The organism is Microbacterium sp. APC 3901, assembly GCF_030407765.1.
Lineage (GTDB): Bacteria > Actinomycetota > Actinomycetes > Actinomycetales > Microbacteriaceae > Microbacterium.
The window spans coordinates 1-111,422 of sequence record NZ_JASDCU010000012.1; the positions used below are offsets into that span (position 1 = coordinate 1).

General features: G+C 68.0%; 111 protein-coding genes and 1 tRNA gene (1 of these 112 running past the window's edge). 73 read left to right on the forward strand and 39 right to left on the reverse strand.

Annotated features, from left to right (window positions below; all coding sequences use genetic code 11):
• Positions 1-187 precede the first annotated feature (187 nt).
• Positions 188-1,831, reverse strand: a complete 1,644-nt coding sequence (gene pgm, locus QMA07_RS11995) for a phosphoglucomutase (alpha-D-glucose-1,6-bisphosphate-dependent) (protein ID WP_290162137.1) — start codon at positions 1,829-1,831, stop codon at positions 188-190.
• A 62-nt stretch (positions 1,832-1,893) separates the two neighbouring features.
• Here pgm and pheA point away from each other — a divergent pair, with 62 nt between their 5' ends.
• Entirely contained in the window at positions 1,894-2,844 is a 951-nt protein-coding gene (gene pheA, locus QMA07_RS12000) for a prephenate dehydratase (protein WP_290162139.1), read from the forward strand.
• Positions 2,845-2,906: 62 nt separating this feature from the next.
• Here the strand turns inward: pheA and QMA07_RS12005 are convergent, their stop codons facing one another.
• The 6 genes from QMA07_RS12005 to QMA07_RS12030 all read right to left on the reverse strand — a co-directional run bounded on the left by QMA07_RS12005 (position 2,907) and on the right by QMA07_RS12030 (position 7,961).
• Positions 2,907-3,191 (reverse strand): DUF6457 domain-containing protein, encoded by a 285-nt coding sequence (locus QMA07_RS12005; protein WP_290162141.1) that lies wholly within the window; start codon positions 3,189-3,191, stop codon positions 2,907-2,909.
• On the reverse strand, positions 3,188-3,874 hold the full coding sequence (locus QMA07_RS12010; RefSeq protein ID WP_290162143.1) for a molybdenum cofactor guanylyltransferase: 687 nt from the start codon (positions 3,872-3,874) through the stop codon (positions 3,188-3,190). The genes QMA07_RS12005 and QMA07_RS12010 overlap by 4 nt, the downstream gene beginning before the upstream one ends.
• Positions 3,871-5,136 carry a gephyrin-like molybdotransferase Glp gene (glp, locus tag QMA07_RS12015; protein ID WP_290162145.1) on the reverse strand — a complete coding sequence of 422 codons (1,266 nt, stop codon included), beginning with the start codon at positions 5,134-5,136 and terminating at the stop codon, positions 3,871-3,873. The genes QMA07_RS12010 and glp overlap by 4 nt, the downstream gene beginning before the upstream one ends.
• 77 nt (positions 5,137-5,213) lie before the next feature.
• Positions 5,214-5,423, reverse strand: a complete 210-nt coding sequence (locus QMA07_RS12020) for a methyltransferase (RefSeq protein ID WP_140038123.1) — start codon at positions 5,421-5,423, stop codon at positions 5,214-5,216.
• Positions 5,424-5,719: 296 nt separating this feature from the next.
• Positions 5,720-6,643: a hypothetical protein gene (locus QMA07_RS12025; protein ID WP_290162149.1), complete on the reverse strand. Its 924-nt coding sequence runs from the start codon at positions 6,641-6,643 to the stop codon at positions 5,720-5,722.
• Between the two features lie 277 nt (positions 6,644-6,920).
• Positions 6,921-7,961, reverse strand: coding sequence for an LLM class flavin-dependent oxidoreductase (locus QMA07_RS12030; RefSeq protein WP_290162151.1), 1,041 nt, complete (start codon positions 7,959-7,961; stop codon positions 6,921-6,923).
• Positions 7,962-8,040: 79 nt separating this feature from the next.
• On the opposite strand from QMA07_RS12030, the gene QMA07_RS12035 reads away from it, so the two are divergent.
• Complete coding sequence (locus QMA07_RS12035; RefSeq protein ID WP_290162154.1) at positions 8,041-9,771, forward strand: cation:proton antiporter; 1,731 nt, start codon at positions 8,041-8,043, stop codon at positions 9,769-9,771.
• A 63-nt stretch (positions 9,772-9,834) separates the two neighbouring features.
• Here QMA07_RS12035 and QMA07_RS12040 read toward each other — a convergent pair whose 3' ends face one another.
• From QMA07_RS12040 to QMA07_RS12060, 5 genes are all read right to left on the reverse strand, one after another.
• The gene (locus QMA07_RS12040) at positions 9,835-11,277 is read right to left on the reverse strand and encodes a dicarboxylate/amino acid:cation symporter (RefSeq protein ID WP_290162156.1); all 1,443 of its coding nucleotides are present in this window, start codon (positions 11,275-11,277) and stop codon (positions 9,835-9,837) included.
• A gap of 154 nt (positions 11,278-11,431) precedes the next feature.
• Positions 11,432-11,770, reverse strand: a complete 339-nt coding sequence (locus QMA07_RS12045) for a hypothetical protein (protein WP_290162158.1) — start codon at positions 11,768-11,770, stop codon at positions 11,432-11,434.
• A 150-nt stretch (positions 11,771-11,920) separates the two neighbouring features.
• Positions 11,921-12,151, reverse strand: coding sequence for a helix-turn-helix transcriptional regulator (locus QMA07_RS12050; RefSeq protein WP_140038115.1), 231 nt, complete (start codon positions 12,149-12,151; stop codon positions 11,921-11,923).
• The gene (locus QMA07_RS12055) at positions 12,148-12,783 is read right to left on the reverse strand and encodes a hypothetical protein (protein WP_290162161.1); all 636 of its coding nucleotides are present in this window, start codon (positions 12,781-12,783) and stop codon (positions 12,148-12,150) included. Before QMA07_RS12055 ends, QMA07_RS12050 begins: the two co-directional genes overlap by 4 nt.
• Entirely contained in the window at positions 12,783-13,403 is a 621-nt protein-coding gene (locus tag QMA07_RS12060; protein ID WP_290162163.1) for a DUF2975 domain-containing protein, read from the reverse strand. The genes QMA07_RS12055 and QMA07_RS12060 overlap by 1 nt, the downstream gene beginning before the upstream one ends.
• 227 nt (positions 13,404-13,630) lie before the next feature.
• On the opposite strand from QMA07_RS12060, the gene QMA07_RS12065 reads away from it, so the two are divergent.
• The 4 genes from QMA07_RS12065 (at position 13,631) to QMA07_RS12080 (ending at position 18,138) form a co-directional block, all read left to right on the forward strand.
• Complete coding sequence (locus tag QMA07_RS12065) at positions 13,631-16,156, forward strand: ATP-dependent Clp protease ATP-binding subunit (protein ID WP_290162165.1); 2,526 nt, start codon at positions 13,631-13,633, stop codon at positions 16,154-16,156.
• A 119-nt stretch (positions 16,157-16,275) separates the two neighbouring features.
• The gene (locus QMA07_RS12070; protein WP_290162167.1) at positions 16,276-16,779 is read left to right on the forward strand and encodes an amino-acid N-acetyltransferase; all 504 of its coding nucleotides are present in this window, start codon (positions 16,276-16,278) and stop codon (positions 16,777-16,779) included.
• A 9-nt stretch (positions 16,780-16,788) separates the two neighbouring features.
• Positions 16,789-17,448, forward strand: a complete 660-nt coding sequence (locus tag QMA07_RS12075) for a hypothetical protein (RefSeq protein WP_290162168.1) — start codon at positions 16,789-16,791, stop codon at positions 17,446-17,448.
• Between the two features lie 279 nt (positions 17,449-17,727).
• The gene (locus QMA07_RS12080; protein WP_290162170.1) at positions 17,728-18,138 is read left to right on the forward strand and encodes a dehydrogenase; all 411 of its coding nucleotides are present in this window, start codon (positions 17,728-17,730) and stop codon (positions 18,136-18,138) included.
• 253 nt (positions 18,139-18,391) lie between these two features.
• On the opposite strand, the gene radA is transcribed toward QMA07_RS12080, so the two are convergent.
• On the reverse strand, positions 18,392-19,759 hold the full coding sequence (gene radA, locus QMA07_RS12085) for a DNA repair protein RadA (RefSeq protein WP_290162172.1): 1,368 nt from the start codon (positions 19,757-19,759) through the stop codon (positions 18,392-18,394).
• A 100-nt stretch (positions 19,760-19,859) separates the two neighbouring features.
• Between radA and QMA07_RS12090 the strand changes: the two genes are divergently transcribed.
• The 5 genes from QMA07_RS12090 to cydC all read left to right on the forward strand — a co-directional run bounded on the left by QMA07_RS12090 (position 19,860) and on the right by cydC (position 26,535).
• On the forward strand, positions 19,860-20,519 hold the full coding sequence (locus QMA07_RS12090) for a helix-turn-helix domain-containing protein (RefSeq protein WP_290162173.1): 660 nt from the start codon (positions 19,860-19,862) through the stop codon (positions 20,517-20,519).
• A 107-nt stretch (positions 20,520-20,626) separates the two neighbouring features.
• A complete protein-coding gene (locus QMA07_RS12095; RefSeq protein WP_290162175.1) occupies positions 20,627-22,042 on the forward strand; it encodes a cytochrome ubiquinol oxidase subunit I in 1,416 nt (471 codons plus the stop codon).
• Between the two features lie 14 nt (positions 22,043-22,056).
• Positions 22,057-23,079, forward strand: a complete 1,023-nt coding sequence (cydB, locus tag QMA07_RS12100) for a cytochrome d ubiquinol oxidase subunit II (protein ID WP_290162177.1) — start codon at positions 22,057-22,059, stop codon at positions 23,077-23,079.
• A gap of 106 nt (positions 23,080-23,185) precedes the next feature.
• A complete protein-coding gene (cydD, locus tag QMA07_RS12105; protein ID WP_290162178.1) occupies positions 23,186-24,865 on the forward strand; it encodes a thiol reductant ABC exporter subunit CydD in 1,680 nt (559 codons plus the stop codon).
• Positions 24,862-26,535 carry a thiol reductant ABC exporter subunit CydC gene (gene cydC / locus QMA07_RS12110; protein WP_290162180.1) on the forward strand — a complete coding sequence of 558 codons (1,674 nt, stop codon included), beginning with the start codon at positions 24,862-24,864 and terminating at the stop codon, positions 26,533-26,535. Before cydD ends, cydC begins: the two co-directional genes overlap by 4 nt.
• Before the next feature lie 141 nt (positions 26,536-26,676).
• On the opposite strand, the gene QMA07_RS12115 is transcribed toward cydC, so the two are convergent.
• A complete protein-coding gene (locus QMA07_RS12115) occupies positions 26,677-27,453 on the reverse strand; it encodes a hypothetical protein (protein WP_290162183.1) in 777 nt (258 codons plus the stop codon).
• Between the two features lie 286 nt (positions 27,454-27,739).
• On the opposite strand from QMA07_RS12115, the gene QMA07_RS12120 reads away from it, so the two are divergent.
• The 18 genes from QMA07_RS12120 (at position 27,740) to QMA07_RS12205 (ending at position 48,107) form a co-directional block, all read left to right on the forward strand.
• Positions 27,740-27,829 (forward strand) — tRNA-Ser (locus QMA07_RS12120).
• 337 nt (positions 27,830-28,166) lie between these two features.
• The gene (locus QMA07_RS12125; protein ID WP_290162185.1) at positions 28,167-29,636 is read left to right on the forward strand and encodes a GH32 C-terminal domain-containing protein; all 1,470 of its coding nucleotides are present in this window, start codon (positions 28,167-28,169) and stop codon (positions 29,634-29,636) included.
• Positions 29,637-29,679: 43 nt separating this feature from the next.
• On the forward strand, positions 29,680-31,017 hold the full coding sequence (locus QMA07_RS12130; protein ID WP_290162187.1) for an extracellular solute-binding protein: 1,338 nt from the start codon (positions 29,680-29,682) through the stop codon (positions 31,015-31,017).
• A gap of 76 nt (positions 31,018-31,093) precedes the next feature.
• The gene (locus QMA07_RS12135) at positions 31,094-31,975 is read left to right on the forward strand and encodes a sugar ABC transporter permease (RefSeq protein WP_290162420.1); all 882 of its coding nucleotides are present in this window, start codon (positions 31,094-31,096) and stop codon (positions 31,973-31,975) included.
• Entirely contained in the window at positions 31,972-32,883 is a 912-nt protein-coding gene (locus tag QMA07_RS12140; protein ID WP_290162189.1) for a carbohydrate ABC transporter permease, read from the forward strand. Before QMA07_RS12135 ends, QMA07_RS12140 begins: the two co-directional genes overlap by 4 nt.
• Complete coding sequence (locus QMA07_RS12145; RefSeq protein WP_290162190.1) at positions 32,880-33,899, forward strand: LacI family DNA-binding transcriptional regulator; 1,020 nt, start codon at positions 32,880-32,882, stop codon at positions 33,897-33,899. Before QMA07_RS12140 ends, QMA07_RS12145 begins: the two co-directional genes overlap by 4 nt.
• 110 nt (positions 33,900-34,009) lie before the next feature.
• Positions 34,010-34,993 (forward strand): LacI family DNA-binding transcriptional regulator, encoded by a 984-nt coding sequence (locus QMA07_RS12150; RefSeq protein ID WP_290162192.1) that lies wholly within the window; start codon positions 34,010-34,012, stop codon positions 34,991-34,993.
• A gap of 128 nt (positions 34,994-35,121) precedes the next feature.
• Positions 35,122-36,735 (forward strand): ABC transporter substrate-binding protein, encoded by a 1,614-nt coding sequence (locus QMA07_RS12155; protein WP_290162194.1) that lies wholly within the window; start codon positions 35,122-35,124, stop codon positions 36,733-36,735.
• Positions 36,736-36,805: 70 nt separating this feature from the next.
• Entirely contained in the window at positions 36,806-38,212 is a 1,407-nt protein-coding gene (locus QMA07_RS12160) for a family 43 glycosylhydrolase (RefSeq protein ID WP_290162196.1), read from the forward strand.
• On the forward strand, positions 38,209-39,315 hold the full coding sequence (locus tag QMA07_RS12165) for a glycoside hydrolase family 172 protein (RefSeq protein ID WP_290162198.1): 1,107 nt from the start codon (positions 38,209-38,211) through the stop codon (positions 39,313-39,315). Before QMA07_RS12160 ends, QMA07_RS12165 begins: the two co-directional genes overlap by 4 nt.
• A 10-nt stretch (positions 39,316-39,325) precedes the next feature.
• On the forward strand, positions 39,326-40,300 hold the full coding sequence (locus QMA07_RS12170) for an ABC transporter permease (protein WP_056415664.1): 975 nt from the start codon (positions 39,326-39,328) through the stop codon (positions 40,298-40,300).
• 2 nt (positions 40,301-40,302) lie between these two features.
• On the forward strand, positions 40,303-41,247 hold the full coding sequence (locus tag QMA07_RS12175; protein WP_253384359.1) for an ABC transporter permease: 945 nt from the start codon (positions 40,303-40,305) through the stop codon (positions 41,245-41,247).
• Positions 41,244-43,073, forward strand: a complete 1,830-nt coding sequence (locus QMA07_RS12180; protein WP_290162205.1) for an ABC transporter ATP-binding protein — start codon at positions 41,244-41,246, stop codon at positions 43,071-43,073. The genes QMA07_RS12175 and QMA07_RS12180 overlap by 4 nt, the downstream gene beginning before the upstream one ends.
• A 69-nt stretch (positions 43,074-43,142) precedes the next feature.
• The gene (locus tag QMA07_RS12185) at positions 43,143-44,522 is read left to right on the forward strand and encodes a glycoside hydrolase family 32 protein (RefSeq protein ID WP_290162206.1); all 1,380 of its coding nucleotides are present in this window, start codon (positions 43,143-43,145) and stop codon (positions 44,520-44,522) included.
• The gene (locus QMA07_RS12190) at positions 44,519-45,472 is read left to right on the forward strand and encodes a PfkB family carbohydrate kinase (protein WP_290162208.1); all 954 of its coding nucleotides are present in this window, start codon (positions 44,519-44,521) and stop codon (positions 45,470-45,472) included. The genes QMA07_RS12185 and QMA07_RS12190 overlap by 4 nt, the downstream gene beginning before the upstream one ends.
• A 204-nt stretch (positions 45,473-45,676) precedes the next feature.
• The gene (locus tag QMA07_RS12195; protein WP_356762991.1) at positions 45,677-47,092 is read left to right on the forward strand and encodes a glycoside hydrolase family 32 protein; all 1,416 of its coding nucleotides are present in this window, start codon (positions 45,677-45,679) and stop codon (positions 47,090-47,092) included.
• A 40-nt stretch (positions 47,093-47,132) separates the two neighbouring features.
• Entirely contained in the window at positions 47,133-47,333 is a 201-nt protein-coding gene (locus QMA07_RS12200; protein ID WP_290162213.1) for a hypothetical protein, read from the forward strand.
• A 336-nt stretch (positions 47,334-47,669) separates the two neighbouring features.
• Positions 47,670-48,107 (forward strand): hypothetical protein, encoded by a 438-nt coding sequence (locus QMA07_RS12205; RefSeq protein ID WP_290162215.1) that lies wholly within the window; start codon positions 47,670-47,672, stop codon positions 48,105-48,107.
• Between the two features lie 415 nt (positions 48,108-48,522).
• On the opposite strand, the gene QMA07_RS12210 is transcribed toward QMA07_RS12205, so the two are convergent.
• Together QMA07_RS12210 and QMA07_RS12215 are read right to left on the reverse strand one after the other, a co-directional pair.
• Positions 48,523-48,828 carry a hypothetical protein gene (locus QMA07_RS12210; protein ID WP_290162217.1) on the reverse strand — a complete coding sequence of 102 codons (306 nt, stop codon included), beginning with the start codon at positions 48,826-48,828 and terminating at the stop codon, positions 48,523-48,525.
• The gene (locus QMA07_RS12215; RefSeq protein ID WP_290162219.1) at positions 48,828-49,403 is read right to left on the reverse strand and encodes a helix-turn-helix transcriptional regulator; all 576 of its coding nucleotides are present in this window, start codon (positions 49,401-49,403) and stop codon (positions 48,828-48,830) included. Before QMA07_RS12215 ends, QMA07_RS12210 begins: the two co-directional genes overlap by 1 nt.
• A 99-nt stretch (positions 49,404-49,502) precedes the next feature.
• Between QMA07_RS12215 and QMA07_RS16965 the strand changes: the two genes are divergently transcribed.
• The gene (locus QMA07_RS16965) at positions 49,503-49,598 is read left to right on the forward strand and encodes an LPXTG cell wall anchor domain-containing protein (RefSeq protein ID WP_356762994.1); all 96 of its coding nucleotides are present in this window, start codon (positions 49,503-49,505) and stop codon (positions 49,596-49,598) included.
• A gap of 80 nt (positions 49,599-49,678) precedes the next feature.
• Here QMA07_RS16965 and QMA07_RS12220 read toward each other — a convergent pair whose 3' ends face one another.
• Positions 49,679-50,794 (reverse strand): ROK family protein, encoded by a 1,116-nt coding sequence (locus tag QMA07_RS12220; protein ID WP_290162221.1) that lies wholly within the window; start codon positions 50,792-50,794, stop codon positions 49,679-49,681.
• A 110-nt stretch (positions 50,795-50,904) separates the two neighbouring features.
• Here QMA07_RS12220 and QMA07_RS12225 point away from each other — a divergent pair, with 110 nt between their 5' ends.
• The 4 genes from QMA07_RS12225 (at position 50,905) to QMA07_RS12240 (ending at position 56,259) form a co-directional block, all read left to right on the forward strand.
• Positions 50,905-53,085, forward strand: a complete 2,181-nt coding sequence (locus QMA07_RS12225) for an alpha-galactosidase (protein ID WP_356762926.1) — start codon at positions 50,905-50,907, stop codon at positions 53,083-53,085.
• A 74-nt stretch (positions 53,086-53,159) separates the two neighbouring features.
• Entirely contained in the window at positions 53,160-54,416 is a 1,257-nt protein-coding gene (locus QMA07_RS12230; protein ID WP_290162222.1) for an ABC transporter substrate-binding protein, read from the forward strand.
• Positions 54,413-55,351, forward strand: coding sequence for a sugar ABC transporter permease (locus QMA07_RS12235; RefSeq protein ID WP_079113516.1), 939 nt, complete (start codon positions 54,413-54,415; stop codon positions 55,349-55,351). Before QMA07_RS12230 ends, QMA07_RS12235 begins: the two co-directional genes overlap by 4 nt.
• Complete coding sequence (locus QMA07_RS12240) at positions 55,351-56,259, forward strand: carbohydrate ABC transporter permease (protein ID WP_290162226.1); 909 nt, start codon at positions 55,351-55,353, stop codon at positions 56,257-56,259. Before QMA07_RS12235 ends, QMA07_RS12240 begins: the two co-directional genes overlap by 1 nt.
• Before the next feature lie 271 nt (positions 56,260-56,530).
• On the opposite strand, the gene QMA07_RS12245 is transcribed toward QMA07_RS12240, so the two are convergent.
• Entirely contained in the window at positions 56,531-57,196 is a 666-nt protein-coding gene (locus QMA07_RS12245; protein WP_290162229.1) for a hypothetical protein, read from the reverse strand.
• A 200-nt stretch (positions 57,197-57,396) separates the two neighbouring features.
• On the opposite strand from QMA07_RS12245, the gene QMA07_RS12250 reads away from it, so the two are divergent.
• Positions 57,397-58,125: a MerR family transcriptional regulator gene (locus QMA07_RS12250; RefSeq protein WP_290162231.1), complete on the forward strand. Its 729-nt coding sequence runs from the start codon at positions 57,397-57,399 to the stop codon at positions 58,123-58,125.
• Positions 58,126-58,156: 31 nt separating this feature from the next.
• On the opposite strand, the gene QMA07_RS12255 is transcribed toward QMA07_RS12250, so the two are convergent.
• Positions 58,157-58,825 (reverse strand): GPP34 family phosphoprotein, encoded by a 669-nt coding sequence (locus tag QMA07_RS12255; RefSeq protein ID WP_290162234.1) that lies wholly within the window; start codon positions 58,823-58,825, stop codon positions 58,157-58,159.
• Between the two features lie 223 nt (positions 58,826-59,048).
• Between QMA07_RS12255 and QMA07_RS12260 the strand changes: the two genes are divergently transcribed.
• Positions 59,049-59,663: a small multidrug efflux protein gene (locus QMA07_RS12260; RefSeq protein WP_290162236.1), complete on the forward strand. Its 615-nt coding sequence runs from the start codon at positions 59,049-59,051 to the stop codon at positions 59,661-59,663.
• A 10-nt stretch (positions 59,664-59,673) separates the two neighbouring features.
• On the opposite strand, the gene QMA07_RS12265 is transcribed toward QMA07_RS12260, so the two are convergent.
• Entirely contained in the window at positions 59,674-60,555 is an 882-nt protein-coding gene (locus tag QMA07_RS12265; protein ID WP_290162238.1) for a helix-turn-helix transcriptional regulator, read from the reverse strand.
• Between the two features lie 102 nt (positions 60,556-60,657).
• On the opposite strand from QMA07_RS12265, the gene QMA07_RS12270 reads away from it, so the two are divergent.
• Genes QMA07_RS12270 through QMA07_RS12280 form a run of 3 tightly spaced genes read left to right on the forward strand, consistent with a single transcriptional unit; the run spans position 60,658 to position 63,554 of the window.
• Positions 60,658-61,914 (forward strand): multidrug effflux MFS transporter, encoded by a 1,257-nt coding sequence (locus QMA07_RS12270; protein ID WP_290162240.1) that lies wholly within the window; start codon positions 60,658-60,660, stop codon positions 61,912-61,914.
• 39 nt (positions 61,915-61,953) lie between these two features.
• Positions 61,954-62,493: a cyclophilin-like fold protein gene (locus QMA07_RS12275; protein WP_290162242.1), complete on the forward strand. Its 540-nt coding sequence runs from the start codon at positions 61,954-61,956 to the stop codon at positions 62,491-62,493.
• Between the two features lie 26 nt (positions 62,494-62,519).
• The gene (locus QMA07_RS12280; protein WP_290162244.1) at positions 62,520-63,554 is read left to right on the forward strand and encodes an alcohol dehydrogenase catalytic domain-containing protein; all 1,035 of its coding nucleotides are present in this window, start codon (positions 62,520-62,522) and stop codon (positions 63,552-63,554) included.
• A gap of 22 nt (positions 63,555-63,576) precedes the next feature.
• Here QMA07_RS12280 and QMA07_RS12285 read toward each other — a convergent pair whose 3' ends face one another.
• Positions 63,577-64,071, reverse strand: coding sequence for a MarR family transcriptional regulator (locus QMA07_RS12285; protein ID WP_290162247.1), 495 nt, complete (start codon positions 64,069-64,071; stop codon positions 63,577-63,579).
• A 157-nt stretch (positions 64,072-64,228) separates the two neighbouring features.
• Between QMA07_RS12285 and QMA07_RS12290 the strand changes: the two genes are divergently transcribed.
• The 5 genes from QMA07_RS12290 to QMA07_RS12310 all read left to right on the forward strand — a co-directional run bounded on the left by QMA07_RS12290 (position 64,229) and on the right by QMA07_RS12310 (position 69,740).
• On the forward strand, positions 64,229-65,035 hold the full coding sequence (locus QMA07_RS12290; protein ID WP_290162249.1) for an MBL fold metallo-hydrolase: 807 nt from the start codon (positions 64,229-64,231) through the stop codon (positions 65,033-65,035).
• Positions 65,026-65,448, forward strand: a complete 423-nt coding sequence (locus tag QMA07_RS12295) for a nuclear transport factor 2 family protein (protein ID WP_290162251.1) — start codon at positions 65,026-65,028, stop codon at positions 65,446-65,448. Before QMA07_RS12290 ends, QMA07_RS12295 begins: the two co-directional genes overlap by 10 nt.
• An 87-nt stretch (positions 65,449-65,535) precedes the next feature.
• Positions 65,536-66,579, forward strand: coding sequence for a LacI family DNA-binding transcriptional regulator (locus tag QMA07_RS12300; protein WP_290162253.1), 1,044 nt, complete (start codon positions 65,536-65,538; stop codon positions 66,577-66,579).
• Between the two features lie 225 nt (positions 66,580-66,804).
• A complete protein-coding gene (locus QMA07_RS12305) occupies positions 66,805-68,127 on the forward strand; it encodes an APC family permease (RefSeq protein ID WP_290162255.1) in 1,323 nt (440 codons plus the stop codon).
• A 2-nt stretch (positions 68,128-68,129) separates the two neighbouring features.
• Complete coding sequence (locus tag QMA07_RS12310) at positions 68,130-69,740, forward strand: amidohydrolase family protein (RefSeq protein WP_290162257.1); 1,611 nt, start codon at positions 68,130-68,132, stop codon at positions 69,738-69,740.
• A gap of 295 nt (positions 69,741-70,035) precedes the next feature.
• Here the strand turns inward: QMA07_RS12310 and QMA07_RS12315 are convergent, their stop codons facing one another.
• From QMA07_RS12315 to QMA07_RS12340, 6 genes are all read right to left on the reverse strand, one after another.
• A complete protein-coding gene (locus QMA07_RS12315; protein ID WP_290162259.1) occupies positions 70,036-71,403 on the reverse strand; it encodes a D-alanyl-D-alanine carboxypeptidase in 1,368 nt (455 codons plus the stop codon).
• A gap of 40 nt (positions 71,404-71,443) precedes the next feature.
• Positions 71,444-72,790: a family 1 glycosylhydrolase gene (locus tag QMA07_RS12320; protein ID WP_290162261.1), complete on the reverse strand. Its 1,347-nt coding sequence runs from the start codon at positions 72,788-72,790 to the stop codon at positions 71,444-71,446.
• A 7-nt stretch (positions 72,791-72,797) separates the two neighbouring features.
• On the reverse strand, positions 72,798-73,667 hold the full coding sequence (locus tag QMA07_RS12325) for a carbohydrate ABC transporter permease (RefSeq protein ID WP_290162263.1): 870 nt from the start codon (positions 73,665-73,667) through the stop codon (positions 72,798-72,800).
• Complete coding sequence (locus QMA07_RS12330; RefSeq protein WP_290162265.1) at positions 73,664-74,620, reverse strand: sugar ABC transporter permease; 957 nt, start codon at positions 74,618-74,620, stop codon at positions 73,664-73,666. Before QMA07_RS12330 ends, QMA07_RS12325 begins: the two co-directional genes overlap by 4 nt.
• A gap of 64 nt (positions 74,621-74,684) precedes the next feature.
• Positions 74,685-75,944, reverse strand: a complete 1,260-nt coding sequence (locus QMA07_RS12335; RefSeq protein WP_290162268.1) for an ABC transporter substrate-binding protein — start codon at positions 75,942-75,944, stop codon at positions 74,685-74,687.
• Between the two features lie 141 nt (positions 75,945-76,085).
• Positions 76,086-77,120: a LacI family DNA-binding transcriptional regulator gene (locus QMA07_RS12340; protein WP_290162272.1), complete on the reverse strand. Its 1,035-nt coding sequence runs from the start codon at positions 77,118-77,120 to the stop codon at positions 76,086-76,088.
• A gap of 143 nt (positions 77,121-77,263) precedes the next feature.
• Here QMA07_RS12340 and QMA07_RS12345 point away from each other — a divergent pair, with 143 nt between their 5' ends.
• Complete coding sequence (locus tag QMA07_RS12345; protein ID WP_290162273.1) at positions 77,264-78,496, forward strand: ATP-binding protein; 1,233 nt, start codon at positions 77,264-77,266, stop codon at positions 78,494-78,496.
• A gap of 182 nt (positions 78,497-78,678) precedes the next feature.
• A complete protein-coding gene (gene glsA, locus QMA07_RS12350) occupies positions 78,679-79,611 on the forward strand; it encodes a glutaminase A (protein WP_290162275.1) in 933 nt (310 codons plus the stop codon).
• Between the two features lie 11 nt (positions 79,612-79,622).
• On the opposite strand, the gene QMA07_RS12355 is transcribed toward glsA, so the two are convergent.
• Entirely contained in the window at positions 79,623-79,940 is a 318-nt protein-coding gene (locus QMA07_RS12355) for an NIPSNAP family protein (RefSeq protein WP_290162278.1), read from the reverse strand.
• Positions 79,941-80,032: 92 nt separating this feature from the next.
• Between QMA07_RS12355 and QMA07_RS12360 the strand changes: the two genes are divergently transcribed.
• From QMA07_RS12360 to QMA07_RS12395, 8 genes are all read left to right on the forward strand, one after another.
• Positions 80,033-80,251, forward strand: a complete 219-nt coding sequence (locus QMA07_RS12360) for a hypothetical protein (RefSeq protein ID WP_290162280.1) — start codon at positions 80,033-80,035, stop codon at positions 80,249-80,251.
• A complete protein-coding gene (locus tag QMA07_RS12365; RefSeq protein WP_290162281.1) occupies positions 80,248-80,691 on the forward strand; it encodes a BLUF domain-containing protein in 444 nt (147 codons plus the stop codon). The genes QMA07_RS12360 and QMA07_RS12365 overlap by 4 nt, the downstream gene beginning before the upstream one ends.
• Before the next feature lie 168 nt (positions 80,692-80,859).
• Positions 80,860-81,792: an ATP-binding cassette domain-containing protein gene (locus tag QMA07_RS12370; RefSeq protein WP_290162282.1), complete on the forward strand. Its 933-nt coding sequence runs from the start codon at positions 80,860-80,862 to the stop codon at positions 81,790-81,792.
• Positions 81,789-82,631, forward strand: coding sequence for a hypothetical protein (locus QMA07_RS12375; RefSeq protein WP_290162284.1), 843 nt, complete (start codon positions 81,789-81,791; stop codon positions 82,629-82,631). The genes QMA07_RS12370 and QMA07_RS12375 overlap by 4 nt, the downstream gene beginning before the upstream one ends.
• A complete protein-coding gene (locus tag QMA07_RS12380; RefSeq protein WP_290162286.1) occupies positions 82,628-83,824 on the forward strand; it encodes a histidine kinase in 1,197 nt (398 codons plus the stop codon). Before QMA07_RS12375 ends, QMA07_RS12380 begins: the two co-directional genes overlap by 4 nt.
• On the forward strand, positions 83,821-84,510 hold the full coding sequence (locus QMA07_RS12385) for a response regulator transcription factor (protein WP_290162288.1): 690 nt from the start codon (positions 83,821-83,823) through the stop codon (positions 84,508-84,510). Before QMA07_RS12380 ends, QMA07_RS12385 begins: the two co-directional genes overlap by 4 nt.
• A gap of 92 nt (positions 84,511-84,602) precedes the next feature.
• Entirely contained in the window at positions 84,603-85,568 is a 966-nt protein-coding gene (locus QMA07_RS12390) for a TIGR03885 family FMN-dependent LLM class oxidoreductase (protein WP_290162290.1), read from the forward strand.
• Positions 85,565-87,229 (forward strand): alpha-amylase family protein, encoded by a 1,665-nt coding sequence (locus QMA07_RS12395; RefSeq protein ID WP_290162293.1) that lies wholly within the window; start codon positions 85,565-85,567, stop codon positions 87,227-87,229. The genes QMA07_RS12390 and QMA07_RS12395 overlap by 4 nt, the downstream gene beginning before the upstream one ends.
• 18 nt (positions 87,230-87,247) lie before the next feature.
• Here the strand turns inward: QMA07_RS12395 and QMA07_RS12400 are convergent, their stop codons facing one another.
• Entirely contained in the window at positions 87,248-87,499 is a 252-nt protein-coding gene (locus QMA07_RS12400) for a hypothetical protein (protein WP_290162294.1), read from the reverse strand.
• Between the two features lie 127 nt (positions 87,500-87,626).
• Here QMA07_RS12400 and QMA07_RS12405 point away from each other — a divergent pair, with 127 nt between their 5' ends.
• Complete coding sequence (locus QMA07_RS12405; protein WP_290162296.1) at positions 87,627-88,034, forward strand: hypothetical protein; 408 nt, start codon at positions 87,627-87,629, stop codon at positions 88,032-88,034.
• Here QMA07_RS12405 and QMA07_RS12410 read toward each other — a convergent pair.
• Genes QMA07_RS12410 through QMA07_RS12425 form a run of 4 tightly spaced genes read right to left on the reverse strand, consistent with a single transcriptional unit; the run spans position 88,031 to position 92,134 of the window.
• Positions 88,031-88,900 carry a galactosyltransferase-related protein gene (locus QMA07_RS12410; RefSeq protein ID WP_290162298.1) on the reverse strand — a complete coding sequence of 290 codons (870 nt, stop codon included), beginning with the start codon at positions 88,898-88,900 and terminating at the stop codon, positions 88,031-88,033. The genes QMA07_RS12405 and QMA07_RS12410 overlap by 4 nt on opposite strands.
• Positions 88,897-89,907, reverse strand: a complete 1,011-nt coding sequence (locus QMA07_RS12415; protein ID WP_290162300.1) for a glycosyltransferase — start codon at positions 89,905-89,907, stop codon at positions 88,897-88,899. Before QMA07_RS12415 ends, QMA07_RS12410 begins: the two co-directional genes overlap by 4 nt.
• Positions 89,904-91,043: a glycosyltransferase gene (locus QMA07_RS12420; protein WP_290162302.1), complete on the reverse strand. Its 1,140-nt coding sequence runs from the start codon at positions 91,041-91,043 to the stop codon at positions 89,904-89,906. Before QMA07_RS12420 ends, QMA07_RS12415 begins: the two co-directional genes overlap by 4 nt.
• A complete protein-coding gene (locus tag QMA07_RS12425; protein ID WP_290162305.1) occupies positions 91,040-92,134 on the reverse strand; it encodes a glycosyltransferase in 1,095 nt (364 codons plus the stop codon). Before QMA07_RS12425 ends, QMA07_RS12420 begins: the two co-directional genes overlap by 4 nt.
• 98 nt (positions 92,135-92,232) lie before the next feature.
• On the opposite strand from QMA07_RS12425, the gene QMA07_RS12430 reads away from it, so the two are divergent.
• The 4 genes from QMA07_RS12430 to QMA07_RS12445 are packed head-to-tail and all read left to right on the forward strand — an operon-like array spanning position 92,233 to position 95,740.
• Positions 92,233-93,162 carry a WcbI family polysaccharide biosynthesis putative acetyltransferase gene (locus tag QMA07_RS12430; protein ID WP_290162308.1) on the forward strand — a complete coding sequence of 310 codons (930 nt, stop codon included), beginning with the start codon at positions 92,233-92,235 and terminating at the stop codon, positions 93,160-93,162.
• Positions 93,159-94,133, forward strand: a complete 975-nt coding sequence (locus QMA07_RS12435) for a hypothetical protein (protein ID WP_290162311.1) — start codon at positions 93,159-93,161, stop codon at positions 94,131-94,133. Before QMA07_RS12430 ends, QMA07_RS12435 begins: the two co-directional genes overlap by 4 nt.
• A complete protein-coding gene (locus tag QMA07_RS12440; RefSeq protein WP_290162314.1) occupies positions 94,130-95,431 on the forward strand; it encodes a glycosyltransferase in 1,302 nt (433 codons plus the stop codon). The genes QMA07_RS12435 and QMA07_RS12440 overlap by 4 nt, the downstream gene beginning before the upstream one ends.
• A gap of 15 nt (positions 95,432-95,446) precedes the next feature.
• A complete protein-coding gene (locus QMA07_RS12445; protein ID WP_290162315.1) occupies positions 95,447-95,740 on the forward strand; it encodes a hypothetical protein in 294 nt (97 codons plus the stop codon).
• A 26-nt stretch (positions 95,741-95,766) separates the two neighbouring features.
• Here QMA07_RS12445 and QMA07_RS12450 read toward each other — a convergent pair whose 3' ends face one another.
• Positions 95,767-96,048 carry a hypothetical protein gene (locus tag QMA07_RS12450; RefSeq protein ID WP_290162316.1) on the reverse strand — a complete coding sequence of 94 codons (282 nt, stop codon included), beginning with the start codon at positions 96,046-96,048 and terminating at the stop codon, positions 95,767-95,769.
• 108 nt (positions 96,049-96,156) lie between these two features.
• Between QMA07_RS12450 and QMA07_RS12455 the strand changes: the two genes are divergently transcribed.
• Complete coding sequence (locus QMA07_RS12455; RefSeq protein ID WP_290162317.1) at positions 96,157-96,483, forward strand: hypothetical protein; 327 nt, start codon at positions 96,157-96,159, stop codon at positions 96,481-96,483.
• 37 nt (positions 96,484-96,520) lie between these two features.
• Here the strand turns inward: QMA07_RS12455 and dinB are convergent, their stop codons facing one another.
• Positions 96,521-97,717: a DNA polymerase IV gene (gene dinB, locus QMA07_RS12460; RefSeq protein ID WP_290162320.1), complete on the reverse strand. Its 1,197-nt coding sequence runs from the start codon at positions 97,715-97,717 to the stop codon at positions 96,521-96,523.
• Between the two features lie 50 nt (positions 97,718-97,767).
• Positions 97,768-98,430, reverse strand: coding sequence for an ArsR family transcriptional regulator (locus QMA07_RS12465; RefSeq protein WP_290162322.1), 663 nt, complete (start codon positions 98,428-98,430; stop codon positions 97,768-97,770).
• Between the two features lie 116 nt (positions 98,431-98,546).
• Here QMA07_RS12465 and QMA07_RS12470 point away from each other — a divergent pair, with 116 nt between their 5' ends.
• The 4 genes from QMA07_RS12470 (at position 98,547) to QMA07_RS12485 (ending at position 100,746) form a co-directional block, all read left to right on the forward strand.
• Positions 98,547-98,807, forward strand: coding sequence for a DUF6458 family protein (locus QMA07_RS12470; protein ID WP_290162324.1), 261 nt, complete (start codon positions 98,547-98,549; stop codon positions 98,805-98,807).
• A 7-nt stretch (positions 98,808-98,814) separates the two neighbouring features.
• Positions 98,815-99,489, forward strand: coding sequence for a phosphatase PAP2 family protein (locus QMA07_RS12475; protein ID WP_290162326.1), 675 nt, complete (start codon positions 98,815-98,817; stop codon positions 99,487-99,489).
• Positions 99,486-100,298, forward strand: coding sequence for a DUF1206 domain-containing protein (locus QMA07_RS12480; RefSeq protein ID WP_290162328.1), 813 nt, complete (start codon positions 99,486-99,488; stop codon positions 100,296-100,298). Before QMA07_RS12475 ends, QMA07_RS12480 begins: the two co-directional genes overlap by 4 nt.
• 91 nt (positions 100,299-100,389) lie before the next feature.
• Entirely contained in the window at positions 100,390-100,746 is a 357-nt protein-coding gene (locus QMA07_RS12485) for a hypothetical protein (RefSeq protein WP_290162331.1), read from the forward strand.
• A gap of 38 nt (positions 100,747-100,784) precedes the next feature.
• Here QMA07_RS12485 and QMA07_RS12490 read toward each other — a convergent pair whose 3' ends face one another.
• Complete coding sequence (locus QMA07_RS12490; protein ID WP_290162333.1) at positions 100,785-101,723, reverse strand: DUF1214 domain-containing protein; 939 nt, start codon at positions 101,721-101,723, stop codon at positions 100,785-100,787.
• A 146-nt stretch (positions 101,724-101,869) separates the two neighbouring features.
• On the opposite strand from QMA07_RS12490, the gene QMA07_RS12495 reads away from it, so the two are divergent.
• The 9 genes from QMA07_RS12495 (at position 101,870) to QMA07_RS12535 (ending at position 109,742) form a co-directional block, all read left to right on the forward strand.
• The gene (locus QMA07_RS12495; RefSeq protein WP_290162335.1) at positions 101,870-103,588 is read left to right on the forward strand and encodes an MDR family MFS transporter; all 1,719 of its coding nucleotides are present in this window, start codon (positions 101,870-101,872) and stop codon (positions 103,586-103,588) included.
• A 1-nt stretch (position 103,589) separates the two neighbouring features.
• Positions 103,590-104,045 carry a MarR family transcriptional regulator gene (locus QMA07_RS12500; RefSeq protein ID WP_290162336.1) on the forward strand — a complete coding sequence of 152 codons (456 nt, stop codon included), beginning with the start codon at positions 103,590-103,592 and terminating at the stop codon, positions 104,043-104,045.
• A gap of 124 nt (positions 104,046-104,169) precedes the next feature.
• Positions 104,170-104,913: an ABC transporter permease gene (locus QMA07_RS12505; protein ID WP_290162337.1), complete on the forward strand. Its 744-nt coding sequence runs from the start codon at positions 104,170-104,172 to the stop codon at positions 104,911-104,913.
• On the forward strand, positions 104,913-105,683 hold the full coding sequence (locus tag QMA07_RS12510; protein ID WP_290162339.1) for an ABC transporter permease: 771 nt from the start codon (positions 104,913-104,915) through the stop codon (positions 105,681-105,683). The genes QMA07_RS12505 and QMA07_RS12510 overlap by 1 nt, the downstream gene beginning before the upstream one ends.
• The gene (locus QMA07_RS12515) at positions 105,680-106,630 is read left to right on the forward strand and encodes an ABC transporter substrate-binding protein (RefSeq protein WP_290162341.1); all 951 of its coding nucleotides are present in this window, start codon (positions 105,680-105,682) and stop codon (positions 106,628-106,630) included. Before QMA07_RS12510 ends, QMA07_RS12515 begins: the two co-directional genes overlap by 4 nt.
• 84 nt (positions 106,631-106,714) lie before the next feature.
• Entirely contained in the window at positions 106,715-107,233 is a 519-nt protein-coding gene (locus QMA07_RS12520) for a MarR family transcriptional regulator (RefSeq protein WP_290162344.1), read from the forward strand.
• A gap of 84 nt (positions 107,234-107,317) precedes the next feature.
• Positions 107,318-107,893 (forward strand): NADPH-dependent FMN reductase, encoded by a 576-nt coding sequence (locus QMA07_RS12525; RefSeq protein ID WP_290162346.1) that lies wholly within the window; start codon positions 107,318-107,320, stop codon positions 107,891-107,893.
• Between the two features lie 62 nt (positions 107,894-107,955).
• On the forward strand, positions 107,956-108,591 hold the full coding sequence (locus QMA07_RS12530; RefSeq protein WP_290162349.1) for a DUF1684 domain-containing protein: 636 nt from the start codon (positions 107,956-107,958) through the stop codon (positions 108,589-108,591).
• A gap of 62 nt (positions 108,592-108,653) precedes the next feature.
• Complete coding sequence (locus QMA07_RS12535; protein WP_290162351.1) at positions 108,654-109,742, forward strand: alkene reductase; 1,089 nt, start codon at positions 108,654-108,656, stop codon at positions 109,740-109,742.
• 25 nt (positions 109,743-109,767) lie between these two features.
• Here QMA07_RS12535 and QMA07_RS12540 read toward each other — a convergent pair whose 3' ends face one another.
• Both QMA07_RS12540 and QMA07_RS12545 read right to left on the reverse strand, forming a co-directional pair.
• Positions 109,768-111,171, reverse strand: a complete 1,404-nt coding sequence (locus QMA07_RS12540) for a threonine/serine exporter family protein (protein WP_290162353.1) — start codon at positions 111,169-111,171, stop codon at positions 109,768-109,770.
• A 19-nt stretch (positions 111,172-111,190) separates the two neighbouring features.
• Positions 111,191-111,422, reverse strand: partial view of a hypothetical protein gene (locus QMA07_RS12545; RefSeq protein WP_042540154.1) — the 3' portion only. It continues 113 nt past the right edge of the window; only the last 232 of its 345 coding nucleotides appear in the window; the start codon falls outside the window, past its right edge — the gene reads right to left on this strand; it ends in the stop codon at positions 111,191-111,193.

Consider the following 111,422-nt stretch of genomic DNA (forward strand, 5'->3'; position numbering starts at 1 on the left):
TGCCGGGCGGGGTAAGTTGTGCACCGGAAGAGGCCGTTTCGGATGCGTCTTCGACCCCGCATCCGCATCCGCGGGGTGCGGGAGGCGACCAATCAAGGCCTGCGGGGCGAAGAAGTGACCCTGGACGCACTTCTGCCCCCGCACGGACGACGTGCGGGGGCAGAAGCCAGCCGGAAAGGTGGCGGGGTCAGCCGCCGAGGGCGGCAGACACCACGGCGCGGGCCTCGGCCTGCACCTCGGCGAGGTGCTCGGGGCCGCGTAGGCTCTCGGCGTACAGCTTGTAGACGTCTTCGGTGCCCGACGGGCGGGCAGCGAACCAGGCGTGCTCGGTCTGCACCTTGAGGCCGCCGATCGCGGCACCGTTGCCGGGCGCGTGCGACAGCTTGGCGGTGATCTCCTCGCCGGCGAGGGTCGTCGCCGAGACGGCATCCGGAGCCAGCTTGCCGAGCGTCGCCTTCTGCGCGGGCGTCGCCGGGGCGTCGACGCGCTGGTAGGCCGACGACCCGAAGGCCTGCTCCAGCTCGGCGTACCGCTCCGAGGGTGTCTTGCCGGTCACGGCGATGATCTCGGCGGCGAGAAGGCACAGCAGGATGCCGTCCTTGTCGGTCGACCAGACGGTGCCGTCCTTGCGGAGGAACGATGCTCCGGCGGACTCTTCGCCGCCGAAGGCCACGGATCCGTCGAGCAGCCCGGGAACGAACCACTTGAAGCCGACGGGCACCTCGAGCAGGCGGCGTTCGAGCGACTCGGCGACGCGGTCGATGATCATCGACGACACGAGGGTCTTGCCGATCGCGGCGTCGCGCGGCCACTCCGAGCGATGCGAGAACAGGTAGTCGATCGCGACGGCGAGGTAGTGGTTGGGGTTCATCAGGCCGGCGTCAGGGGTGACGATGCCGTGGCGGTCGGCATCCGCGTCGTTGCCGGTGAGCACGTCGTACTCGCCCTTCTTGGCGACCAGCGACGCCATGGCCGAGGGGGATGACGGATCCATGCGGATCTTCTCGTCCCAGTCGAGCGTCATGAAGCGCCAGGTCGGGTCGACCTCGGGGTTCACGACGGTCAGGTCGAGGTCATAGACCTCCTTGATGAGAGCCCAGTACTCGACCGAGGCGCCGCCGAGCGGGTCGGCGCCGATGCGCACTCCGGCGCTGCGGATCGCGTCGATGTCGATGATGGTCGCCAGGTCGCGCACGTAGGCGTCGCGGAAGTCGTAGCCGGGGAGAGCATCCCAGTCGACATCGGCGAAGCGCTCGCGCTTGACGTCGACCAGGCCGCCGGCGATCAGCTCGTTGGCGCGGTCGGCGATCCAGCCGGTCGCGTCGGTGTCGGCCGGTCCGCCGTGCGGCGGGTTGTACTTGAAGCCGCCGTCGCGGGGCGGGTTGTGCGAGGGGGTGACGACGATGCCGTCGGCGCGTCCGGCGTCATCCGATGCGAGGTCGCGGTTGAAGGTGAGGATCGCGTGGCTGAGCGCGGGTGTCGGCACCCAAGCGTCGCGCGAGTCGACGCGGAGGTCGACGCCGTTCGCGACCAGAACCTCGATGGCGCTGCGCTCGGCAGGCAGCGACAGGGCGTGCGTGTCGCGACCGAGGAACAGCGGGCCGGTGATGCCCTGTGCCGCGCGGTAGTCGACGATCGCCTGCGTGGTCGCGAGGATGTGGTTCTCATTGAAGCTCTTGGTGAGCGACGACCCGCGATGACCGCTGGTCCCGAACGCGACCCGCTCGGCGGCGACGCCGGGGTCGGGGACGCGATCGTAGTAAGCGGCGATCAGCTCGTCGACATCGATCAGATCGGATTCTTCGGCTGGTAGGCCGGCACGGCTCGTCATGCAGACAGTCTGCCCCCATCTCGGCATCCGCGCATCTTCTGGGTGCGCACTGGTGCCCTAAGGTGAAACGCGTGACTGAACGCCGCACCTACAGCTATCTCGGCCCCGCCGGAACATTCACCGAAGCGGCACTCGAACAGGTCGCCGAAGCGCGCGGCCAGGAATGGCGGGCGGTGCACAACGTCGGCGAGGCCCTCGCGGATGTGCTCGAGGGGCGCAGCGACGCAGCCATGATCGCCATCGAGAACTCGATCGAGGGGGGCGTCTCGACCACGCAGGATGCTCTGGCCACGCTGCCCGGCCTGCGGATCATCGGCGAGTACCTGGTGCGGGTCAACTTCGTGCTCGTCGCTCCCCGCGGAACCACGCTGTCGGACGTCAAGGTGATCGCGGCTCATCCCGTCGCCTACGGGCAGTGCCACGGCTGGCTCGGGGCGCATCTGCCGACGCACTCGCACGTGCCCGCGGCGAGCAACGTCGCATCGGCGGTCGGCATGCTCGACGGCACTCTTCCTGCGCAGGCGGCGATCGCCGCTCCCGGCGTCGTGAAGCACCTCGACGTCGACGTGCTGGCCGAGGGCATCGGCGACAACGCCCAGGCCGTCACCCGCTTCGTGCTCGTCACCCGCACCACCTCCGCCCCGGCCCCGACCGGTGCAGACAAGACGTCGCTGATCGTCGAGCTGCCCAACGATCACCCCGGTTCTCTCCTCGAGATGCTCGAGCAGTTCTCGACCCGCGGCATCAACCTCTCGCTCATCCAGTCGCGTCCCATCGGCGACGAGCTCGGCCGCTACCGGTTCGTGATCGACGCCGACGGGCACATCGAGCACGAGCGCATGGCCGACGCGCTGCTCGGCATCCGTCGGTTCAGCCCCCGCGTGGTCTTCCTCGGGTCGTATCCGCGGGCCGATCGGCAGATCGTGCAGTACCCCGAGCGCTACGACGATGACGTCTTCGTCGAGGCGCGCGATTGGCTGCGCGGCATCCTCAGCGGCGAACCCGAGGACTGAGACCGCCCCGGATCAGGCCGTGATCGTTCCCGATCAGATCGCGGAGGTCGGCGAGGCGCGGGTCAGGATCTCTCATCATCGTCACGCCAGGATGCCGCCAGGGTGGTGATCGTGGCCACTGCAGCGGCGGTGTCCTCACGACTGCCGCCCGCGCGTCCGGCGGCGAGGCCGGCGAGGTAGGCGCTGAGCGGTGCAGCCGGACGGGCGACGCCGTGCGCGACATCGCGGGCGAGATCGAGGAGCAGTCCGATGTCGACCGACGCTCGGTCGATCCCGAGGGCGGTGCAGGCGGCGGCGGTCCAGTCGTCGAGCGCCTCGACCGGAAGGTGCGGGGGCGTGTCGGTCATGTCATCTCCTCGTCCGGTGCGCTGCCGCTCGGGGGTGTCTGCGCCGTTGTGGTCGTTGTCTGCGCCGCTGCGCGGGCACGTTCGAGATCGTCCCACGTGTCTACGTCCGTCGCCAGGTCTCCTGCCGGCAGCGCGGTGATGGCGAGGCCCGCGAGCAGCGACCGGATGGAGGCATCTCGGCCGCCGACAGGGAGGGCGCCGAGGGCCCCGCGCAGCGCGTCGGTGCGATAGATCCCGATCAGCCACTGCATCCGTCCGGAGTCGTCGGCCAGGCAGACGCCGTCTTCGTCGCTGGCGGAGTGCGGATGCCGACGCAGCAGCGCGACCGCGTCCTCGGCGTTCGGCAGATCGGCCGCCAACACGAACACGTCGGCGCTCTCGATGATCGCGAGCCCGGCAGCGATGCCGGCGACCGGTCCGCCGAACTCGGGGGTCTCGCGGGTCCAGACGACCTCGCCGTCCACGGGTGCAGGCGGACCCACGACGACGATCGGGCCGAAGCCCGCGACGGCAGCGACGGCCCGATCGAGCAGCGTGCGGCCGCCGACCTCGAGCAGCGGCTTGGCGGCGCCGTCGAGACGTGTCGCTCGTCCACCGGCGAGGATGATCGCCGCGGTGCCGGGGGCTGCCGGGGTGTCCGGGGTCGCGGCGGATGCAGGGCTCGCTGCGTAGGCCGAGGTCACGAGAGCAACATCACGTCGACGAGGTCTCCGGCGGCCACGGCCGAGACGTCGGCGCGCACGACGGCATAGGCATCCGCCCTGGCGAGCCCTGCGGCGAGGTGCGCGCCGGACGATCCGTCGGCGGCTGCCGGACTCACCGACCACGCGGCGGGGTCGGAACGGTCGAGAGCCACCGGCACATACTGCTGCCGCCCCGTCGGGCTGCGCCATCCGGCTGCGGTCGCGAGGCGGAGCATCGGGCGGTGCACCGATTCGCGCCCCTGCTGAGCGAGCAGTGCCGGGCGGACGAAGGCCTCGAACGAGGCGGCGACGCTGGCAGGATTGCCGGGGAGGCCGAAGATCAGGGCGTCATCGATGCGCCCGAAGGCTTGGGGCCTGCCCGGCTGCATGGCGACCGCGGTGAACTCGATGCGATCACGCAGCACGTTCTTGACGACCTCGTGGGCACCGGCGCTGACCCCGCCCGAGGTGACCACGACATCGGCATGACCGGCGTGCAGTGCGCGGTCGAGGAGGCTCGTGAAAGCAGCATCCTCATCGGTCACCGTGTCGACCGAGATGACGTCGGCACCCGCCTCGACGCACATCGACGCGAGCAGCACCGAGTTCGATTCAGGGATCTGCCCGCGGTCGAGGTCTGCGCCGGGGGCGGCGAGTTCGGTTCCCGTCGAGATCACGGCGACCCGAGGGCGACGATGCACCTGCACGGTGTCGACGCCGGTGGCCGCGATGGCCGTCAGCTGCAGTGGCCCGAGCACGGTCCCCGCCCGCGCGACGACGGCACCGGCGCGCAGCTCCTCCCCGCAGCGGCGGATGTTGGCGCCCTCTCGGAGAGGCGCCGTGGTCACGATCGCCGCGGCATCCCAGGCCCGCAGCCCGTCACGCGTGTGTTCGAAGGGCACGACGGTGTTCGCGGTGCGGGGCACGGGAGCGCCGGTCATGATCCGCGCGGCAAGCCCTGGACGCAGCTCGGGCTCCTCGGCGGAACCGGCGGGCAGGTCGGCGATGACGCGGAGTTCGGCAGGGTGCTCGGCCGTCGCCCCCTCGACGTCGGAGAAGATGACGGCGTATCCGTCCATCGCGGAGTTGTCGAACAGCGGCACATCGACCCGGGCGTGCACGGCGGCGGCGAGGGTGCGACCGGATGCCCGCGCGATCGGCACCGTCTCTGGGGTGAGCGGTCGGGATGCGGCCAGCACCTTCGCCTGCTGCTCCTCGACCGTGAGGACGACCGGGGGAGCGAGTGAGGTGGCGTGTCGCATGAAGTCAGCGTACGGCGGTCGCGGGGGTGCCCCCGCGACCGCGTCGCCCCTCTGCCCCTTGTTTCCCCGCTCGAAGGTCAGTGTTCGCGGAACATCGGCCAGCCGCTGCCTGGCAGCATGTGCGAATGCAACGCGCCCTTGGCCGATTCCAGGTTCGGGTACGTGCCTGTCGCAGCATCCGATCCGGCCATGACGACGGTGTACCCCTCGTCATCGTGTCGGATGCTTCCGACGACTCCGTTCGTGCCGTAAGCCACCCAGAGTGCCAGGGTCTTGGTCGTGCTCATCATCGAACCCCTTCCGTTGCTCGTGACGCTACGCCCCGGCGCCCCGGAATACCAGCCCCTGTCTCGCGGGAGCCCGGGCGGGCGGTCGGCGCACATCACGCGCTGTTGCGAGGTGCGCGGGCCCGTGCCGCGCGCGGGGTCACTTTCGCATCCTGCGCCGATTGCGGGGTCACTTTCTCACCGCAACGGGGCGATTCGGATGCGGAAGTGGCCCTGCCTGTGGGCAGGGGTGCGAAAGTGACCTTGCCTGTGGGCAGGAGGGGAGAGCGGAGCGGGGAGGCGCAGTAGGGGAACAGTCAGCGGCGGGAGGATCTCGCCCGACGGATGCGGTCGAGCAGCGGGCCTGAGTCGCCCGCCAGGTCGAGTTGAGTCACGCGGATGACGATCCATCCCAGGTCTTCGAGTTCGCGCTGTCGCTGGATGTCGCGCCGCCACTGATCGCGGCTCGAGCGGTGGCCGTCGCCCTCGTACTCGATCGTGATCTTGAGGTCGGGGTAGGCCATGTCGCACCGTGCGATGAGAAGGCCGTTGTCATAGACCTCGTGCTGCACGACGGGTTCAGGCAGACCCGCTGCCACGATGAGCAGCCTCGTCTCGGTTTCCTTCGGCGATTCCACTCCTTCGCGCGCACGGGACAGCGCGTCCCGGACTCGGCGAGAACCAGGGAACCGGCCCCAGACCTGCAGACGCTGCTCGATGTCGGTCGCGGTGAGCGGCGGACGTCCCGCACGCAGCCCCGGATAGTTGTCTGCCGCGCTGATCAGGGCGTCGAGCGCAACGACCACCTCATCTTCGGTCAGCGCCGCGGCGCACATGAACAGAGCGGCGATCGGATCGACGATCGGGATTCCGCCGATCCGCCAGGGCTGAGCGCGTCCCTCTGCAAGACGTCGACCGGTGACGCCGCTGCGTCTGACGCGCGAAGAACCCGTCGTCACGACGACGACGATCGGCGCATGCACGCTCCAGATGCCGGGATGCGGGTACCCCCACACGCGCATCGCCGACGCCCCGCCGATGAGTTGACCACGCTGCAGGCGCGCCGCAAGGGCGGCGACTCGATCGATCGGCGTCTCCGCGGCCGTGACCGAGCGCACCCCGCGGAAGGGGCGGTCGAGATCGCGCGCGGAGACGCGGCCTCGACCCACGCCCGCGGCCGTGGCCTGTTGCACGGTGAAATGACGACCGAGTTCGTCGGGCAGGAGTATCCGATGGCGCATCCGATCAGGTTCGCTGATCCGATGCGCCGTTCTCGTCCGGTGATCGCGCGGATCCCGGGAGATGTGGAGAAGTCGCGCCTGTGGACAGCATCCGCGAACCAGCGACCCGTTCCATCCCACGGTCCGATGCGATGCGGGGTCACTTCTGCATCTGATGCCGCGAGCAGGGTCACTTCCGCATCTCTCAGTGGCTTCTCGGATGCGAAACTGACCCCGCACGGGAGTTCGGACGCGACGGACGCCACGCCCGCGAGGGCGGGACCCGCGACGACGGCCCCTACAGGGCGGCGGCGATGAGCTCGAGCGTCTGTGCGCGGCCGGCTGCGGCGTCGCGCGGCTCGGACTCGTAGGCACCGGCGACGGGCGAGAGCATGACCTCGTCGACGCCGTACTTCGCCGCGAACTCGCGCACCTCTGCGGCGACGGACTCACCGGTGCCGACGAACCAGCGGGAGCGGGCGGCCTCGACGACCTGGTCGGTCGCAGCATCCGACTCGGCGGCGAGCGCCTCTTCGACGGTCTCGAGCGCGATCAGCGGCTTGTTCAGACGCAGGCGCGACATCATGCGCAGCTGCGGCAGGGCACGGGCCTCGGCCTCCTCCTGGGTCGGCGAGGCGACGACGTTGACCGTGAGGAACGTCCGCGGCTCGGGGTGCTCTTCGCTCGGCTGATATCCGGTGCGATAGAGGTCGAGCGCTCGTTCGAGTCCCTGACCCGAGAAGTGGTTCGCGAACACGTACGGAAGGCCATGGGATGCCGCGAGCTGGGCCGAGTAGTCGCTCGACCCGAGCAACCAGACCTCGGGGCTTCCGGTCGCGGCCGGTGTCGCGTGCACCGTGTACTCGCCGCCCGACGTGAAGCGCACGGTCGCGCCCTCGCCCGAGACGAGCGCGGAGATGTCCTGCACGTTGCGGGGGAACTGCTCGACGTCGCTCGTGGTGCCAGAGCCGCGCAGCAACTGGGTGATGACCGGGTCGCTGCCCGGGGCGCGGCCGAGGCCGAGGTCGATGCGGCCGGGAGCGATGGCCTCGAGAGCCGCGAACTGCTCGGCGACGATGAGCGGTGCGTGGTTCGGCAGCATCACGCCACCCGACCCCAGCCGGATCTTCGTGGTGCGCATCGCCGCAGCCGCGATCAGCACCGGGGGAGTGGTGGATGCCACGGCCGGCATGTTGTGGTGCTCGGCGAACCAGTAGCGGCGGTAGCCGAGGCGGTCGGCGGTGGCGGCGAGATCGAGGGAGGAGGAGATCGCCTCGGCACTGGTCTGGCCGGTGCGAACCGGGACGAGGTCGAGGACGGAGAGCGCGGTGGAAGTCATCCCCGAATGCAACGGCGGGGGCGGGCGGGGCATTCCCGCCCGCCGCGCGACGTCAACGGCAGGGCAGTACTTTAAAGGCATGGATGCGGAGATCTTCTACGTGCTCGTCGGTGCTGTCGTCGTGGCGGCGATCGCCCGATGGCGCGGATGGCCGGCCCCGCTGCTCGTCACGGTCGTCGCCCTCGCGGCATCCTTCCTGCCTTTCGTGCCCGAGGTCGAGATCGACGGGCACCTGCTGCTGAACCTCGTGCTGCCGCCGCTGCTGTACTCGGCGGCGCTCGACGTGTCGTTCGTGGGCTTCAAGCGCAGCCTGCCGCAGATCCGCCGACTCGGTGTCACCCTCGTGCTGCTCACCGCGGTCGCGGTGGGCCTGGTGGCGTGGTGGATCCTGCCCTCGCTCACCCTGCCGGGCGCCCTGCTGCTCGGCGCCATCGTGGCTCCGCCCGATGCGGTCTCGGCCGCGGCGATCGGCCGCAAGCTCGGGCTTCCGCGCCGCATCATGACCGTGCTGTCGGGGGAGAGCCTGATCAACGACGCGACGTCGCTGACCCTCTACCGGGTGTTCGCGGCGATCATCGCCGGGGCGACGCTCACCGTCTGGGACGGAATCTGGCAGTTCCTGCTCGCGGTGGGCGTGGGCGTCGTGGTCGGGCTCGTCTTCGGCATCGTGCTGCACCAGCTGCGCATGCGCATCAGCGACCCCGTCGTGATCGGCACGTTCGGGCTGCTCGCACCGTTCGGAGCGTATGCGATCGCCGAGCACCTGCTCGGCTCGGGCGTGCTCGCGGTCGTCGCGATGGGCCTCTACGTCGGATACAACTCACCCCGCACCGACTACACGACGCGTCAGCAGGAGGCGCCGCTCTGGTTGTCGGCCGACCTGCTGCTCGAGAGCTTCGTGTTCGCGTACATCGGTCTGCAGTTCCCGCGCGTGCTCAGCGACCTCGGCGGCGAGGAGGTCGGCCGCATCCTGCTGCTGTCGGGGGCGGTGCTGCTCGTGGTGCTGGTCGTGCGTCCGCTCTACGTCTACCCGGCGAACGGATGGGCGAACTTCCAAGACCGCAGAAGGCTGGATCGCTGGGATCGTACGGTCGCATCCGGAGCCTTCGACGAGCGCCGCCGCGACTCGAAACGCTGGAAGCAGTACAGCGCCGAAGAGCTGCGGTCGAAGATCGTGCGCGATCGCATGGCGGGCCTGCAGCTCACCTGGAAGGACAACGCCGTCATCTCGTGGGCGGGCATGCGCGGGGTGGTGACGCTGGCCACCGCGCTCGCCGCGGCAGACCTCGCGGCGCTCGACACCGAGCCGTCGCACGCGATCGTCGTCGTCGCGTACGTCGTCACCGTCGGCACGCTGCTGCTGCAGGGCCTGACTCTGCCGCTGCTGATCCGCGGGCTCGGCATCGCCAGCGATGTCGACGAGGAGGAGGACGAACGCGCGGTCGCCGACGTCAAGGCCAAGAGCCGCGAGGCGGGCAAGGCCTTCCTCGCCGAGAAGCGCGTCGAGTGGGTCGAGAAGTACGGCAGCGTCGACATCGGCGTCTTCGACGCGTTCACGAAGCGCATGACCCGCGTCGAGAAGGCCGCCGACGAGGCGCAGGAGGTCGAGGAGGCGGTCACCCGACCTTCATACGAAGACCTCGCAGCACTCACCCGCGGGTGGCTGCAGGTGCGCCGCGACATCCTGCTCGCAGAGCGAGACGCCGGCAACCTCGACGAGGAGGTCATGCGCGAGCTGATGGCCGCGATGGATGCCGAGGAGCTCGCCCTCGACACCCGTGCCGCCACGCGTCTGCAGGGTCGCGCGTAGCGGGAGACAGACGAGCGCCCCACCCCGGGAAGGGGTGAGGCGCTCGGTCGATGAGACGACGGATCAGCGGGTGCTGGCCGGCTCGGTCTCGGATTCCGGGGAGTCGGATGCTGCGGCATCCGGCTCGGACGCATCATCGTCGGCCGAGTCGTCGGCGAACGGCAGGCCCTCGCGCGGCGCGTTGTAGAGCTCCTCGTCGAGGATGCCCTCGCGCTTTGCGACGATGGTCGGCACGAGCGCCTGGCCCGCGACGTTGACCGCGGTGCGGCCCATGTCGAGGATCGGGTCGATCGCGAGCAGCAGGCCGACGCCCTCGAGCGGCAGACCGAGCGTCGACAGCGTCAGCGTGAGCATGACTGTCGCTCCGGTGGTGCCGGCCGTGGCGGCGGAGCCGACCACCGAGACGAGCACGATCAGCAGGTACTGCACCAGGTTCAGCTCGATGCCGAAGAACTGCGCCACGAAGATCGCGGCGATGGCCGGGTAGATCGCGGCGCAGCCGTCCATCTTCGTGGTCGCGCCGAACGGCACGGCGAACGAGGCATACGAGCGGGGCACGCCGAGGTTGCGCTCGGTCACGCGCTCGGTGAGGGGCAGGGTGCCGATCGACGAGCGGCTGACGAATGCCAGCTGCACGGCAGGCCAGACGCCCGAGAAGTACTGCCTGATCGACAGGCCGTTCGTCTTGACGAGCACCGGGTAGACCACGAAGAGCACGAGAGCGAGGCCGACGTAGACCGCGATCGCGAACCAGCCGAGCGAGGCGAGCTTCTCCCAGCCGTACTTGACGACCGCGGCGCCGATGAGGCCGAACGTGCCGAGCGGGGCGATGCGGATGATCCACCACAGCACGCGCTGGATGACCTTGAGCAGCGACTCGGTGAACGCGAGGAAGGGCTCGGCCTTCTTGCCGGCCTTGAGCGCTGCGATGCCGACGGCGACCGCGATCACGATGACCTGCAGGATGTTGAAGTTCACGCTCGACGTGAACGTGCCGTCGGTGGCGCCCGGGTTCGTGCTGACGCTGAGCCCGAGGAAGTTCTGCGGGATCAGACCGAGGAGGAAGTTCCACCACGTGCCGACCGTGTACGGGGCGCCGGGCTCGAGGCCCTCGCCGGCGCGGTTGCCCGGCTGGATCACCAGGCCGAGCGTGATGCCGATGATCACGGCGATGAACGCGGTGATCGCGAACCACAGCAGGGTCTGTCCCGCGAGGCGCGCGGCGTTCTGCACGCGGCGCAGGTTCGAGATGCTGGCGACGATCGCGGTGAAGATCAGCGGCACCACAGCGGCGCGCAGCAGCGTGACATACGAGCTGCCGATCGTGTCGAGTGTGGCGGAGAGGCCGTTGGGGCTGTCGGCGGTGGCGCCCGACTGGCGGGCGATCAGGCCGGCGGCGATGCCGAGGACGAGTGCTGCGAGGATCTGGAAGCCGAACGAGGTCAGCAGCTTCCGGACGGGACCGCGAGTGTCGGGCGCCTTCGTGGGGCGGGCGGTGGTGCTCATGGGATCGAGGACTCCAGAATCGGTGCGCGCCGTGTGCGCGCTATCCGTCCACGCTAGGAGTCACGCCGTCATCCCGAGGTCGAGATGACGAAGGATGACGGATGCCGAAGCATCCGCCATCCTTCGTCAGGCGTTCGTCAGGCGTCGCGGTGGGTCAGGCCGCGCACTTCTCGAGGTTGTCGGTGAGGATCTGCGTGGTCAGAGCCTTGTCCTCTTCGCTGGACTGCTTGTCTTCGCCGTTGGCGATGTAGGTGAGGGTCTCGTCGCTCAGGTCGGAGTCGACGAGCGCCTCTGCGAAGCAGGTCGCGACGTCGTCCGGGACGGCATCGCCGAGCCCCTGGTCTTCGTAGACCTTCTGGATGCCCTCGGCGACGTCGTCGACCGCGGGGCGCGACGACCCACCGCAGGCGGCGAGCGAGAATGCGAGCGCGGCGATGGGCAGTGCCATGAGGATGCGGGAGGGGGTGCGCAGGTTCCGGTCGTTGAGCTTCATGCCGTCGACGCTATCGGCGCACAGAGAATCCATAGCAGGGGTTGCGCTCGGCGTGGTGTTCGTGATGCACGCCCGGTCGCGATGGCGGTGCTTCGCCGCGATGGCCTCATGTTCCTGGTGTCGCCGAACGAGAGCGCGTCGTGGATCGGGCTAGGCGAGCACGAGCAGGTCGCCGACCTCGCAGCCGAGGGCATCGCAGATCGCGCGCAGCGTCGAATACCTGATCGCCCGCGCCCGGTCGTTCTTGAGCACCGACAGGTTCACGATGCTGACGCCGACGCGTGCGCTCAGCTCGGTCAGGGTCATCCCGCGCTCAGCGAGCAGCTCGTCGAGGCGGCAGTGGATGCCGGTGAGCTCGTCGTCGTTCTCCGCCGGGCTCATACGAGGCCCCTCGTGTCGTCCTCGAGCACGGCCTTCTCGCGCTGCAGACGGATGCCCTGACGGAACGCGGCGGCGATGAGGCCCACCGCGACGCCGGTCGCGAAGATCGGGACGATCGACCAGAACTCGATCGGATGCACCGGCTCGCCCGAGCCGAGGCCGACCGCGGCAGAAACCCCGTTCAGCCCCAGTTTCTCGAGCAGCAGGATGAACATCGGAGCGAGCACGAGGGTCCAGCCGATCGCATCGAAGGCCCGCGCGTTGCTCCGCACGAAGAAGCGTCCGCGGAGGAAGTTCCAGGCGACGAGCATCACGGCGACGATGACGATCAACGGGGCGAGCGCCCACAGCACGAGCGAGCCGACGATCGCTGCGGTCGAGGCGGCATCCACTCCGGTGGCGAACACCATCACCTGCTGAGCGATCCCCTCGACCGATGCGGCTCCTGAGCCGACGGTCGCGTCGATCGGCTGCTCGTCGATCGGGATGGCCCATGCGATGCCCTGATCCCGGAACGTCCCGAGCACGCGCAGCACGGTGCTGATGGCCGTCACCACCAGAGCGGCCGCGCCGAAGAGGATCACGGTGATCGCATCGGCTGTCTGGGAACGGGTCGCGGTCACGGTGCTCATCAGACGAGCCCGTCGGTGTCGCGCTGCAGGCGGTCGCCGATGGAGAGCACCGTGCCGATGAGAGCGAGCACGAAAGCAGCGAGCACGAAGGTGAAGGGCTCGACGCTGATCACCGCGCTGTCGACGGCGTTGTCGGCCACCGTGGCGACCGTCGCGTTGGCGAGCATGTTGTCGAAGAAGCGCACCGCGGCGAACCCGAGGAGGCCGGTGATGCCGGCCGTGGCGACGAGGGTCGTGTTGCGGCGGCTGAAGACGCGTCCGGTGAGCACGCTCCGGGCCAACAGGATCAGGCAGCCGATCACGACGATGATCGTGAGGATCTGCGCGATCTGGCCGATGATGCCCGGCACTGCGGCGATCGCCGGCAGTTCGGGGGCCGTGATCGTCGCGCTGTCGACGCCGACGGGGATGCTGGCGCCGTTGGTCAGCGGCAGGTCGACCGGTGTCTTCGAGCTGATGAACTCGACGAGCACCGGCACGTCGACGCCACGGGCGAGTTCGATGATCCGGATGATCGAGAGCACGGTGATGTAAGCGGCGATCAGGACTCCCGCGATGCAGAAGCCGATCAGGGCGCCGGAGTCACCGCGTGAGAGCGTGCGGTCTTTGGTCGAGGTCATCATCCACTCCTTATCGAGAGTCGTTATTACCGATAATCGTTAACATAACGACTGTCGATAACTGAGTCAACCCCGACTGCGCGAGAGCGCCGTCACCGACCGTCACGGCGCTATGCCGACGGCGAACACGGGCATACAGCATCCGCACGGTGGTTACTCTCGATGTACAGGCGCGGAGACCCGTCGAGGACTCAGCGCTTCGCCCCGTGCGAATAAGGAGTCACAGCATGTTCGAGAGATTCACGGACCGAGCCCGTCGAGTGGTCGTCCTCGCCCAAGAAGAGGCGAAGATGCTCAACCACAACTACATCGGCACCGAGCACATCCTGCTCGGCCTCATCCACGAGGGTGAGGGTGTCGCAGCCAAGGCGCTCGAAAGCCTCGGCATCTCCCTTGACGCCGTCCGCGAGCAGGTGCAGGACATCATCGGTCAGGGCCAGCAGCAGCCCACCGGTCACATCCCGTTCACGCCGCGCGCCAAGAAGGTGCTCGAGCTCAGCCTCCGTGAGGCTCTGCAGCTCGGCCACAACTACATCGGCACCGAGCACATCCTGCTCGGCCTCATCCGCGAGGGCGAGGGTGTCGCAGCCCAGGTTCTCGTCAAGCTCGGCGCCGACCTCAACAAGGTCCGCCAGCAGGTCATCCAGCTCCTGTCGGGTGCCCCCGGGCGCGAGCCGGCAGCCGTCGGCGCGCAGTCGAACGACACCCCGAGCGCCCAGGGCGGCTCGCAGGTGCTCGACCAGTTCGGTCGCAACCTGACCCAGGCCGCGCGCGACAACAAGCTCGACCCGGTCATCGGTCGCGAGAAGGAGATCGAGCGGGTCATGCAGATCCTGTCTCGTCGCTCCAAGAACAACCCCGTGCTGATCGGTGAGCCCGGTGTCGGCAAGACCGCCGTCGTCGAGGGACTCGCTCAGGCGATCGTCAAGGGCGATGTGCCCGAGACGCTGAAGGACAAGCAGCTCTACTCGCTCGACCTCGGCTCGCTCATCGCCGGTTCCCGCTACCGTGGCGACTTCGAAGAGCGTCTGAAGAAGGTCACCAAGGAGATCCGCACGCGCGGCGACATCATCGTCTTCATCGACGAGATCCACACCCTCGTGGGTGCGGGCGCCGCCGAGGGCGCGATCGACGCGGCCAGCATCCTCAAGCCGCTCCTCGCCCGAGGTGAGCTCCAGACCATCGGCGCCACCACGCTCGACGAGTACCGCAAGCACTTCGAGAAGGATGCCGCTCTCGAGCGCCGCTTCCAGTCGATCCAGGTGAACGAGCCGAGCCTGCCTCACACGATCAACATCCTCAAGGGGCTGCGCGACCGCTACGAGGCGCACCACAAGGTGCAGATCACCGACGGCGCGATCGTCGCGGCGTCGAACCTCGCCGACCGCTACGTCTCCGACCGGTTCCTGCCCGACAAGGCCATCGACCTGATCGATGAGGCCGGCGCACGCCTGCGCCTCAGCATCCTGTCGAGCCCGCCCGAGCTGCGCGAATTCGACGAGAAGATCGCCAAGGTTCGCGAGCAGAAGGAAGTGGCGTCGGAAGACCAGGACTTCGAGAAGGCCGCATCGCTGCGCGACGAGGAGAAGAGCCTCCTCGCCGAGCGCCTGCGCCTCGAGAAGCAGTGGCGTTCGGGTGACGTCGCGACCCAGGCGGTCGTCGACGAGGGTCTGATCGCCGAGGTGCTCGCACAGGCCACCGGCATCCCCGTCTTCAAGCTGACGGAAGAGGAGTCCTCGCGACTCGTCTTCATGGAGAAGGCGCTGCACCAGCGCGTCATCGGTCAGGAAGAGGCCATCGCGGCGCTCTCGAAGACGATCCGTCGTCAGCGTGCCGGCCTCAAGGACCCGAAGCGTCCCTCCGGTTCGTTCATCTTCGCCGGCCCCACGGGCGTCGGAAAGACCGAGCTCGCCAAGGCGCTCGCCGAGTTCCTGTTCGACGACGAAGCCGCTCTCATCTCGCTCGACATGAGCGAGTTCGGTGAGAAGCACACCGTCTCGCGTCTGTTCGGTGCCCCTCCCGGATTCGTCGGGTTCGAAGAGGGTGGACAGCTCACCGAGAAGGTGCGCCGCAAGCCGTTCAGCGTGGTGCTGTTCGACGAGATCGAGAAGGCCCACCCGGACATCTTCAACTCGCTGCTGCAGATCCTCGAAGAGGGTCGTCTGACCGATGGTCAGGGCCGCGTGATCGACTTCAAGAACACCGTCATCATCATGACCACCAACCTCGGTGCTCGTGACATCGCCGGTGGTCCGGTCGGATTCCAGATCGAGGGCGTCAACTCGACGAACTACGAGCGGATGAAGGGCAAGGTCAACGAAGAGCTCAAGCGCAACTTCAAGCCCGAGTTCCTCAACCGTGTCGACGACATCATCGTGTTCCCGCAGCTGTCGAAGGATGAGCTCGTGCAGATCGTCGATCTGTTCACGAAGCGCCTCGGCGAGCGTCTGCTCGACCGCGACATGACGATCGAGCTCTCGCAGGCCGCCAAGGAGCGTCTGATCGAGATCGGGTTCGACCCGGCACTCGGTGCCCGGCCGCTGCGTCGCGCGATGCAGCACGAGGTCGAGGACCGCCTGTCTGAGAAGATCCTGCACGGCGAGCTCAACCCCGGCGACCACGTGAAGGTCGACTCGAAGGACGGCGAGTTCCTCTTCGAGCACGGCCCCCGCGGCGAGAAGGTCGCGGTCGGCGTGAACACCGGCGGAGCGATCTCGGGAACCCCCGACCTGGCGGTCGCCAGCGGGGAGTGACCTGATCACACAAGGGGCGGATGCGATCAGCATCCGCCCCTTCTGCGTGCCCGGGGCGTTACTCCGGCATTCCGGGGCCGCTCAGGGTCTCGGGAGGTGACGGGTTCTAGGCTTGACCTGTGAGCGAGTACATCGTCCGGCCGGCGCGCAGCGCTGACATCATCGGCATCCGCAACCTCCTGCAGCCGATGGTCGAGCAGCGAATCCTGCTCGGCAAAGACCTGGCAGTGCTCTACGGCGCCGTGCAGGAGTTCGTCGTCGCCGAGGCCGACGGCGAGTTGATCGGATGCGGTGCGCTGCACGTGTTCTGGGAAGACCTCGGCGAGGTGCGCACGCTCATGGTGCGCGGGGACTGGCTGCATCACGGAGTCGGCGGTGCGATCGTCGGCGCGCTCGAGGAACAGGCGCGGGGGCTCGGCCTCAGTCGTCTGTTCTGTCTGACCTTCGAAGTCGAGTTCTTCGGACGGCGCGGCTATTCGATCATCGGCGAACAGGTCGTCGACCCCGACGTGTACTCGCAACTGCTGCGAAGCGGCGACGCGGGTGTCGAGGAGTTCCTCGATCTCGCGCACGTCAAGCCGAACACGCTCGGCAACACCAGGATGCTGAAGAGCCTCAACTAACCTGAACTAATGCCTCGTCACTCCGCCGCCGTGTATCGTCGCCGGAGATTGCTGACCCTTGTCGCGGCGATCCTGGTGGTGGCGGTCGTCGGCGTCGCCGTGTGGCTGCTCATGGCACGTCCGTGGGCGAATGCGGCCGAGGCGACGCCGTCGCCGAGCGCGTCCGCATCCGACTCGCCGACGCCTGATCCCACCGCATCCGAGTCGACCGCATCCGAGTCGCCGTCGCCCGAGTCGTCGGCTGAGGAGACTCCGGGAATCGTCGCATGCGAGGCGAGGGACGTCGAGGTCGCTGCCGTGACGGATGCCGACACCTACGACCCGGGCGTGCTGCCGCAGCTGTCGATCTCGCTGACCAACCGCGGTTCCACCGACTGCGCGATCGACGTGGGATCGACGACCCAGAGGCTCACGGTGTCGAGCGGGTCCGATGTCTGGTGGACATCGACCGACTGCCAGGAGAATCCGAGCAGCATGGTCGCGACGCTCACCGCCGGAGCGACCGTGACGAGCAAGGTGCCGGTCACGTGGGATCGCACACGATCGAGCGTCGAGACGTGCGCCGACGAGAATCGTCCGCGCGCGCCCGGCGGCGGGGCGTCGTACCACGTCGCCGTCGAGATCGGTGGCTTCAAGGGCACGACCACGAAGCAGATCCTGCTCTATTGACGTCGAAACTGGACAAACGTCTCGAATACAGTCCTGAACTCAGTTTCGGGTGACACTGCTCATTCTTTGGGATACCATTGGAGTGACCCTCGCAGACTTGCGGCGCATGCCATCCCCAGTGGCGTCGAGCACAGCGTCCCCAGCGCTTCGACATGCCGCCCGAGGGTCCGTGGGCCCTCTCGAGTACCCCAGTCCCCAATGGATGACTCGAGAGGGCCCCTTTCCATCTCGGCCTTCGACTCGGAGTACACGTCGGCATCCGCTGAATATGCTGGATGCATGGCAGCGAAGAAGTCGAAGTCCGCGAAGAGCAAGCCCGCCCCCGAGGATTTCCGGTCGGACGCCCTCGCCCAGGCGCTGGAGAAGCAGGACATCGCTGCGGTCGCTCTGGCACTGCGCCACGGCACCACGGTCGTTCCGCTCGTGAAGCCCGGTGCTCGAGACAACCCGCTCGACAGCGGAGAGGTCTGGACCTACCGCGACCCGAACTCGGGCGATCTGGCGCTGCTGCTGTTCAGTGACGCCAAGAACAAGCCGGCGAACCTGCCTCCGGGCGTCGGGATCTACACAGCCGACTGGTTGCGGAAGTTCCTCGGCGCGCACCCGATCACGACAGTCTTTCTGGATATCGCAGGTCCGCACCCGATGCAGGCCTCTCCTGAGGAGCTCCTCAAGGCGCTCGACGCCTGAAGCCGCCTCCTCTGGGTGACCGCGTGGTGGCGCGCTCGCTTGCCCGTGCGACCGGTACAGGGCGCCACGACCCGTGCGGGGTCACTTTCGCATCTGCGGTCTGTGCGGGGTCACTTCGGCATCCCTGTTGCTTGATTCGGATGCGAAAGTGACCCCGCTTGGTGATTGGGATGCGAAAGTGACCCCGCTTAGGGCGTGGGGCGTCGGGTGCGTAAGTGACCCCGGCTGGGGTGTCCGTCGATCCCTCGCCGGCTCAGAACGGCGGGATGTCTGCGTCGCTGCGCCGGTTGGTGTTGCGGGCGCGCACGTCGTTCAATGCCGCGCGCAGGGTCTTCGAGCGGTCGTCGACCACCTGTTCGTAGCCGAGCCGCGCGGCTTCTGAACGGCGCTGCGCCGACTGGGTGACGGGGCGGATCTCGCCCGCCAGGCTGAGCTCCCCGACGGCGGCGACGGTTCGAGGCACCGAGATCTGCTGAATGGAACCGGCGACGGCGATCGCGATAGCCAGATCGGCGGCCGGTTCGGTGAAGCGCACACCGCCGACGGTCGAGACGTACACGTCGAGATTGCTGGTCTTGATGTGCGCCCGACGCTCGAGGATCGCCAGCACCATCGCCACGCGCGATGAGTCGAGTCCGTGCACCACCCGACGAGGGTTCGGCGCCGTCGTGGTGATCGTGAGCGCCTGCACCTCGACCGGCAGCGCCCTGCGGCCTTCGAGTGAGATGGCGACGCACGTGCCGGGCTCGGTCGCACCCTGCGACAGGAAGAGGCCCGAGGGGTCGGGAACCTCGGAGATGCCCGCGCCCGTCATCTCGAAGCATCCGACCTCATCGGTCGGGCCGAACCGGTTCTTCAGCGCGCGGATGAAGCGCAGCGAGGTCTGTCGGTCGCCCTCGAAGTGACAGACGACGTCGACCAGGTGCTCGAGCACGCGGGGCCCGGCGACGGTGCCGTCTTTCGTGACGTGGCCGACGAGGATGACCGGCAGCCCGCGGTCCTTCGCCACCCGGATGAGGGTGGCCGCGACCTCGCGCACCTGGCTCGGCTGACCCGCCGCGCCGTCGATGAGCGACGACGACACCGTCTGCACCGAGTCGACGATGACCAGCTGCGGTGCGACCTCGTCGATGTGGCCGAGGATCGTGGCGAGATCGGTCTCGCTCGCCAGATAGAGCTCGTCGTGCAGAGCTCCGGTGCGTTCTGCGCGCAGGCGCACCTGGGCGGGAGACTCCTCAGCGCTGGCGTAGAGCACACGACGCCCCGATCGGGCAGCCTGCGCTGCGACCTCGAGCAGCAGCGTCGACTTGCCGACACCCGGTTCTCCGCTGAGCAGAATGGCCGCGCCGGGCACGATGCCACCGCCGAGCACCCGGTCGAACTCGCCCACCCCGCTCGTGCGGCGAGGAGCGTCTTCGGTGGTGATCTGCGTGATCGGTCGAGCGGCCTTCGCCGCCGTCGGCGCGAGGGGGGTGATGCGGCTCAGGATGCCGGTCTGCGCGCCCTGCTCCTGCACGGTGCCCCACTGCTGGCACTCGGCGCACCGACCCACCCACTTGGCCGTCGTCCACCCGCATTCGGTGCAGACGTACGCGGGAGGGGCAGGTTTTCGGGTGGCCATGCAGCCAGGCTATCGCCGGGATCAGACATCCCTATCGGTTCGGGCATTATTCACGGCCCAACCCCTCGAAGTCGCGCAGCGGCCACGGAATACTGGAGTCATGGCCAACGGCGGGCCCGTCTGCGGGCCGATCTCGACCTTCTCGCGAGTGCGGATCCTGCACGCGCTGTTCGAGGGCGGCTCTGCGCAGGACGACACCGCGCGGACCCGTGCGGAGCTCACGATCGGCGAGCTCTGCGAGGCCACCGGGCTGCACCCCAACACGGTGCGAGAGCACCTGCAGCGCCTGATCGAGGGCGGCTACGTCATCCAGGCCAGCGAGCACCGCACCACCCGCGGCCGCCCGCGCACGCTCTACAGCGCGGTGACGGGCGCGGCGGATGCCTCCAGCCCCATCGCCCGCACCAAGGCGAAGGCCGCCGCTGTCCGCGGCGATCTGCTGCGTCGGGTCCTACCTGCTTCGGCATCCGCACTGGGTCGTGCCGCGACCTATCAGCTGGACGCCCTGATCGAACACTTGGAGGAGAGCGGCTTCGAGCCCGTCGTCGACGACGAGCAGCTCACCGTCGATCTCAGCCCGTGCCCGCACGCCGCGGGTCGCGCCGAAGACCGTCCGATGCTGTGCTCCGTGCACCTCGGCCTCATGCAGGGGGTGCTCACCGAGGCCGGTGGGCCGCTCGCCGCAGAGGCCGTGCGCACCTCCGCCCTCCCGGCGGATTGCACCATACAGCTGCGCGTGACGGAGATGACCGCCGCCTAGGCGAGCATCTGTCTTATTCACGGTCGGCGGCCCATCGGGGGCAGCGGGCTCGTCGTTAGCGTGGCATCCGGCGCACAAGAACCAGGGCACGGAAGAAGGAGTGGCTCATGGAATGGCTAGACCCGCTGGTCCTGTCTCGATGGCAGTTCGGTCTGACGACCGTCTACCACTACCTGTTCGTGCCCCTGACGATCGGCATGGCGCTCGTCGCCGCGATCTTCCAGACCGCGTGGGTGCGCACCGGCAAGGTGCAGTACCTGCACCTCACTCGGTTCTTCGGCAAGATCTTCCTGATCAACTTCGCCATGGGCGTCGTGACCGGCATCGTGCAGGAGTTCCAGTTCGGCATGAACTGGTCGGACTACTCCCGCTTCGTCGGCGACGTCTTCGGCGCCCCGCTGGCCTTCGAGGGTCTGCTCGCCTTCTTCTTCGAGGCGACTTTCATCGGCCTCTGGATCTTCGGCTGGGACAAGCTCCCGCAGAAGCTGCACCTGGCCACCATCTGGTGCGTCTCGATCGGCAGCATCCTCTCGGCGTACTTCATCATCGCCGCGAACGCGTTCATGCAGAACCCGGTCGGATACGTCTTCAATCCCGAGACGAACCGCGCCGAGCTCACCGACTTCTGGGCGCTGCTGACGAACCCGGTCGCGCTCGCCGCGTTCCCGCACACGATCTTCGGTGCGCTGATGTTCGCCGCCGGTGTCGTGATCTCGGTCTCGGCTTGGCACCTCGCCCGCGGACAGCACTTCGACACCATGCGCATCTCGCTCAAGTTCGGCCTGTGGGCGATGATCGTCTCGACCGCCGGAGTCGTGCTCACCGGTGACCAGCTGGGCCTCGCGATGTACGCGGCGCAGCCCATGAAGATGGCCGCGGCCGAAGCGACCTTCGACACGGTCTGCGGCTATGACGCGTCGTTCAGCCTGTTCACCCTCGGCACCCCGGACGGCAGCTCCGAGCTGTTCAGCATCCGGGTGCCGTATCTGCTCTCGCTGCTGTCGACCCACACGCTCGACTCCTGCGTGCACGGCATCAACGACCTCAACGCCGAATACGCCACGACCTTCGCCGACACCGGCCTCACCGAGTTCGCCCCGATCCTCTGGGTCACGTACTGGGCGTTCCGCTGGATGATCGGCCTCGGCATGGCCGCGGCCCTCGTCGCCGTAGTCGGACTGTGGGTCACCCGCAAGGGCGCCAAGAACCCGCCGGCCCCGTGGATGTGGAAGCTCGCGATCTGGTCGTTCCCGCTCGCGCTCGTCGCCAACATCATGGGCTGGGTCTTCACCGAGATGGGCAGACAGCCCTGGATCGTGTTCGGCCTGATGACCACCCAAGACGGCGTCTCGCCGGGAGTCAGCGGCGTCGAAGTCCTCATCTCGCTGATCGCCTTCACCGCGATCTACGCCGCGCTCGCCGTGGTCGAGATCCGCCTCATCATCAGAGCGGCCCAGAAGGGCCCTGACACCGAAGAGCAGCCCCACGAGGAGACGGCCCAGCTGCCGTCGGTCGTGTACTGAGAAAGGGATCAGTCATGGAATACATGTGGTTCTGGATCGTCGCCTTCCTCTTCGTCGGCTACTTCGTGCTCGACGGGTTCGATTTCGGTGTGGGCATGTCGCTGCCGTTCCTCGGCAAGAACGACGTCTCGCGTCGCCAAGTGATCAACACGATCGGTCCGATCTGGGATCTCAACGAGACCTGGGTCATCGTCGCCGGTGCCTGCCTGTTCGCGTCGTTCCCCGAGTGGTACGCGACGCTGTTCAGCGGGTTCTACCTGCCGCTGCTGCTGATCCTGCTCGCGCTGATTCTGCGCGGCGTCTCGTTCGAGTACCGGCACCAGCGCGAGAGCGCGCAGTGGAAGCGCGGCTTCGACCGGATGATCGTGATCGGCTCGGCCGTGCCGGCGCTGCTCTGGGGCGTCGCCTTCGGCAACATCGTGCAGGGGGTGGCGATCGACGAGAGCCACATCTACGTCGGCGGCTTCTTCGCCCTGCTCAACCCCTATTCGCTGCTCGTCGGCGTCACGACGCTGCTGCTCTTCTTCCTGCACGGCGTGCTGTTCGTCTCGCTCAAGACCGACGGGCAGGTGCACGCGGATGCTCGTCGCCTGGTGAAGCTCGCCGCCGGACCCACGGTGCTCGCCGCCGCCGGCACCGTGATCTGGACCATCGGCATCGCCTGGGGCCGTGAAGCCCCACTGATGCTGATGGTGGTCGGATGCGGTCTCGTCGCAGCGCTCGCGCTCGTGGCGTCGGTGCTCTTCTCGATGCGCGGCCGCGACGGGCGGGCGTTCGCGGCGGGCGCTGTGACCGTGGCATCCGCCGTCGTGATGCTGTTCGCAGCGCTGTTCCCCTACGTCATGCCGTCGACGATCGACCCGGCCTTCAGCCTCACGATCGAGAACGCATCGAGCACGCCGTATACGCTGACCATCATGAGCTGGACCGCCCTGATCGCCCTGCCCCTGGTGCTCGCGTACCAGACGTGGACGTACTGGATCTTCCGCAAGCGCGTCACTCGCAGCTCGATCGAGGGGGCTCCGGCACACGCGTGAGACACGGCTTCTGCTCCGGTCGCAGTTCGTGCCGCCTTCCTGATCGGGGAGCGGCACGAACTGCGACCGGAGCGACCTGTCGGGCCATCGCTGCGGAGATGGCGCGATGAAGCCCGTCGACCCTCGACTGCTGCGGTATGCCGCCGCGGCGCGCGGATTCCTGCTGGCTTCGGCCCTGATCGGTGTCGCTCAGACGGCGGTGACGATCGCGTTCGCCTGGATGCTGACGGATGCCGTCACCGGCGCGCTCGCCGGGCGCGATGTCGCCACCTCGCTGCTGTGGCTGCTCGGTCTCGCGGGGCTTCGGGGCGTGCTGATCGCGGCATCGGACGCCGCCGGAACCCGTGCTGCGGCGAAGACCGGTCTGCAGCTGCGCACGGCACTGATCACGGCAGTCGGTCGCCTCGGGCCGGGGTGGCTCGCCCAGCGCAACCAGGCGGGGCTCGCCGTGACGGCGGGGCATGGGCTCGAAGCGCTCGACGCGTACTTCGCCCGATACATCCCGCAGCTCGTGCTCACGGTCATCGCGACGCCGGTGCTGGTGGCGGTCATGTGGTGGCAGGACTGGCCGAGCGGGCTGACCGCGGTCATCACGCTGCCGCTGATCCCTCTGTTCCTGATCCTCATCGGCATCGCCACCCGCACGGTGCAGCGCAAGCAGTGGCAGACGCTGCAGCGGCTCGCCGCGCGCTTCGCCGACACCGTGCAGGGCCTCTCGACGCTGCGCCTCTTCGGACGAGAGCGCCGCGCCGCTGCGCAGATCGAGCAGACGGCTGACGACTACCGCCGCGAGACCATGAAGGTGTTGAGGTTCTCGTTCCTCTCGGGCTTCTCGATGGAGTTGCTGGCTTCGATCGCGGTGGCTCTGATCGCGGTGGCGGTCGGATTCCGCCTGCTCTCGGGTGATCTGTCTCTCGAGGTCGGACTGTTCGTGCTGCTGCTCGCGCCCGAGGCCTTCCTGCCGATCCGCCAGGTCGGAGTGCAGTTCCATGCGGCAGCCGAGGGGGTTGCGGCGACCGAGGATGTGTTCGAGGTGCTCGACGCGGCCGGGGCTCGGGTGGACTCTCGGTCGGCCGGTGTTCACAACTCAGGAACGAACGCCGCGGAGCGGATCAGGGCGGGGGCGGAGGGGCACGATTCGGGTGCTCTTCCTGAATTGCGAACGGGCAACGCGCAAGACCTCGTAATCTCCGGTCTGCGCGTGCGCGATCTGCCGCCGGTGTCGTTCGCCGCGACGCCCGGAACCATCACTCTGATCGAGGGGCCGAGCGGCGCAGGCAAGTCGAGTCTGCTGGCCGCCCTGCGCGGTGCCGTCGAGTTCGAGGGCACGGCCGTGGTCGGAGGCGTGGATGTGCGACATCTGGCGCCGTCGGAGTGGCTGGCGTGGAGCGGGCAGCGCCCTCAGCTGAGCCGAGGCACGATCGCCGCGAATGTGGCGTTGGGCGATCAGGCGCCGATGGCCGATGGCATCCGCCGTGCCCTGGACGACGCGTGCGCGAACGACCTCGACCCTGCGCTCGAGTTGGGCGTGCAGGGCAGTGGGCTCTCGGGGGGACAGGCGCAGCGGGTCGCGGTCGCGCGGGCGCTGTATCGCCAGGCGCAGCGCCCCGACGCCGTGCTGGCGCTCGACGAGCCCTCCAGCGCCTTGGACCCGGAGACCGAGCAGCGCCTCTGGCACTCGCTGCGAGCACGTGCGGATGCCGGGGCGACGGTGCTGCTCGTCTCGCACCGTCGGTCGGCACGGGACGTGGCCGATCAGGTCGTCGAGCTGGGGGTGAGCGTGTGAGCGGCGCCAGCTCCGCGGCGCGTGTGCGCGGCATCCTGCGTCTCGCGCAACCGCCGCTTCGTCGATTCCTCCCGGGCGCGATCTGGGGCTTCCTGTCGGCGGGGGCCGCGGTGAGCCTGCTCGCCGTCAGCGGGTGGCTCATCGTCAGCGCCTCGATCGTCGACTCGCTCGTGCCGCTGTCGATCGCGGTCGTGGGCGTGCGGTTCTTCGCGGTCTCGCGGGCCGTCACCCGCTACCTCGAACGGCTGAGCGGACACGACGCGGCGCTGCGGCAGCTCGCATCCACGCGCGCCGACATGGTGCGGCGCCTCACCCCGCTCTCTCCCGCCGGCCTCGGTCGCACCGATCACGGCCGGGTGCTGTCGGCGCTGATCGACGATGTCGAGAACCTGCAGAACCTGCCCCTGCGGGTGGTGCAGCCCCTCGCCGTGTCGGGGCTCGTCGCGCTGGGGGCCGTCGGATTCTTGCTGTTCGTGTCGGTGCCGGCTGCCCTGACCCTGGCCGCCTGTCTGGTGATCGCGGCAGCCGCGGCGATCGGCCTCGGGTGGCTGTTCGGGTCGCGCGCCGAGGCCGCTGTCTCGCGTCGTCGAGGCGACCTGTCGGCGGCGCTCACCGACTACTTCGGCTCGCTCGACGTGCTGCTCGCCTACGGAGCAGAGCCGCAGGCCCGCGAGCGGGTGCGGCAGGCGGATGCCGAGCTCCGCCGGGCCGTCGGCACAGCGTCGCTGGCGCAGGCGATCGCGGCGGGGGTCGTCTCTGCGGTGGCGGGCGCTGCATCGGTCTGGGCGCTGGCTGTCGCGGCGCCGGGCCTGCAGACCGGCGCGATCGACGGCCCGTGGCTGGCCGTCGCCGTGCTGGTGCCCATGGTCGTGTTCGAGGTGTTCGGCGCCGTGCCGATCGCCGCGGCATCCTGGCGCAGTGTGCGGTCGAGCGCCGAGCGCATCGACGACGTGCTTCCTTCCGAGGTGCCCTCCGAGTTGCGGTCCGACGATGGTGACGATGCCGAGATCGACGGCGTTCCCGCGCTGCGGCTGCGTGATGTGCAGGCGTGGTGGCCGGGCGGGACGCCCGCCCTGCGCGGAGTCGACCTCGATCTGCATCCGGGTGAACGTGTGCTCGTGTCGGGGCCGAGCGGTGCCGGGAAGAGCTCGCTGGCCGCAGCGCTCGTCGGATTCCTGCGGGTCGAGGGTGAGTATTCCGTCGGTGGCATGGACGCGTCGGTGCTCTCCGGCCCTGCGCTGCGCCGCACGATCGGGCTGTGCGAGCAGAGTCCGCAGCTGTTCGATGAGGACATCAGACAGAATCTGCTGTTCGCCCGTGATTCGGCGACCGACGATGAGCTGCTCGCCGCGCTCGACAGAGTCGGACTCGGCTCGTGGGTGCGCGAGCGTGGGGGACTGGACGCGCGAGTCGGTGACCGTGGCGGCCTCGTGTCGGGCGGTCAGGCGCAGCGCATCGCTCTCGCTCGTGCACTGCTGCGCGGCTTCCCGGTGCTCGTGCTCGACGAGCCGACGGCGGGAGTCGATCCGGACGCATCCGATGCTCTGCTGCGTGATCTGCTGCAGGCGGCGGGGGAGCAGTCGGTACTGCTGATCTCGCACGTCGCTCCACCTGCGGGAACCGTCGACCGGGTCGTCAGGCTCGAAGACGGCCGCACCGTCTCGGTGTAGTCAGCCTGTGATCTGGGTGCCAGGGGCGTCTTTCCGCCCTGGCACGGCTTCGGATGCCGGAAGCGGCGCGCCGTGGCATCCGTCGTTCCGTCCGGTGTGTCGGGTCTGCGATCCGACTGGGTGCCCAGGTGAGGACGGGGGTCAGACGTTGAGGTCTGCGCGCGGCTCCATCACGATCCCCTGAGCCTCGAACGCGCGGCGGCGCTCCTCGATGCGTCGGTGCAGTTCGACCTGCGCGTCGTCGACGAGTTGTGGGTCGAGGTCGACGGTCGCGGGGCGTGGATCACCGTGGTTGGCTTCGATGTACGCGTCGAGCTCGGGGCCGGACGTCCATGACGTGATCAGTGCGTAGCGCGGTGCGGTGCCGCGGTGCCAGACCGCGTGCCAGAAGCGCTGCGTGTCGACGATGATGCGCGAGCCCTTGCGCAGTGGCAGGCGGATCTCGGTCGCGGGGTCGAAGCGATCGGAGCGCAGCAGGAGCAGCGAGTCGGTGTCGTCGGAGAGGTTGTAGTAGCCGCGCACGACCCACCCGGTGCCGTCTTCGTTGAGGCGGTTGTTGTCGTCCTGGTGCAGGTTGTAGACGGCATCCGCGTACTCGTTGGGCTGCAGCTCGATCACGCGGCAGCGGCCTACGCCGGCGCCGGGCTCGAGGGCGCGGCGCTGCAGGGTCGGGGCGATCGCGACCTGCGACTCCACCCACACGCCGTCCTTGTCGGTGCGGGGCGGGGTGTGGTTCCAGAAGCCGTTGCACTCGATCTCGCCCGCGTAGCTCGCCAGGGGAGCGAAGCGCGTGACGCCGGACGAGCGCCACCCGATGTACTCGAGATCGAGCCACTCGGCGGGGTCGGATGCCTGGTCGTGGTCGTCGAGTACCACGTAGCCGGTCTCTGCGAGCGCCTCCGATGTGATGAAGCCCATTGCGTCCCCTCCGTGCCGATGCCTTAGGCCATCCTAACCAGGCTGCCACGCGGCTGCCCCGGGGCGGGTCGGGTAAAAGCGGGACGGGTTGCCACGCAGCCGGGGTCATGTTCCCTGCGCCTCGCTGCCGTCTGAACCCCCCCTGCGTCAGTCGGCCTATGCTGCCGAGACCTGCCGTCCCGAGCGAGACCCCCGTGCAGACCCCGGGTCTCGTCCGAAGATCAGGATCTCGACCGAGGATGCCGCCGATTCGCGCAGTGGCGCGGGTTATCGTAAGCTAGTCCGCGGTGACGTGTCCGAGCGGCCGAAGGTGCAACACTCGAAATGTTGTGTAGGTTAATCCCTACCGTGGGTTCAAATCCCACCGTCACCGCCATGGAAACCCCCGAGAAATCGGGGGTTTTTCCGTATCCGGGGTGGGGCGTGGTGCATTTCTGGTGCACGTCTCGACGATCTAGCATCCGGAGTACCGCGGTGAACTTGCACCTGCTTTCAATCCGGGCTTCAGGTCTCACCGCCGCGAAGACCCGGCTCCCTTCGCAGCACAGGGAAGCGGGCCTTCGGTGTTCGTCGGGCTTGAGCCGCGGTGACGCCCCATCAACGAGATCGAACCCTGGGCAGAGCGCCAGATGGAATGATTAACCGCTTGACCAGCGGTGCGAGTCCGTTCTATGCTCTGCGTAACCGATTAACCATAGGAGATTGGACGGGAATTGAGCCAGCGAGGGTTCTATCAGCCGGAGAACGGATGGGTGGGGGACGTTATCCCCTGGCAGGAGGACGGCGTGCTCCACCTGTTCTACCTGCACGAGACGCGGCAGTTGCCGAAGCAGGGCATGCCGTGGCACCGCATCTCGACGGAGAACCTCGTCGATTTCGCCGAGCACGGCGAGGTGATCGCCTCTGGCGGTGCCGCCGCAGACGACTTCAATGTCTACACGGGCAGCATTGTCCGCGACGGCGAAGGCGTGCATCATGCCTTCTACACCGGGCAGAACCCCGACCGACGCGGCCGCGACGGGCTTCCTCTGCAATTGATCCTCCACGCTACGAGCCACGACAACATGGCCTCGTGGCAGCGGCATCCGGAGCACACCTTCGGTGCAACCGCCGGCTACGAGACCGCCGATTGGCGTGACCCGTTCGTCTTCCGCGATGAGAGCGCCGGTCTCTGGCGGATGCTGATCACCGCCCGGCACGACCGCGGGCCCGCACGACGACGAGGTGTCGTCGCGCAGTGCGTCTCCCACGACCTCGCGCTCTGGGAACCCGCCCCGCCGTTCTGGGACCCGCGACGGTATGTCGCCCACGAGTGCCCGGAGGTCTTCCAGTGGGGAGACTGGTGGTACCTCGTCTCGTCGGAGTTCAGTGACGCTTTCACTACCCGTTACCGCATGGCGCGCAGCCTCGACGGGCCCTGGATCGTCCCTGAGCACGACACCCTCGACTCGCGCGCGTTCTACGCGGCGAAGTCCGCCGCGCGGGGCGATCGACGCTTCTTCTTCGGATGGATCGCGACTCGTGAGGGCGGCACCGATGACGGTGCCTGGCAGTGGGCGGGCACGATGTCGGTTATCGAAGCCGAGCAGCGCGCCGACGGCACGCTCGCCTTCCACCCGACGCGCGAGCTGCGTCAGACGTTCGGCACACCGAACACCGCGCTTCCGGCCCGCACGACGCTGAGCGCCCCCGACGGGTACGCGCAGGTCCTCAGCGAGGAGATCTCCGAAGAGGCGTTCCGTCTCGTCGCACGGTTCGAGATCGGATCCGGCACACGAGAGTGCGGCATCGTGCTCCGGGTCGGCGATGACGGCGAGTCCGGGTATAGCCTCCGGCTCGAGCCGCAGCGCAACCGCCTCGTCTTCGACCGATGGCCGCGTCGCTCCACCGGAACCGAGCAGTGGCAGATCTCCGGAGATGTGCCCTTCGTGATCGAGCTCGAGCGACCTGTGGATCTCGCTGCGGGTGAGCACGAGCTCGAGGTGATCGTCGACGGCGAGCTCTGCGTTGCGACCGTCGATGATTCGACGGTCCTGAGTACGCGGCTCTACGACCACCCGACAGGTCGAGTCGGCGCGTTCGTCGGCGAGGGAGAGATCACCGTGCTCGAGTTCACCCGACGCACGCGTGATCGCTCTCCCGTCGAAGCGCGACAGCCCGGCCTCCTCACAACGAACGTCTGAGCATCCCCCCACCCACACCTATGGACATCGAAGGAGATTCACCATGATTCGACCCGCACGCAGGATCGCGCTTGTTGCGGCCGCCGCGACGACCGCGCTGGTGCTCACCGCCTGCGGAGGAGCATCACCAGCCGCCGACCCGACCGACGTCGACCCCGAGGGGGAGGTCGTCCCCCGCGAGATATCCTGGCTGCTCTCTCGTCCGGCGGACGGCGGCGTCATCACCACGATGGAGACGATCGCGGACGAGTACGCCGAGGACCACCCCGGATTCGCGCTCAACCTCATCACGACGCCGGATCGTCCTTCGTACATCCAGAAGTACGAAACGCTCGCCGCGGCGAACAAGCTCCCAGAGCTTTTCGACACCGATGCGACACCCTTCGCCCAGAAGCTCGCCGAACAGGGGCGGATGGTCGACATCGATCTCCTCCTCGACGACCTCGGCCTGACCGACGACTACCGCCCGGCGGCGCTGAACTACCAGCGGTTCGACGACGGTTCCCTCTACATGGTGCCGTTCGAATTCCAGCTGGAGTTCTTCTGGTACAACAAGGCCCTGTTCGAAGAAGCAGGCGTGACAGTGCCCGCCACCCTCGACGACTTCCCGCAGATGTGCAAGGACCTGCGCACCGCTGGCGTCACTCCCATCGCACTGGACGGCCAGGACCAGTGGCCGCTCGAGCGGTACATGGCCTACTACCCGTTCCGCATGGCAGGGCCTGAGTACGTGCAGGACCTCAAGAACGGGGATGCCTCGTTCTCCGACCCCGCCGGGCGCGCCGCGGCCGAATGGCTGTACTCGCTCGGGCAGGCCGGATGCTTCTCAGAGGGCTTCTCCGCGACGGGCTACGCCGACGCACAGGCCCAATTCACCTCGGGTTCAGCCGCCGTGTACAACATCGGCACCTGGGAGCTCGGCAACCTCGCTACCGACGCCCTCGATCCCGGCGTCCGTGATGACGTGGACTACTTCACACTCCCGACGATCGACGATGCGGCGACAGCCGACAACGAGTACGTCACGCCCTCCGGCATCGGCATGGCGGTGAACGCCAAGACCTACGACCCCCTGGTGCGGGATTTTCTCGCCTTCGCGCTGGAGCGGTACCCGGAGCTCTATGCCTCGACGGGCGCGCTGTCGCCGACGTCCTCGGCTGCCACGACCGTCCCCGACACCGCGACCTCCCTCTACGGCCGGGCCGTGGAGCAGGCTGACGGTGTCGGCGAGGCGATCGCCATGCCGTGGGACACTCAGCTGGATCCGGCCACGAACACGCGGCTCCAGCAGGAACTCACCCTGCTTGTGCAGGGAGAGATCACACCGGACCAGTTCATCGAGACCATGGACAAGGCGCTCGTGGAGAACAGTGATGGCTGATGTCCTCCCGGCGGGGACGGTCGCGGCTCGCCCGCGACCGTCCGGGCAGTCGCGGCGCCGGCCGATGTCGGGGGCCATGCTCCCTCGCCGGTCGACGCTCTCGGTCCTCGTGTTCCTCGTCCCGCCGCTGCTGCTGTACGGCGTCGCCGTGCTGCTGCCGATCGTGCAGTCCCTCGTCCTGAGCTTCTTCCGGTGGGACGGCATCACCGACATGGCCTTCGTAGGCTTCGACAACTACGTGAAGATGCTCACGCGTGACGACGTCTTCTGGACGGCCTTCGGGAACGCGGTCGGGTACCTCGTGATCTGCCTCGTGCTGCAGCTCGGCGGCGCCCTCATCGTCGCCGGACTGCTCACCGCGCTTCCGAAAGCGCGGGAGCTCGTCAAGACGATCTATCTCCTGCCTGCCATCATCTCCACGGTGGCCATCGCCATCCTCTTCCAGCGGATCTATTCGCTGGAGCCGGTGGGCCTGCTGAACCAGGCTCTGGCGTGGATTGGACTCGAGGGTCTGCAGACGGCGTGGTTGTCGAACGTGCAGACTGTGCTCGCCGCGGTGTCGATCCCCGAGGGCTGGCGCTTCACCGGTCTGTACATGCTGATCATCTACGCGGCGCTGATGGCGGTGCCTCGCGAGCTCGAGGAGGCAGCGCGTCTGGACGGCGCCTCCTGGTGGCAGGTGTTCTGGCGGATCCGGTTCCCCTACATCCGGCCCGTGTGGATCACGACGACCATCATGGCCACGACGTTCGCGCTCCGCGGCTTCGACATCCCGTATCTGCTCACCGGGGGCGGGCCGGGTCAGGCATCCGAGTTGCTGACCACGTACATGTACAAGACCGCGTTCGTGCACACCGATTACGGCTACGCCAGTGCGATCTCGGTGTTCATCGTCATCGAGTGCCTCGTCGCAGTCGGACTCATCCTGCTCGTGCTGCGCCGGAAGGATCGCTCATGACCTCCACCGCCACCCTCTCGCCCCTGGCGACGGCACCCTCGTCGCCGTCAAGGCCGCCGTTCCGACGGCGCGGGTCGTCGCGACTGCGCGCTCAGCGCACACTGCTCACGGTCACGATCGTGCTGATCGTGCTCGTGCAGATCTATCCGCTCGCCTGGCTGTTCCTGACGAGCTTCCGAACCGCGGCGGACTTCGCCGGCGGCAACCCGTTCGCCCTACCGTCCGAGTTCACGCTCGAGAACTACGGGCGTGCATTCGCCACCGGCAACCTCGGGTTGAACATCGTGAACAGCCTGATCGTCACGCTCGGATCCAGCGTCCTCATCGTCGTCGCCGGCATGATGGCCGCCTTCGCGCTGCAGGTGCTCGGCTTCCGATTCAGCGGCATGGTCCGCGCACTGTTCCTCCTCGGGATCATCGTGCCCGTACAGATCGCGCTGGTACCCCTGTTCATCGACTACTCGCAGGTGGGGCTGCTGGACACCCACCTCTCGATGATCATCCCGCTGGCCGCCTTCGCCCTTCCGATGGCGGTGTACCTGTTCTCGTCGTTCTACGAGTACATCCCTCGAGAGACGTACGAAGCGGCCTCGCTGGACGGAGCGGGCCCGTACCGCATCTTCCTCACGATCACCTCACCGCTGTCGGTCAACACGATCATCACGGTCGTGCTCGTGAACAGCATCTTCATCTGGAACGACTTCATCTTCGCGAACACCTTCGTGCTCTCCGACGGGCTGAAAACGATCCCGCTCGGCCTGCAGAACTACATTGGAGCAATGGGCAATACGGACTGGACGGCGACCTTCGCGGCGGTCTGCGTCTCGGTGACGCCGTTGCTGCTCGTCTTCCTCGTCCTCAACAAGGCGATGATCCAGGGCCTCGAGAGTGGAGCCACCAAGGGATGAGTACCGCAGGGAACGGCGCGCACCCGCCGAACGTCACGATGCGAGACGTCGCCAAAGTCGCGGGTGTCTCGATCGCCACGGTCTCGCACGTCATCAATGACAAGCCGGGCGCACGGATCGGAGAGGACGCGCGTCGGCGTGTGCAGGATGCCGTCGCCGCGCTCGGGTATCGTCCCAACGCACTCGCGAAGACCCTCTCCCAGGGCACGTCGCGATTCATCGGACTCGTGGCCGACCAGATCGCCACCACTCCCTTCGCGGGGCAGATCATCCACGGCGCGCAAGACGAGGCGTGGCGGCACGGGTTCGTGCTGCTCGTGGCCAACACCGACGGCAACGTCGACGTCGAGAACGATGCGATCGCGATGATGCTCGAGCATCAGGTGCGCGGCATCCTCTACTCCAGCTGGTACCACCGCGAGATCCCGGTGCCTGCGGCCCTCCATCAGACGGACTCGGTGCTCGTCGACTGCTTCGCGCCCGACAGCGGGCTGCCCGCTGTCGTTCCCGACGAGGTGCAAGGCGGGCGCACGGCCACCGACGAGCTCATCGCGGCCGGGCATCGGCGGATCGCGTTCGTGAACACCACGACGCCATCGCCCGCGCGGACCGGTCGGCTGGCCGGATATCGGGAGGCGCTGAGCGCCGCCGGCATCGACCTCGACGACGCCCTGGTGTTCCGGGCGTCCCCGGAGCAGGAGGGGGGATACCGTGCGACTCCGCAGATCATCGCATCGGGGGCCACGGCGGTGTTCTGCCACAATGACCGTGTCGCCATGGGCGTGTACGACGGGCTGCGAGAGCAGGGTCTGCGCATTCCCGAGGACATGGCCGTCATCGGCTTCGACAATCAGGACGTGATCGCGGCGCATCTGCGTCCGGCGCTCTCCACGGTCGCGCTGCCGCACTACGAGATGGGGGCGGCCGGGGTCCGAGTGCTCCTCGGGCTCGACGAGGCGGGCGTGGCGAACCCGACGCTGGTCCGGTGCCCGCCGGTGCTTCGAGCGTCGATCTGATCCTCTCGCCATCGAGAAAGCTTGACACCCGTTCTGTCGCGCGTTAGTTTGGGTGCTCACAAGTACTAACGCGCGACAGAAGGTCAATGATGACGAAGCGACCCGTCACTATGAGTGACGTAGCCAGAGATCTCGGTCTCTCCCGCTCGGCGGTGTCCTTCGCGTTCAACGATGAGAACCAGGTCTCCGCCGAGACCCGTGACCGCGTGCGGGAGCGGGCGGCCGAACTCGGGTATCGCCCGAACGCCGGCGCCAGGGCGCTCGCCGGACAGCGCACCGACCTGTTCGGTCTCGTGACCGACATCGTCTCGACTCCCTTCGGCGGCGATCTGATCGCCGGGGCGCAGGACTGGTTCTGGCGCCACGGCAAGTCGCTCATCATCGCCGGTGCGGCGCACATCGAGCGTCCGGACGCCCGGTCGATCGAGATGATGCTCGAGCACCGCGTCGGCGGCATCATCGTCGCCACCACCTGGAACCGGCCCATCGACCTGCCCGCCTCCCTCGACGGGGTTCCTGTCGTCCTCGTCCACTGCTTCGACCCGCTCGGACGCTATTCGACGGTCCTTCCCGACGAGGAGAACGGTGGCTATTCCGCGACGTCGATGCTGCTCGAGGCGCGGCGTCGCCGGGTGGCGTTCATCAATCTGCCGGGCGATCTCGTGGCCGCCGAAGGTCGCGAGGCCGGCTACCGCCGCGCCATGGCGCACGCGGGCATCACCATCGACCCCGCGCTCATGGTCCGGTCCGGCCCCGAGGCCGAAGACGGCTACCGGGTCGCGATCGAGCTGCTGCGCGATGGCGACATCGACGGACTGTTCTGCGCCAACGACCGCATCGCGATGGGCGCGTACGAGGCCGCGAGGGAGCTGGGTCTCCGCATCCCCGAAGACATCTCGATCGTCGGCTTCGACAACCAGGAGATCATCGCCGGATCGCTGCGTCCCGGTCTCTCCTCCGTCGCCCTGCCCTTCCGCGAGATGGGGGAGCGGGGCGCGGAGCTGCTCATGAACGCCGCCGACGGCGAGCCGCCGTCCCACGTGAGTGTGGCCTGTCCGCCCATCGTGCGGAATTCGGTCTCGACCCCGACCTGACCCGCAGGGTTCCCGCCCGATGCGGGCATCCGTTTCGACACCCGAACAGTCCTGTTCAAAGATGAAAGGAAATCATGTCTGATTCTCGTTCGCGCCGTTTCTGGCGCGCGTTAGTTGGCGCTACCGCCGTGGTCGGCGCGGCCGCCATGGCGCTGTCGGGCTGCGCTCCGGCCGAGTCCGGTGCGAAGTCCGACATGCTCCGCGTCGCCGCGATCGGCAACGCGTCGTTCGTGCAGAACTTCAATCCCTTCTCGCCGACCGCGGTCGCAATGTCGAAGAACGCCGTCTACGAGTCGATGATGGTGACGAACCTCGCCAAGGGCGAGATCGTCCCCTGGCTCGCCTCCGGGTACGAGTGGAGTGATGACGGGCTCACGCTCACCTTCACGCTCAACGACGACCTCACCTGGTCCGACGGCGAGGAGCTCACGTCGGAGGACGTGGCGTACTCCTTTGACCTCGCCCGCGAGGTGCTCGGCGAGTCGACCTACGAGTACGTCGAGTCGGTCGCCACGCCCGATGACGCGACGGTCGCCTTCGCGTTCAACCGCCCCTACACGCCAGGTCTGTACGAACTGGGGGTGCAGCTGATCGTTCCCGAACACATCTGGAAGGACGTCGACGACCCGGCGAAGTTCCAGAACTCCGACCCCGTCGCCTCGGGACCGTTCACCGAGGTCGCCAACTTCTCCGCGCAGTCCTTCGACCTGCTCCGTAACCCGCACTACTGGCAGAAGGACAAGGCGGACTACACGGGCATCCGTGTGATCGCGTACGGCGGCAACGACGCGGCGAACATCGCCGCGATCAACGGTGACATCGACTTCGGCCTCGGCTTCATCCAGGACATCCAGAAGACCTACGTGGATGTCGATCCCGAGCACCGTGGTTATTGGTTCCCGGCCGTAGGCTCCACGATCGGACTGACCCTGAACACCACCCAGGCTCCCTACGACGACGTAAACCTCCGCAAGGCAATCAGCATGGGCATCGACCGCGAGGCCGTCGTCGCCAAGGGCATGAACGGCTACACGCACCCCTCCGACTGCACCGGCCTGAGCGACGCCTATGACACCTGGCGCGACGACGCCTTGGTGTCGCAGTGCGACTGGACTACCTATGACGTGGATGCCGCGAATGCACTACTCGACTCGTCCGGTTACGAACGCGGCGCCGACGGCATGCGCGTTACCCCGGACGACAATCCGGTCGAGTTCAGCATCGGCGTCGGTTCTGCATCGACCGACTGGATCGCGGTCGCCCAGGTGATCTCCGACAACATGACCGAGCTCGGCATCAGCGCTCCGCTCAAGGTGCAGGACTGGTCGCAGATCAACCAGGCGCTGTTCGGCGGCACGTTCCAAGGCAATATCGCCTGGAGTGGCGCGGGTGTCACACCCTACGAGTACTACCGCAGTGCGATGTCGTGCCGCACAGTGAAACCCGTGGGCGAGGAGGCGACGCAGAACTTCCAGCGCTACTGCAGCGAAGAGGCCGACCAGCTGCTCGACCAGTTCGCCGCGGCCACCAGCGACGAGGAGCAGGCAGCCGTCATGGACCAGCTGCAGGCCGTCTACTCGGAGTCCGCGCCCACCATCCCGCTCTTCCCCGGCCCGGAGTGGGGTGCCTACAACAGCACCAACTTCGTGGGCTGGCCGAGCGAGGACGACCCGTACGCGACTCTGTCGTCCGGCGTGTCGAGCACCGTCGTGGTGCTGGCGAACATCCGCCCGCGCGACTGAGGACTCACCGGTGGCGGCGCCGTCGCGCCGCCACCGGCACCCTCCCGACCTCATCTCAGGAAGCCCCGCGATGCCTCGCACCTTCAAGCCGCCGCACGCCCGCGTCGGCGACACCATCCCCTTCTTCTGGGACGGCACGTTCCACGTGTTCTACCTCAAGCGGTACGCCGACGACACGCACGACCGGATCGAGACCGACTGGTGGCACCTCGCCACCGACGACCTCGTGGAGTTCGACGAGGTCGGAGTCGCCTTGACCCGCGGCGGGGTGCGTGACGCCGATCACTCCACGGCCACCGGAAGCATCGTGCGCGTGGGGGAGCAGTTCCACGCCTATTACACGGGATTCAGTGGCTGGCAGCTCGAGAAGGGCGGGCGGCACCAGACGATCCTCCGCGCGACGAGCCCCGACCTGATCTCCTGGACGAAAGACGCGTCCTTCGCCCTCGTCGCCGACGAATCGAGATACGACCGGCACGAGTGGCGCGACCCCTTCGTATTCTGGGACGACGACGCCGACTGCTTCCGCATGCTCATCGCCGCGCAGAGCATCGAGGGACCGGCGCACCGCCGTGGGGTGACCGCGCAGGCCATCTCTCCCGACGGCGAGCAGTGGACTCCCGCCGAGCCGCTGTGGGCCCCCGGCCTGTTCTCGATGCACGAGTGCCCCGACTTGTTCCGCATGGGCGGCCGCTGGTACCTCGTCTACTCGACCCTGACCGATCGCACCGTCACCCGCTACCGAACCGCCCCCACGCTCGCGGGCCCATGGACCGCGCCCGACGACGACGAGCTCGACGGCCTCGGCCTCTACGCCGCCAAGACGATGTCCGACGGCGATCGACGGTACCTGGTCGGCTGGTGTCCCAACTACACCGCGGGCAAGGACGGCGCCCCGTGGCTCTGGGGTGGAGACCTCGTGATGCACGAGCTCACACCGGCCCCGGACGGACGTCTTCTAGTGCACCCGGTGCAGCGGGCCAGAGACGCGCTGATCGCGCGTGCAGATGCGCCCGCAACGACCCTCGATGCCGTGCGCATCGCCTCCGCCCACGGCTACACGACCCACTCTCTCGGCACCCTCCCGCACGCCGGCGTCGTCGATCTCACGCTCACCCCCGCACGCGGGACGAAGGTCTTCGGGGTCGAGCTCCGCACCGACGATGACCGGCGGCACGGTTACTCCGTCAGCGTCGAACCGGCGCTCCGGCACGTGCGCATCGATCGCCTCGGCAGGTTCGGGGCCGACGCCCCCTTCGACGTGCGACCGTTCGTGCTCGAGAACGACGACGTCACCCTCTCGATCGAGTTCGACGGCGAGGTGACCAGGGTGTACGTCGATGGGGAGAAGGCGATCACCTACCGCGGCTACGACCTGACCGGCGACCAGATCGCTGTGTTCGTAGAGGAGGGCGCCGTCGACGTCGGCTCCGGCCTCATCCACTCCCTGCAAGCGCGTCCCGAGGAGGACCGATGAATGATTCATTCCTGCACGATGCCGTGCGGGCGCTCGACCGCGGCGACCGATCACGTTCTTTCACCGCGGAGAATCGCACCGCTGAGCGAGGTGGCGGGGGCACGGCGGCATCCGCACTCGGTCCGGGGCGCAAGGGCGCACCTTGCCTGACCATTCCTGCGGGTGAAACGGTGACGTTGGCCGACGCTGCCGGGGCGGGGGAGATCCGTCACATCTGGTTCACCGTGACCCCCCACACCCGCGCCGTCGGCTTCGTGCTGCGCGACCTGGTGTTGCGCATGTACTGGGATGGATCCGACGTCCCCTCGGTCGAGGTGCCCCTCGGCGACTTCTTCTGCAACGGGAACGGCCAGCGCAGCCTCGTCGCCTCGTCGCAGGTGCTGGTCGCGCCCACCAGCGGCATGAACTCCTACTTCCGTATGCCGTTCCGCGGCGGCGCACGGATCACCGTCGAGAACCAGCATCCGGTGGATGTCGAAGGGTTCTTCTTCCAGATCGACTGGATCGAGATCCCTGAGCCCGCCGCCGTGCCCGAACTGCGATTCCACGCGGAGTTCCGGCGCGAGAATCCGACCCGCATCGCCGAGGACTACACGCTGATCGACGGCATCACCGGACGCGGGATCTATCTCGGCTCGTACCTGACCATCGTCGCGCTGGAGCGCTACTGGTGGGGCGAGGGCGAGATGAAGTTCTATGTCGACGGCGACACAGAGTACCCGACGATCTGCGGTACCGGCCTCGAGGACTACTACGGCGGGGCCTGGGCGTTCCAGGACCGTCTGTCGTCCGAGGTGGAGCCCCGGGTTCTCACCTACAGCGCACCGTATGTGGGCTACCCGACGTACACCACGCGCGACGAATCCCAGCAGGCGGTGTACGCCACTGCGATGGCTCCGGTGCACGGCATGTACCGATGGCACGAACCCGACCCTGTCTACTTCCACACGGACCTCCGCGTCACCGTGCAGCAGATCGGACAGGTCGGTCCCGACCTCGTCGAGCGCTCGGACGACGTCTCCTCGGTCGCGTACTGGTACCAGGACTCGTCCGGCAACACCGGCCACCCGTTCCCCACCCGCGACCAGCGGCGACCACGTTGAGAGGCATCTGATGGCTTTCGTTCTCCGTAGACTCGGCTACTACCTGATCGCGTTCTGGGCATCCCTCACGATCAACTTCCTGCTCCCACGGCTGATGCCGGGCGACCCCGTCGGTCGCATGCTCGGTCAGATGCAGAACCTGACGGACGATCAGGTCGCGCAGTTCCGGCATCTGTTCGGTCTCGACGACCGTCCGGTGTGGCAGCAGTACATCCAGTACATCGGGGATGTCTTCACCGGCAACCTCGGCCTCTCGATCTCGCAGTTCCCGACTCCCGTCGTGCAGGTGATCGGTGCGCAGCTGGGCTACACGATCCTCCTCGGCGGAACGGCGCTGGTGATCTCGTTCGTCCTCGGCAACCTGCTCGGCATCTGGGCGGCCTGGCGGCGCGGCGGTGCGTTGGACACCATCTTCCCGCCGCTGCTGGTGTTCACCGGGTCGTTCCCCTACTTCTTCATCGCGATGATCGCGCTGTACCTGTTCGCCGTGACCCTGAAGTGGTTCCCGATCGGTCAGGCGTTCACGCTGGGCACCGTTCCCTCGTTCAGCGGGGAGTTCATCGGCGACCTGATGCTGCACCTCGTCCTGCCTGCAGGCACGATCGTGGCGGTCTCGATCGGCGGATGGATGCTGGGCATGCGCAACACCATGATCGGCACCGCCGCGGAGGACTACATCACGATGGCGCGGGCGAAGGGCCTGACCGAGCGGCGGATCATGTACCGCTACGCGGCCCGCAACGCCATGCTGCCCTCGGTGACCGCCTTCGGGATGTCGATCGGCTTCGTGGTCGGCGGCGCCCTGCTCACCGAGGTCGTCTTCGCCTACCCCGGCATCGGCTATCAGCTGCTGCGGGCCGTGCAGGCTCTGGACTACCCGCTCATGCAGGGCATCTTCCTCACCCTGACCGGCGCCGTGCTGGTCGCCAACTTCCTGATCGACATCTTCTACGTGCGGCTCGACCCGCGTGTGCGAGTGAGGTAATCATGTCCGTACAGAATTCCGGATCGAGCATGCTCTCGACGGCGACGACCTCGCGTCCTGGCGTCCCGGTGAAGAGCCCGGTGTACCGCGACCACCTGCTCGCGCGTCTGCTGAGAGACCGTCGTGCCGTGATCGGCCTCGTCATCCTGGCGATCTTCGTCGTCGTCGCCGTGGCCGCGCCGCTGCTGGCACCGGGCAATCCCCGTGCCTCGGTGGTCGCCGGCTCCGAGGCGCCGTCGCTCGCGCACCTTCTCGGCACGACGGCCAAGGGCGAGGACGTCCTCGCGCTTCTGATCTGGGGATCCCAGAGCTCGCTCGGCATCGGGTTCACCGTCGGAGCGCTGGCCACTCTCATCGGTCTGCTGGTCGGTCTGGTGTCGGCCTTCTTCGGCCGGGTCGTCGACGACGTGCTGTCGGTCGTGACGAACATCTTCCTGCTGATCCCCGGGCTGCCCCTCCTGATCATCCTCGCGGCGTTCCTCCCGCCAGGACCCGGGACCATCGTCATCGTGCTCGTGGCCACCGGGTGGGCCGGGTCGGCGCGAGTTGTGCGGTCGCAAGCCCTCTCCCTGCGCGGCAAGGACTACACCGACGCCGCGGTCGTGACCGGGGAGCGTCCGCTGACGATCATGTTCCGCGAGATGCTGCCCAACATGGCGTCCATCGTGATGAGCACCTTCCTCGCCTGCGTGATCTTCGGCATCGGGGCCCAGGCGGGACTGGAGTTCCTCGGCCTCGGCGATGTCTCGGCCATCAGCTGGGGCACCAACCTCTACTGGGCCAGCATCGAAGGCTCCCTCATCCGCGGCACCTGGTGGACCTTCGTCCCGTCGGGCGTCGCCATCGCCCTGGTCGCGTTCGCGCTCGCCCTCATCAACTACGCCGTCGACGAGATCACCAATCCTCGACTCGCCGGACGCACCAAGAGAAAGGACCGCCGGCGATGATCACCACACCGAGCGCGCGCGCGACCGGCGCGCAGGCATCCGACGCGGCCGACGTCATCCTCGACGTCCGCGACCTCACCATCGCCTACGAGGTGAACGGACGATCCGTCACCGCCGTCGAGAACGTGTCCTTCACCATCCGCCGCGGGGAGACTTTCGGCCTGGCCGGAGAATCGGGGAGCGGCAAGAGCACGATCGCGAACGCCATCCTCAAGCTCCTCGGCGGCAACGGCCGCATCGTCTCCGGGTCGATCCGCTGCGGCGATGTCGAGATCGAGCATCTGACCGGGGAGGAGCTGCGCGCGTTCCGGTGGAATCGCGTCTCGATGGTCTTCCAGAGCGCGATGAACTCCCTGAACCCCGTGATGACGGTCGGGGATCAGATCGTCGACGTCTTCACCACGCACCGGAAGATGAGGCGAGCGGAGGCGCGTGAGCGGGCGCGGCAGCTCCTCGAGCTCGTGGGCATCGACCCCGACCGCATGACGTCTTACCCTCATCAGCTCTCCGGGGGCATGCGTCAGCGTGCGGTGATCGCGATCGCCCTGGCCCTCGAGCCCGATCTGCTCATCATGGACGAGCCCACCACGGCGCTCGACGTCGTCGTGCAGCAGGAGATCATCAACGAGATCAAGGAGCTGCAGGCCCGCCTCGGGTTCGCGATCCTCTTCATCACGCACGACCTCTCGCTGATGGTCGAGATCAGTCAGCGCCTCGGCATCATGCGTCACGGTGTTCTGCTGGAGGTGGGGGACTCGGCCGAGGTGTATGCGCGACCGACGCACGAGTACACGCGACAGCTCATCGACGCCTTCCCGCCCGTCACCCGCGACCCGTCCGCGCCGGCATCACCGACGGCCGCGGCCGCGGACGGACCCGCGTCGGATCCGGCCGCGGCGGGCGAGGTCGTGGTCTCGTTCCGCGATGTGACCAAGGACTTCATGGGCGGATCGATGTTCGCGCGCCGCAGCACCAGAGCCGTCGACGGCGCGAGCTTCGATCTGCACGCCGGCGAGATCATGGCGCTCGTGGGCGAGTCCGGCAGCGGCAAGAGCACGATCGCCCGCATCCTCGCACGGCTCGAGCAGCCGTCCGACGGACGCCTGATCGTCGAAGGCATCGATGTGCTCCGCGACGAGCCGCGGCGCGCGTCGCGGCGATACCGGAACACGGTGCAGATGGTGTTCCAGGATCCCTTCGGATCCCTGAACCCGACGAAGCGCATCCGCCACTTCCTCGAGCGCCCGCTCGCCATCTACTCCGACCTCTCCGGCGCACAGCGACGCGAGGAGGCCGCGGCCCTGATGCGCTCCGTCGAGCTCGACCCCGCGCTGCTGGACCGGCACCCGCACGAGCTCTCCGGAGGCCAGCGTCAGCGGGTGGCGATCGCCCGCGCGTTGGCGGTGAACCCGAAGGTGATCCTCGCCGACGAGCCCACCTCGATGCTGGACGTGTCGGTGCGGATGGGGGTGCTGCAGCTGCTGAAGGGCCTCCGCGACGAGCGCGGCATCTCGATCCTCTACATCACGCACGATCTCGCCTCCGCGCGCTTCGTCGCGGACACGACGATCGTCATGCTCCGTGGAGCGCTCGTCGAAGGCGGCGCGAGCGCGGAGGTGATGGACGCGCCGCAGCATCCGTACACCCGGCTGCTCGTCTCAGCCGCCCCCGATCCGCTCCGACGCACCCCCTTCGACCGGGAGGATCGCGCCCGCGTCCGCGCGCAGATCCACACGATCACGGAGGGCCGATCGCCGGCGCAGGAGCGGCCGGCGCATCGATTCGTCTCCTCGACGCACTGGTACAGCCAGGACGGCGTCGAGTGAGAGCCGCGATCCCCATCCCGACGACCCGCACCACGACGACCACCACGACTTCGAACTGAGAACCACGCAATGACGACGCCCCTCACCGATGCGACCAGTCGCCCGCAGGCCCACTTCGCTCCCGCGGAGAACTGGATGAACGACCCGAACGGCCTCATCCACCACGACGGCCTGTACCACCTGTACTTCCAGCACAACCCCGAGTCGGCGGACTGGGGGAACATGAGCTGGGGGCACGCCACCAGCCGGGACCTGCGGACATGGCAGGAGCACGCCGTGGCGTTGCGGTTCGACGACGACGAGCAGATCTTCTCCGGCTCTGTCGTGTTCGACGCGACGAACTCGTCGGGCTTCGGCGTCGACGGCCGTGCGCCTCTGATCGCGCTCTACACCTCGGCGACCGATCACGGCCAGGCGCAGGCGCTCGCCCACAGCGCGGACGGCGGCTACACGTGGACGAAGCACGGCGTGGTCCTCGACCGCGGCACCGCGGACTTCCGCGACCCGAAGGTGTTCCGCCACGGCGGCGAGTGGATCCTCGTCGCGGTGGAGGCGCTCGACCGGCAGGTGCACCTGTTCCGGTCCGATGACCTGCTCGCCTGGCAGCCGCTCAGCGTCTTCGGGCCGTTCGGTGCGCCCGAGGGCATGTGGGAGTGCCCCGACCTGTTCCCGGTGGAGAACAGGTGGGTGCTGGCGCTGTCGGTGAATCCGGGGCATCCGGGCGGCGGCTCGGGCATGCAGTACATCGTGGGCGACTTCGACGGGGAGGCATTCACCCCGTCGCGCTGGGACTGGCTCGATCACGGGCACGACTACTACGCCGGGGTCACCTTCAGCGGTCTGGAAGAACCGGTGATGCTCGCCTGGCTCAGCAACTGGGCGTACGCGCGCGAGGTTCCCACGCACCCGTGGCGCGGCAGCATGGCGCTGCCGCGTCGGCTCTCGCTCCGCGGAGATGTGCTGCTGCAGCGGCCCGCCGTCGAGGTCGACCGTCCGGCCGCCTTCTCGTGCGAGCACACCCCCGCCCCCGTGGGCGGATTCGAGCTGCCGCGGGAGGCGCAGGGAGCCGCGCTGCGCATCGAGCTCGCGATCCGTCCCGCTGAGGCGGAGGTCGAGCTGCACGTCCGTGCCGGAGCGGAGCCGGGCGATGCCATCGTCGTGCGGTACGCCGACGGCGTACTGAGCGTGGACCGCTCCGGCGCGTCGAACACGTCGTTCTCGGCCGACTACGGGCTCACCTCGTCGGCGCCCGTGGAGGTGCGCGACGGCGTTCTCGACCTCGACGTCTGGGTCGACAGCACTTCGGTCGAGGTGTTCGCCGACGGGGGCGCGGTCACGTTCAGCGAGCAGATCGTGACCACGGACGAGCGGGTCGGCGTCCGCATCGCGGCGAGTCGCCCCGGGGCGTCGATCGACTCGCTGGTGGTCACCGATCTGGATCGCCGATGACCGGCGCGGCGGCCGGATCGCTCGATGCCCTCGTCATCGGCGAGGCACTCGTCGACGTCGTCGACGACGGCACGTCGACGACGGAGCATCCGGGCGGAAGCCCTGCCAATGTCGCCCTGGGGCTCGGACGCCGGGGCCTCGACGTCGCACTGCTGACCGACCTCGGACGCGACGCGCGAGGGAGCCGGATCGTGCACCACCTGGAGCGGTCGGGTGTGCGCGTGCTGACCGGATCCTTCTCCGATCGCCCCACCTCCACTGCGACCGCGACCATGCGCGAAGACGGTTCGGCGTCGTACCTCTTCGACGTGCAGTGGAATCCCGGGGCGGCGCCGCTGGCGGTCGCCCCCGCACTCGTGCACACCGGATCGATCGGCGCCTTCCTCTCGCCGGGTCGCGCGACCGTTCTCGCGCACCTGGATCGGCTCGATGCGCGTCTCGTCACGTTCGACCCGAACATCCGCCCTGCTTTGCTGGGCACCCATGCCGAGACGATCGCGGACTTCGAGGAGCTGGCCTCTCGGGCGGACGTCGTGAAGATGAGCGATGAGGATGCCGAGTGGCTGTATCCGCGGCTGTCGCCGACCGAGGTAGGCGAGCGGGTGAGTGCCCTGGGCCCGCGGTTGGTCGTGACAACCCTCGGCGCCGATGGTGCCCTCCTCGTCGCTCAGGGCATCGCCGTCTCCGTCGCCGCGGCCGCCGTGCCGGTCACGGACACGATCGGCGCCGGCGACACCTATATGAGCTCGCTCATCGCAGACCTGCTGGCCGCGGATCGTCCTCTCGACCGGTCGACGATCGAGGTCCTCGGCGTCCGCGCTGCCGGGGCCGCGGCGATCACGGTGTCCAGGGCCGGAGCGGACCTGCCCTGGGCGACGGATCTTGCGACGGCCGCGCTGCCGTCGTTCGACGCGATCGGCGGGCGAGCGCCTGCCGTCGCGCACCCCTAACGGCAGCGCCGATGCTGCCCTCAACGGAAGGTGATCATGGACACTCCTCACGCGCTCTCCCGCCGCGCACTCCTCGCAGGGGCGGGGGCCGCCGCGATCGGCGGCTCGCTCGCCCTGGTGGGCGGTGAATCCGCCGTCGCCTCGACACTCGCTCCCGCGAATCCTTCCGCAGCGGGAGGCCCCTCTTCGAAAGGACGATCGCGCATGCGACCGACATACCACTTCAGCGTGCCCGACAACTGGAAGAACGACCCCCAGCGGCCGATCTACCTCGACGGCGAGTACCACTACTACTACCTCTACAACGCCGACTACCTCGAGGGCGGAGTCGGCACGTCGTGGCGCCGCGCGACGACCCGTGACCATGTCGAGTTCCGCGACCGCGGCGAGGCGATCCCGAAGTTCAGCGATGCCAACGGCGACTGCTGGTCGGGATCGCTGGTCGTCGACGAGCAGAACACGGCGGGATACGGTGCCGGTGCCGTCATCGCCCTCGTCACGCAGGCTCCGGAGGGGCGACAGGCGCAGTACCTCTGGTATTCGACAGACCGTGGTCGCTCCTTCCGCCCGGGTGGCACGGCACCGGTGCTCGCGAATCCCGGAACGCCGGACTTCCGAGACCCCAAGGTGATCTGGGACTCCGACCGGAGCCGGTGGTTCATGGCCAATGCGGAGGGGCAGAAGATCGGCTTCTACGCGTCCGCCGACCTGCGCTCCTGGACGCGGGTGGGGGAGTTCGTGCGCACCGACCTCGGCCTTCTAGAATGTCCGGACATCTTCCGGATGACGGCGGACGATGGAACCTCCCACTGGATCCTCGGCACCAGCGCGAACGGCAAAGGGCGCGGCCTTCCGGCCACCTACGCCTACTGGACGGGGCGCTTCGACGGCGTGTCTTTCGTCACCGACCGCGAGGAACCGGAATGGCTCGACTACGGCTTCGACTTCTACGGCGCGGTGACGTACCCGAACCACGACCGGACAGGAGCGGAGGATCCGACCCTGCGGCGCGCGATCGGTTGGGCGAACTTCTGGGACTACCCGCACAACACCCCCACCCTTGCCACGGACGGTTACAACGGCGATGACATGATCGCCCGGGACGTCCGACTGAAGCGCGGGGCTGGCGGGTACTATCTCGCTTCCGTCCCCACCGCCGCACTCGCTGACCGAGTGAAGCGCACGCACAGCCTGGGTGACGTCGAGGTCACAGGTACCCGAGACCTCGATCTTCAAGAGCTGGCGTACGACATCTCCTGCGAGATCGTCTGGAATCCCGCCTCCCCGCCGGCGAACGTCGGCTTCGAGGTGTGCCGCGCACCCGGCGGTGGGCGCCACGTCGCTGTCGGAGCGTACCTTCCCGGTCCTTTTGCCTACGTCAACCGGCGTCCCACGATCAACCCGACGGGTGGGGAGACGCAGACTCCGTTCGATCCGTCGACCGGACGACTCAACCTGCGCATCCTCGTCGACCGCACGAGCGTCGAGATGTTCATCGGAGACGGCCGCGCTGTGCACTCCCACCGCGTCTTCCCACTGGAAGGCGACAACCGCATTCGCTTGTATTCGCATGAGGGGACGAGCACGTTCCGGGGACTCACCATCCGCAGGCTCGGTTAGGAGGCGCGGCCTCTTGTCTGCGTTCAGGATCACGGCGAGTGTGACCGATGGAGAGGATCTACGTGCGTTGATCTGGTGGCGCCAGGTCACCGCCGGCACCGGTGTGTACGCGGCGCACGTGCCGATCTCCACCTGGATCGGTGCCGCTGGCCCCGAAAGCCAGGCCGACACCATCGCCGAGCACTACTGGGACATCTATACCCGGCGAGACGGCGCCGAACACCCCTATCCTGCGACGTGACGCACAGGCCTCGACAGCCGCAAAAGTAGCAGCAACCGAGGGGATGCCGGAGGCGAAAGCTCCCGGCATCCCCTCTCTGCGGCCAGCGGTGGATCAGCCTGCTGCCGGGGCGATCTCGTTCAGCGTTTCGTCGAGCTCGGGGTGAGGTGGGCTGCGCCGGATAGCTGCGATAAGTGGTCTTATCGTCGGGAAACGGCCAGACAGGGAAGTAAGAAGGAGCTGAGCAGGGGAGTGCGCGTTTCCAGTGCTGGCGCGGAGGAACGGCCTGACACGCGGACTTGATGCCGAAGCTGAGAGGCCCCCGGTCGGGCGCCTCTCGCCCAGTAGGCTCACGGCATGGAATCGGCTCAGCCCTTCGATCACGCCGCGTGGGTCGCGAACGAAGGAGCAATCAGGCGTCGGCGAGCGATGTGGATCGCGCTCGTCATCGCGGCGCTGCTGCTGGCGCTGTTGTACGGCGGACGCGTCGCCTGGCTGTCCATGATGGCTACTGAGGGCGATGTCCCGCCGGCGTCCTCGGTGCCGCTGCCGGAGGGGGCAGAGATCATGGGCGACAGCATCGGCTGCGGAAGCGGAGGATGCTCTGTCACGTTCACAGTGCGGCCACCTGCGGGGCAGTCGCCGGAAGCGCTCGCTGAGCAGATGGGGGCCACCCCGCAGATGTCGGTACCGGGTACATTCTGGGATCCGCGCACCGTGTGGGTGTCGGCTCGGCCAGCGGGCAGTGTCCTGAACCTCGTGGTCGATTACTGGTCCACGGAGTGGGTTCCGTAACTCGAGGCTCGCCCGCGGGTCACGCGATGTCACCAACCTCAAACGGTCCGCCTCGCGGGCTGCTCTCGTTGCCGAGTACGTGGAGATGCTCAACCGTGTTGAAACCCTTCGCTGAGAACGCCGTCGCCCGCCGTGACATCAGAGGTCGATTGGTCCGGGCGAGGGAACCACTGTCGGCAATCCGCCGTCGAGGATTCGCTCGACCATGCCGATAGCGCGGGCGGTGAGGCCGTCACCGGGATAGAAGTCCTCGTAGTGCCTCGACCTCCGCCAGCGTGGCGAGGCTGCACAGGGCGAGCAGTTGGCGGATGTCGTCCACGTCGCGCCCCGGGCGATTGGCGCGGAGCTTCATGGCGAGGAGCGCCTCCTTCGAGGCGACTTGGACGACAACGCTGTCGCGGTCGTAGATCGTCTCTCACTCGACGGGTCGCCGCCCGAACGTGGGCACCGAGTCTGCGTTCTCCACAGCGAAGTTGAACCAGCCGGCGCTCCATCCTCGTCGATCCGCCACACGCTCGGCTGCGGCGAGGACGGCGTCATCGCTTCCGGGGTGAATGTGAAGAGAATCGAGGTCTCCAGTGGCGCGCCGGTCGAAGTACCTGATGACGAGCGCGGCACCGCCGACGAGGCGTATGCCCGTGACTTCACCGGCCGTGTGGAGCTCACCGACGAGGTCACGGAGGCCGGAGATGATGTCGTCGCGATCAAGCGAGTCGCCCATCAGACGCTCACCAGAGTGTCTCGCCAGACAAGGACGCCACGCTCGAGGAACTCGGCGGGGACATCCTCGGGTGCCGGGATCGGGTCCGCAGGATCGACGTCCAGGGTTCGAGGCGCCCGGAGCTGTCTGTTCGGAGCGTCAACCCATGCGGGAGAGGGGAGTCCCTCCTCGCTGAGACGAAGATCCACGAGTGCTGCAAGGGCCGCATCCCACGCGCGGTCACCAGTCGGCTCCGGCTCGGCGAGGCCGAGGACCCCGCGTACAAGGCCGTGTTCGGAGTCGAGGTTGTCACTCAACTGGATGAGCTCGCGAAGAGCACTGTACTTGTCGCCCGCACGCAGGTACCTACGGATCGCTGCGGCGATGGTCGCCGCGTCGTCCCGCCGCGTGGGTGCGGAATACAGTCGGTGGCCGGTGCCGCTGAGGAAGCGCTCGATGGTGCTGAATTCGGCCTCGCGACCGCTTTCGAATCGCGAGACTCGGCCCTGGTCGACGTTGGTCCGTTGGGCGAGATCCTTCTGTGTGAGGCCGCGGCTCTTTCGAGCGGCGCGCAAGAGAACTGATGCGTTCGTCATGTCGCCTCCTCTCAGAAATGTTTTCAGAGCCATATTCTACCGGGTCTCGAGACTGAGCGGGACCGACGCAGTGGCGCGCTCGCGTACAGCGGTTCGGACATCGCAGCTCCCGCAGCCGCCGCAGCGGGCTTGCTCCTAGTCGCAGGTGCAGTCTTCCTCCTGCTGCGGCGCCGGAGAGGGAACACGGGGATCTAGTCGGAAAGTACCCCGCGTGACAGCCCGGTTCGGGTCCGTGGCGTCAACGGGAGCAAATCCTCGCTCCCGTTGACTGACGGTCAGGAGGAGAACGACAAGGTCGCGATCGCTGACTGGATCGCCACCGCGGCGGCGCCTCGGGCCCAGGCGGTGAAACCGGGTTCGTCGATGTAGAGCTCGATGGGATCCGCGAGAGGGTCGCGGTCAGTGGCGATGGCTCGCCGGATGGATGCTTCTGCGACGCTGAACAGCCCGATGCCGTCGCCGGCGAGAACCGCGGCCGGCTGCATCGTGAGGTTCGCAGCGAGGGCGATGAATCGGCCGAGCGCTTCGCCGGCCGCATCCGCCACTGCTGTCGCCGCCGGGTCTCCGCCGGCGGCGAGCGCCAGGAACTCCTCGTACTCGATCGGTCTCCGCAGGGCACCGGAGACCTGGGCGGTGATCGATCCGGAGGTGAGCATGGCCTGCGCGCACCCGCGGTGCCCTCGGTCGCAGAGGGGCCCGTTGGCTGCGAGAGGGATGTGTCCGCCGAGGCCCGCGCCGACCTCGCGGGTGCGCACGACCTCGTTGTGCGCGACGACCGCGTAGCCGATGCCCTCGCCGATCGTGATCACCGAGAACCCGGGCAGGCCGCGGCCCATGCCGAACCACCGCTCGGCCTCCGCGAGCGCGACGAGGTCGTTCTCGACGGTGACGGGCAGTCCGGTCGCCTCGGCGAGCATTGCGGCGAACGGCACTCCGCGCCAGTCGAGGAACGGTGCGAACTCGACGACGCCGTCGTCGACCGAGCCGCCGAGGCTGACGCCGATGCCGCGGATGTCGCCATCGAAATCTTCGATCGCCGCCCGGATGTCGGAGACGACGCTCGACGGATCGGCGGCGGTGAGAGGACGCGTCGATGACGCGACGAGGGTCGCGCGGACGTCGGTGAGAACCGCGTGCAGAGTGTCGCCGGTGAGCTTGATGCCGATGAAGAAGCCCCGATCGGGGGCGATGTCGAGCGGCCGTGTCGGTCGGCCGACGGATCCGTCGACGACGTCGTCGAGTTCGACGAGGAGACCGGTGTCGAGGAACGGCTTCGCCAGGCGGGTGAGGCTCGCGGCGGAGAGCCCCAACCGGGTCGTGAGAGCAGAGCGGGAGATGGGGCCGTGGATCAGCACCGCTTCAGCGAGCGCGGTTTCACTCTCTGTGAGCACGGTCACCTCCTCGTTGCTTCCATTCTGGCAGTAAAAGGGCGCCTTGTCGCGCGCTATCCGGTCCTGAAGTCGCTCTTGGCAGCCCTTTACTTTCGTGATAGAACTAATCCATGCATTTCAGCAATGAGGCTCTGCAGGAGAGCGTGATGGATGATCTCGAGTCCCCGGCCGCCCACGATCGCGTGATCCACCTCCACCGCGGTGGGACGAGTGTCGTCATCGACCTCGAGTCCGAAGAGGTGCCCGTCATCGTCCACTGGGGCGAGGAGCTGCTCGACTCGACTCCGGCGACGTTGCGCAGCCTCGCCGTCGCCGCCCGCCCGCAGCGAGTGTCCGGCGGTCTCGACCGCACGCCGCGACTCGGCGCCGTCGCCACCGAGGCATCGGGCTGGCTCGGCACGCCGACCATCGAGGGGCACCGTGCAGGCGTCGGCTTCAGCATCAAGCCCGAGGTCGTCGAGGTGCGCGTCGAACACCACGCCGCCACGGTCGAGCTGGAGGACGCGGAAGCGGGGATCCACCTCCGCTGGGACGTCGAAGTCGGCGTAGCCGGGCTTCTCCATCAGCGCATGACCGTGAGCAACAGCGGCGATGGCGCCTACTCCCTCGATGCTCTGCAGCTCGCCTTCCCCACACCAGGGGATGCCACGGAACTGCTCGACACCACCGGTCACCATCTTCGCGAGCGCAGCGCTCAGCGGCACGTCTTCACTCTGGGCACGCACCTGCGGGAGAGCCGGAGGGGGCGTCCGGGGGCAGACGCGACGGTGCTGCTGGCCGCGGGGCGGCCCGGCTTCGGGTTCGAGTCCGGTCGGGTGCACGGCATCCACGTCGCGTGGAGCGGAAATCACCGTGTCCTCGCGGAGCGGGTCGTGACCGGCGATGCCTTCCTCGCCGGCGGTGAACTCTTCGCACCGGGCGAGGTCATGATCGCCCCCGGAGCGTCCGTGTCATCGCCCTGGGTGATCGGCTCGTGGGGTGACGGTCTCAACCAGCTCTCGCGGCGCTTCCACGCCGAGTGGCGGGACCGCCCGCAGCATCCGCGCCGTGCGCGTCCAGTCACTCTGAACACGTGGGAAGCCGTCTACTTCGACCACGACTTCGATCGGCTATCGGCTCTCGCCGATGCCGCTGCCGAGGTCGGGATCGAACGGTTCGTGCTCGACGACGGGTGGTTCACCGGGCGACGTGACGACACCCGAGGACTCGGCGACTGGCAGGTGGATGCCGGGGTCTGGCCCGACGGTCTGCATCCTCTCGTCTGCAAGGTCAACGATCTCGGCATGGAATTCGGTCTCTGGGTGGAGCCCGAGATGGTGAACCCCGACAGCGACCTCGCCCGCGCGCATCCCGACTGGATCCTTCAAGGCCGGTCGTCTCTACCGCCGTCCGCACGGCAGCAGCAGGTGCTCGACCTCGCGAATCCCGAGGCCTACCGGCACATCGCGGATAGCCTTCTCGCGCTCCTGGCCGAGTACCCGATCGCCTATCTCAAGTGGGATCACAACCGGGACCTCGTCGATGCGGGCAGCGGGCCCGGGGGATCGCCGCGGGTGCGCGAGCACACGCTCGCTCTCTACCGACTGCTCGACGAGCTGAAGGCCGCCCACCCCGACCTCGAGATCGAGAGTTGCGCATCGGGCGGTGCTCGGGTCGACCTCGGCATCCTCGACCGCACCGACCGCATCTGGACCAGCGACAGTCTCGATCCGATCGAGCGGCTCGAGAACCAGCGCTACACCGGCCTCGTCGTGCCACCCGAGATGATGGGCATGCACCTCACGAGTCCCGTCGTGCACTCGTCCGGGCGCACGGTCTCGCTTGAGCTGAGCGCCGCCGTCGCGCTTCTCGGCCACTTCGGCGTCGAATGGGATCTCACCTCGGCCGACGAGCAGACCCGGGAGCGCGTCGCCGCCTGGATCGCTCTCGCGAAACGGCTGCGTCCGTTGATCGCCGACGGCACCGTCATCCACGTCGACGGCGCCGAGCCGGGCATCGACGTCCGAGGAATCGTCGCCGACGACGCCCAGTCCGCCGTGTTCACCATCACGCAGGTCGCGACGAGCGCCGCCTACCCGGCGGGGCGCGTCCGGTTCCCGGGGCTCGACCCTGCGCGCTCGTACGCACTCCGCATCCTCTCGCGTCCTGCGCACGATCCTGCGCAGTCGTCGCTCGCGTGGGCGGAGGAGCCGGTCACCATGACCGGCCGTGAGCTCGGGAGCATCGGGGTTCGACCGCCCGTGCAGTTCCCTCAGCAGGCGACCGTCGTCGAGATCGTTTCACAGCACTGACAACCGAGCAGTTCCCCGCGCAAGGAGGCGCACACATGAGAATCAGACATCGAAAGTCGGTCCGCGTAGGAGCCATGGCGGCTGCCCTCGGCACCGTCGTGGCATTGGGCGGATGCGCGTCGTCGCCGAACGACGGCATCACCACCCTGAGCTTCTTCCAGTTCAAGGGAGAGGCGCTCGAGGACTTCAACGCGATCATCGCGGATTTCGAGGCCGAGAATCCCGACATCCGCGTCGTGCAGAACCAGGTCGCCGATTCCGAGACCCTCATCCGCACACTCCTCGTGAAGGACAAGGCGCCCGACGTCATCACCCTGAACGCGAACGGCGGATTCGGAGACCTGTCGGAGGCGGGCGTCTTCTACGACTTCTCGGATGAACCGGTGCTGCAGACCATCAACCCCGCGGTGCAGGAGATCCTCGCCGACCTCGGCACCAAGCAGGGCGAGGTCAACGGGCTCGGCTACGTCAACAACGCCAACGGCGTGATCTACAACCAGGACATCTTCGCGGAGCAGGGGCTCGAGGTGCCCGAGACGTGGGATGAGTTCATCGCCGTCTGCGACGCCCTCGTGGCGGCGGGCATCACACCGTTCTACGGCACCCTCGCCGACTCATGGACGGGGATGCCGTCGTGGAACGCCCTGGGGGCCTACGCCTCACAGGACGGCTTCTTCGATGACATGAGGGCTGAGGGGGAGGACGTCGGTGCGGATTCCGCCGTGTCGTTCGAGAACGACTTCCCCGAGGTCATGGCTCAGCAGGCCGAACTCTTCTCCTATATGCAGGAGGGCTACCGTGGTCGCACGTACGACGACGGGAATGCGGCGTTCGCCCGCGGCGAGTCGGCGATGCTGCTGCAGGGGATCTGGGCGCTCAACCCGGTGAAGGCGATCAACCCCGACCTCAACGCGGCGATCTTCCCGTACCCGGCGGCCGACGATCCGGATGATCGCCTGCTGGTCTCCGGAGTCGACGTCGTCGTGACCATGGCGAAGGACACCCCTCATCGCGAGGAGGCGCTGCGCTTCATCGAGTACCTGTTCGATGTCGGGGTGATCGAGGAATTCGCCGCCTCCCAGAACATGATCCCGTCCGTGACGGGCGCCGAGCTGAGTGACGATCCTGCTCTGCAGTCGGTCAAGCCGTACTTCGACGAGGGCAAGATCACCGGGTTCATCGATCACCAGGTGCCGCCGAGCATCCCGCTGGTCGCGATCGTGCAGCAGTTCCTCTTCGACGGTGACGCCGATGCGGCGCTGTCGACCCTCGACAGCGAGTGGCGAAAAGTCGCGGCCCGCACCATCCCCGTGACGGGAGAAGACGAATGAGCACTCTGACCAGCGCTGTGCGTGCCACGACCCCCGGGCCTGAGGGCACGAAGCGAGCGCGGCGCGTCCGCACCGCGAGCTCCCGCGCCCTGCCGGCGTACTACTGGATGGTCTGGCCCGCCGTCATCGCGTTCGCGGCGTTCCACACCATCCCCGTCATCGTGGGCATCTTCTTCAGCTTCACGAACTACGCGGGCTACGGCGACTGGAACTTCGTCGGCATCTCGAACTACCTCAACCTCTTCAAGGATGACCGTGTCCTGAAGGCCTACGGGTTCTCGTTCCTGTTCGCCATCGTCGCCACGATCCTCACGAACGTGATCTCGCTGTCGATCGCCATGGGTCTCAACGCCAAGATCCGCGCGCGGAACTTCTGGCGCGGCGTCTACTTCGTTCCCTACGTGCTGGCGATCCTCGTGATCGGCTACGTCTTCCAGTTCCTGTTCTCGAACTCGCTGCCGAAGATCCTCTCGGGCATCCCACTCTTCCGCGACAACATCCTCACCAACCCCGACTGGGCATGGACGGCGATCGTCGCACTCGCGGTCTGGCAGGCCTGCGCGTTCTCGATCATCATCTACCTCTCGGGGCTGCAGACGATCCCGAGCGAGCTGTACGAGGCCGCATCTCTCGATGGTGCCTCGTCGTGGCGTCAGTTCGGATCCATCACCTTCCCGCTCATCAGCGCGTTCTTCACGATCAACGTCGTGCTGAGCCTCAAGGGCTTCCTGCAGGTCTTCGACCCGATCGTCGCCCTCACCAACGGAGGGCCGGGCACGTCGACCGAATCGGTCACCCTGCTCGTCTTCCGCGGCGGATTCTCCGGCGGGGAGTTCGCCTACCAGACCGCGAACGCCGTGATCTTCTTCATCGTGATCACGATCGTCTCGCTCCTGCAGTTCCGGGTCCTTCAGCGCAGAGAGGCCGATATCTGATGACCACCGCAACCACGATCCTCGCCGAAGCCGAGGCGACGACGCCCCGCCCGGGATGGCGTGCACGTCGCGCCGCCGAGAACGACGACACCCGCAAGACGAACTGGTGGGCCACCGCGCTCATCGCCGTCTGCTCGCTCACCGTGATCATCCCGCTCTACCTCGCGGTCGCCGTCGCGCTCAAGACGCCCGAGCAGCTGGCCGCCGGCAACGGGTTCGAGTGGCCGAATCCGATCCGGTGGGAGAACTTCGCGGATGCGTGGGCGCGGACCGCATTCCCGCAGGCGCTGCTCAACACCGCGCTGATCACGGTCGGAGCGGTCGTCTTCACCCTGCTGACCAGCTCGGTGGTGGCCTACGCGCTGGCACGCAACAGCCACCGACCGTTCTTCAAGGGCGTGTTCTTCTACTTCCTCGCCGCGCTGTTCATCCCGTTCCCGATCATCATGCTGCCGCTGGTCAAGCAGACATCGCTCCTCGGGCTCGACAACCAGGTCGGCATGATCGTGCTCTACACGATCTTCGGAATCTCGCTGAACGTCTTCATCTACAGCGCCTACATCCGCTCGATCCCGATCGAGCTCGAAGAGGCGGCCCGCGTCGACGGAGCATCCACGTGGCGGGTGTTCTGGCAGATCGTGTTCCCCCTGTTGACCCCGATGAACGCCACCGTCGGCATCCTCACCTGCGTGTGGGCGTGGAACGACTTCATCATGCCGCTCGTGGTGCTCACCGACCCCGGTGCGCGCACCATCCCGCTGGCCCAGTACGTGTTCCAGGGCCAGTACAACACCGACTACACGACCGCCTTCGCCTCATACCTGATGGCCATGGCACCGCTGCTGATCGTCTACATCTTCTCGCAGCGGTGGGTCATCTCCGGAGTCACCCGGGGGTCGATCAAGTAGTCGACGCAGGGATCAGAGAGTCAGGGAAGTCGGCACGGCCCGCAGCATCTGCGGGCCGTGCCGTCGTGTCGGCCCGCACGCTGAGCCTCGCCGGGGTGTCGACCGTCAGGGTGCCCCCGAGCCTCGCCGAGAGAACGACCGCGTGTGGAGATGTCGAGAATCCGTGATCGTTGTGGCGATCCTTCTCAGGTGAGGGCGTCGATGACTCTGCGAGTAACGTATGCGAGCGGAGTGCTCCACGGTGCGGGGGCCAGATGACGGAGCGCCGCGCTCAGCCGCAGGATTCGTACGGTGGCTCTTCGAGGGTCGTCGCCGTCACCGCCCAGATGGTGTCGACTCCGGCCGTGTAGGTCAGGAAGACGGAACCGATGCCGGCCTCCGACTCGATCGCGAGATGCCGGCGATCGCCGACGCTCTCGATCTCCGCCGCGTCGGGGTACTCGGCCAGGGCCTGGTCCACCCGGGAACCGACACCGATCCCCTCGGCCGTCAGCGGTCCGATGGGCGACCCGCCTTCGAGGTCGGCGGGAGAGGCGGAGACCTGCACGAGGTCGACGACCGCCGGGTCCTGTTCCGGGGGTTCGGCGCGCTGGAGGATGAACGTGTATCCGTCGGCCTCAGCGGACGCGAGCCATGGGCAGGCTTCGACCGGAGTCGCCCCCGCGCCCGCCGCTGCGTCGTCGTAGGGCGTACCCAACTCGACATCTCCGATGCCCGACGGGCTGACGTCTGCGGCCGGGGCCGACGCGCTGGGCGACGCGCTGGGTGATGAACTCGGGGCGGGATCGGCGGATGCCGTCACGGTCTGCGTGACCGTCGGGGTCGGCGAAGCGGGAGCCGCGCACCCGGCCAGAAGCGCACCGGTGACGGCCATCCCGAACAGGGGAGAGAGGATGCGTGCACTGCGAGCGCGGGGTCGTGTGGTGTCGATATCCATGCTTCGACGCTATCGGCGCGGCGGCGCATCCCCCGCCGATTCTCACGGCATTGCCAGATGCCTCAGGCGCTTCTTCTGCTCCGAGCGCTGCTCGTGAGATCTGCGTGCGGACCTGCGCCCGCGTCGACACAACTGACGTCGGATTGCTCGCGATCGAGCGAGAATGACTCAGTAGACGTCCGCGGAAGAAAGGGCTCTTCATGGCGTGGAGCACGAGAGAGGTCGCCGACCTCGCCGGAACCACGGTGAACACCGTGCGGCACTATCACCAGGTGGGCCTGCTCGAGCAGCCGAGCAGGTCGTCGAACGGGTACAAGAGCTATGAGGTGAGTCATCTCGTGCAGCTGCTCCGCATCCGTCGTCTGCGCGAACTCGGGGTTCCCCTCGATCAGGTCGATCGTGTCGCCGCCGGTGACGATCGTGCCCTCGCCGCGCTGGAGGACATCGACGCCGAGCTCGCCGTCACGATCGAACGTCTGCAGCAGGCACGGGTGGAGATCCGCACGATCATCGACGGCGCGACGACGACGGATCTGCCTCGGGGTTTCAAGAACCTCACCGCACGCCTCACCGATACCGAACGGTCGCTGATGCTCATCTACTCCCAGGTCTACGACGACGAGGCCATGCAGGACCTCCGAATGATGCTGGAAGCCGATCCGGCCGACGTGCGCCTCGACTTCGATGCGCTGCCGCCGGATGCCGACGAGCAGATGCGCATCCGCATGGCGGAGAGGTATGCGGTCGGACTCGCCCATGATCTGACGACCTATCCGTGGCTGCAGGATCCGCTGGCGCATCACCGGGGGCGACCGCAGATGACGTGGGAGGCGGTCGCGGAGTCGGTCGCTGCGCTCTACAACCCCGCCCAGCTCGATGTGATCGCTCGAGCGCATGTCATCGCGCTGGCGATGATCGCCGACGGCTGAGCGCGGGGGCCACGACTCCGGGCACCCCGATTCACAGACGAGGAATCACCGTCGCCGCGATCACCGTGTTCATGATGACGGCGTTCATCGTGCGCACCACGGCGCTCGAGGCTGCGGCGGCACCCCAGTCGCCGTCCTCGAGCTGTTTCGCCCGCGTGTAGACGTCGCTGCCCCAGGGGATCTCGGCGTGGAACTGGGGGAGTGTTCCGCTCGCCGACAGGAGGGCGATGCTCGCTGCGGTGCGAGGGTCCGGAGCGTCTCCGTCGATGAGCGCGGCGCGCACTCTACGGATGAGGTCGGAGCGACGTTCGCTGGCGAGAGTGAGCTTGGCCGTGGGGAAGAGTCCGAGGACCTTGCCTTCTGTGCGGTGCAGGTCACCGCGCGCGACGACACGGTCGAGGACCGGGCCGCGAAGCTGGGGGCCGATGCCGGCAAGAACGGCCTGGACGTCCTGAGGCTTCGTCGACAGCGACGCCAGAGCCGACGCGAGGAGCGGGTCGGGCGCGTCGCCGTCGCCGACCGCGCGCACCCGGGTGAAGAGTCCATGCTCCTCCGCCTCAACCCGGCCGGCGAGCGCCAGGTCGGCCAGCACGGCACCACCGAGCACGTAGAAGAGGATGTTCTCGCCGGCGATGGTGCCCGAATCGGGTTGGAAGAGCAGCAGCAGGGTGTCTTCGACGATCAGGGGTTCTTCCGACATGGGTGCTCCTTCGGTCCGCGGCGTCGCGACCGCGACCTGTCGTCACGGTCGTCGCGATCGCCTGTAGGCCCACAGTCAAGACGATGTTCCGACCACAGGGTCAAGGGGCAGGGGCGAGCGGAGACCTCGTGCTTGACCCTGTCCCGGGCACACGGTCTTGACTGCCTTCAGACATTCGCGGCGCACATCCGTCCGCGGCATCAGACAGAAGGAGATACGACCGATGGACAACCCCTATCCCTGGTTGCAGGACTTCATCGACCAGATTCCCGAGATCCTGCAGCCGGTCATGGTCGCGCTCGTCGCAGCCGTCCCGTACATCGAGGGCGAGGGCGCCGCCGCGTTCGGCATCATCGCCGGGATCAACCCGATCGTCGCTGCGCTCGCCGCCATCACAGGCAACGTGCTCTGCGTGATCGCTGTCGTGCTGCTCGGCTCACGAATCCGCGGCGGCGTCGTCGCGCGCCGCGCGACGCGATCGGCGGCGGCCTCGTCCGCGGCAGAGGTGGGCGGGTCGGGAATGGCGACGTCGACGATCGACACGGCGACGGCATCCGACGCGGACTCCGTCTCCGGCTCCGCGACGGCGGACGAGGATGACGCGACGCGACAGGGGAAGGGGCGCACCAAGCTGCGGCGCTGGCTGGTCAGGTTCGGCGTCCCCGGCGCCAGCATCCTGGCACCGATCGCCCTTCCGACGATGCTCACGGCTGCCTTCTTCGTCGCATCCGGCGTGCGCAAGGAGTGGGTCATCCTGTGGCAGATCGTCGCGATCGTGCTGTGGACGGGAGCTGTCGCGGCTGCCGCCACGGGGCTGCTCGCTCTGCTGGGCTGGTGAGGCGCCCCGATCAGGTCGCAGCGGGGCGTGCCGCCGGAGAGGTCTCGGCGGCCCAGGAGGCCAGCAGACGCAGCCGCTCGGCGGACGGCGAACCCGGTTCCGCCGTGTAGATGAGCAGGACCTGGCCCGGCTCGGCGGTGATCGCGAGCTCCTCGTATACGAGGGTCACGTCACCGACGACCGGGTGACGGAACCGCTTGGTGCCTGACCCGTGGGTGCGCACGTTGTGCGCAGCCCACAGGGCGCGGAACACCTCGCTGCGGGTGGAGAGTTCTCCGACGAGATCTTGGATGCCCTTATCGTGGGGGTCGCGGCCCGCTTCGGCGCGGACCACGGCGACGCACATGTCGGCGAACACGTCCCAGTCCGGGTAGAAGTCGTGCGCCGCTGGGTCGAGGAACTGGAACCGCGCGAAGTTCGGCGTCCTTCCTCCGTCTCCGATCAGTGGCGAGTAAAACGCTCGGCCGAGGTCGTTGAAGGCGACCAGGTTCTGTCTCTGATCTCTCACGACGGCCACCGCATCCGTGATGGAGGCCAACGCCCATTCGAGACTCGGGCGGGGAGGGCCCGGCTTGGCGCTGCGGCGGCGGTGACGACCGGAGGAGGGGATGCCGTCGGCATTGCGCGCCAGATCGAGCAGATGCGCGTGCTCGGCGTCGGAGAGCTGGAGGGCGCGAGAGACGGCATCGAGCACTGCTCCAGAGGCGCCCGCGATCGCACCGCGTTCCAGCTTGGAGTAGTACTCCACGCTGACTCCGGCAAGCGTGGCCACTTCGCTGCGTCGCAGCCCTTCGACACGCCGGTTCGACCCGGCTGTCAGCCCGACGGCCTCCGGCGACACTCGCGCGCGGCGAGTCATGAGGAACTCGCGTACCTCTTCTCGATTCTCCATGTCAGTCAGGGTAGGTCGTCGCCCCGCCGTCGAGGAATGCCCTGTCGGTACACCCTTTGTCAGGGACTCCCTCGCTCCCCAGGCAGGGCTGACGATGGAAGCATGCATTCCTCGTCCTCACCCGTTCAGAGCACCGGCCGCCGCCTGTTGCCGTCCGTGCTTCTGCTGTTGACGGTCTTCGGACCGATCTCGATGGACCTCTACCTTCCTGCCCTTCCCGCACTGTCCGCTGAGCTCGGTGCGGTCACCTCGGTCGCGCAGTTGACGGTGACCGCCTGCCTGATCGGCCTCGCCGCAGGGCAGCTGATCGCCGGCCCTCTGTCAGACAGGTTCGGGCGTCGGGGGATCCTCCTGATCGGGATCGTGGCGTACATCCTGACCTCGGTGCTGTGCGCGCTGAGCCCGTCGATCGAGATGCTGATCCTGGCTCGCCTCGTGCAGGGCCTCGCCGGCGGCGTCGGAATCGTGATCGCCACCGCCGCCGGTCGCGACGTCTTCGAGGGCAAGGCCCTCATCCGCTTCTACGGCCGACTCACCGTCATCGGCGGGTTCGCGGCCATCGTCGGGCCGCTGCTCGGCGGTCTGTTGAACACTTTCACCGATTGGCGGGGACTGTTCGTCTTCCTCGCCGCGATCGGGGTGGTGATCCTCGTCATCACCCTCCTGGTGTTCGGAGAGACGCTTCCGGCCGAGCTGCGCACCCGTGGCGGGTTCGGAGAGACCCTGCACGCCTATCGCACTCTTCTGAGCGACCGCGTGTTCCTCGGCGCGGTGCTGAACCAGGGTTTCCTCTACGCGGCGCTTTTCGCCTATCTCGCGGGCTCGACCTTCGTGCTGCAGGACATCTATGGGCTCACGCCGCAGTGGTACGCAGCAGCTTTCGGGCTCAACTCCGCAGGACACATGGTCTTCGGATACCTCGCCGGGCGCACCGCGGAGCGCTGGAGCATCCCGGGCACTCTCGCAGTCGGAATCGTCGTCACCGGGCTGGGAGCCGTCGGGCTTCTCCTCGCAGGGCTGATGCTGATGCCGCTGTGGATCGTCATCGTCTCGCTGCTCGCGCTGTCGAGCGGCGTGGCAATCACCGCGCCCCCGGCGACCACGCTGGCGCTCTCCGACTACCCCCAGATGGCCGGAACCGCATCGTCCCTGCTCGGTATGGTCCGATTCGGGTTCGGAGGAATCGCCGCCCCGCTCGTCGGCGTCGCCGGCGCACTCAGCATCCTCCCTTTGGGAGTCGTCACCGTCGTGACCGTGCTGCTCGCCGCCGCGGCCTGCCTGCTCCTGAGGCATCGCCATGACCGTCCCGAGGGCGTCCGGCCACGAGACCACGGACTGCTCGCCCGCTCGGGCCACTGATTCCCACACCCACCCACCACAGAGGAGAAGGCAGACAGAATGACACAACGAGTCTTCACCTCAGCCGCAGTGGTGCTCCTGGCGACGGCGCTCGCCTCGTGCGCGCAGGCGCCGAGCGCCACGCCGCTGGGTACCTCGACGCCCATTGCCACCCCGCACGCTGCGGTGACGGCCACTGCGACAGCTGCGCCCGTGCAGCAGGCATCCGATCAGGTCGTCGGGACGATCGTTCGGTTCACATCCGACCGCACCAGCGTCGATGTGACGATCGGCGAAGACAGTCCCGTCGTCCGCGACTTCCTCTCGATGCTCCCGCTCGAGCTGGACGTCGAAGAGTTCGCCGGTGCGGAGAAGATCGCCTATCTTCCGCGCGAGCTGAATCACGAGGGCTCGCCGGGCTCGGACCCTGAGAACGGCGACCTCATCTATTACACGTCGTGGGGCAACCTCGGGTTCTACTACGACGCGACCGGAATCGGATACTCCGATGCCACCCTCCACCTCGGCACCTACACCGCCACCGAGGAGCAGCTCTCGCTGCTTGAAGGCAGCCCGGTGACGATCGACATCGTCGACTGACACCCCAAAGAAAGAGAAGCAGCATCATGCGCGCAACACTCATGTACTCCGCCGGTGACGTCCGCGTCGTCGACGTTCCCGAGCCCACGATCGAAGCACCCACTGACGCGATCATCCGCGTCACCTACGCCTGCGTCTGCGGGTCAGACCTGCACCCGTACCACGACCTCGGCGACACCCCCGAGGGGCGCCATATGGGTCACGAGGCCATCGGTGTGGTCGAGCAGATCGGCGACGACGTCACCACCCTCACCATCGGCGACACCGTCATCGTGCCGTTCGCATGGTCGGATGGCACCTGCGCCTACTGCCGAGACGGCATCACCACCTCGTGCGTGCACGGCGGATTCTTCGACGGCGCGGCGTCGGCCACGCAGGCTGAGAAGCTCCGCATCCCGTATGCCGACGGCACCGCCGTCGCGATCCCCGCGGGCACCGACGAGACACTCATGCCCTCGCTGCTCACCCTGTCTGATGTCTACCTCACCGGGTATCACGCAGCCATCCGTGGGGGCGTCGAGGCCGGAAAGACCGTCGTCGTCATCGGCGACGGAGCCGTCGGCCTCTCCGCGGTCCTGGCGGCCAAGCAGCTCGGTGCCGAGAAGGTCATCCTGATGGGACGCCACACCGCGCGCACCGATCTCGGTCGCGAGTTCGGCGCGACCGATGTCGTCGCCGAACGCGGCGAAGAAGGCGTCGCGAAGGTTCTGGCGCTGACGAACGGAGAGGGCGCGCACGTCGTCCTCGAAGCCGTCGGACACATGCCCGCCTACGAGCAGGCCTACGGAGTCGTGCGCCCGGGCGGCGTCGTCTCGCGCGTCGGCGTCCCCCAGTACGAGAACGCAGCGGTCGGGTTCATGTCGCTGTTCGGCAAGAACGCCACACTCACGGGTGGGCCGGCGACGGTGCGCGCCTACCTCGAAGCGGCCATTCCGCAGGTCCTCGACGGCACGATCGATCCGGGCAGGGTCTTCGACCGGGAACTGCCGCTCGACGACATCGCAGAGGCCTATCGGCTCATGGACTCCCGCGAAGCGCTGAAGGTGCTCATCCGCCCGTAGGCACGAAGCAGATGGTTCTGGCTCACGGCATCACCGGGAGCACTCTCGCGGCGTGCTTGCTGAGCGTCTTGACGGACTCCGCGAACGAGTCGAGATCACTCGCCGGGAGCGCGGCGAGCACGAGCTGCTCGATGTTGCGCGCGTGGATCGCAGACGCCTCCACGGCCGCGCGCTCGCCTTTCGGGGTGAGTTCGACGATCTGAACGCGCCGGTCATCGGTCGACGCACGGCGACTCACCAGCCCCAGTTGCACACCGCGATGCACGAGCCTGGTCGCGCCGCCTGAGGTGAGCACTTTGGCCTGCGCGATGCCGTTCGTGGAGATCCCACCTTCGCCCGCACGACCGACGATCAGGAGCAGTTCGAAGAGCGAGTGAGTGAGACCGGTCGCCTCCTCGAGAGCCTTGCCCAGCAGATACTCCAGCCCGTTGGCTGCTCCCAGCAAGCGGCCGAACATGAGTATCCGCGGATCGTTCGCCGCGTCCTCCGCTGACGCGAACTCGTGGTCATTGCTCACCACATCAGCGTACGCCGCTGCGTGGCGCCGGGAGTCGGCACCGGAATCACTCGAAGAGATCCGGAATAGCTGAGCAGTCAGCTTTTGTTGTCTCTGATGCGCGAGTGATTCGCGCTCAGGCTCGGACTCCGAGCTCGCTACGGAAGGAATCACCTCTATGTCCCTGAACTTCGATGTCTTCGACCTCGACTTCCCAGCCGGGTCGAAGAACAAGTCCGCGGTCCTCGTGACCGGCGAGACCGAAGCGCTGCTCATCGACGCAGGCTTCACGCGGGCGGACGGCCACCGTCTCGTCGCCGCGATCCTCGACTCCGGGAAGCGGCTGACCACGGTCTTCGTCAGTCACGCCGATCCGGACTTCTATTTCGGCCTCGAGGCGATCGCGGACGCGTTTCCCGATGCAGCGCTCGTCGCCACTCCGGTCGTCATCGAGCACATCCGCGCCTCCTTCGAAGGGAAGCTGAAGGCCTGGGCGGCCCTCGGCGCCAACCTCCCGACTCGCCTCGTGGACCTCGCCCCACTCGACTCGGATGCGCTGATCGTCGACGGACAGCGACTCGAGCTCAAGGGTGGGTCGACGGTGCTGCCCGATCGCCACTACCTCTGGAGCGCCGAGCATCGAGCCGTCCTCGGTGGTGTTCTCCTCTTCCAGCAGGAGCACGTGTGGACCGCCGACACCGAGACGCCGGAATCGCGCGCCGCATGGATTGCTCTCCTCGACGAGATGCAGGCACTCGACCCCGTATTGGTGGTTCCGGGCCATCGCGTTCCCGGCACGGCCACGGATGCGAGTGCCATCGACTACACGCGCACCTACCTCCAGGCCTTCGAGACGATCCTCGCGCAGTCCGCCAGTGCGGACGCGGCCACAGCGACGCTCATCGATCTCTATCCGTCCGCCGGCATGCTGATCGCCGCTCAGATCGGCCCGAAGGTCGCGAAGGGTGAGATGACATGGGGCTGAACGAGAGCACCGCGGTCGAACTGTCGGCGGCTCCCCGGGATGTCGTGCGGAGGCAGTACATCGCCTCCGCTGCCGGAGACCTCGACGCCTTGCGGGCGACGCTCGCGCCCGATGTCGAGTGGAAGGAGATGGCCGGCTTCCCGCTGGCCGGCACCTATCGCACTCCGGAGGGTGTGACCTCGGCTGTGATGGAGAAGCTCGGCGCGGAGTGGGTCGATTGGACGGCCCACGATGACAGCTACGTGGTCGATGGAGAGAACGTCGTCGTGCTGGCCCGCTACACCGCGACCCGCCGCGCGACGGGCAAGCCGCTCGACGTTCGTGTCGCCCACGCGTTCGTCGTGAGAGGCGGGCTGATCGTCCGATTCGAGCAATTCGTCGACACCGCGCTCGTGCGCGACGCCATGGCCTGAACGGCGGGTCGTGTCGGGTGGGCGTCGGGGGTACGAGGTGATGTCGCGGAGGCGTGATCGCAAGCGACCCCGCGGTATCTTCGGATCATGCGTTCAGACCGTGCGGTGACTCTGCAGGACATCGCCGACCGGCTCGGTGTGTCACGTTCGACCGCATCGTTCGCGATCACGGGGCGCGGGCGGGTGTCCGATGAGATGCGCCAGCGTGTGCTCGGCGTCGCGGCCGAGCTGGGATACCGCCCGAACGCAGTCGCCCGAAATCTCAAGGGGTCACGCACGGGAATGCTCGCACTGCGCCTGCCTCCTGACAGCACGGCGATGTCGTACTACATGGAGGCGACCTTCGGCATCGTCGAGGAGGCGGATCGTGCGGGGATGATCGTCTTCATGCTGCCCACCCTGCTCGGGCCCGAGCAGGTCAATCAGCTGCCCGCCGACGCTGTGATCGTGCTCGACCCTGATCTGCAGGATCCTGTCGTGCGCACGCTGCTCGACGGCAGGATCCCCGTCGTCACCGGCGAGCCTGTTCCGGCGGGTCTTCCCGAGCCGCGCGCGACGGTGACGAGTGAGCATGAACCTGCGGTGCACGAACTGATGGATCATCTGCATCAGCAGGGCGCACGTCGCCCGGCGATCCTGTTCACCGCGTTCCAGGGGGACTGGGCGCTCACCGTGCGCACAGCCTTCGAGTCGTGGTGCATCGAGCACGACGTTCGTCCTCGTGTCTCCGAAGTCGCCCATCCGGCAGCGCCTGAGGTGATCCATGACGCGGTCTCGGCCCTGCTGTCCGAAGCCGACGACCCGGTCGATGCCATCCTCGCCGTGACGGACGGCACGGTGCTCAGCGTCGTCACGAGTGCGCAACGCCTCGGGCGGCGCGTCGGCGACGACCTTCTCGTCGCGGCGCTGGTCGATTCCGAGGTGCTGGCTCTCACGCAGCCGTCGATCACGGCAATCGACCTGCATCCTCGCGAGATCGGGCGTCGGTGCGTGCGCGCGGCGCTGGACGTCATCGATCAGGATGCCGCCCAGGAGGCGTCAGTGAGTGCAGCACCGCTGCGCACTGTCGTGCCGATCGTCGTGAACCGGCGTGCGTCGACCTTGGGCAGCGAGCTCGTAGAAACCTCCTGACCCGGGAGTCCCGCTCGGCTTTCTCGCGACGAGAGACGAGACATCTGACCTGGCCTCCGATATATAGCTTGCGTGTGCTTTATCGATATTGCTACGGTGTCACCACCTGCCGGATCAGCCCGATTCCGGCGGCGTGACGACGATGTCACACCTGACGCAGGAGCCCACATGTCTCAGCTCTCTCCCGATGCATCATCCGTAACACCGACTCAACTGACCGCTCAAGTGACCCGGGGCCGCTTCAAGCGGGTGCTCGGTGTCCCGTCGCTCGTGCTCTTCGGCCTCGTCTACATGGTGCCGTTGACCGCGTTCACGACCTACGGCATCGTCACCGAGCTCACCGGCGGCCGAGTCGCAGCGACCTACATCATCACCCTCGCAGCGATGGCGTTCACCGCGCGCTCGTACGCACGCATGTCGATCGCGTATCCGTACTCCGGCTCGGCGTACGTGTACACGCAGCAATCGTTCGGCGGCGCCCTCGGTTTCCTCGCGGGGTGGGCGCTGCTGTTGGACTACCTCTTCCTGCCGATGATCAACTACCTGATCATCGGCCTGTACATGGGGGACACCTTCCCCGGCGTTCCGACGTGGGTCTGGATCGTCGCGGCCATCGCCCTGGTGACCGTTCTCAACATCGTCGGCATCGTCTCCGTCGCTCGCGCGAACTTCGTGATCATCGCCGTGCAGACCGTGTTCATCGTCACCTTCATCGCCTTGGCGGTCGCCGCGGCGGGCGGGCAGGGTGTCGACCCACTCGCACCCTTCACGGGTGACGGAACGGTCGACGGCTTCCTGCCGCTGTTCCAGGGCGCGGCGATCCTCTGCCTGTCGTTCCTCGGATTCGACTCCGTGTCGACGCTCGCCGAAGAGGCGAAGGACTCGCGGCGAACGGTCCCCCGAGCGATCATGATCGTGACGATCGGCGCGGGCCTGCTGTTCATCCTGCTCACGTACCTCGCCCAGATCGCCTACCCGTCGAACGACTTCGAGACAGCAGACACCGCGAGCATCGAAGTCGTCGCCTCGTTCGGGCAGCAGTGGGTCTCGGTGCTGTTCATCGCCGGATTCGTGGCTGGCTGCGTCGGCTCAGCGCTCACCGCCCAAGCCTCCGTCTCGCGCATCCTGTTCGCCATGGGCCGTGACGGTGTGCTGCCGCGAGCGGTGTTCGGCCGTCTCAGCGCGCGGTTTGGAACACCGGTGATTCCCATCGTCATCGTCTCCGCCGTCTCGCTCTGCGCGCTCTTCGCCGACCTGCTCACGGTGTCGAACATGATCAGCTTCGGTGCGCTCATCGCCTTCTCCTGCGTCAACCTCTCGGTCATCAAGCACTACTTCGTCGACCGCGGCGAACGACGCGGATGGGATGCCGTGAACAACCTCGTGCTGCCCGGCATCGGCTTCGCGCTGACCGTGTGGTTGTGGACGAACCTCAGCGGCTCGACCTTCATGGTCGGTGGAGCCTGGCTGGTCGTCGGTCTCGTGCTGCTGCTCATCGTGACCCGGTTCTTCCGCCGCGCAACGCCGACTCTCGACCTCAAGGAGTGAGCATGGTCGACACGATCATCATCGCCGCCCGCGTCCGCACGCTCGACGGCTCAGGCGACCTCGCCGCAGATGCCGTCGCCATCACCGACGGCACCATCACCGCCGTCGGACCGCGAGCCGAGATCCTGCCCCTCGCCCGACCCTCCACTCACCTCATCACGCATCCGCAGGCCACGATCATCCCGGGCCTCGTCGACGCTCACAGCCACCCGATCTACAGCCTCGGCATCGTGCGCGGCATCTCATTGGTCGGCGTGCGCACGTATGCCGAACTGATCGCAGCCCTGGAAAGGGGTCGTGATGCCCAGCGCGGTGAGGAGTGGTTCTCGGCATGGGGACTCGACCCCAGCGCATTCGAAGGGCGCCCGATCAGCAATGCCGCGCTGCATGACGTGCTCGGCGCCGAACGGCTCGCCTACGTGAAGATGTTCGATGCGCACTCAGGCATCGCCTCGGCGTCGGCTCTCACCCTCGCCGGGATCGACACCCCGATCGCCTACCCGGACGGGTCGGGCGCGGCAGGCGACGCGTCGGGTGCGCTGACCGGTCACGTCATCGAGTTCCCGACGATGGAGCTCGTCGAGAAGGCGATGCCCCCGCACACCTTCGACGACCGAGTCCTGCAGCTGAGATCCCTCCTCCGCGACATGGCGGCGGTCGGCATCGCGTCCGCGCACGTGATGGATCTGCAGGACTCCGACGCACTCGACCTTCTCGCAGCGATCGAGTCGGACGGCGATCTGCCGGTGCGGCTGCGCATCTCGCCCTGGTGCCAGCCCACGACGACCGACGCCGAGGTCGCCGACCTGATCGCCGCCCAGGGGCAGGGAGGGCGGCGCTACCGGATCGAGGGCGTGAAGTTCTTCATCGACGGCACCGTCGAGGGTGGGACCGCCTGGCTCGCGCAGCCGGACTCCGACGGTGAGGGGCGGGCATCGGCCTGGCAGCCGGCAGAGGCGTACGCCGCCAGGGTGCGACTGTTCGACGACGCGGGGGTTCCCACTGCGACGCACGCGATCGGCGATCAGGGAATCAGGTTCGCCGCGGAGACTCTCGCCGCGCTGCCCGCCGGGGGCGTGCCGCACCGCATCGAGCACATCGAGACAGTCGACGACGATGTGATCGACCTCATCGCGCGCAGCGGGATAGTGGCGAGCATGCAGCCCACGCACTGCACGCACCACGTGCGCGGCGATGGGAGCGACGACTGGTCACGCAGACTCGGGCCCGAGCGGGCCGGACGCGCGTGGCGCACCGGAGACGTTCGCCGCAGCGGTGCAGTGCTCGCCCTCGGCTCGGACTGGCCGGTCGCGGCGTTCGATCCGTGGGAGATCATGGCGGATGCTCGGCTTCGCAGGTCCGTGAGCGCCCCTCGGTCCACCGTGGTGGGAGCGGACCAAGCGCTGACGGCGTCGGAAGCGCTCGAGGGATACACCACGCACGCGCATCGCGCCGTGGCATCCGACGGTGGTCGTGTCGTCGCCGGCGCCACCGCCGACCTCGTCGTCGTGGATGTCGATCCGCTCGAAGCGTCGCCGCAGGAGCTCACGAGCGCCCGCGTGCTCCTCACGGTCGTCGACGGCGTCCCGACGCATCCGATCCCGGCGAGATGACCCCCAGACGGGAGACGGCTGGTGCGGGCATCCGACGTCGGGCCCGCGCGACGATCTCCTCATCACCGGGCGAGCCATACCCCTCTCGCCCGCGTGTCACATGACCGCTCCCCAGCGCATGTGACCACACCGGGAGGGCAGTTCCCCAGCCCCCCACCGCGACGGGATCCCACCCGTCGCACGGAAGGAGGTGGCTCGTTCCCGCGAGCCGCCTCCTTCTTCTCTTCGTGCGCACCCGGCGAGATCTCAGTGACGCCGCCGCTGCCTCAGCCGGCGCTCGGGCTTCGGGCCGCCCTCAGCCCCCGGCATCCATCGGGGAATCGAGTTCGGACGGGTGGGTGAGTCGCCACCACTCGCTGGGCGGGTCGATGCTCCCCTCGATCGTCACGGGTGCGGTGACGGTGTTCGGTCCGGCCGTCCAGGTGACGCTTCCCACGACGGCGCCGTCGAGGTATTCGGTGGGGGTCTCCATGTCCATCGTCAGCTCGATCGGAGTGTCCGACCAGGTGAAGATCGATGCGCTCTCGCCGATGACGATCTCGGCCGCGGACCCCCACGGCGTCGAGATGGACCCGATCTCCTGACCTTGGGTCGCGACGGGAACCTGGTGGAAACCGGAGCGGATGCTGTCGAGTGCGGCGATCACCGTGGCGTTCACCGACTCGCGCGATGATCCCCCGAGGACGACCCCGGTGACCGCGAGCGGATCGGCCGCGCCCACATCGAGTGTCGCCGTGTACAGCAGGTTGTGGGCGCCCTCGCCCAGGTTCCCGGTCTTCAGCCCGGTGATCCCGGCCGTGCCGAGGAGACCGTTGGTGTTGTACAGCGGGCCGGCGCCGGGTATCGAGATCGATGACGTCGAGACGATCTTCGCGATCGCCGGATGTGCGGCAGAGAGCTTCGCGATGGCCAGCAGGTCGGCGGGCGTGCTCGTGTTGCGCGGACTGATGCCGGTGGGCTCCGTGATCGTCGTTCCGGTGAGCCCGTGGGATGCGAGCCAATCGCGCGTCGCGCCGAGGAACGCGTCCTGCGAGCCGAAGATCCGCGATGACAGCGCCTCGGCGTAGTTGCTCGCGGAGGGGATGAGCATGACGGCCAGGGCATCGTGCAGCGACATCGAGGTTCCGGTGGGCATCGGAGCGATGGTCGCGCCCCGCACGTAGTACTCGTCGTACAGATCGTGATCGGCCTCGTCGAACGTGATGGTCGGCCCGGGGTCATCCGCGGAGGTGAGCGGCGCGGCGTCGAGGATGACGAGGGCGGTGATGAGCTTGGTGATGCTCGCGATCGGGAGCGGTTCGCCCGTCCCTGTCGCCGACCAGGTCCCGCCTGCGCCCTCACCCAGATAGGCATCGGCGCCGGCGATGCTGATCGCTGATGCCGCGGCCGTGTGCGTGGGGATCGCGGCAGCATCGCCGACCGGGACCTGCGGGGCGCGAGTGGTCACCACCGGCGCAGCCGTCGGCGCCGTGAGTGCCCACCCGACGTATCCTCCGGTCACGGCCAGCAGCACGCCGAGGCAGACGGCGGTGATCAGGAGCCCCCGTCGCCTGCGTCTTCTGCGCACCGCGGGGTTCATCCGATCACCGCTGAACTCGTGCTCGTGCGCCATGAGGTCAGCGAAGTCGGACAGCTCATCCACCGGCTGGTCGGGTGCCGTCATCGAGAGACCCTCATCGCGCCCCACCTGTCGCTTGCAATCCTCAGAAAAGGCCATCCTCGCGCATGTCCGCAGCCTTCGGTATCGGCCGTTCGGGGGACAAGGGATGCGATCCGTGCCCCGCCTCCGCGTGGGCGTACTCCGGACGCGTGCTCCTGTGTGCATGAGCGGCGAAGTGGCCGGCAACCGGATTGCGCACGCGCTCGAGTGATGTGGGCGTCTCGACCAGATCGAAGAGTCCCATGCTGAGCAGGTGATCCGCGCGGGGCGCGGTGCTGTGCCGGTAGGTCCACTCGTACATGTCGAAGAGCGGCCACCACGTGTACCCGACCACATCGGTCCCCTCGGCGCGAAGCTGCTCCACCGCGCTCACCGAGGCATCCATCCAGGCGATCCGTGTCTCGGCGTCATCGGTCACGCAGGTCTCGGCAAGCATGACCGGTGCTCCGTAGCGCTCGGCGTAGCGTCGCAGCATCTCTTTCAGGCCATCCACTCCGTCGTCGCGAGTCGGCCGCGGGTCGGCGAATCCGCCTCCGTGGTGCACGCCCGTCTCGAACAGCTCGGTCGAGTGTCGGGGGTAGTAGTTCACCCCCATCACGTCGGGCTGCACGGCGTTGTCGCGGAACCACTGGAGGAGCTCAGGCGAGGCGCCGCGTGAGCGGAGGAGCGAGCAGAGCGGATGCCGATCGTCGACCTTGCCGGTGACGAGATCCTCGACCAGGAAGCCCTGATGCGCGTAGCGCCGCGCGGTCTCCCAGTGTTCGGGCGCGTCGATGTCTCCGGCGTACCGCATGGACGCGTCGACATGCACGAACGTCGCCCGGTCGCCGAGCACATCGGCTATCGCGCGCTGAGTGAGCACGAATCCCTTCGCGATGGCGGTCGCGATCTCGACGAGCCCTGCGGTTCCCTGCCGGTACGGCGGCCAATAGGCGTATTCGCCGCTGAACAGCGAGTGCAGCATCGGCTCGTTCACCGGTGTGTAGTCGGTGGCGACGTCGCGGTAGCGCTCTGCCGCCCTCGCCGCGTACTCCGCGACGTGCTGCGGGTAGTCGGGATGCGCGAACTGATCGTCGATCCACAACGGTGTGCCGTAGTGCAGGATGTCGACGATGGGGCGGATGCCGAGCTCGCCGAAGCGGTCCATCACCCGATCGGTCCACGACCAGTCCCACCGGTTGCGCTCGGGGGAGACGACGTGCCAGGGGATGCCCCAGCGCATGAACTCCGCGCCGACCGAGGCGGCGAGACCGAGGTCGTCGCTCCACTGCTCGTAGTGCTCGGTGAGGGCGTATTCGTCGATAGCCCGTTCGCCGGGCCGCTCCTGGGGGATGAAGGTGTTCTCGATGCCGAGGCCGAAGTGCAGCAGGCCGTCGCGGTACCAGGTCATAGGAATGTCACTTCAGTCCGGTGGAGGCGATGCTTTCGACGAAGCGTCGCTGGATGAGCAGGAAGACGATGGCGAGCGGCAGCACGGCGATGAGCGAGCCCGCCATCATGACGCCCTGAGGGATGATGCCGCCGGGTCCTGTCAACAGGGTGAGTCCTGACGTGACGGTGCCCATCTCGGCATCCGTCGTGAACACCAGCGGCCAGAGGAGGTCGTTCCAGTTGTTCACGAAGATGTAGATCCCGAGGGTGAGCAGTGCGGGCACCGCGTTCGGCAGCACGACGCTGCGGAAGATGCGGAACTCGCTCGCCCCGTCGATGCGCGCGGCGTTGTCGAGGTCGCGCGGCAGCGACAGGAAGAACTGCCGCAGGAAGAAGATGCCGAACGCGTCGGCGGCTCGGGGCGCGATGAGTCCTGCGTAGGAGTTGACCCACCCGAGGTCGGAGACGAGCTGATAGATCGGGATGAGGGTCGCCTGGAACGGGATCATCAGACTCGCGATGATCGCGATGAGCAGCACCTTGCTGCCTCGGAAGTCGAGTCGGGCGAGCGCATAGGCCGCGAGCGAGTCGAAGACCAGAGCGAACAGGGTGACCCCGCCGGCGAACACGAAGCTGTTCAATATCAGACGTGCGAACGGCAGCTCGGTGAAGATCCTCGTGAAGTTGTCGAGGGTCCATGCGCTCGGCAGGAGCGTAGGCGGATACGCGTTCACCTCGGACACCGGCTTGAAGGCGGTGAACACGATGATGAGGATCGGCAGCATCACGGCGAGCGTCGCCGCCGCCGCGACGACCAGCAGAGCGACGGATGCGAGCCGGCGCCTCGTCGCGTGGGGCGACCGGCGCGCGACGGGCGGAGAAGCGAGCGCGGTCACGAGGCATCCGCCTCTCGGCGTGAGAAGAAGAGGAACTGCACGAGGCTCAGCACCAGCGTGATGAGCAGCAGGACGTACGACAGCGCCGACGCGAATCCGAGCTCGAGCTTGCGGAAGCCCGATTCGTAGATCTCCATGACGATCGTCTGCGTGCTGCCGTAGGGGCCGCCACCGGTCATCACGTAGATCTGATCGAACGCCTGCAGCGCGGCGATGAGCGCGACGATGAGCACGAAGCCGAGCGAGTTGCTGAGCATCGGAAGGGTGATGCTGCGGAACCGCTGCCAGGCGCTCGCGCCGTCGACGCGGGCGGCCTCGTAGAGACTGCCGGGGATGTCCTGGAGTCCGGCGAGGAAGATCACCATGTAGAACCCGAAGCTCTTCCAGACGGCGACGAGCACCACGGTCGGCATGGCGAGTACCGGATCCTGCAGGACATTGCCGAGCCGGATGCCGAAGCCACGGAGCCAGTAGTTGAGGAGACCGATCTGCGGGTCGAGGAGGTACGACCACGCGAACGCGGCGACGGCGAGGGAGACGATGAACGGCAGGAACAGCATCGTGCGGAAGGCCCCGCGCCCTGGAAGGAGCCGGTTGTTGAGCAGCAGGGCGAAGACCAGCGCGATCACCACGACGACTGGGGTGAACAGCAGCGAGTACACCGCGGTGTTGCCCATCGCGGTGAGCACGCCGGCGTCGGTGAAGACGTCGACGTAGTTCTGCAGCCCGACCCACTCCTCGTCACCGAAGCCGCTTGCGTCGGTGAACGACAGTCGGAGAGCCGAGAGCATCGGCCATGCGACGAACACCGTGAGGATGATGATCGCCGGAAGGAGGAACGCGATCACCGTCAGGCGGTACCTGTTGCTGCGGCGGAGGGGCGTGCGCCCACCCAGTGGTGCGGGTGGGCGATAGGAACGGCGGGCGGGGGGCGCGGCGGCCTGCGTCGTCATCGGCGCTGCTTTCTCGAAGAAAGACGCGGGAGGGGCGACGTGGGCGCCCCTCCCGCGAGCGGAGTCACTTGATGGCCTGCTGGATCTGGCTCTGGGCGGCGGAGAGCAGCTCGTCGAGGTCGCCTCCTGCGACGGCCTTCTGAGTGAGGGTGTCGATGGCCGCGAGCACGTCGACGCTGTTGACCACGCCGGGAAGCAGCGCGCGACCGGTCGGTGCGATCTCAGTCAGCGACACGACGACCGGGTTCGACTCGACCGACTCGAGGGGGATGTCGGTGCGCAGCGGGGGCCATCCCGACGCGAGCGACCACTCGGTGGCGACGTCCTCCTGGAAGAAATAGGAGAAGAACGCCTCGGCGCCCGTGACCTGAGCGTCGTCGGCCTGTTCGGTGATGCCCATGGACACCCCGATGGCGGATGCCGCCTGATCTTCCGGACCGGCGGGGATCGCCGCGATGCCGTAGTCGATGTCGTTGTCGGCCGAGATGAATGACATCCACGGTCCGCCGACGTGCATCGCCGCCTTGCCTGAGCTGAAGAGCTCGTCGGCGCCGATGCCGTCGAGTCCCGTCGGGGAGATCTTGTCGTTCGTGATGGCGTCGACCCAGTAGGCGATCGACTCGGCGTTCTCGCTCGAGTCGATGACGGCATCCGTCGATCCGTCGACGATTCCGCCGCCACCGCTGAGCAGCAGGCTCGGCCACAGCCCGTTCGCGACGGTCGCGTGATCGGGGAGTGCGAGCCCGTACTGCTCGGGGGTGCCGTCGCCGTCTTCATCGACGGTGAGCGCCTTCGCGGCCTCGACCCATTCGTCCCAGGTCGTGGGGAACTCGTCGATGCCCGCGGCGGTGAAGAGCGCCTTGTTGTAGAACACCGAGAGCGGCACGAACCCGGTCGGCACTCCATAAGGCGTGCCGTCGACGGTGACCATGTCGACCGACTGCTCGGCGAGCTCGGCGGTGTTGCTGTCGTCCGAGGCGTAGAAGTCGGTCAGGTCGACGAATGCCCCGCGGTCGGCGTACACCGGCATCCGCTCTGCGGGCATCGCCACGATGTCCGGGCCCTCGTCCGACGACAGCGCCGGAAGCAGCGTGTCGTCGATGACCGCCCACGTCTTGGTCTCGGTTTCGATGACGTAGTCGTCTTGCGACTCGTTAAAGTCGGCCACGATCTGGTCGAGGACCTCACCGTCGGCTTCGGTGTATCCGTGCCAGAACGTGAGGGTGGTGGGTCCTGTGGGGTCGTCGTCCGCGGGGGCGGAGCAACCGGCGAGGGCGAGCGCTGTCGCGCTCGCCGCGGCGACGGCCATCATGGTTCGTCTCATCATCATCTTCGATGCCCTTCTGTGACTGCGGTGTCAGGTCGGCTCGGGTGCCGTGGTGCTCGGGTTTACAACGATGGAGGTAAACGTTGTAAATGGATGATCGCGCCTTCATCGAGCCATGTCAAGAGGGGGGTTGCTCGACTAGCGGGCGGCGGCGGTCGACTCGCGCTCGACGAGCGAGAAGTCGGTGAAGACCTCGCGGGGAGGCCCGGCATCCGCTCCGCCTATGCGTGCGACGAGAAGATCCACTGCGGTGCGGGCGATCTCGGATCGCCCGGGGTTGATCGTCGAGAGGGCAGGCAGGCTGTAGCGCGTCTCGTCGAGGTCGTCGAAGCCGATCACGGCCACGTCCTCCGGAACCCGCACACCGCGTTCGAGGAGCACCCGCATCGCGCCGAGCGCGAGGGAGTCGTTGAAGGCGACGATGCCGTCGAACTGCACTCCGGCGTCGAGCACGGCGCGCATGGCATCGGCCCCGTCGGCCCGATGCCAGAGGTCCACCGGAACCACGAGACTGTCGTCGAGGGGGACTCTTGCGGCAGCGAGTGCGTCGGTGTAGCCCTGAAGGCGAAGGCCGGGGGAGCCGAACTCCTCACTGGGGTGCGAGCCGAGAGCGAGAATTCGTCGACGGCCCAGCGCGAGCAGATGAGCGGTGGCGGCCTGCGCGCCCTCGGTGTTGCGCATCGTCACGTGATCGCGCGACGAGTCGAAGAGGCGCTCGCCCAGCAGCACCATCGGCACGGGCACGCGTTCGAGCAGTGCAGCATCGCCCTGCTCGAGAGTGAGCACCGAATGCAGGATCCCGTCGAGTCCGCGAAGGTGGGCGTCACGCAACGCGGCGAGCTCGCTCTCGCGATCGAGGTCGAACTGCTCGATGAGCACCGAGAAGCCGCGCTCGCGTGCCGCTCGCATGACATCGTCGGCGAGCTCGGCGAAATAGGGGTTCCGCAGATCGGGCACGATCAGCCCGATCATGTCGGTGCGGCCGGAGCGCAGGCTGCGCGCTGCGCGGTTGGGTTGATAGTGCAGCTGGTCGATCGCCTTCTCCACCCGCTCACGCGTCTCAGGGCGGATGTGCGGATAGCCGTTGATGACGTTCGAGACGGTCTTGATCGACACGCCCGCCGCCCGCGCGACGTCGTGCAGAGTCGCCGTCGTCTCTGACCCAGCTTTCATTCTGCGCACTCTACAACGTTTCCCCTGCGGCCTCGGACGCCATGCGATCACGAAACGGATGCGTGACGCGGGCTCGAGCGTGCCCACGAAGCGAGGAGCGCGATAACCTTATCAAGTCGATGCAATTTGATAAGGTTATCAACATGCGTGATGCACTCGACAACCCGTTCAGTCCCGGCTCCGACACGATCCCGGACGTATGGGCAGGTCGCACCGAGCAGCTGAGCGACTGGCGTGATGTCGTGCGTCCGCGCAGGCTCGCGGGTCTCCCCGAGCGAGGCAGAACGATCCTCGGAGAACCCGGCCTCGGAAAGTCCACTCTCGTCCGCCGTATCGCTCAGGAGGCATCCCGTGCGGGGGACTGGGTCACGCCCCAGCTGCGCATCCCCGCCGGTGCCGATCCACTGAAGCTCGTCGCAGAGGCGGTGTTGAAGCTCGCGGACGACGCGGACCTCTCCTCCTCGAGAGAGAAGCGCATCGGGGACGCAATCGCACGTGTCCAGGCGGTCGCTGTCTCCGGCATCTCTCTGACGCTCCGTGGCGCCGACGGGCGTGAGCCATACACGGCGCTCACTGAGCTGCTCATCGAGGTCGGCCTGGCCGCGATCGCCAGCGGCCGGGTCATGGCGCTCATCCACGTCGACGAGGTCCAGAACATCACAGATGAGAAGGCGCTCTCGCAGCTGCTCATCGCGCTCGGAGACGCTCTCACTCACGAGGTCGAGGTCGCAGTTCCCGGAGGTGCGCGCGTGAGCCGCTCACTGCCGATCGCCGTCTACCTCACCGGACTCCCGGACTTCGAGGACATGGCCGGCGCGCGCAAGGGCGCCACCTTCGCTCGCCGTTTCAAGACCACCACGCTGTCGGCCATCGACGAGGAGGACCTCGCCGAGGCGCTGCAGGAGTTCGTTCTCGAGGGGTGGGAAGTCTCGGATGGATCCGGCGGCACGGCCCGCGTGCGGATGGAGCCCGACGCTGCGGGTCTCGTCGTCGACGTCTGCCGCGGCGAGCCGTTCCTGTTCCAGCTCGCCGGTGAGCAGGCCTGGTATGCAGGCGCGACCCGGACGATCACCTCGGAGCAGGTCCGCCGAGGATGGCGAGGCGCACAGCGGGAAGCGACCGCACACGTCGAGCGCATCCTCGAGCGTCTTCCGGCACGCGAGCGCCAGATGCTGCAGGCGATGGCCGAGCTGCCCGCCGCCGAGCGCACGGCCACCCGAATCGCAGAGGCGATGGGGTTCTCCAAGGTCACCGAGGTGGGGCCGACGGCTCAGCGTCTGGACACTGTGCGCGGCATCATCGACCGGGGCAAGCCCTATACGTTCCGGCACCGCGCGGTCGAGGCGTACCTCACCAGCGACTGGCCGAACGTCTGACGCGGAGCCATCTCGTCGCCTGCGCCGGAAAGAACTGGCTGCGCCCGGCGAATGAGCCTCGACCGGATGCAGAACGGCCGGATCTACGTGACAGCCGGCGCGCCGTCAGGTGGGCCGTCTGCAGCAAGTCAACCCCGCCGACCGTTCTCTCCTTTCCGCACGACACGTGTCACTGTGGACTGATGAGACCAGACGCGCGAAGCTACGACCTCGACGATCTCCGGCGGAGGGTCATGCACGAGCAGGGTGGAGCGGTGGATGACAGCATCCCCGAACTGGCCGACGCAGACGTCGACCTGTGCGCGCTGGCGCTGGTGCTGCCGGATGGGACGATCCGCACCAGCGCTCAGACGGCGGTGCCGTTCAGTGTGCAGTCGGCGGTCAAGCCGTTCCTCTTCGCCCTGGCGCTGCTCGACACCCGGGGCGAGGCGCTCGACCTCGTCGGCATCGAACCGACAGGGGAGGCCTTCGACGCGATCAAGCTCGAGAGTGGCACCGGCCGTCCGCCGAACCCGATGGTCAACGCAGGCGCGCTGCTCACGGCATCGCTCGTCGACGGAGGGACCGTGGACGAGCGCGACGAGCGGATCCTTCGGGGGCTGTCGGCCTTCGCAGGGCGGCGTCTCGAGGTCGATGAGAGCGTCGCGCGGAACGAGCATCTGCTCGGTGACCGCAACCATGCGCTCGCCCACCTCATGCGTGCCGAGGAGACCCTGCACGTCAGCGCTGACGACGCCGTCGCCGTCTATGCGCGGGCGTGCGCCGTGCTGGTCGACGCAGAGGCGCTCGCTGTCATGGGTGCGACTCTTGCCTTCGGGGGAGTGAACCCGGTGTCGGGGGAGCGCGTCGTCCCGCAGAGGGTGGCTCGTGACGTCATCTCGGTCATGGCGACCTGCGGTGTGTACGACGGTTCCGGGCGGTGGATGCGCGAGGTCGGCATCCCGGCGAAGTCGAGTGTGTCCGGCGCGATCGTGCTCTCGGCGCCCGGTCGACTCGGCGCGGCGGTCGTCAGCCCGCCTCTCGACGAGCAGGGCACGAGCGTGCGTGGACGAGCGGCGTGCGATGCGCTGAGCGTCGAGCTCGACCTGCACGCGTTCGGGACAGCGGCGAGCTGAGGAGATGCTCCTCAGTCGGCGTCGGCGGAGAAGACGGGGCTGAGGAAGCGGCGCTCGTAACGGCGGATGCACTGCGTTCGGCGTGCCAGGTCGAACGCCTCGATGCATTCGGGGTCGGTCTTCGAGGCTGTGCGGTAGACCTCGTACTCAGCCAGGGAGGGGAACGTGAACAGGGCGAACGCTTCGTCGCTGTCGCCCTCGCTCGGCAGGAAATAGCCGTGGTGGGTTCCCCCGTGCTTCGCCACCAGCCGGATCCACGCGCGCCCGTACTCGGTGAAGTCGTCGAGCTTGTCGGGGTCGATCTCGTAGCGCAGATGAATCGTGATCATGTCGTTCATCCTCCCAGAGGGCTGAGGTCGCTTCACGCGCCGTTCGGCGTCGTGCCGAGCCCCGGCGTGAGTCGCGAAGGTACGCTGAAGGCATGGGTGATCAATCGCCGCTCGCGTCTCGACCCCTGTGGGCGAGCGTGGCCGACGGCTTCTACGTGGGCAGCCGGGACGGCTCCTTCCTCGGCTACGTCGATCGTCAGGCGGATGGAATGTGGCGTGCGTTCGATGCCGTCTCGCGCTCGATCGGCGATTTTGCAGACCACCACCGAGCGATGGCCGCGGTGACGACTCGGGAAGGGGAAGCCGGATGACCGCCGAGCACGCACTCGTCTCGCTCGTCTACTGCAGCAGCGCGACGCACCCGTTCGGCGAACAGGAGCTCGCTGACCTGCTCGCGCTGAGCCGCGCCCGGAACAGCGCTCGTGACATCACCGGCATGCTGCTCTACCGAGGCGGCGAGTTCGTCCAGATCCTGGAGGGAACCAGGTCGGACGTGGAGAGCCTGATGGAGATCATCGGCCGGGATCCCCGTCACGAGGACGTGCGTGTGCTGATCGAGGAGCCGCTGCACGAACGGCGCTTCGCCGAGTGGACGATGGGCTATCAGTCGCTCGTGGCCGCGGAGCCGAAGATGCTGACCGGCTATCGCGATTCCTTCGACGATCTCCGGGTGGGAGACCATGACATGATCGGGCGGGCGATCATGGAGCTCACTCTGTGGTTCCGCGTGCGGGAGTCCGCCACGCGGTAGTCGCGAGCCCGTTCGCTCGGGCGCCTTGCCCGACGGCCCCGCGCGACGCCAGCTCTCACGTTCTCCGGATGTAGACCCTGGTACTGCCTCAGTGCCGTGGTCAGGACTGCAGCCCGATGTGCCCGCGCGCCGTGCTTCGTAGCGTCGAAGGCGAACGAAAGGCGCGACATGATTCGAGTTCAGTCTCTGACGAAGCACTACGGCGAGAAGGTGGCCGTGAACGGCATCGACTTCACCGTCGAACCGGGCACGGTCACCGGATTCCTGGGGCCCAACGGGGCCGGCAAGTCCACCACCATGCGGATGATCGTCGGCTTGGACCGGCCGACCGCAGGCACCGCGGAGGTCAACGGTCGGGCCTACGGGGATCTGCCCGCACCGCTGCGCGAGGTCGGCGTTCTGCTCGATGCGCGTTCGGCGCACAGACGCCGAACCGCCTATAAGCATCTGCGGGCGATCGCGGCCACTCACGCCATCGGCGCCGCCCGCGTGCGTGAGGTGATCGAGATCGCGGGACTGGATGCTGTGGCGGACAGGCGGGTCGGCGGATTCTCGCTCGGCATGAACCAGCGGCTGGGGATCGCCGCGGGTCTGCTCGGGGACCCGCAGACGATCATCCTCGACGAGCCGGTGAACGGCCTCGACCCCGACGGCATCCTGTGGATCCGGGGACTACTGCGACAGCTTGCGGGGGAGGGAAAGACCGTGCTGCTCTCGTCGCATCTGATGAGCGAGATGACCCAGACGGCCGACCATCTGCTGGTCATCGGCCGAGGGACGATTCTGGCCGACGGGCCTCTGCACGACGTGGTCGCGGGTGTGACCCGGTCCGTGGTGCGCGTGCGGACCAGAGAGGTCGAGCGACTCATGAGCACCCTCGCGGGCCCTCAGGTCACCATGACGACGCACCCGGATGGCGCGGTCGAGATCGACGGCGTCGCCGCCGAGGAGGTGGCGCGTGCCGCGGCGGACGCAGGCGTCGTGCTCTACGAGATCGCCACCGTCGAGGGCTCGCTCGAAGACGCCTACCTCGCCCTCACCGCTCACGACACCGAATACCGCGCGACCGCGCAGGACGCCACCGAAGGAGTCGGACGATGACCCTCACCACGAGTCCCCGACGAGCGGATGCGCGCACTCGCCGCCCCGCGTTCGCCCACGTACTGCGGTCGGAGTGGATCAAGCTGTTCAGTCTGCCCTCCTCCGTGCTCGCCCTCGCGGCGATCTTCGTCATCGGGGTCGGCGGCAGCCTGTTCCTCGGCGCGACGCTCGAGTCATCGGGTGCGCCGTCGGTGCTTCTGGTCGAGCGCACCATGGCCGACGTCACGGTGCCGACCATCGTCCTCGGTCAGATCATCGCCGGTATCCTCGGAGTCATGCTGATCGGCGCCGAATACGCATCGGGCTCGGTTCAGCCCACGTTCGTCGCGGTGCCCGACCGGTTGCGCGTCCTGGGCGCGAAGGCGGTCGTGGCGTTCGCCACCGTCACTGCGACCGCCCTCATCACGGTGTTCAGCGCCTGGGTGCTCACCACGCCGATCTATGCGCAGTTCGGTCTCGCGGCACCGCTCACCGCACCCGGAGTCGTGCTCGCTCTGCTCAGCTCGGCGGGGTACCTCGGACTCTGCGCACTGTTCGGGGTGGGCATCGGGGCGCTCGTGCGATCGACGACCGCGGGAGCGATCATCGTCTTCCTGGCCACACTGCTGCTCCCCGTGCTGACCTCGCTGCTTCCGTACGGGCTGCTCTCCCGCGCTCTGCGTATCGCCCAGCTGGGCAACGCGGGCGATGCGATGAGCCGGGTCGGCGCGGACGGCGGTCCGTTCCTCGACCTGTGGAGTGGCCACATCAGCGTGGGTGCCGGCTGGCTGATCGCGTCGGTCTGGGCGGCGATCGCGCTCACCGCGGGCGCGATCGCACTGCGCAAGAGAGACGTATGACACCGCGGCGATCCGACCTCGTGGCTCTCGGGGCGTACTCGGCAGCCTCGCTGGCCCTCGGGTACCTGTCGCTGGAGTCGTCGCTGACCACACCCGCGTGGGCGCTCGTGGCGCTGTTCGTCGTCGGCATCGCGATGATCTTCGTCTCGCGCCGGCATCCTCTCGTGGCTTTCATCGCCGTGCTCGTCCTGCTCCCGCTGTCGTTCGCCGGCGGATCAGGCGCCGAAGCGGTGCTCGCGGTCGCGGCCCTGTACCGGTGCGGGGTCGACCTCCGGCCGCGGCAGGCGTGGACGGCGTTCGCCGCGGCCGCGATAGGGGGCACGCTCGCTGCGCTGGTGCTGTCGATTCGAGTGCGCCTCGGTCCGCCGCTGCTCGGGCTCGCGCCGCGAGCGGACCTCGACGCCTGGCCCCTTGACTGGCTCGGCCTCACCACAGTCGTTGTCGGGGTCTCGCTGATGTCGACGCTCGTCGGGCTCAATGTGGGCCACCGACGGCGTGAGCTCCGTGGACTCGAGGAGCGGGCGGAGCAGATGCGCCGCGAGCGCGACCATGAGGCGCACATCGCCGCCGCGCTCGAGCGTGAGCGGATCGCACGGGAGATGCACGACGTGATCGCCCACAGCCTCGCCGTGATGGTCGCGGTCGCCGACGGGGCGCAGGCCTCCGCAGCCGCTCGGCCAGAGGAATCCCGCCGGGCGATCGGGCGGGTCGCTGAGACCGGGCGCCGGACTCTCGTCGAGATGCGGCGCCTGCTGACGACGGTTCGCGGCGAGGGCGACTCGGTCGACTCGGTCGACCGTCAGCCGACGCAGGCGACCATGGAGCGCATTCCGTCTCTCGTCGAAGAGTCGCGGATCGCGGGTCTGCCGGTTCGATTCGAGCAGACGGGCGTCATCGACGCCGATGCCGTGGTGGGGCTGACGGTCTATCGCATCGCGCAGGAGTCGTTGACGAACGTCCTGCGGCACGCGCGCGACGTGCAGGATGTCGTGGTGAGGATCAGCATCACGGACGAGGACGTGTCGATCCTCGTGGAGGACCGGTCGGCGCCGGCTCCACCGATCCTCGACCCGGGCCGCGGCCTGGTCGGCATCCGCGAACGCGCCGCGTTCTACGACGGGCACGTCGAGGCCGGGCCCCGACCGGGCGGAGGCTGGCGCGTGTTCGTAAGACTGCAGACGGAGAAACGATGACGGCCCCCGATGCCCACGCCGCTCGCATCCGCGTGCTGATCGCTGACGATCAGGAGCTGGTCCGCTATGGGCTACGTCTCGTGCTCGAGGCCGAGGATGACATCCGCGTCGTGGGCGAAGCCTCCGATGGAGCGTCAGCCGTCGACGCCGCGATCGCGCTGGGGCCTGACGTGATCCTGATGGATGTGCGCATGCCCGGCAAGGACGGCATCGAGGCGACGCGCGATCTCACCGCACGGCTGCAACGAACCCGGGTGCTCGTGCTGACCACCTATGACCTCGACGAGTTCGCCTTCGGGGCGCTGCAGGCCGGAGCCGCGGGGTTTCTGCTCAAGAACACGCGACCGGCCGAGCTCGTCGCCGCGATCCGCACGGTCGCGACGGGTGACGCCGTTGTCGCTCCCCGGATCACCTCGAAGCTCATCGAAGTCGCCCTGCCATACCTGGCCCCCCGCACCCACCAGGTTCAGGACGATACCCTCTCGGTGCTGACCGACCGGGAACGCGACGTCTTCGTGCACATCGGGCGCGGCCTCACTAACGCCGAGATCGCGAAGGCCATGCACCTGAGCGAATCCACTATCAAGGCACACTTCGGCCGCATCCTCGTGAAGCTCGGCCTGCCCCACCGCGTGCAAGCGGTCATCCTGGCGTACGAACTCGGCGTCGTCGGACCCACGGGTTAGCGACCCTCCGCGCAAACCCCGCGCATCTTCGCAGACTCGCTGCGGAGTGTCCACCACTGCCGTGCGGCCCCGTTCGTTGCAAGACTCGGCGCATGGTCTTCATCGGATTTCATGCCTCGCACGAGCAGATCGCACCGAGCGCGCTTCTCGACGCGGTGATCGCGGCCGAGCGCGCGGGCTTCGACGGAGCGATGTGCTCCGACCACCTCGCGCCGTGGACCAGGGCCCAGGGCGAGTCGGGTTTCGCGCTGAGCTGGATCGCGGCCGCGCTCGCCTGCACGGAGTTCTCGATCGGGATGGTCAATGCTCCGGGGCAGCGCTACCACCCGGTGATGATCGCTCAGGCGTTCGCGACCCTCGAGGAGATGTTCCCGGGTCGTTTCTGGGCGGCGATGGGCAGTGGGGAGGCGGTCAACGAGCACGTGACGGGCGACGGATGGCCGGCCAAGCAGATCCGCAATGAACGACTGCGCGAGAGCGTCGACGTGATCCGCCGGCTGATCTATGGCGAGGAGGTCGATCACGACGGCCTGGTGAGCGTGCACCGAGCACGAGTGTGGAGCAGGCCGGCCGAGCCGCCGCCCCTCTTCGCGACAGCGGTGAGCGCCGAGACCGCGGGATGGGCGGCGTCATGGGCGCAGGGCCTGGCGACGGTGGCCCAGGAGCCGGCCGCGCTCCAGCGGGTCGTCGATGCCTATCGTTCCGCCGGGGGCACGGGCCCCTGCATCCTGCAGGTGCACGTCAGCCTCGCGGAGAGCGACGAGGCCGCGTTCGCGATCGCGCGCGAGCAGTGGACCAACGGCCTGCTCTCACCCCCGGAGACGTGGGATCTCGAGCAGCCCGAGGACTTCGAGGCGGCGGTGGCGGGCCTCGACAAGGACGAGCTGCGAAAGGCCGTGCTGGTCGACCACGATGCCACTGCGTTGGCCGGCCGCGTCGCCGACCTCGCGGAGATCGGATTCGATCGCGTGTACCTGCACCACGTGGGCACCGAGCAGTCGTACTTTCTCGCCGCCGCCGGATCCGAGCTCATCCCCGCACTGAAGGAGCGACTGTGAAGATCACCGATACGAGCGACCTCTGGTGGAAGACCGCGGTCGTCTACTGCCTCGACGTCGAGACCTTCCTCGACTCGAACGGCGACGGGGTCGGCGATCTGCAGGGCCTCGCGCAGCGGATCGACTATCTGTCGCAGCTCGGCGTCACCTGCCTGTGGCTGATGCCCTTCTACCCGAGCCCCGACCGTGACGACGGCTACGACGTCAGCGACTTCTACGGTGTCGATCCGCGTCTCGGCAGCCACGGCGACTTCGTCGAGGTGATCCGCACCGCGCGCGATCGGGGGATGCGGGTCATCGTCGACCTCGTCATCAATCACACCTCCGACCGGCATCCGTGGTTCCTCGCCGCCAAGCGCAGCGTCGACTCGCCCTACCGGGACTACTACGTCTGGCGCGACGACGCTCCTCCGAAAGGCCAGAAGAATGCCGTCTTCCCCGGCCAGGCGAACGGCATCTGGGGCAAGGACGAGAAGTCGGGTCAGTGGTATCAGCACAGCTTCTACGAGCACCAGCCCGACCTGAACATCGCCAACCCTCGCGTGCGCGACGAGATCGCCAAAGTCATCGGGTTCTGGTTGCAGCTGGGCATCTCGGGCTTCCGCGTCGACGCGGTGCCGTTCCTCCTCGAGATCCCCGAGGGCGCAGGCATCCCGGAGCCGCACGAACTGCTCCGCGACATCCGTCGGTTCCTGCAGCGTCGGTCGAGCGAGGCGATCCTGCTCGGCGAGGTCAACCTGCCCTACGACGAACAGTCGCAGTACTTCGGAGGCGATGACGGCGATGAGCTCACGATGCAGTTCGACTTCGTCGGGATGCAGTCGCTCTACCTCTCGTTCGCGCGTAAGGATCCGGCCCCGCTGATCGAGGCGCTGCGCGCCCGCCCCGTGCTCGGCGCCGAGGTGCAGTGGGCGAACTTCCTGCGCAACCACGACGAATTGACCCTCGACAAGCTCAGCGACAGCGAGCGGCAGGAGGTGTTCGAGGCGTTCGCGCCCGACGAGCGGCAGCGGGTGTTCGGGCGAGGCATCACCCGGCGCCTCCCGCCGATGCTCGACGGCGACCCACGCCGCATCCGCATGGCCTACAGCCTGCTGTTCACCCTGCCCGGCACTCCGGTGCTGTTCTACGGCGAAGAGATCGGCATGGGCGAGAACATCGAGATCCCGGGCAGGGAGGCGGTGCGGACTCCGATGCAGTGGTCCGACGATCGCAACGGAGGGTTCTCGGATGCCGCGCCCAGTCGGCTCGTGGCTCGTCCGCCGTCCGACGGATATGCGCCGGAGCACGTGAACGTCGCCGACCAGCTGGATGACCGCGACTCGCTCCTGTACTTCATCCGCGCTCTCGCCTCGAGCTATCGGATCTCCCCGGAACTCGGATGGGGCACGTTCGAGGTCATCGACCAGCCAGCCGAGTCGCTGCTCGTGCATTCACTCTCGGCCGACGTCGGCAGGATGATCGCGCTGCACAACTTCGCAGAGGTGCCGGTGACCACCTCGTTCCGGCTGGCCGACGAGCCCGAGGGCACGACTCTCGTCGACCTGCTCGAGTCGTCTCGCCTGGCGCTTGACCCGAAGGGGCGTGTGGAACTCGAAGTGCCGGCGTACGGCTACCGCTGGCTTCGTGTGTCGCGTCCCGGAGACGGTCGAGTGACCTGAGCCTCTGGTCTCTCTGAGTCACATCTCCCATTCATCGAACGGGAGATCCCACGCGCCCTGGTCTGGTTCGACGTGCTCGTCTTTCTCGACCGAGATCACCACGCGCGTCGTCGAGCGGATCAGCGCGCTGATGCTCCGGCCCTCCGCAGGCAGGGTGACGAACGCCGGCGACGACGACGCGGCCGCCTCGATCTCCGCCATGATCGGGGGCAGGGGCTGACCGTCGTGAAGCACGAAGCCTCTGCCGTCGATCTCTATGCGAGTCCTCACGGATCTCCTTCCCCTGATGGGCGACGATAGGCGAGACGGTCGCGTGTGCAGAGGGCCTTGCGCCTGGGGCGCGCGGCGGTTAGCGGATCCGCCGCTGAGGGTGGGCTGCACTCTCTACGATGGGGTGATGCAGGTCTTGGACACTCTCGCTCTCGTCGGTGAGGTGCTCTCCTGGGTGGGCCTCGGCATCGGTCTGCCGCTGCTTCTCCTGGCGTTTCTCATTCGAACCGTCGAAGGGGCGTGGCTTCCCATCGAGATCGCCGTCATCGAGCGTGACTCGTCGCTGATCGGACGATGGTTCGCCGGAGGCGACTTTCACGAGAGGCCACTGACCAGGCACGAGTCCGCCGTCGCCGTCGCCGTCGTCGCCGAGGACGGCTGGGCCGAAGGCGTCGTGAGTGCGAACAATCCGGCCCGTGCGCGGGTGGGCGAACCGCCTCACGCACGGCGCGTCATCCGAACTCTGGGGATCGTGTTCGCCGGCGTCGGATTCGTGGGACTCGTCGTGTCGCTGCTGCCGCTGCTGCTGTCCTAGCTCGGCTGCTCCTGGCCGAGCGTGGCCGTGTCGCCGTCTCGGTCCGATGCGACGCGCCGGAATCCGTCGCCGTGGGGTTCGACCGCACCGCCCTCGACGAAGCTGTCTATCCAGCCGCGCATCGGCCACTCGCCCCAGCGCTCTGCGAACAGAGCGCCGTTGCGCAGGATGTCGTCGAGGTGGCGCCACGGCGGAGAGCCGGCCGGGTGCCACTGGTGGTAGGCGTGCGCGCCGCCGACCCACTGCACCCGCATGCCGAGCGACCGAGCCCGTCGGCCGAGGTCCGTGTCTTCGGCACCGTACCCCTCGTATGCCTCGTCGAAGCCACCGAGACGCGTCCACGCCTCAGCGGTCACCGCGAACGACAGCGACCAGAACAGGTCGAACTCGTCATCGGTCGCCGTCACCACCGCGCCCTCCGGAGGCAGGGGACGAGCCGGATGCGGCCGGGTCATGGCGTCGAGCTCGAGCGGTGTCGACGGGCGCTGCACGCTGTGCAGGTAGGTCACCGGTCCGCAGAGCAGATCGTGCGGGTATTCCTGTGCGGCGCTGACGTATCTCTCGAGCAGTGCCGGCCCCGGCAGACAGTCCACGTCGAGGAACACCAGCAGGTCGGCGCCGTGATCCAGCGCGAGGGCGGCGGCGGCGTTGCGCGCTGCGCCGACGCGCATGCCGTCGCGACCCGGCGGCACGTGCGCGAAGAGAGTCGACGGTGCGGCGGGCGGTGCGTCGACGTCGAGCGATGCCTCGACACGCACGACGTCGATGCCCGGCATGCGCACCTCGTCGAGGAATCGGCGCTGGCGCTGCAGATGGTCGAGACGGTTCACCGATGCGGGGGTGATGACGGCTATACGGGTGGTCATCGCGCGAGCTCCTCGATCGTGGCCGCGGCGCGTGCGCTGGCGCCCGCCACCTGCCACACGTCCCAGCGGGGTGCGGTGTCGGCCGCTCGTCGGATGCTGTCGACCATCTCGGCGGGCGTCGCATCGGCAGAGACGGTCTGAGCGAGGCCGTGCGCTGCCAGCACGCGGGCCATGTCCTCCTGCTCGTCGAAGGGGCGCTCCTGAGCGATGACCACAGCTCGGGCATCCGCTGCCGCGAGGTCGGCGATGCTGTTCTGACCCGCCGCGCTCACGACGACCGTAGCTCGGCACAGCAGCGGCCACACATCGTCGACGCGATCGGCCACGCCCGCCCCTGCGCTCTCGACGGCCCACCCGTCTGCGCTCAGCAGCTCCATCGTCTGCGCGAGCCGCAGCGGATCGAGGGCGAGGCCGAGGAACAGCACGCGGTGCACGCCGTCGTCTGCGTCGGTGCGAGCGCGGCCGTCGTAGCGCGAGATCGCGCCCACAGGTCGCACGCGGTCTTCGCGACCGACGAGGGCCTTCGCGGGGATCGTGCCCGAAGCCCAGGGGGCCAGGATGCGGTCGGCGAGATCGTACCCGAGACGGTGCGGAGCGTCGGTGCGGTCGCCCGGCTGCGCGACGGAGATCGTCGGCACGCCGAGCAGACGAGCGAGCATCGTGACCTCGACGCTGACGTCGACGACGAACGCGGAGATGGGGCGGATCGCCACCCACTCCGCGATCGCCGCGAGACGAGCCTGGTGCCCGGGATGCCCGACGGGCGCCCAATGCAGCGTGCCGCGGGCCGTGACATCGCCGAGCTCGCGCGCTTCGCGGCGCACTCCGTCGGGCCCGACCACCGCATCGGAGTCGGAGGGCAGCTGCACCCATGTCGTCCTCGGGGCCAGGGACTCGGGCTCGGGGAGGCTCGAGAACACCGTCACCTCATCGTCGAGGTGCGGGCGGATCGCCTGCATCCGGGTCACGTGCCCCCACCCGTGATGATGCACGTACCAGCCGATCATGCTCCGACCGCCTCTACGAGCTCGTGGGCAGGCACCGCGCTCTGCGCGGCGACGGAGAGAACCCGTTCGATCTCGCGGTGCCTGTGATCGAGCGAGTGGCGAGCGGAGGCCGCCTCGCGCACGACCCGACGAGACAGCCCGAGCCGCGACTGCTCGACCAGTGACGCGGCGGCGTGAGCGAGAGCATCGGTATCGGCGGCGGGCACGATGGCGGTGCCGGGGATTCCGGCCAGCACCTCGCTGGTGCCACCGGAGTCGAACGCCGCGACGGGCGTGCCGGTCATGAGCGCCTCGGCCATCACCAGACCGAAGGGCTCCGACCACACCGGGGTCACGAGAGCAACAGACGCGGCCCCCACGAGGGCCGAGAGCTCGGGCTGTCGCAGGGCCCCGACATAGTCGATGCCGCCGCCGAGGAGCGGTCGCACCTCACGCTCGAAGTACGCGGCGTCGCCCACGCGGCCGGCGAGCTTCAGGCGCGCCCCGGCGCGTCGTGCGGCGATGATGGCGAGGTGCGGGGCCTTCTCGGGAACGATCCGTCCGAACCACACCCAGTCGCCGCCGCCTGCGCCCAGGCTCCACTGCGCCGTGTCGACGCCGTTGGTGAAGACGAACGCCTCGACACCCTCGACCGACCAGGAGCGGGCGGTGTACTGGCTGACCGCGAGGAACCGATGCGGCGACGAGCCGGCGAGCGCGTTCGAGGCGATCACCATGTCGGCGAGGGGCGGTGTGTGCAGCGTGGTGACGACCGGCACGCCGATGTCACGGCTCCAGAGGATCGGATCCCCGTGGAGGCTGTGATTGTCGACGACGTCGACGCGGGTCTCGGGGGAGTCGAGCCGATCCCGCACCCGCGCGAAGGCGTCGGTCATGAGCCGACGGTGCCCCTCGGGGAAGTCGGTGTCCGACGCATCCCGTGATTGATGCCATCGGGGGCTGGGCAGGTGCAGGTCGATGTCGGCGCCGAGGAAGTCCGACCCTTCGGCCGCGCAGAGCTGCACGTCGTGACCACGGCTGCGCAGCCACCGCACGCGGTTCCACACGACTGCTTCCAACCCACCGGCATGAGGCTGGCGCAGGGCGTGACGTTCGGGGGCCACGACGAGCACCCGCAACCGCTCGCGAGCGATCACGCGCGTGCTCCCGTCGGGATCTCGGCGCTCGCGGCGTAGAGCCGGGCGTGCGCGTCGCGCACGGCCTCACGCTCGGCCACTCTCTCGGAGCGTCGCCGTTCGACCAGCGATGCGCGAGGTGATGTGGCGCGCGCATCGGAGGCGAGCGCCACCGCCTCGACCAGCGTCTGCGGCTCGTCGAGGTCGATGACGAAGAAGTCATCGGGATGCTGCGACCCGATGTGTCCGACATCCGTTCCGGCCACGGGGACCCCCAGGTCGTAGCAGAGCTCGACCCATCCCGAGTGTGTGCCGTGCAGATAAGGCAGGACGAAGAGGTCGAGTCCGCCGATCCACGCATCGATGCCCGCGTCGCTGAGCCTCGGGGTGCGTCGCACCCGCACCGAAGGGTGATCCTCGGCCGCAGCGGTCACGCGCGCGGCCGCTGCGTCATCGCGGACGCGCTCGTGCATCAGCACCTCGAATTCGACGGCCCGGCCCGTCTGTGCGAGCAGCGCGGCGGCGTCGACGGCCGCGCGTACCGCACGCTCGGCGGCGATGTTGGGGCGCAGGTCTCGCAGGTGGATTCCGATCCGCAGGGTCTCGTCGACCGTGCGCTCGGGCACTGCGGCACCGTCGAGCAGAGTGGGGTGAGCCAGCACCCGGCTGTTGCGGTGCCACCGCCGTTCGATCTCCGCGGCCGCGGTCGAGGTGAGCGTGATGAGGTGGTCGGCTGACGGGATGATCACGTCGAGCAGTTCTCGGTAGGGTCGCTGATCGACGAGCTGCGGGTTCTCCAGGTCGTGCACGGTGTACACGACGGGGCGGCCGAGCCGGTGCGCGGTCTCGAGAGCCTCGCGCAGTTCGTCCGACGAGAACGACTCGAGACCGAAGTGCACATGCAGCACGTCGAAGTCCGCAGCGTGCGAATCGAGCCACGGCGCGGTGAGCGCCACCGGCGGCCACCACACGTCGGCGGGCGCGCCGGGAACAGGAGGGTCGGGCAGCACGCGCACACGCTGTGTGTCGGTGATCGCACGCACATAGGGGTGGGCGGCAGGAATCGAGGCGACGCGGATGAGGGCAGGTTCGGTGACGATGTGGTTCTCCATTGGCGGCACAGCACGACGTGCGGGCATCGCAAGACGGAGGTGACCGCGCAGCAATGGGGACGCACGATCAGATGCGATCGAGGGGGTACGTTCGAATCATGAGCCATGCCCCCGAACTGCGCACGGGCGTTGCGCCCGCTGGCTCCCTGGTGCTAGCGCGCCGCCAACACTACTCGGAGTTCTACGGGCTGGCTCCGCTTCCCGAGAGTTTCGGCGTCGTGCTCGGCAACTGCCAGGCCGAATCGCTGCGCATGGTGATGGATGCCCCCGAGCACCGCTTCGTACGCGTTCCCGCCGTGCACGAGATGACCGCGGACGACACCGCGCGGCTGCATGAGGTCGTGCGCACCGCCGACACCGTGGTGAGCCAGCCGATCCGCGACGACTATCGCGATCTGCCGTTGGGCACGCGACAGATCGCCGCGGCGACGGATGCCCGCGTGCTGACCGTTCCCCCGGTGCGCTTCGCAGGGCTGCATCCCTTCCAGGCCGCGATCCGCGTGCCCGGCGTCGAGGGCGACCCACCCGTCGTGGCCTATCACGACATCCGCACGCTCGCCGCCGTCGCCGGTGTCGCCGTCGTCGCCGCGCTGACCCCCGATCAGGTGCGTGCGGTGGGTGCGTCGTCGATCGACACCCTGCGCGTGCGCGAGCAGAGCGCGGACGTGCGGGTCTCCGACCTTTTCGACTCGGTCACGGCCGATCATGCGCGCACCGTGAACCACCCGGGTGACGCGGTGTGGATGCCGTTGGGGGCTCGCGTGCTCGCGGCACTCGGTCACGCGGGCGGCCCGACCGACCCCGGCCGGCCGCTGTTGAACTCGGTGCGGGCGCCGCTGCACCCCGAGGTCATCGAGGCCTGGGCGCTGCCCGACGAGCCGCGCGCGCACTGGATCGTCGACGGGGCGACGGTCGACGATGCCGAGGTGCGGGCCGCGCACCTCGAGTGGTACACAGCCCACCCCGAGTTCGTCGACGCCGCAGTGATACGTCTCGCCCTTCTGCTCGATGTATGGCGGGCACGATGAACGCCGCACCGCTGCTCGTCGTGCACCCCGGCACCCACGGCGTCGCGATGTACGCGAGGGACATGGCGTCCGCGGTGCGCGCGGCTCGGCCGTCGATCCGGACGATCGACGCGGCCGATCTGGAAACGGCACCCGGGGACGCCCCGCTGCATGTGCACTTCACGGATCGGCTGTGGGGTGCTTCTCCCGAGGAGGCGTCACGGGCGTTCGGCGCGCTCGCCGCGCGTCGAGCGGTCAGCGTCACTCTGCACGACGTGCCGCAGGCGTCTGACGGGGAGCGCAATCTGCCCCGCCGACGAGCGGCCTACGCCGCCGTGGCCGTGGCGGCGCGAGGAGTGGCGGTCAACAGCGAACACGAGCGAGCGCTGCTTCGCGAAGAGGCGGTCTGGTCGGGCCCGGCCGTGAGCATCCCTCTGCCGGTGGACCTCGAGACCGGCGCGCCACGGATGCCGGCGGATGGCTCGGTCGGCGTGCTCGGGTACTTCTATCCCGGCAAGGGGCATGATGAGGCGGCCCGAGCAGCGGCGCACGCGGGCATCGGAAGGATGACGATCCTCGGTCGTGCCTCGGACGGGCACGCCGCCGAGCTCGAGGAGTTCGTCCTCCGTGCGGGTGCGCTCGGGGTCGACGTTGAGGTCACGGGCTGGCTCGACGACGCGGAGATCGCGCGACGTGGCCGCGCTGTGTCGGTGCCGGTCATCGCGCATCGGCACGTGTCGGCATCCGGTTCGCTGGCGTCGTGGATCGGCTGGGGCCGGCGACCTGTCGCGGTGAGCAACCGCTACATGGACGAGATGGCGGCCCTGCGCCCCGGAACACTGCAGACGGTCGACGAGCCCGAGCTCGCGGTGGCGGTGCGGCAGGCGTTCGAGCACCCGGAGTCGACCTGGCACGGGTTGACGCGGCTGCCGATGGCATGGCCGGAGGCGGCCGAGGGGTACTTGCGCTGGTGGGGAGGGCTGGCCTGGTGACGCGGCGGCCCTGGGTCGTCGGCAACCGGTGGGACACGCTCGACGGAGTCGACCCCGAGACCCTGCCGAAGGTGTCGGTGATCGTCGCTCATTACGAGCAGCCCGCCGAGCTCGCGCGGACGCTGTCCGCCCTGTCGATGCAGGACTATCCGCCCGAGCTTCTCGAGATCGTGGTCGCCGACGACGGTTCCTCGGGCGACATCCGCGTGCCGCACGGGGTGATCCTCGTGCGACAGGAGGACCGCGGTTTCCGTCTCGCGGCCGTGCGCAATCTCGGCGTGCGTGCGAGCAGTGGCGACGTGCTCTGCTTCCTCGATGCCGACACAGCCCCTGAACCGGGGTACGTACGCGCGCTCACCCGTCTTCCCGCCCTGCTTCCCGAGGCCGTCACGGTCGGACGCCGCCGGCACGCCGAATTCTCGGGCATCGCTCCGGAGGTGCCGGTGCTCGAGGCTGTGGTCGACCGTGAACTCCCCGAGCCGGCGTGGCTCGCGCAGGAGTACGCCCGGAGCCGCGATCTGCTCGACGCGGACGACCGGTCATATCGGTTCGTCATCGGTGCGGTGATCGCCTGCTCCCGCCGGCTGTTCGACGAGACCGGCGGGTTCGACGAGTCCTTCTCGGCCTATGGCGGCGAGGACTGGGAGTGGGCTCATCGGATGTGGCAGGCGGGCGCCGTGCTGGCCCACGTGCCGACAGCCGTGGCCTGGCACGACGGACCGGAGTGGGCTGAGCGCAGCAGTTCGGGACTCGAGCGCGCGAACGCCCAGACGCTGAGGCTCGTCTCGTCGATTCCGGTCGGCGGGTCCGCCCCGCGAGGCCTGCTGCCAGACCCGCCCGACCTCGTCGTTCGACTGCGCGGAGCGCACACCCCGGAAGCCCTGTTCGTCTCGGTGGATTCGATCCTCGCCGCGTTTCCCCGGGCGCGGGTGATGCTTGATGCGACGATCTCGGCATTCGCGGGGGACCCGCGCGTGGTGGTCGGCGACGAGCAGTCGGACGCCCGGGTGATCTGGGAGCTCGACCGACCGGTCGTGGTGCTCGAGTCGGCCTGGGCCGTGGAGTGCGTCGCGGGCCTCGGCACGGGTGATGTCGGCACGGTCGATCTCGTCGATGCCGACGGCTCGTCGCTGGGCGTGCTGCGTTCGCGGCGAGCGATGCGTCGAGTCGCCCGATGGGGCACGACCGAGGGCTTCGAGACCCGGACGATCGCCGCGAACGGGGTGCATCTCCTGCGCCCGGACCCGCGGGTGGAGGCCTGGGTCGGCGGATGGGGCGCGCGCGATCAGTTCTGCTGAGCGTACAGTTCTCGTATGGGGAAATTGGAGTACAACAGCTCGCGGCCGGCGATCGAGATCGAGGACGCGGTCTTGGCGCACGTGAAGATCGTGATCGGCACCAAGCTGCGTCGCAACGAGAGCTTCATGATGACCTGGCTGTCGAAGCCTGAAGCGACCTCCGGACGCCTGACCATCTGGGTGCACCCTGCGATCCCGCTGGTGTTCGAGTTCGACCTTCCCGCCGTGCAGCCGATCGACCCTGCGCGCGTCGCTCACATGATGGACCAGCTGAACTCGCGGGGCGAACTCGTGCTCGACCAGCTCTGAGCCGGCCGGCGCCTGACCGCCCCGGGTCAGAGCAGGTCGTAGTGTCCGCCGTAGGGGAATTCGACGTCTCCTGTGTCGCGGGCGTCGAAGAGCACCGTCGCCCTGGCGATGGACACCTGTGAACGGGGCGTGACCAGAAGGCTCACCTGACGGTTTCCGACCACGACGAAGTCGACGAAAGTGCCGGCCGTGGTGATCGCTTCTTCGATGCGGCGTTTCAGCTCGTCGAGATCCTGGTCCTGAGCGAGCAGATAGGTCACCCCGTCAGCCCGGATCTCCGTCTGCAACATCGTCTTCTGTTCTGCCATGCACTCCACACTACGAGGCACGCGGTCTGTATTCGCACATCGCTATCAGTCTCACCACACCGGGGCAAGGGGCGGACGGATCGGCGGGAACTGCTCTAGAACGGGATCATGCAGACGATCATCTACGGCGGAGACGCCTACCTCACGGGGGACGACATCGCGGATGCGCTGCTGGCATACGGGCGTGCACTGGGTGAAGAAGTGCGCGCGGAGCTCGTGGAGATACCGGTGCAGGAGCCGGACGGCGCGGTCATCAGGGCGAAGTTCCTGATCGGCCCCGCCAGCCAGATCGTGGCCAAGGAAGCGCCCGGCCGGGGCCCAGAACTCGAAGACCCCGAGCTGGTCGATCGTCTGCGCACGCTCACTCGCGGTGTGGAATCGCCCACGGCCGCTCCCGTGGACATGCCGGACGACAGCGCCTACGACCTCGGCTAGAGTCGCGCTGCCGTCGCACGCGCGACGCTCGCATCGGTCACTCGTGTTCGGGCAGGATCGGGCTGGACCAACCCGGATCACGGCCCATCTGCGCCGCACGCGAGACCGACATCGCCCCGAACCGGTCGCGCAGGGTGTCGAGCACCGTGTCGAGCCGCTGTTCGTCGCCCCAGTCGATCGGCAGCTCGGGCTGCATGCGGTCTGCATGATCGAGGTGCGACAGCGACAGCCCGATCAGGGTGATGCCGCGCTCGTCGATCTCGGGGAGCGCGGTGGCGAGCAGCGCTCGAGCCACCGTGAGCAGGATCGCGGTGCGATCGGTGGCGGACCCGAGGGTGCGTGATCGCGTGGCCTTCGCGAAGTCGCCGAAGCGCAGCCGCAGCACCACCGAGCGGCATACCCGATCACCGTCGCGCAGTCGTCGCGCGAGTCGGTCGACGATCTGCGTCAGGATGAGATCGAGCTCCTCGGCCGAGCGTGGGCCCCGGCCGAGGGCGCGCTGCGAGCCGATGGATCCGCGGCGCTTGGTCGTGTCGACCGGACGCGGATCCCGCAGGCGGGCGAGGGCGTGCAGGTGCGCGCCGACGGCCTTGCCCAGCATCCGCTCGGCGGTGGCGGACTCGAGCTCGGCCAGCTGGCCGACGGTGCGGATGCCGTAGCGCTGCAGTTTCTCAGCCGTGACGGCGCCCACGCCCCACAGTCGCTCGACCGGCAGGGGGAGCAGGAACTCCTCTTCGCGCTCGGGTTCGACCACGAGCAGACCGTCTGGCTTGCTGACGGCGCTCGCGACCTTCGCGAGGAACTTCGTGCGCGCGACGCCGACCGAGATGGCCAGCCCGACCTCCGCGCGGATGCGTTCGCGCAGGCGCACGCCGACCTCCTCGGGCGTGCCGACGATGCGCCGGAGACCCCCGACCTCGAGGAAGGCCTCATCGATCGAGAGCCCCTCGACGAGCGGCGTCGTGTCGCGGAAGATCGCGAACACGTCTTTGCTCGCGGCCGAGTAGGCCTCCATCCGCGGTGGCACGACGATCGCATCGGGACAGAGCTCGAGGGCCTGTCGGCCGCCCATGGCCGTGCGCACCCCGCGGGCCTTGGCCTCGTAGCTCGCAGCCAGCACGACCCCGCCGCCCACGATGACCGGCCTGCCGCGCAGCGCCGGGGCATCGCGCTGCTCGACCGATGCATAGAACGCGTCGAGGTCGGCATGCAGCACGGTCGCTTCGCCCCGCATCCTGTTCTCCCGTCGACGTGCAGATCGTCGCACGCACCGGGGACATCGGCTCAGGCGGCGACGAGGCGCGAGGAGAAGGCGCGGATGCGCTGGACGAGAGTGTCGAACGCGGCGTCGAAGGCGGCGGGAGTGCCGATGCGGGCGGGATCGCGGATCGACCAGTGCAGATCGTCGCTGGCGTGGAGCCGCTCATGGGCGTCGTCGCACACGGTGATGACCAGGTCGCCGTCGGTGCGTACCTCGTCGATGTGGCGGGGCGGCTGCACGGGGTCGATGACGAGCCCGTGCCGAGCGGCCGCCGCGGTGGCCTCGGGATTCACCGTCTCAGCCGGTCTGGTGCCTGCCGAGGCGACCGCCACCTGGCTCGTGTCGCGCCAGATCGCCTCGGCCAGCTGCGACCGGGCGGAGTTCGCGGTGCAGACGAACAGCACACGGCGAGGCGGGGCGACGCTGGGCGGCGCGAGCGTGTCGAACACCTCGGGCCGCAGACCGATGTAGCTGCGTCGACGGTCGAATTCCGAGCGGGTGCGCGCGACGATCTGCGCGGACTCCAGCACTCCGAGATGGTGCGCGATCAGGTTCGACCGGAGGTCGAGAGCCGACCCGATCTCGGAGGAGGACAGATCACCGAGCGTGAGCAGATCGACGATCCGCAGGCGCGTCTGATCGGCGAGTGCGGCGAAGATGCCGGCGCGGCGTTCGAGATCGGTCATCGTTCCCATCCATATCACGGCACGGCAGGTGTGTCCATGGCCATTGACTCAATCTCTGCTGACCCTATTCTTGTCGTCGCGAGTCCGCGAACGCGGGCCCGGAGAGGAATGGACATATGGGTATCGGAAGCGGCATCGCGCTCTTCGTCATCGGAGCGATCCTCGTCTTCGCACTCAACATCGACACCGGCGGGTACGTCGACCTCGACCTGATCGGCTACATCCTCATGGGTGCCGGAGTCGTCGTCTTCCTGATCAGCCTCGTCCTCACGATGCGCAGTCGCCGCACCGAGACCGTCGACCGCACCGCCGTCGACCCGGCGACCGGCGACCGCGTGACCCGTCGCAGCATGCGCGACAACGAACCCCTCGCCTGATCTCGGCATGACCGAGGTGCAGCGCGGCACCGGCGCGATCGTCGTCGGTGCCGCAGCGACCCTCGCGTTCGTCGTGCTGCGAGCCGTGGTGGCCCTCGGCGGTCACGAGCCGCTCGTCGTCGACGTCTGGTGGAACGAGCTGATGGTCGCACTCACTGATGACGCCTGGCTCGTCGTGGCCTGGGTGCCCGCGGTCGTGGGCGGCACGATCGGCATGATCGTCATCGGCGTTCTGCTGATCGCCGCATTCCTCTGGCGCGGACGCCGGGGGGATGCCGTGACACTGGCGATCGCGATGGTCACCGTCGTCGCGATCGGAGCGACGATGGCTGCGGTGATCGGCCGCACCCGCCCCGCCGACTCGCTCGCAGAGAGCGTCGCGACCTCCTTCCCGTCGGGGCACACGGCTGTGGCCACGACCGTGGTGGTGATCCTCGGACTCGTGCTCCGACGCCGCTGGGTGTGGGTCGTCGGTGTCGTGTGGATCGCACTCATGATGTGGAGCCGCACCTACCTCCACGCCCACTGGCTCAGCGATGTGGTCGCGGGCATGCTCGAGGGCGTCGCCGTCGCCACATTCGTGTGGGCCTGCGTCCAGGCGACGCGTGCACGCCGCCTGGCTCGTGACCGCAGAACCTCAGACATCTCCGAAGAACCGATCGAAAGCACTGTGACTCCATGAACACTCGCGACTCGGCCGCCTCCACCGCGAGGGCCGCTCAGGACTCGACCGCCTTCCGCGTGCTCGCTCGCGTCGGCTATGTCGTGCTGGGCATCCTGCACATCCTCATCGGCGGGATCGCGATCTCGATCGCCACGGGCGGGGGCGGCGAGAACGCCGACCAGGGTGGTGCCCTGCAGCAGATCCAGGAGTCTCCGGCCGGCGTGTTCCTGCTCTGGCTGATCGTGCTCGGCCTGTTCGCACTCGCGATCTGGCAGATCGCCGAGGCCGTCGTCGAACGTGATCCCGATGCGAAGAAGATGTGGGCGCACAGGGCGAAGTTCGTGGGCACCGCCGTCGCCTACCTGGCGATCGGCGCGACGGCTCTGGTCTATGCACTCGGCGGCCAGTCGCAGTCGTCCGAATCGTCGCAGTCCTTCAGCGCGAAGCTGCTGGCGGCGCCGGCCGGCGTCGTGCTGCTCGTGCTGGTCGGGCTCGGCGTGGCCGCGGTCGGGATCGCCTTCATCGTGCGCGGAATCACCCGGGCGTTCATGGAGCATCTCTCTGTGCCGTCGGCGAAGGCACGCTCGGGCATCACGGCGTTCGGTGTGGCCGGCTACGTCGCCAAGGGCATCGCGGTCGGGGTGGCGGGAGTGCTCTTCGTCATCGCGGCGCTGACCCACGACCCCGAGACCGCCGGCGGCTTGGACTCTGCGCTGCGCGCTCTGGCAGGGCTGCCGTTCGGAGCTGTCATCCTCTGGGTCGTCGGTGCCGGCCTCGCCCTCTACGGCCTGTTCTGCTTCGCCCGCGCGCGATACGCCCGGATGTGAGCGGACTCATCCGGCTCCGTCGCACCTATCGAACCGCACCGGGTGACGCAACCCTGAAACGCGGATTCGTGAGCTCGGCGAGGATGGAGCCATGAAGATCGTCTCGTATGCAGGCCAGCAGCTGGTGACCACGGATGACGTGGCCGATTCCCTCGTGACCCTCGCGGCAGCAGTCGCGAAGGAGGGAGAGGCCGATGCGGTGGAGATCCCCATCCTCGTCGACGGCCGCGAGGACTGCGCCGATCTGGTGATCGGAGTCGGGAACGACCTGTTGGTCGGACCGCACGAGTTCGACGACGACGAGCCGGACTTCAGTGAGCACGCGGCGAGGCTGCAGGCGCACCGCCTCTATCCGGACTCGCCGGATGCCGTCGATGACGACTCCGAGTCCGACTGGCACCTCGACGTGGACCTCGACATCGACCGGTCCTCCTCGATCCCGCACTGATCGCCACCGCTCCTACGCAGGAGGAAGGGCGAGCCGTGCTATGGCCGGAGCGCCGGGAAGGTCCAACTTCCGTCGGCGATCTCCGCTCGCGGACGGTAGAGCCGCACGAGGTAGTTCCATCCGTCCGGGGTCGGAATGGCATTCGCCGTTCCCGCCGGCCAGTCACCGAAACGCACCGTGATCGAGCCGTCCGCATTCGGCTCGCCGGTGATGCTGTTGACCGTGTAGGCGCCGGCGTCGTTGGGCTCGAAGTAGCCCGCGGCGTTGTACACCGAGATGGACCAGAACCCGTCGACGGGCACATCTGCGACGGTGAGCTCGTATCGTCCGGGAGGCAGGCCGGGGTCGACGCCGATGTACCTCGCCTCGCTGGTCGGCAGGCCGCCCCACCCGGCCGCCGTGCCGATGAGGTGTCGGATCGGGTCGGTCTCCTCGATCGAGCCGAACATGCGGTCGAACCCGGTGAGATGCCGAGCGAGAGTGAGCAGGGCATTGCGCGTGTCGTCGAAGGACGCGCGGTCGTAGTCAGGTGACACGAAGGGCGACGCGGATGCCGCGTTCAGGCCGAGCTGATCCTGCAGCGCAGCGACGGCCTCGAGGTCCGCAGCATCCTGAGGGTCGACGAGGATGCGCACGGCCAGCACGACGTAGGGGGAGCCGAAGTCCTCGACGGTCAGCGTGTGTTCTCCGGGGTCGTGGAACACGCGGTTGATGTGGTGATCCTGGTTGACGACCATCACCGAGAGGTAGCGGTCGCCGTGCGCAGGAATCGTGAAGCGGGCGCCGGCGGAGATGTCGACGACGGCGACGCTGTAGAGCGTGTCGCGGTTGAGGCGGATGACGGTCTGGCGATCGATCGCGGCGGGAGCCCTGTTGTGCAGGAACCGATTGACGCCGCCCGCGTCTCGCTGCAGGTCCTGGAGCATGCGATCGTTCTCGGCTCGGACGAAGTTGTCGGAGTTCACGATGATGGCCATGCCCGATGCTCACACATCTGCATCGTCGCGCACCACCCCTGAAAGCGAGGCTCCGACAATGGTTGCTCCCGGTCTACAGTTGCACTTTCGCAACCAATAGGCGTATAGTTGACTCTTATCAACTTTCTACACAGGAGCACTCCACTGTGACCAACATCTCTCACACCTCTTCAGCCGAGGCGACGCGTTCGCCTCGCGAGGTCTTCACCGCGATCTCGGGCCTCGTCGTCGGCATGTTCGTCGCCGTGCTCTCGGGAACCGTGGTCTCGACCTCGATGCCCGTCATCATCGCCGACCTCGGCGGCACCCAGTCGCAGTACACCTGGGTCATCACGGCCAGTCTTCTGGCGACCGCCGTGTCGACGCCCATCTGGGGCAAGCTCGCCGACCTCGTCGATCGCAAGATCCTCGTGCAGCTGTCCCTCATCATCTTCACCGTCGGCACCGTGATCGCCGGCTTCTCGACCGACACGAACATGCTCATCGCCGTCCGCGTGATCCAGGGCATCGGCGTCGGCGGACTGATGTCGCTCGTGATGATCGCGGTCGCCCTCATCATCTCCCCGCGTGAGCGTGGCAAGTACATGGGCGTCGTCGGCGGCATCATGGCACTCGGCACCATCGGCGGCCCGCTGCTCGGTGGACTCCTCACCGATGTGTGGGGCTGGCGCTCGAACTTCTTCGTCGGCGTGCCCTTCGCGATTCTCGCCCTCGTGCTGCTGCAGTTCACTCTGCACCTGCCCAAGCCGCAGCGAGACAGCAAGGTGTCGATCGACTACTTCGGCATCGTCCTGCTCGCCGTCGGCGTCTCGACCCTGCTCATCTGGGTCTCGATGGGCGGCAGCGAGTTCGATTGGGACTCGTCGACCAGCATCGTGCTCGCCGTCATCGCGGGTGTCGCGATCGCGGGCTTCATCACCATCGAGTTCTTCGTCAAGGAACCGATCGTGCCGATGTCGCTGTTCCGCAACCGCACCTTCACGCTGTCGGTCATCGCCTCCATCGCCATCGGCGTCTCGATGTTCGCGACCTCGGTGTTCCTCGCCCAGTACTTCCAGCTCGCCCGCGGTGCCACACCGACCGAGTCCGGTCTCATGACCATCCCGATGATCATCGGCCAGATGGGCGCGTCGATCATCATCGGCCAGCTCGTCAGCCGGTTCGGCAAGTGGAAGGGCTGGATGATCACCGGCTCGGTGCTCACCACGGTGGGCGTCAGCCTGATGTCGACGCTGCGCTACGACACCCCGTTCCCCCTGGTCGCGACATACATGTTCGTGCTCGGCGCCGGGCTCGGCATGGTCATGCAGAACCTCACCCTCATCGTGCAGAACGACACGGCTCCGCAGCAGCTGGGCGCGGCGTCGTCGAACGTCAACTTCTTCCGCACGATCGCCGGCACCATCGGCGTGACCATCATGGGTGCGACCCTCTCGACGAGCGTCGCGAACTACATCACCGATGCGCTCGACGGCTTCACGCCGACGACGCCCGAAGAGGTCGACGCCCTGAAGCACCTCGCTTCGGGCGACGTGCCGAAGGTCACGCAGCTCCCCGACACGATCCGCTCGATCGTCGAGGGCGCCTACGGCCACGGCATCGCCGACGCCTTCATCATCGCCATCCCGCTCGCGGTGATCGCGATCATCGCGATCGCGTTCATCAAGAACAAGCCGCTGTCGACCAAGAACGCCGCCGAGCAGCTGCGCGAGCAGGCCGAGGAGTCGGTGCTCGAGGTCTCGGAGGCAGAGGTCGGCGCCACGATGTCGACCGGAACGATCCGACTCTCCGGCACCGACTCCGCCTCGACCTCGACCGGGTCGGTGACCGTGCTCGAGCGAGACGACCGGGAGTCGAGGCGCTGACATGACCACCCCTGTGGCGGTCGAGCCCGCCGATGTCGACACCGCGCTCGGCGACCTGCAGACGCATCTCAACCTGATCTTCGCGAGGACCAGGACGCTCTGGAAGGAGTCGGCCGCGCGCATCGACCCCGAGCTGCAGGTGGGCGGCTACAAGCTGCTGACCTTCATCGAACGGGCCGAGTCGGCGAATGCGCACGAGCTGGCCGAGCGCTTCGAGATGGACAAGTCGGTCATCAGCCGTCAGGTGCGGATGCTCGAGGAGCTCGGCCTGATCGAGTCGCGGCCTGACGAGCGAGACGGCCGGTTGCGGGTGCTGACGCCCACACCGACCGCCTGTGCCGTGCTCGCCGAGCTGCGCAGAGACCACGCGTCACGTCTGCGGACGATCGTGGCCGAGCTCACGCAGGACGAGATCCAGGCGGCATCCAAGGTCTTCCGCCTGTTGGCCGAGGTCTGACCGAAGAACCGGGCCGATCACGCGACGTATCGGCCCGGGTTGTCGATCGCGAAATATTGTGGTTCAGTCGAATGTCTTGACTTCGCGATTCGGCGTCCCAAGACCGTAAAGAACGGTACGTCGGATGAACTGGATCGCCTCCAACCTCGGATTGATCTTCGATCTGACGATCAACCACGTGCGTCTGGCGATCGTTCCCATCATTCTCGGCTTCCTGATCGCGGTGCCGCTCGGCTGGGTGGCCAGTCGCAACCGCGTCGCCCGGACGTTCATCATCACGACGGGCAGCCTGCTCTACACGATCCCGTCCCTGCCGCTCTTCGTGATCCTGCCGGTCATCCTCGGCACCCGGATCCTCGATGACACGAATCTGGTCGTGGCGCTCACGATCTATGCGGTCGCGATCATGCTGCGCTCGGCGACGGACGCCTTCGGATCGGTCGACCGGTCGATCATCGAGTCGGCGAAGGCCATCGGCTTCTCACGCGGCGGCCGGTTCTGGCGCGTCGAGTTCCCGCTCGCAGGCCCCGTGCTGATCGCCGGGCTACGCGTCGTCTCCGTGTCGACCATCGCCCTCGTCTCGGTGGGCGTGATCATCGGCTCCGAGAACCTCGGCTACCTCTTTCAGAACGGCAAACAGCGCGGCATCCTCGAGGAGGTCGTCGTCGGCATCGTCATGAGTCTGCTCATCGCCCTCGTCTTCGACCTGATCCTGGTGGCGATCGCGCGGGTGCTCATGCCCTGGAGCCGCGCCGCGGACGTGCGTGCGAAGAGCGGCGATCCGACCGACGCGGAACCCGGAGCCGATGCCGCGACCGACAGCGCCGGCATCCGTCGGGTGCTCGCACCTCCGGGAGAGGGGATCTGATGAACTTCTTCCTCGACGCCATCGCCTGGATCCTCGACCCCGCCAACTGGGTGCCGGGCTCGCAGAGCCCGCTTCCCATCGGCGACCGACTCGTCGAGCACCTGCTCTACTCGGGTGTCTCGCTCGTCATAGCGATGCTGATCGCTCTTCCGCTCGGCTTCTACATCGGGCACACCGGACACGGTCGTCAGTTCGTGATCGGGTTCACCGGCGCCATGCGCGCTCTCCCGACGCTCGGTCTCCTGTTCTTCCTCACCATGGTGCTGCGTTCCGGTCTGAGCACCACCCCGGCCGTCCTCGTCGGGTCCGTCATCGCGTTCGTCCTGCTGGCGATACCGTCGCTGCTCGCCGGCGCCTACGCCGGGCTCGAGAGCGTGGGCCGCGAATCGATCGATGCCGCGCGATCGATCGGGATGACGGAGATGCAGATCCTGCGCAAGGTCGAGATCCCCCTCGGACTGCCGGTGATAATCGGCGGCGTCCGCTCGGCCACGCTGCAGGTCATCGCGACCGTGACGATCGCGTCCTACGTCGGACTCGGTGGCCTGGGGCGCATCATCTCGTCCGGCATCGGCCTCAACGACTACACCGTGATCCTGGGCGGAGCGCTCCTGGTGACCGTTCTCGCCCTGAGCGTCGACGGTCTCTTCGCGCTTCTCCAGCGCCTCACCCGCACTCGGGGGCGTTCGACCCGTCCGACCCGCAGCTTGAAACGACAAAGGTCGGATGCCGCCGTGGCGCCGAACCTCGACGAAAGGATCCCCGCATGACCTCTCGAGCCCGCAAGACCCGGCTGGCAGCATGCCTGATCGCCGTGAGCACCACCGTCGCACTCGCCGGCTGCGCGACCGCCGACCCGACGTCATCCGGGGGTGGAGGCGCTGCTGAGGGCGACGCCATCATCGTCGGCTCCTTCGCCTTCCCCGAGAGCGAGATCCTCGGCGAGATCTATGCGCAGGCGCTCGAGGCCGAAGGGTTCGACGTGTCGACCAAGTTCAACATCGGTCCGCGACAGCAGACGATCCCCGCTCTGCAGGACGGGTCGATCAACCTCATCCCGGAGTACAACGGCAACCTGCTGGCCTACTACGACACAGCCTACGAGGAGCGGACGACCGAGGACGTCGACGCCGCGCTGCCGGATGCCGTGGGCGCAGACGACCTGCAGGTGCTCGACTCGGCTGCGGCCGAGGACAAGGACGCCTATGTGGTGACGAAGAAGACCGCCGAGGACAACGACCTGACGGCGATCGGCGACCTGAAGGCGCTGGAGCCCTTCTCACTCGCCTCGAACCCCCAGTTCGGCGAACTCGGCTACGGCATCCCGGGCCTGCGTGACGTCTATGGGGTGGGCGTGGAGGCGGGCCAGGTCACGTTTGTCCCCTATGAGGATTTCGGCGGCCCCGACACGGTGCAGGCGCTCGTGGACGGCACGGTTCAGGTCGCGGACATCTACACGACCTCGCCGGCGATCAAGGCCGAAGACCTCGTCGTCCTCGAGGACCCCGAGAACATGATCTCGGCGCAGAACGTCATTCCGCTGCTCTCGAAGGACATCTACACCGACGAGCTCGCAGACGTGCTCAACGCGATCTCGGCGAAGCTCACCACCGATGACCTGATCGATCTGCGCGAACGGGTCGAGGGAGACGAGAAGGCGTCGGCTGCGACCGCCGCGGAGGAGTGGCTCACCGCCGCGGGTCTGCTCGACGAGTGATCACGCAGCCGATCTGCGAGTCGATGATCTGATCGAAGCCCCGCCGTCTCTCGGACGGCGGGGCTTCGCCGTAAGCTGACGACCATGAGTGCCTCGCCCGACGAACCCGCCCGCGAGGGCGCGCCCGCCGCTGATGCCGAAGGCGCCGAGCCCCTCGACCCGGCCGAGCTAGATCCGGCTGAACTCGACCAGGCGATCTCGAGGGTCGAGCACGAGCTGGGAAGGCTCTTCGCCCGTATCCGGGTGAGCTGGCGTGAAGCGGCGCAGACCGTGCATCCCGACCTGCAGCCGCTCGGATACCAGGTGCTGACGTCGATAGCGACCGGCAAGGCCACATCGGCCGGGGCGATCATCGAGCGTCTGCAGACCGACAAGTCGGCCGTCAGCCGGCACGTGCGGCAGCTGGAGCATCTCGGGCTGGTCGAGAGCGTCCCTGACCCCGACGATCGACGGGCGCGCGTGCTCGTCGCGACCGAGCTGGCGCAGGAGCGCGTCGCCCTGGCTCGCTCTCGCTATGAGGAGCGTCTCGGCGAGCGGCTGCGCCGCTGGTCGGCCCAGGACCTCGACCATTTCGCCGAGCTGCTCGCCGCGTTCGGCGACTGAGGACGCAGGCGGCGCAGACAGCTCTGGACGCCGACGCGTCTTCGGAGAAGACTGATCCCACCGCTACAGGAATGAGGAACAGTCATGGCGTACAGGGTCGGATACTTCGTCGGAAGCCTCTCATCCACCTCGATCAACCGCATCCTCGCGACGGCGCTGATCAGGCTGGCTCCGGACGATCTGGAATTCTTCGAGATCCCCATCAGGGACCTCCCGCTGTACAGCCAGGACTTCGACGACGACTATCCCGCCGTCGCCGTGGATCTCAAGGAATCGATCGACTCGGCGGATGCCGTGCTCTTCGTCACCCCCGAGTACAACCGCTCGATTCCGGGGGGACTCAAGAACGCGATCGACTGGGCCTCACGGCCGTGGGGTCAGAACTCGTTCGACCACATCCCGGCCGCCGTCATCGGAGCATCGGTCGGCGCGATCGGCACGGCCGTCGCCCAGCAGAGTCTGCGCGGCGTGCTCAGCTTCTGCAACGCCCGCCAGATGACCGCACCCGAGGCCTACATCCAGTTCTCGTCCGAGACGTTCGCCGACGACGGCACCGTCACGAACGAGGGCACGGCGACGTTCCTGCGCGACTACCTGGTCGAGTTCCGCGACCACATCGAGCGTGTGCTCACCGTGCTGCCCCGCGACACCGACGCGTGAATCGGGTCGCGTCGCAGGCCATCTGAGCCGCAACCGCGTCGCATCCGCGTAGCCTGAATGGCATGACGCTCACGAAAGCCCGCACCGCCGCCGAGGTCGTCGACTGGAGGCGTCGGGTCTTCGCCCTCTACGACGCCGTGCGACGGGCGGACTCCGCCGAAGAGGCGCACGAGCTGTGGCGGATCGAGCGCGACGACCTGATGCTGCACCACGCGGCGACTCCGCTCCTGACCGACGATCGACCCCTGTTCGAGGGGCTGCCGATCGCCTCGTACGATCCGCAGTGGCGATTCGAGCTGCCCATCCTGCCCGCGGAACCCGGCGGCTTCGACTTCGCGACCGGCACCGACGGCGTCGTGCCCTTCGAGCGCATCGGCAGGGTCGAGGTCCCCGACACCGGCTCGCTCGACGTGTGGCGGCTGACGACCTACGGGGGCGGGATCTTCATCCCGGTGCGCGACGCGCTCGCCGGTCGGCCGGGTGGCACGTACGGGGGAGGGCGCTACCTGATCGACACGATCAAGGGTGCAGACCTCGGATCGGATGCCGAGCGCGGCACGATCGTGCTCGACTTCAACTTCGCCTACAACCCGTCGTGCGCCTACGACCCGGCGTGGGCGTGCCCGCTCGCGCAGCCCGGCAACGTGCTGCCGGTGGCGGTCCCGGTGGGCGAGATGTACGGCCGCGCAGCCGACTGAGCATCCGGCCTGAATGGGACGGCCGGGGAATACCGAACCCGTCACGGGGCTTGTTCCTGAGCGTGACTCTTTTCGAACCGGCCGTCTTCGGCGCCCTGCAGCTGTCCAACCGCGTCGTCATGGCGCCCCTCACCCGCACGCGTGCGGACGATGGGGGAGTGCCCACCGAGACCATGGTCGAGTACTACCGCCAGCGGGCCGGTCAGGGCCTCATCATCTCGGAGGGGACGTGGCCGGCGGCCGAGGGCAAGTCCTACTCGGGCCAGCCCGGAATCGTCACGCCCGAGCAGATCGCCGGCTGGAGCCGCGTCGCCGCCGCTGTGCACGAGGCGGGCGGCACCATCGTCATGCAGTTGATGCACGGCGGACGAGTGTCGCACCCCGCGATCTCGGGTGAGCCGCGCGTCGTGGCTCCGAGCGCGCTCGCCGCTCCGGGCCAGACCCACACCCCGGTCGGCAAGGTCGACATGCCGGTGGCCCACGCGCTCACGCTCGAGGAGATCCCCGCGGTCGTCGAGCAGTTCGTGCAGGCAGCGCGCAACGCGATCGAGGCGGGCTTCGACGGCGTCGAGGTGCACGGCGCGAACGGCTACCTCGTGCAGGAGTTCCTGTCGCCGGTGTCGAACGTCCGCGACGATCAGTACGGCGGATCGCCGGAGAACCGCGCCCGCTTCGCCGTCGAGGTCACCCGCGCGGTGGCAGAGGCGGTCGGCGCCGACCGCACCGGCATCCGTCTGTCGCCGCAGCACAACATCCAGGGCGTCCTCGAAGAGGATGACGACGATGCGCTCGCCACCTACCTCGCCGTCGCCGAGGGCCTCGCTCCGCTCGGCCTCGCCTTCATCGACGTGCTCAGCGCCGCGCCGACCGGCGAGCTGGTGCAGCGCATCCGCCGCACCGCCGGAGCGCCCCTCATCGTCAACTCGGGCTTCGCGTCGCCCACCACGCGCGCCGAGGCCGAGGTGCTCATCTCGGAGGGATGGGCGGATGCCGTGGCCGTCGGCCGCCCGGTGATCGCGAACCCCGACCTCGTCGAGCGCTGGCGTCAGGATGCCGAGCTCAACGAGCCCCGTCCCGCGCTGTTCTACGGCCGCACTGCCGAGGGCTACACCGACTACCCGTCGCTGGAGTCCGTGCGCGCCGACGCCTGATCTCGGGCCCGCGGGTCGGTGCGGCTCAGCGCCGCACGACCCGCGCCCGCGTCTTCGCGACGCTGCTGAGGGTGGCGCGCACCGGTGTGCCCAGATACAGACCGAGCGATGCCCCCGAGGCCAGCGCGATGCCGATGACCACGGCGTCGACCAGCGAGCCTCCGATGCCCACGACGCCCGAGGCCGACCCCGCCGAGTGGATCATCTCGAGAAGCCCCTGGAACACCGCGACACCGGGCACGAGGGGCACGATGGCCGCGGTGGTCACGGCGACGGACGGCACGTGCAGCTTCACGGCGATCAGCATCCCGATGAAGCTCGCCAGCAGCGCTCCGATCGCGCTCGCGGCCGCCGGATGCAGGTTCAGGCCGACCATCGCGGCGTATCCGGCGATGGTCACGGCGCTGAGCAGCGCGCTCACGAGGATGATGCGGATGCCGGCGCCGTTGAAGACGGCGACGGCGATCGCGATGATGATCGCCCCGAGGAACTGATTCAGCACAGGACCGAACGGGGCGGGGTCGTCGGGCAGGCCCATCGTGAAGCCGAGCACGCTGCCGAGTTCGAGTCCGACGAGGATGCCGATCACGACGCCGAGCGTCTGCATCGTCAGATCGAGGATGCGCCCGCCCGCGGTGAGCGCGAAACCGTCGATCGCATCCTGAGCGGCTCCGACGACGGTGAGGCCGGCGAGCATGAGCACGATCCCCGAGGCCACGATGATCGAGGGGCGGATGCCGACGAACGGCTCGATGCCCGCCGAGCCGAGCGCCGAGACGGCGACCGCGACCCCCGTGGTGACGAAACCTCCGGCGATCTGGCTGAAGAACAGGGGGACCCGGGCTCGGGCGAGACCCGCCTGGGTCAGCGCCGCGCACAGCGCCGCGATGAAGGTGAGCCCGACGATGAGCGCCGAGGCCCCGAGCATGATGCTGACGCCGACCGCCAGCAGCGCTCGGGCCACGATGACGACGGGCTGCTGGTAGCGGAACGGCACTCGGCGCAGCACACGGAACGCGGTGCGGGCCGATTCGAGGTCGAGGCCGTCGTCGATGTCGGCGACCAGGGCCTGCACGCGCTGCAGTTTGGCGTGATCGGGTGCGGCGACCCGCACGACGCGCACGAGAGTCTCGGGCCAGACCTCGCCACTGAGGTGGAACGAGACCGTGATCGAGTTGTACGTGACATCGACCTGCACGTCTCGCATGCCGTAGGCGGCGCAGACGCGGGTGATCGCCAGCGTCACCTCGTGCGCGGAGGCGCCGACACCGAACATCGACTCACCGATGCGAGTCGCGAGATCGAGGATCCTCGGCACCGTGCGTTCGTCGATGACGGGCATCGCCTCGGTGTGGGCGACGGCGGAGGGATCTGTGTGCAGGATGCGCTGCACGGAGGCGAGCAGTCGCCGCGGGGGGTTCGGGGACACCTCCCCATTCTCCCCCTGGTCAGGCGTGCGCGGGAACGTCGAGACGCTCAGCCGGCGGTGCGCTGCCCTCTGCCGGCTCGGGCACGAGGTACAGACCGCTCGGTGCGCTGGCCGTGAACGCGAGGGCTTCGATCCAGGCGCGGTTGATCGAGGGCTGACGGCTTCCGCTGTACTTGAAGACGAGCGAGCTTCCGGCGTGCACCCAGACGGTCGTGCGGCCGCCTCCGACGCTCATGTCCTCGCGCCAGGTG

Bases quoted from the DNA above. Each gene is read 5' to 3' on its own strand.
- pgm (WP_290162137.1), bottom strand. From the start codon at position 1,831: ATGACGAGCCGTGCCGGCCTACCAGCCGAAGAATCCGATCTGATCGAT.
- QMA07_RS12005 (WP_290162141.1), bottom strand. From the start codon at position 3,191: ATGACCGACACGCCCCCGCACCTTCCGGTCGAGGCGCTCGACGACTGG.
- glp (WP_290162145.1), bottom strand. From the start codon at position 5,136: ATGCGACACGCCACCTCACTCGCTCCCCCGGTCGTCCTCACGGTCGAG.
- QMA07_RS12020 (WP_140038123.1), bottom strand. From the start codon at position 5,423: ATGAGCACGACCAAGACCCTGGCACTCTGGGTGGCTTACGGCACGAAC.
- QMA07_RS12025 (WP_290162149.1), bottom strand. From the start codon at position 6,643: ATGCGCCATCGGATACTCCTGCCCGACGAACTCGGTCGTCATTTCACC.
- QMA07_RS12030 (WP_290162151.1), bottom strand. From the start codon at position 7,961: ATGACTTCCACCGCGCTCTCCGTCCTCGACCTCGTCCCGGTTCGCACC.
- QMA07_RS12035 (WP_290162154.1), top strand. From the start codon at position 8,041: ATGGATGCGGAGATCTTCTACGTGCTCGTCGGTGCTGTCGTCGTGGCG.
- QMA07_RS12040 (WP_290162156.1), bottom strand. From the start codon at position 11,277: ATGAGCACCACCGCCCGCCCCACGAAGGCGCCCGACACTCGCGGTCCC.
- QMA07_RS12045 (WP_290162158.1), bottom strand. From the start codon at position 11,770: ATGAAGCTCAACGACCGGAACCTGCGCACCCCCTCCCGCATCCTCATG.
- QMA07_RS12050 (WP_140038115.1), bottom strand. From the start codon at position 12,151: ATGAGCCCGGCGGAGAACGACGACGAGCTCACCGGCATCCACTGCCGC.
- QMA07_RS12055 (WP_290162161.1), bottom strand. From the start codon at position 12,783: ATGAGCACCGTGACCGCGACCCGTTCCCAGACAGCCGATGCGATCACC.
- QMA07_RS12060 (WP_290162163.1), bottom strand. From the start codon at position 13,403: ATGACCTCGACCAAAGACCGCACGCTCTCACGCGGTGACTCCGGCGCC.
- QMA07_RS12065 (WP_290162165.1), top strand. From the start codon at position 13,631: ATGTTCGAGAGATTCACGGACCGAGCCCGTCGAGTGGTCGTCCTCGCC.
- QMA07_RS12075 (WP_290162168.1), top strand. From the start codon at position 16,789: ATGCCTCGTCACTCCGCCGCCGTGTATCGTCGCCGGAGATTGCTGACC.
- QMA07_RS12080 (WP_290162170.1), top strand. From the start codon at position 17,728: ATGGCAGCGAAGAAGTCGAAGTCCGCGAAGAGCAAGCCCGCCCCCGAG.
- radA (WP_290162172.1), bottom strand. From the start codon at position 19,759: ATGGCCACCCGAAAACCTGCCCCTCCCGCGTACGTCTGCACCGAATGC.
- QMA07_RS12090 (WP_290162173.1), top strand. From the start codon at position 19,860: ATGGCCAACGGCGGGCCCGTCTGCGGGCCGATCTCGACCTTCTCGCGA.
- QMA07_RS12095 (WP_290162175.1), top strand. From the start codon at position 20,627: ATGGAATGGCTAGACCCGCTGGTCCTGTCTCGATGGCAGTTCGGTCTG.
- cydB (WP_290162177.1), top strand. From the start codon at position 22,057: ATGGAATACATGTGGTTCTGGATCGTCGCCTTCCTCTTCGTCGGCTAC.
- cydD (WP_290162178.1), top strand. From the start codon at position 23,186: ATGAAGCCCGTCGACCCTCGACTGCTGCGGTATGCCGCCGCGGCGCGC.
- QMA07_RS12115 (WP_290162183.1), bottom strand. From the start codon at position 27,453: ATGGGCTTCATCACATCGGAGGCGCTCGCAGAGACCGGCTACGTGGTA.
- QMA07_RS12130 (WP_290162187.1), top strand. From the start codon at position 29,680: ATGATTCGACCCGCACGCAGGATCGCGCTTGTTGCGGCCGCCGCGACG.
- QMA07_RS12135 (WP_290162420.1), top strand. From the start codon at position 31,094: ATGCTCCCTCGCCGGTCGACGCTCTCGGTCCTCGTGTTCCTCGTCCCG.
- QMA07_RS12140 (WP_290162189.1), top strand. From the start codon at position 31,972: ATGACCTCCACCGCCACCCTCTCGCCCCTGGCGACGGCACCCTCGTCG.
- QMA07_RS12145 (WP_290162190.1), top strand. From the start codon at position 32,880: ATGAGTACCGCAGGGAACGGCGCGCACCCGCCGAACGTCACGATGCGA.
- QMA07_RS12150 (WP_290162192.1), top strand. From the start codon at position 34,010: ATGAGTGACGTAGCCAGAGATCTCGGTCTCTCCCGCTCGGCGGTGTCC.
- QMA07_RS12160 (WP_290162196.1), top strand. From the start codon at position 36,806: ATGCCTCGCACCTTCAAGCCGCCGCACGCCCGCGTCGGCGACACCATC.
- QMA07_RS12165 (WP_290162198.1), top strand. From the start codon at position 38,209: ATGAATGATTCATTCCTGCACGATGCCGTGCGGGCGCTCGACCGCGGC.
- QMA07_RS12170 (WP_056415664.1), top strand. From the start codon at position 39,326: ATGGCTTTCGTTCTCCGTAGACTCGGCTACTACCTGATCGCGTTCTGG.
- QMA07_RS12175 (WP_253384359.1), top strand. From the start codon at position 40,303: ATGTCCGTACAGAATTCCGGATCGAGCATGCTCTCGACGGCGACGACC.
- QMA07_RS12180 (WP_290162205.1), top strand. From the start codon at position 41,244: ATGATCACCACACCGAGCGCGCGCGCGACCGGCGCGCAGGCATCCGAC.
- QMA07_RS12185 (WP_290162206.1), top strand. From the start codon at position 43,143: ATGACGACGCCCCTCACCGATGCGACCAGTCGCCCGCAGGCCCACTTC.
- QMA07_RS12190 (WP_290162208.1), top strand. From the start codon at position 44,519: ATGACCGGCGCGGCGGCCGGATCGCTCGATGCCCTCGTCATCGGCGAG.
- QMA07_RS12195 (WP_356762991.1), top strand. From the start codon at position 45,677: ATGCGACCGACATACCACTTCAGCGTGCCCGACAACTGGAAGAACGAC.
- QMA07_RS12205 (WP_290162215.1), top strand. From the start codon at position 47,670: ATGGAATCGGCTCAGCCCTTCGATCACGCCGCGTGGGTCGCGAACGAA.
- QMA07_RS12210 (WP_290162217.1), bottom strand. From the start codon at position 48,828: ATGGGCGACTCGCTTGATCGCGACGACATCATCTCCGGCCTCCGTGAC.
- QMA07_RS12215 (WP_290162219.1), bottom strand. From the start codon at position 49,403: ATGACGAACGCATCAGTTCTCTTGCGCGCCGCTCGAAAGAGCCGCGGC.
- QMA07_RS12225 (WP_356762926.1), top strand. From the start codon at position 50,905: ATGCATTTCAGCAATGAGGCTCTGCAGGAGAGCGTGATGGATGATCTC.
- QMA07_RS12230 (WP_290162222.1), top strand. From the start codon at position 53,160: ATGGCGGCTGCCCTCGGCACCGTCGTGGCATTGGGCGGATGCGCGTCG.
- QMA07_RS12235 (WP_079113516.1), top strand. From the start codon at position 54,413: ATGAGCACTCTGACCAGCGCTGTGCGTGCCACGACCCCCGGGCCTGAG.
- QMA07_RS12240 (WP_290162226.1), top strand. From the start codon at position 55,351: ATGACCACCGCAACCACGATCCTCGCCGAAGCCGAGGCGACGACGCCC.
- QMA07_RS12245 (WP_290162229.1), bottom strand. From the start codon at position 57,196: ATGGATATCGACACCACACGACCCCGCGCTCGCAGTGCACGCATCCTC.
- QMA07_RS12250 (WP_290162231.1), top strand. From the start codon at position 57,397: ATGGCGTGGAGCACGAGAGAGGTCGCCGACCTCGCCGGAACCACGGTG.
- QMA07_RS12255 (WP_290162234.1), bottom strand. From the start codon at position 58,825: ATGTCGGAAGAACCCCTGATCGTCGAAGACACCCTGCTGCTGCTCTTC.
- QMA07_RS12260 (WP_290162236.1), top strand. From the start codon at position 59,049: ATGGACAACCCCTATCCCTGGTTGCAGGACTTCATCGACCAGATTCCC.
- QMA07_RS12265 (WP_290162238.1), bottom strand. From the start codon at position 60,555: ATGGAGAATCGAGAAGAGGTACGCGAGTTCCTCATGACTCGCCGCGCG.
- QMA07_RS12270 (WP_290162240.1), top strand. From the start codon at position 60,658: ATGCATTCCTCGTCCTCACCCGTTCAGAGCACCGGCCGCCGCCTGTTG.
- QMA07_RS12275 (WP_290162242.1), top strand. From the start codon at position 61,954: ATGACACAACGAGTCTTCACCTCAGCCGCAGTGGTGCTCCTGGCGACG.
- QMA07_RS12280 (WP_290162244.1), top strand. From the start codon at position 62,520: ATGCGCGCAACACTCATGTACTCCGCCGGTGACGTCCGCGTCGTCGAC.
- QMA07_RS12290 (WP_290162249.1), top strand. From the start codon at position 64,229: ATGTCCCTGAACTTCGATGTCTTCGACCTCGACTTCCCAGCCGGGTCG.
- QMA07_RS12295 (WP_290162251.1), top strand. From the start codon at position 65,026: ATGGGGCTGAACGAGAGCACCGCGGTCGAACTGTCGGCGGCTCCCCGG.
- QMA07_RS12300 (WP_290162253.1), top strand. From the start codon at position 65,536: ATGCGTTCAGACCGTGCGGTGACTCTGCAGGACATCGCCGACCGGCTC.
- QMA07_RS12310 (WP_290162257.1), top strand. From the start codon at position 68,130: ATGGTCGACACGATCATCATCGCCGCCCGCGTCCGCACGCTCGACGGC.
- QMA07_RS12315 (WP_290162259.1), bottom strand. From the start codon at position 71,403: ATGACGGCACCCGACCAGCCGGTGGATGAGCTGTCCGACTTCGCTGAC.
- QMA07_RS12320 (WP_290162261.1), bottom strand. From the start codon at position 72,790: ATGACCTGGTACCGCGACGGCCTGCTGCACTTCGGCCTCGGCATCGAG.
- QMA07_RS12330 (WP_290162265.1), bottom strand. From the start codon at position 74,620: ATGACGACGCAGGCCGCCGCGCCCCCCGCCCGCCGTTCCTATCGCCCA.
- QMA07_RS12335 (WP_290162268.1), bottom strand. From the start codon at position 75,944: ATGAGACGAACCATGATGGCCGTCGCCGCGGCGAGCGCGACAGCGCTC.
- QMA07_RS12340 (WP_290162272.1), bottom strand. From the start codon at position 77,120: ATGAAAGCTGGGTCAGAGACGACGGCGACTCTGCACGACGTCGCGCGG.
- QMA07_RS12345 (WP_290162273.1), top strand. From the start codon at position 77,264: ATGCGTGATGCACTCGACAACCCGTTCAGTCCCGGCTCCGACACGATC.
- glsA (WP_290162275.1), top strand. From the start codon at position 78,679: ATGAGACCAGACGCGCGAAGCTACGACCTCGACGATCTCCGGCGGAGG.
- QMA07_RS12355 (WP_290162278.1), bottom strand. From the start codon at position 79,940: ATGATCACGATTCATCTGCGCTACGAGATCGACCCCGACAAGCTCGAC.
- QMA07_RS12360 (WP_290162280.1), top strand. From the start codon at position 80,033: ATGGGTGATCAATCGCCGCTCGCGTCTCGACCCCTGTGGGCGAGCGTG.
- QMA07_RS12365 (WP_290162281.1), top strand. From the start codon at position 80,248: ATGACCGCCGAGCACGCACTCGTCTCGCTCGTCTACTGCAGCAGCGCG.
- QMA07_RS12370 (WP_290162282.1), top strand. From the start codon at position 80,860: ATGATTCGAGTTCAGTCTCTGACGAAGCACTACGGCGAGAAGGTGGCC.
- QMA07_RS12375 (WP_290162284.1), top strand. From the start codon at position 81,789: ATGACCCTCACCACGAGTCCCCGACGAGCGGATGCGCGCACTCGCCGC.
- QMA07_RS12380 (WP_290162286.1), top strand. From the start codon at position 82,628: ATGACACCGCGGCGATCCGACCTCGTGGCTCTCGGGGCGTACTCGGCA.
- QMA07_RS12385 (WP_290162288.1), top strand. From the start codon at position 83,821: ATGACGGCCCCCGATGCCCACGCCGCTCGCATCCGCGTGCTGATCGCT.
- QMA07_RS12390 (WP_290162290.1), top strand. From the start codon at position 84,603: ATGGTCTTCATCGGATTTCATGCCTCGCACGAGCAGATCGCACCGAGC.
- QMA07_RS12405 (WP_290162296.1), top strand. From the start codon at position 87,627: ATGCAGGTCTTGGACACTCTCGCTCTCGTCGGTGAGGTGCTCTCCTGG.
- QMA07_RS12410 (WP_290162298.1), bottom strand. From the start codon at position 88,900: ATGACCACCCGTATAGCCGTCATCACCCCCGCATCGGTGAACCGTCTC.
- QMA07_RS12415 (WP_290162300.1), bottom strand. From the start codon at position 89,907: ATGATCGGCTGGTACGTGCATCATCACGGGTGGGGGCACGTGACCCGG.
- QMA07_RS12425 (WP_290162305.1), bottom strand. From the start codon at position 92,134: ATGGAGAACCACATCGTCACCGAACCTGCCCTCATCCGCGTCGCCTCG.
- QMA07_RS12430 (WP_290162308.1), top strand. From the start codon at position 92,233: ATGAGCCATGCCCCCGAACTGCGCACGGGCGTTGCGCCCGCTGGCTCC.
- QMA07_RS12435 (WP_290162311.1), top strand. From the start codon at position 93,159: ATGAACGCCGCACCGCTGCTCGTCGTGCACCCCGGCACCCACGGCGTC.
- QMA07_RS12445 (WP_290162315.1), top strand. From the start codon at position 95,447: ATGGGGAAATTGGAGTACAACAGCTCGCGGCCGGCGATCGAGATCGAG.
- QMA07_RS12450 (WP_290162316.1), bottom strand. From the start codon at position 96,048: ATGGCAGAACAGAAGACGATGTTGCAGACGGAGATCCGGGCTGACGGG.
- QMA07_RS12455 (WP_290162317.1), top strand. From the start codon at position 96,157: ATGCAGACGATCATCTACGGCGGAGACGCCTACCTCACGGGGGACGAC.
- dinB (WP_290162320.1), bottom strand. From the start codon at position 97,717: ATGCGGGGCGAAGCGACCGTGCTGCATGCCGACCTCGACGCGTTCTAT.
- QMA07_RS12465 (WP_290162322.1), bottom strand. From the start codon at position 98,430: ATGACCGATCTCGAACGCCGCGCCGGCATCTTCGCCGCACTCGCCGAT.
- QMA07_RS12470 (WP_290162324.1), top strand. From the start codon at position 98,547: ATGGGTATCGGAAGCGGCATCGCGCTCTTCGTCATCGGAGCGATCCTC.
- QMA07_RS12475 (WP_290162326.1), top strand. From the start codon at position 98,815: ATGACCGAGGTGCAGCGCGGCACCGGCGCGATCGTCGTCGGTGCCGCA.
- QMA07_RS12480 (WP_290162328.1), top strand. From the start codon at position 99,486: ATGAACACTCGCGACTCGGCCGCCTCCACCGCGAGGGCCGCTCAGGAC.
- QMA07_RS12485 (WP_290162331.1), top strand. From the start codon at position 100,390: ATGAAGATCGTCTCGTATGCAGGCCAGCAGCTGGTGACCACGGATGAC.
- QMA07_RS12490 (WP_290162333.1), bottom strand. From the start codon at position 101,723: ATGGCCATCATCGTGAACTCCGACAACTTCGTCCGAGCCGAGAACGAT.
- QMA07_RS12500 (WP_290162336.1), top strand. From the start codon at position 103,590: ATGACCACCCCTGTGGCGGTCGAGCCCGCCGATGTCGACACCGCGCTC.
- QMA07_RS12505 (WP_290162337.1), top strand. From the start codon at position 104,170: ATGAACTGGATCGCCTCCAACCTCGGATTGATCTTCGATCTGACGATC.
- QMA07_RS12510 (WP_290162339.1), top strand. From the start codon at position 104,913: ATGAACTTCTTCCTCGACGCCATCGCCTGGATCCTCGACCCCGCCAAC.
- QMA07_RS12515 (WP_290162341.1), top strand. From the start codon at position 105,680: ATGACCTCTCGAGCCCGCAAGACCCGGCTGGCAGCATGCCTGATCGCC.
- QMA07_RS12520 (WP_290162344.1), top strand. From the start codon at position 106,715: ATGAGTGCCTCGCCCGACGAACCCGCCCGCGAGGGCGCGCCCGCCGCT.
- QMA07_RS12525 (WP_290162346.1), top strand. From the start codon at position 107,318: ATGGCGTACAGGGTCGGATACTTCGTCGGAAGCCTCTCATCCACCTCG.
- QMA07_RS12530 (WP_290162349.1), top strand. From the start codon at position 107,956: ATGACGCTCACGAAAGCCCGCACCGCCGCCGAGGTCGTCGACTGGAGG.